This window comes from Pseudomonas sp. GW821-FHT05H12 (assembly GCF_059419385.1).
On the sequence record NZ_JBWKRS010000030.1, the window covers coordinates 1 to 88,026 of the forward strand.

Here is an 88,026-nt window from a genome sequence, read left to right on the forward strand (position 1 = left end):
CCCCCCCCCCCCCCCCCCCCCCCCCCCCCCCCCCCCCCCCCCCCCCCCCCCCCCCCCCCCCCACCCCAGCTCCTACAATTGGAGTCAGTGAGATGTATCAGAGAACCTTATCCAGGGTGATCGGAAAGTCCCGAACTCGCTTGCCGGTGGCGTGATAAATCGCATTCGCCACCGCCGCTGCCACCCCGACAATACCAATCTCACCCACGCCCTTGGACCCAAGGGCATTGACGATTTCGTCATGTTCTTCGACAAACACCACGTCTATGTCACCGATATCGGCATTCACCGGGATGTGGTACTCCGCCAGGCTGTGATTCATGTAGCGCCCCAGTTGATGATCGATCTGGGTTTCTTCGTGCAGCGCCATGCCGATGCCCCACACCACCCCGCCGAGGATCTGACTGCGCGCCATCTTCGGATTGACCACGCGCCCCGCTGCAATCGCGCTGACCACACGGCTCACCTTGAGGGTGCCCAGGTCTTCATCCACACGCACCTCGACAAACACCGCCGAGTGAGTGGCGGTTGAATAACCTTCGCGTTTCTTGTCAGGTTCACTGTCGACCTGCACTTCCAGAGCGTCTTTGCCCCCGTCCTTGACCAACTGTGCCAACGACACACTCACGTCGCGGGCATGGAGCTGGCCGCCTTCAAAACGGACGGTCTCGGCCTCCTTGAACACGGGATAAGTCTGCCGGGCGATTTCCAGCAACTTGACGTTAAGCGCTTCACACGCCTGCTGCACCGCGGTCCCCACCGACGAAACGGTAAACGAGCCGCCCTGCAAAGGTGCGGTAGGCAACGATGAGTCACCGAGCAAAAAGCTGATATTGGCCATTTCAACGCCGCTGGTTTGCGCCGCGATTTGGGTCATCACGGTGTAGGTGCCGGTGCCAATATCGGTGGTGGCGCTGCTGACCGTCAGTTTGCCGTTGGTGTCGATGCTTGCCTTGGCACTGGCCTTCATCTGCATCGCTTCCCACACGCCGCCGGCCATGCCCCAGCCGATCAGTTGGCGGCCGTCGCGCATGCTGCGTGGCTCCGGGTTGCGCTGGCTCCAGCCGAAACGTTCGGCGCCTTCGCGGTAACACTCGCGCAGGGCTTTACTGGACCAAGGTTTGTCTTCGTTCTGATTGCGTTCGGCATAGTTGATCAGCCGCAGTTGCACGGGGTCGATGCCCAGCGCGCAGGCCAGCTCATCCATCGCGCACTCCAGGCCGATCACACCGAGGGCGGCGCCGGGTGCGCGCATGTCCAGCGGTGTGTACACGTCCAGTGGCACCAGCTTGTAGGTCAACTGCACGTTGTCGCAGTGGTAGAGCATGCCGCTCCACTCCACCACGTGTTCGCTGAAATCCTCGAAACGTGAGGTTTGGCCAATCGCCGTGTGCCCCAGTGCCATCAACCGACCGTTGGCCGCCGCGCCCATCTGCAAACGCTGCAAGGTGCGTGGTCGATAACCGAAGGTGAACATCTGTTGGCGGGTCAGCGTCACGCGCACCGAACGCTTGAGCGCCAGGGCCGCCATCACGGCCAACGGCAACTGATATTGCGGGCGCAAGCCTGAACCAAATGCCCCGCCGACAAACGCGGCAAAAACCCTCACCTGGGTGTTATCCAGGCCGAAGACTTTTTGCACATAGGCCTGACAGTTTTGCGGGCCTTGGGTTTTGTCGTGGATATGCAAGGTGCCATCGGGCTGGTACAGCACGGTACTGGCATGGGGCTCCATGGGGTTGTGGTGTTCGATGGGCGTGCTGTAGTGCAGATCCAGGTGGACGGCAGCGGTGCTCCATTCGGCCTGGAAGTTTCCGCGTGGTGCAGGCGGCGTTTGGGGTGACGGGTGCGCCTGTTCCTGTAAAGCCAGCAAGTCAGTCTCGAAGGGTTCGGTGGCGTATTCGATCTCCACCAGGGAGCCTGCATGCCGTGCCAGTTCCAGGTTGTCAGCGATCACCAGGGCCAAGGGCTGGCCGCTGTACAACACGCGGTCGTTGTACAACGGACGAAACGCAGAACCGTCGGCCGCATCGGCGTCAGCAAACGCGTCGTCATAGCTCGCGAGTTTCGGCCGGTTGAGGTGATCAAGCACCATGACCACGCCCGGCAATGCCAAGGCTTTGGCGGCATCGATGCGGGTCACTCGCCCTTTGGCGACGGTGCTGGACACTACGCTGCCATACAACAAGCCTTGTTCCGGGAACTCACCGGCATAACGCGCCTGGCCAGTGACCTTGAGCAGACCGTCCACCCGGTCCAACGGTTTGCCGATAGCGGTCATGGGCGTGCTCCAGCGAGAGCGGCATCACTCAGGGCGCGAATAATCCCGCGGCGTGCCAGCTTGATCTTGAACGCATTGTGCGCCAACGGTTCGGCATCTTGCAGCAGGGCGTCGGCGGCCGCGCTGAAGGTCTCACGGCTGACAACCTGGCCGATCAACGCCGACTCCACCGCGCGATCACGCCAGGGTTTATGCGCCACACCGCCAAGCGCCAGACGGGCGTCGACGATGGTCTCGCCGTCCAGCTCAAGGGCGGCGGCCACCGACACCAACGCAAATGCATAAGAGGCACGGTCGCGAATCTTCAAGTAATGGCTGTGGTGGGCCAGTTGATCGGCCGGCAGCTCGATGGCCGTGATCAGTTCGTCGTCGGCCAACTGGTTATCGCGTTGCGGCGCGTCACCGGGCAAGCGGTGAAAGTCAGCAAACTCGATGACCCGCGCGCCGCCACGCCCTTCAACATGCACCCGCGCCTCCAGCGCCGCCAAAGCGACGCACATGTCTGAAGGGTGAGTGGCCACACACTGGGCGCTGGCGCCAAGGATGGCATGGATGCGATTCAAGCCGGTGCGCGCCGGGCAACCGCTGCCGGGCTCGCGCTTGTTGCACGGCACAGCGGCGTCATAGAAGTAATAGCAACGCGTGCGCTGTAACAGGTTGCCACCGGTACTGGCCATGTTGCGCAATTGCGGCGAGGCCCCGGCGAGGATGGCTTGAGACAACAGTGGGTAACGCTGTTCGATCAGCGGGTGCCAGGCCAGGTCGGCGTTGCTGACCAATGCACCGATCATCACCCCACCGTCGGCGGTCGCCTCCACGCCTTGAAGCGGCAGGCCGGTGATATCGATCAAGTGTTCGGGGCGGCTGATGTTTTCTTTCATCAGGTCCAACAAGTTAGTGCCGCCGGCAATGAAGCGCGAGGCGGCGCTGCTCAGGTGAACGGCCTCGCGTATGTCCACCGGCTTGCTGTAATGAAAGGGGTTCATTGCTCACCTCCCAATACAACCTCTTCGATGGCATCGCGAATATTGCTGTAGGCGCCGCAGCGGCACAGGTTGCCACTCATCAATTCCTGGATCTGCAAGGGGCTGTGAGCGCGGCCTTCATTGGCCAGGCCGACGGCGGAACACAGTTGCCCGGGGGTGCAATAGCCACACTGAAAGGCATCGTGCTTGATAAAAGCCTGCTGAATCGGATGCAGCACGTCGCCGCTGGCCAAACCCTCGACCGTCGTCAGCTCGGCGCCGTCGCACATCACCGCCAGGGTCAGGCAGGCATTTACCCGCTTGCCATCGCGCAACACGGTGCAGGCGCCGCATTGGCCGTGGTCGCAGCCCTTTTTACTGCCGATCAGGTCCAGTTGTTCGCGTAGCAGGTCCAGCAGCGTGGTCCAAGGCAACACGTCCAGTTGGCGATCCTGCCCGTTGAGGGTCAGGCGTATCGAGTGGCTGACGAACGGTCGAGCCGCCGCGCCTTTGGGAGTTGCGCTCATAAACACCTCACGGGTTGGTGTACATCCGCGGCGTTCAGGAAAGTCGCCGTCTCAGGGGTACGACTTCCCGGGGTAATGAGCGTTCAAGGGGATTGATCAGCGGATATTGAGCAGCGTCTTCAAGGTGTTCTGCGGGCCGTTGATCGACGAGTTGCTGTACTCGAACCAGCCTGGCGCTTCGACATTCAGGCTGAACACATAGATGTAGCCCATCAGAGTGCCTGCGCCGTTGCACGCCTGACTGATGTTGCCCACCTGGCACACGGGTGTGCGCGTGCCGTCCAGCTCCGCACCATCGAAACGGCCCATGGGGTTCTTGCCCAGGCCGACTTCCATCACCGAGACCCGTGTAGGCCCGCGGTGCGTGCACATCTGGGTACTTTGCGCCCGTTCCGGAATGGTTTCAGTGCACGCCGCCGACTCGACCTTGAACACGCGCACTTCGCTCAAGGCCGGTGCAGTCGCGCCCCACGCCGGTGCCGCGCCCAGCCACAGGCTGATACTGGCGATCAGAGCTAGACTCCACGCGTTGGCTTTTTTCATGCTGGCAATGACCTTGAATTAAACGTCGGCGCAGTATGCCTCAAGGCCATGATCCGGAGCGATTGTTCAAGAGGCCCAGCCCATACACCATATGGCCTCGGCTGCTGGTATGATGCGCCGCTTTTTCCGATCCTCTCTGAAACCACAGGCGCTTGGCGCAGTTTGTGCTTTGACTTAGAGGTCAACAAATAACGACGCAAAATAGCGTCACAGGGAGCCGGCATGCTGGAAAAGCTGTTTCAACTCAAGGCACACAACACCAACGTGCGCACCGAGATTCTCGCGGGGATCACGACATTCCTGGCCATGGCCTACATCCTGTTCGTGAACCCGAGCATCCTCGGCGAAACCGGCATGGACAAAGGCGCCGTGTTCGTCGCGACCTGCCTGGCAGCCGCCATCGGTTCGACCGTGATGGGCCTGATCGCCAACTACCCGATCGCCCTGGCGCCGGGCATGGGCCTCAACGCCTTCTTTACCTACACCGTGGTCCTGCACATGGGCCATACCTGGCAAGTGGCGCTGGGTGCGGTGTTCATTTCGGCGGTGCTGTTCTTCCTGCTGTCGATCTTCCGCATCCGTGAGTGGATCATCAACAGCATCCCCCTGCCCCTGCGCTCAGCGATTGCCGCCGGTATCGGCCTGTTCCTGGCGCTGATCGCCCTGCACAACGCCGGCATCGTGGTGAGCAACCCGGCCACCATGGTCGGCCTGGGCGACTTGAAGCAACCGGCGCCGATCCTGGCCACCCTCGGTTTCGCGCTGATCGTTGCGCTGGAAGCCCTGGCCGTGCGCGGTGCGGTGCTGATCGGCATTCTGGCGGTGACCATCGTCTCCATCGCCCTGGGCTTCACCCCGTTCGGCGGCGTGACCTCGATGCCACCGTCCCTGGCCCCGACCTTCCTGCAGCTGGATATCAAAGGCGCATTGGATATCGGCCTGGTCAGCGTGATCTTCGCCTTCCTGTTCGTCGACCTGTTCGATAACTCCGGCACCCTGATCGGCGTTGCCAAGCGCGCCGGCCTGATGGGTAAAGATGGCCACATGCCGAAAATGGGCCGTGCGCTGATCGCCGACAGTACAGCCGCCATGGCCGGTTCCCTGCTGGGCACCTCGACCACCACCAGCTACATCGAATCGGCTGCGGGCGTGAGCGCCGGTGGCCGTACCGGTTTGACGGCCATCGTGGTGGCGATCCTGTTCCTGCTGGCGCTGTTCTTCTCGCCACTGGCCGCCAGCGTGCCGGCCTTCGCCACTGCCCCGGCGCTGCTGTTCGTGGCCGTGCTGATGACCTCGGGCCTGGCGGAAATCGACTGGGACGACATCACCGTTGCCGCGCCGGTGGTGATCACCGCCCTGGCAATGCCATTCACTTACTCCATCGCCAACGGCATCGCCTTCGGTTTCATCGCCTGGACCGCCATCAAGCTGCTTTCGGGCCGCTACCGTGAGCTGAACCCGGCACTGGTGATCCTGTCGATCCTGTTCGTGATCAAGCTGGGCTGGTTCAACGCATGACTTTTGACGCCGCAAGCTACACCGCTCAACTGCAAGACAAGGTCACGCGCTTGCGTGACCTGCTGGCACCGTTCGACGCCCCCGAGCCGCAGGTCTTCGACTCGCCACTGCAGCACTTTCGCCTGCGTGCGGAGTTCCGCCTGTGGCGCGAAGGCGGTGATCGCCACTACGCGATGTTTTCGCAAGACGACAAGCGCACGCCGATCCTGATCGAAGAATTCCCGATTGCCAGCCTGCGCATCAACCAGTTGATGCCGCAACTCAAGGCCGCCTGGCAAGCCAGCGCCGCCCTGAGCCACAAGCTGTTCCAGGTGGAGTTTCTCACCACCCTGGCGGGTGACGCGATGATCACCCTGTGCTATCACCGCCCGCTGGACGAGCATTGGCACGCCGCCGCGAACCAGCTGGCGGCTGACTTGAACGTGAGCATCATCGGCCGCTCCAAGGGCAAGCGCGATGTGATCGGCCACGACTACGTGGTGGAAAAACTCGACGTCGGCGGTCGCACCTTCAGCTATCGCCAACCCGAAGGCGCGTTCACCCAACCCAACGGCACGGTGAACCAGAAGATGCTCAACTGGGCGTATGAAGCACTGGGCGATCGCCCGGATGACTTGCTCGAGCTGTATTGCGGCAACGGCAACTTCACCCTGCCGCTGGCCACCCGCGTGCGCAAGGTACTGGCCACCGAGATCAGCAAGACCTCGGTCAACGCAGCCTTGAGCAACCTCGATGAAAACGCAGTGGATAACGTCACCCTGGTGCGTTTGTCTGCCGAAGAACTCACCGAGGCGCTCAATGAAGTGCGTCCGTTCCGTCGCCTGCACGGCATCGACCTCAAGAGCTACGAGTTCGGCAGCGTCTTCGTCGACCCGCCGCGCGCTGGCATGGACCCGGACACCTGCGAACTGACCCGCCGTTTCGACAACATCCTGTACATCTCCTGCAACCCGGAGACGTTGGCGGCGAACATTGCGCAACTGCATGACACGCACAAAATCACCCAGTGCGCGATGTTTGACCAGTTCCCGTGGACGCACCACATGGAATCCGGCGTGCTGCTGACCCGCCGCTGAACCCTCCCCCCTGTAGGAGCCGGCTTGCCGGCGATCACGGTATGTCAGTTAACACATAGGCTGACTGATCCACCGCAATCGCTGGCAAGCCAGCTCCTACAGGGGATGTGTGTTCAGGTCAGGCAGAGGGTTGGAAATACCCCGCCAACGCCTGCAAATCCTGCTCGCTGAGCAACCCCGCGTAATACTTCAATTGAATCCTTGCCAGCAGGTACGCATGCCGCGCATCTGCCAGGTCGCGGCGGGCAGTGAATAGTTGTTGCTCGGCGTCGAGCACATCAAGGTTGACCCGCTCTCCCCCGCTAACACTTTTCTGGGTCGCCGCGACCAGCGCCGTGGCCGAACTTACCGCCATCTCATAGGCCCGCACTTTCGCCGCGCCGCTGGTGTTGAGGTTGAACTGCTTGCGCAACTCCACCAGCGTGGCAGAAGTTTGCGCGTCCAACTGGTACTGGGCCTGGGACAACTGGTTCGCCGCTTGGCGCGTAGAGGCTGACACCGAGCCACCGGCAAACAGCGGCAGGCTGACCTGAATGCCGACGCTGTTGGTGTCGTACTTCTGGTTGTAGCTGCTTTCTGAATCGGAGCTGGTCTGGCGGCTGCTGGCGTACAGGCTGACCTTGGGCAAATGGCCGGCGCGCTTGCGCTCCACTTCATAGGCGGCCACGTCCAGCGCATGGTGCTGGGATTTGAGTTCCGGGTTGTTGGCCATGGCCATTTCACGCCAGATCTCGAAGCGGTTGGGCTCAAGCGGCGGGATATCAAACTGGCGAGTCAAAGGCGCCAGCTCTTCGATCTGCAACGGCTGGCCGACGATGGCTTCCAGTTCGCGCAAGGCGCTGTCCTGGGCATCCAGCGATTCGATCTCTTCGGCCTGGGCCAGGCTCAAGCGTGCCTGAGTTTCCAGCACGTCGGTGCGCGTACCCTCACCCCCCTTGAGCAAACGGTCATTGAGCTGCAGGCGCTCGGCAAACGCGCGCTTCTGCGCACGGCTCAACTCGATGCGCTCCTGGGCCAGCAATGCCTGGCTGTAGGCATTGAGCACGCGCACCGCCAGTTCCTGGCTCTTGCCGCGAAAACGCTCATCGGCCATCAGTGCCTGGGCCGTGCCCTGGCGAAAGCGCGCATAGGCTTCGTAGTCGAGCAGTGGTTGCTGCAAGGTCAGGGTCGAGGCATAGCTGCGGTAATCGCGGTCGCTGGTGGTGTTGCCCGCCGTCACTTCGGATTCGTTGCGCGAATTGTTGTAGCTCCAGGACAGGTTCGGCAGCAACGCCGAACGGCCGATCACGCGGTTCTCTTCACCGGCTTCACGCTCCTGGATGGCCGCCTGAAAGGTCGGGTCATTGCGCAGTGCCAAGTCGTAGGCGTCCAGCAAACCCAAGGCGTTTGCCGCCGAGGTGCAACCGAAACACAAGGTAAACAACAGCGCCTTCATTCTTCCACCAGGGCCATATGGGTGCGATCGAGCAGGGGTTTGAACAGGTAGTTGAGCATCGAGCGCTCACCGGTCTTGACGAAGGTTTCCACCGGCATGCCAGGGCGGATCTGCACGCCATCCAGCTGTTGCATACCGGCGGCGCTCACCTGGGCGCGCAGCGTGTAGTAAGGCTCATCGGTGCGTTCATCGACTTGGCGGTCAGCCGACACCAGCGTCACTTCGCCCGCGATCCGCGGCGTGGTGGCCTGGTTGAAGGCCGAGAACAGCAGCTCCACAGGCAAGCCCGGGTGCACCTTGTCGATCATCTGCACCGGCACTCGCGCCTCCACCAGCAACGGTTCGCCTTGGGGCACGATGTCCATCAGCGCCTGGCCAGGCTTGATCACGCCGCCCTCGGTGTACACGTCCAGCCCCACCACCACGCCGGACGCAGGCGCCCGCACCAAGCTGTTGGCCAGCTCGAACTCGGCCGACGCCAGGCGATTGCGCAAGTCATCGCTGCGCGTGCGGGTATCGGCCAACTGGCTGCGCAGGTCTTTCTGGAAGTCTTCGCCGAGCTGTCGGATGCGCAGGCGCAGTTCGAGCACCTGGCGCTGCAATTGGCCGATGCGACCATAGTCCTCGGCGATGGTGCCGTCGATCTGCGCGTAAAGGCGTTCGCTGTCGAGCAGGCGATTGCGCGGGATATAGCCATCGCGGGCCAGTTCGCGCAGGCCTTGCAGTTGCTCGTTCAGGGCGGCGCGTTGCTGGACTTTGCTGGCTTGGGAATCCCGTGTGCCGCGCAACTGTGCTTCGGCGCCAGCGATGGTTTCGCGCAGGCCTTGTTGCTCGGTGGCCAACGCCTGGGCGCGGCTGTTGAACAACTGCCGTTGCAGGTTCAGCGTGCCCGCAGCGTCCGGGTCGTTGAGCAACTCCGGGCCGAAATTGATGGCTGGCAGCCCCTCGCTTTCGGCGCTCAATCGCGCCTCACTGGCCAAGGACGCCAGGTACTGGCTGCGCAGCGACTGCATCTGCCCGCGCAACGGTGTTTCCTTCAAGCGCAACAGCACTTGGCCGGCGCTGACGACGTCACCGTCGCGCACCTCGATACGCTCGACGATCCCACCGGCCGGGTGCTGCACGGTCTTGCGATGGCCCGAGACCATGACCTTGCCGGACACCGCCACGCCCTTGTCCAACGGCGCCAGCGCGGCCCAGCCGAGAAACCCGACGAACCCGCCCAGCACCAGCCACCAGCCCAGGCGCGAGTACTTTTTGTCATCCAGCGCCAGCACGTTGTGGGGCTGGTCGCTCACCAACATCGGTTTGCCCTGGCTCATGCCTGTTTCCCTTCACCGAGTCGGTAACTCATGCTCATGGTCGACACCGGTTTGGTCACCGGCGCAGTGGGTTTCTGACGCGCTTCCAGCACCCGCGCCGTCGGGCCGAAGGCTTGCAACTGGCCGTCCTTGAGCATCAGCAGTTGGTCGGTGAGGGTCAGCACGTTGGCTTTGTGGGTGATCAACACCACGGTGCGTCGCTGCTGCTTGAGCTGGGCGATGACCTGGAGCAACGCTTGCTCGCCGACTTCGTCGAGGTTGGCGTTGGGCTCGTCCAGCACGATCAACGCGGGCAGGCCGTACAGCGCACGCGCCAGGGCCACGCGTTGTTTCTGGCCGCCGGACAAACCGGCACCGCCCTCTCCCAGCACAGTGTCGTAGCCTTGGGGCAGTTGCAGGATCAGCTCGTGTACGCCGGCCATTTGGGCGGCGGCGAGGACTTTGTCCGCTTCCACCTCGGCAAACCGCGCGATGTTTTGCGCGATGCTGCCGGCGAACAACTGGATGTCCTGGGGCAGGTAGCCAATGTGCGGCCCGAGTTGCTGTTTGTCCCACAAGGTCAGGTCGGCGCCGTCCAGCCGCACCTTGCCGGCCAGAGGAGCCCAGGCGCCCACCAGCACCCGCGCCAGGGTGGACTTGCCACAGCCCGATGGGCCGATCACCCCGAGCACTTCGCCCGCCGGCAGGTTGAACCCCAGGTTGTTCAAGGCGGGTCGGCGACTGCCGGGGGCCGAAGCGCTGAGCTGTTCCACCGCCAGCTGGCCCTTGGGCACCGGCAAGTGCATGCGCGCCGGGCGTGCAGGGTTAGCCGCGAGCATCTGCGACAAGCGCTCATAGGCCAGGCGCGCCGAGCCCCATTGCTTCCACACGCCGATCAACTGGTCGATCGGGCTGAGCACCCGCCCCATCAGGATCGACCCGGCAATCATCATCCCCGGGGTGATATCGCCCTGTACCGCCAGCAAGGCGCCCAGCCCCAGCACCAGCGACTGCAACGCCAGGCGCACGCCCTTGGACCAGGCGGTGACGGCGGCGGTCTTTTCACTGGCCAGGTTCTGCTGGGTCAGGAACGCCTGGTGCTGATCGAACCAACGACCGCGCAACGTGGCGAGCATGCCCATGGCTTCGATGGTGTCGGCATTGCGCAGGTTGGCCGTGGCCTGCTGGCTGGCGCTGATGGACAGCTGACTGGCCAGGGCCATCGGCGCCTGGCTGACGCGGTGGTTGATCCAGGCGAGTGCGATCAGGATCACCGCGCCGCCCAGGGCCAGCACACCCAGCCAGGGGTGGAACAGGAAAATCACCAGCAGGTACACGGGAAACCACGGCGCATCGAAAAACGCGAACAGCGCCTGGCCGGTGGCGAACTGGCGCAGCGTGGTCAGGTCATTCAGCGCCTGGCCTGCCGCCTGTGGGCTGCCCTTGAGTTGCGCTTCGAACGCGGCGTCGTAGACCCGCTGGTTCAAGCGCATGTCCATTTGCGTGCCCAGGCGGATCACCACCTGGCTGCGCACCCATTCCAACGCGCCCATCAGGCCGAACAGGCCGAGGATCATCAGCGTCAGCATCAACAGGGTCATCTGATTGCCCGACGCCAGCACCCGGTCGTACACCTGCAGCATGTACAGCGCCGGGGCGAGCATCAGCAGGTTGATCACCGCCGAGAACAGGCCGATGTTGAAGAAGCCACTTTTATAGGCCGTGAGGGCAGCCAGGGTTTCGTTGCCGGCGTGGCGCATCTGGGGAGTCTCGAAGGGTTGAGCGGGCAGCGTCGCCGCGTTGACAGGCGATACGACGCTGCGCAGAATTCGGCACCGCCGCCGCCGAAGAATTAGAAGGCTTGGCGACAGCGGTGTGTCATGCGGCGAATGGGGGAGCGATCCTCCATTCGCTTTTTTCATGCAGCAGGGGTTCAGGCCGCCAGGGCGAAGTCCTGAGGGATGTCCTGCACGCCGACCAGCGCGACGTCGGTAGTGGCCACCGAGGCAGCGTGGCTGGCCAAGGTGGAAGCAACGTGGTCGAAGGTGTCGGCGGTGGACAGGCCGTAGTCATCCAGCAGGTTGTTGAGCACGGCTTCCAGTGCGGTGGTGTTGCCCTGCATCAGGCCGTAGATCACGTCCTGAACAGCGTTGCCAGCACGGCCCGCGCCCACCAGGGACTCCAGGTCCAGGCCGTTGAAGGACACTTTGTAGTCGCTCAGGGCGAATTCGCTGCCGGCGCCGCCTGTCAGGACTTCACCCAGTTGGACGTTGTCCAGTTGGCCCCACAGGTAGTGGTTCATGTTGTCGCTGGCCGGCAGGGTGCGGTCATACACGTAGTGCAGGCCGTTGGTGGCATCGCTCTCAGCGATGAACGCGTACTCGGAGCCGTTGGCGCCGTGGGTGGCGTACTGCTCACCGCTCATGTTCCGCGCACCGGTGTTGAAACCGCCGGTGTTGCCGGTGCCGTGACCGGCCGTGTTGAAGCCCAGCGACCAGCCGCTCAGGTAGTTGGCGATAGTGGTCGAACCTGCTGCGGAATCGTAATTAACCGAAATAGTCATAACTACACCTGTCCCTATGGAACGTTGAATGACAGCGCGCAGACACTGCGCACTTTTTGCTCACCATTGAGCAAATTCTGATTAGAACCGGTACTCGAGCATGCCGCTCAGCGTGCGCCCACGCGCCAGGCTCAAGTTGTTAGCGTCGCCCATGGCCACGAAGTACGCCTCGTTGGTCGCGTTCTCCAGGGACAGGGCAATGTTGAAATTGTCCGTGGCCCAGTAGCTGGCGTAGAGGTCATAGACCGTGTACTTGGGCCAGGTGGCCTGATCGAGGAATGAGTAGTTCCGCTCCTCCAGATCGCCGCCATTGCCTTCGCTGTAACGCACGCGCACACCGGTATCCAGGCGACGCTCCAGGAAGCGCGCGCCCAAGGTGAGCGAGCCACGGTCGGCAGGCATGAAGCTGGCGTTGCCGAACATGGCCTGGCAACTTTCCAGGTTGTTGGCCGCGTCGTTGTCCAGCCATTCGTAGGTGGCCACAGGGCGAGTCAGCGTGTTGCCGTTGGGTAACTTGATCGTCACCATTTCGCTGCCCACGCGTCGGCCCTGTCTCTTTGCGCCGCCCATATAAAAGCTTTTGGAGCAGAACTCGTTGCTGCCGATCATGTGGGTGTAGCTGAGGTTGGTGTACACCCGCCCCATGTCGTAGTTGAGCTGGTATTCAACGCCGCGAAAGCGCGTGTCATTGAGGTTGTTGACGTACGCCATGGTGCCCAACTGCCCACCGTTGGTGGTTTGTTCGGGCAAGGCCACGCTGTGGTTAAGGAAGGAGAAGTTGGCGATCTTGGTATCGAAGTACGCCACCTTGATGCCCAGGCGATCGTTGCCGGTGAACAACGATTCCTTGAACACATTCACCCCAAACTCCCAGTCGCGAGATTCTTCAGGCTTGAGGAACGGGTTGGGGAACACCCGCTCAGACGCGTCGCCACCGTGGGGGCGGCCGGTCATAAACACTTCGGTCACTGCCGGCGGGCGCCAGCCCTTGCCCCAACGGGTATAGAGCTGCAGCCAGTCCAGCCCGGGCTTTACGCCCAGCCCGAAGGTCGGCGAAAAGTGGCCCTGCTGTTCGTCGATATCAAATACTTCCGAGGTGCGCACGCCGCTGCTGCTGGCGCTGATCGGCTTGCGTTTGTACAGGGTGATGCCGGTCTTGCCCTCCAGCCGATAACGGTCATAACGCAGGCCGCCGTCCACGCTCAGCCAGTCGTCATATTCATAACTGAGGGTGTTGAACAGGCTGGCGACGGTGCGCTTGCCCGCCGGGGTCGAGCCTTCGGCGTAGGGCAGCAAGCCCAACTGGTTGGTGGCTTCCACCTTGTTGGTGCTGGGCTTGAACTGGTCCTGATACAGCTCCAGGCCATAGCTCCACGCCAGGTGCCCACCGGCGCCGAGATCAAAGCGCGAAGTGTTCTCGACCTGCGCGCCGTAGGTGTCGGTGCGAAACGTATCGCGGTAGCCGCCAAACTTGTTGCCTGAACTGGCCGAGGCGGTGTTTTCGGCGTTGTCGCGGTCCAGCACCGTGGAGACGTAATACAGCTTGGTCTTGAAATCGATCAGGGCGTTGTCGGGCGTGTAGCTGTAGTCGAGCGCGATGTTTTGCGCATTCAGATTGTTCTTGCTGTTACGCCGGTAGTAATAGCTCTGCTGGTCGGGGCTGTTGTAGGTCCAGGCGTCGTTGCTGTCGGCGTCGCTTTGCATGTAGCTCAGTTGCACACGCTGGTCTTCAGGCAGGTTGAGCCCGAACTTGATCAACTGCGAGCGGGTGACGCTGCCGCTGTCGCCCACTTCGCCGTTGAGCCAGCCCTTCCAGGCTTCGCGACGGTCTTCCTTGGCGCGGATCTGTGACCCCAGGTTGGAAGCGTTGTCGGTGCCGGCGCGGTAGTTGCCATAGTGGCGCTCGCTGAACCCCAGCAGCACGTCGCCCACTTCGTTGCCGAAGGCAAACACGCCACTGCCGTTGAAATAGGTGCCGTTGCCCAGCTCCCCGATGCCATGCCCGGCACGGATACGTCCGCCGTATTCCTTGCCGTCCTTGAGGAACTCGCTGGCCTCCAGAGTCTTGAACGTGGCGATCCCGCCCAGTACTCCGGCGCCGCCCATGCCCGACTGGCTGCCCTTGTCGATCTCGATGCTGGAGATGAACTCCGGGTCGATCAGCATGGTGCCGTTGCGTTGCTGGTGGCCGTTGACGTTGAAGTTCTGGCGCATGCCGTCGATGTTCATGTTCACGCGGCCGTAGTCCTGTATGCCACGGATGTTCACCGACAGGCCAGGGTCGCGTTGGTCGACGGCGGTGTACACGCCGGCGGTTTCTTCGAGCATGTCGGCGGCGTGACGGGGCGGGCGTTTATCGATCATGTCACGGCTGATCACAGCCACGGACTTTGGGCTCTGGTACACCCAATCACTGGCCTGGCCGTTGGTGTTGCCGGTGATGGTGGTGGTGCCCACGGTGACGGCACTGTCGTGGTCGGCGGCAACGCGGTTGAGCGTGACCTGGCGTTCGCCGGTGAAACGGTACTCCACGGGCGCGCCACCGAGCAGGCGACCAAGGCCTTCCTGCACGCTGAAGCGGCCTTTGAGCGCGGTGCTGCTCAGGCCTTGCAAGCGCTGGCTGTCGAACAACACTTGCAGGCCGGCCTGGTCGGCGAACGCCAGCACGGCACTGCCCAGGGATTGCGCAGGGATATCGAACATCAGCACGGCGGGCTGTGCAGCACCGGCCGGAGGTTGCGCGGCATACACCGAGGCCGCTGTGGCGAACAACCCCAAGTGAATGGCCAGGGCCAACCGGCTACCGGTAATGCGCCCCTTGGTGAATGCTGACATTTCTGGTTTTCCCTGCACTGAGCGTTTTTGTTTATGCGAATGCTTCTCACCTAGCAAGACGTGTGAGGCGCAGGAACTCAGTAAGGTTTTTTTGAAAGTTTTTTAATCGAGGGAAATTTCAAGGAACGCAGCCCCCTGTAGGAGCCGGCTTGCCGGCGATGGCGTCATTGAAAACGCCACCACCTTCAATGGAAATCAATAAATCAGGCTATAACCCGCCAGGTCCAAGCGTTGCACTTGAAGCTCCTGGGTCAAGGTACCGAGGGCGGTATCGAGCATGTCGAGACGGAACACCCCGCTGACTTCCCGCTCACCCAACGCAGCGTCGGTCAACACCACCCGCCCGGGACGATAGCGATTGAGCTGCTCGACCACCTTGGCCAACGGCAGCCGGTCGAAAATCAGCACACCCCGCCGCCAACTGGTGGCACGTTCCACATCGAACTGATCCAACGGCACCACGCCGTCCTGCGGGCTGTAGCGCGCCGCCTGGCCCTCCTTGAGCACGCGCTCGGCAGGGCCTTGGCGAGGTGGCGCCTGCATCGAGACTTCGACGCTGTGCTGCAACACTCCGACCCAGGCTTGCCGGTCATCCTCACGCGTCACCACAAACCGCGTGCCCAGCGCCCGGGTTTGCGCGCCGGCGCTTTGCACCACGAAGGGCCGCGTTTCCGGGCCCACCCTCGGCGCCACGTCAAAAATCGCCGAGCCCTGGATCAGGCTCACGCGCCGCTGCACACCGTCGTAATCCAGGCGGATGGCGCTGTTGGAGTCCAGCTCCACCGTGCTGCCATCGGCCAGGTGCACGGTGCGCACTTCACCTTTTTGCGTCACGTAGTCGGCCTGCAGGCGCAGCAGCGCATCCGGCCCGCGCACCCAACCGACGCCCGCCACCACCACAACCAGCGCCACCGCGGCCGCACGCTGCCAGGGTCGTCGTCGTTTTGAACGGCGCACAGGCTGGGACGCAACCTGCGGACGCTGACGGTGTACGGGCTCGTCCTTGTAAACGTCGCCCAATGCCGCCCAGGTCTGTTCGGCAAAACGCAACGCCGCTTCATGGCGGCTGTCGCAGGCGATCCAATGTTGCAGCTCGGCCTGCTCCTGTTCGGTCAGGGCACCGGCGTGCAGGCGCACCGCCCATTCGGCCGCCGCCTCGGTAATGCTGTGCTGTTGCGGACCCTGGCTATTCACGTGTGCATCTCGAATTTTTCGTTATGTAACGCTGTGACGTCTGACCCAGTGCATTTCGGTAACTCATTCGTCGGATGGCGCCCCCTCGCCTTCCTGCAAGCGCTGCATCACATAGGCCAGTGCCTTGGCCAGATGCTTCTGCACGGAGCTGTCGGAGATATCCAGGTGCCGGGCCACCTGGGCGTGGGTCATGCCTTCGATGCGGTTCAGGCGGAAGATCTGCTGGGTGCGTTCCGGCAATTCCGCCAGTGCCTGCTTCAATGCCAGTCGCTGTTGCTGCGCCATTGCCTGAGCCTCCAACCCGGCCACTTCATCTTCAATCTCGGCCAGCGCCTCATGGGGCACGGAGTCTGTCTTGCGCCGCGCTTCCTGGCGAATATGGTCGATCAGCAGATTGCTCGCCGTTCGATAGAGATAGCCCTGGGAATTGTCGATGCGCTCGCCGGCCGGTTTTTCCGCCAGGCGCAGGAAGCTCTCCTGCACCAGGTCTGCGGCCAACTGCGGGTCCCGTACCTTGCGCGCCAGATACCCGCGCAGGGTATCGGCATGCTTGAGAAACAGGCCTTTGAGATCCACGTCCGACAAACCGACTCCCTGGAATGTTAAGGAAACAGGCCGGCATAGTAAGCGTTGTCGAGAATGATTTTCAATTGATATCTAATCTGATCCTGCCGTGGGAACCGTCTGAATATCGGTTCGGTAATCGAACACATCCGCCGCGATCAATTGACCAAATTAACCAACCAGTACATTTTATCTCCACAACTAACAAGAACTGTGGAGACTCCCTTATGCCGCCTATCGTGCTGGTGCTCAACGGCCCCAACCTCAACCTGCTCGGCACCCGCGAGCCCGCCACCTACGGCCATGAAACCCTGGCCGACATCGCCGCCTTGTGTGGGCGCAGTGCGGAAAAACTCGGGCTGAAAATCGAATTCCGCCAGACCAACCACGAAGGTGAATTTCTCGACTGGATCCACGGCGCCCGCGCCCGCTGCGCCGGTATCGTGATCAACCCGGCCGCCTGGACCCACACCTCAGTGGCCATCCGCGACGCGCTGGTGGCCAGTGAAGTGCCGGTGATCGAAGTGCATTTATCCAACGTGCATGCGCGTGAGGCGTTCCGGCACCACTCCTTTGTTTCGCCAATCGCCAAGGCCGTACTGGCCGGGTTCGGCAGCCATGGTTATCACCTGGCCCTGGAACATTTCAGCCACACCTTGAAAGGGTGAGCCCGATGAAACCGCGCATCCTCGCCGGCTTGATCGGCGCCGGCATCCAGGCGTCCCGCACACCCGTGCTGCATGAACAGGAAGGTGACGCCCAGGGCATGCGCTACCTGTATCGCCTGATCGACCTGGAGCCCCTGCACCTTAATATCAACGCCCTGCCCGACCTGCTCGACGCCGCCGAACTGATGCACTTCACCGGGCTGAACATTACCTACCCGTGCAAGCAGGCCATCCTGCCGTTGCTGGATGAACTGTCTGACGAGGCGCGCGGCATTGGCGCGGTCAATACGGTGGTGTTCAGGGATGGCAAACGCATCGGGCACAACACCGACTGCCTGGGGTTCGCCGAGGGTTTTCGCAGGAACCTGAGCGATGTGGCACGCCAACGCGTGGTGCAGATGGGCGCTGGCGGTGCAGGCGCAGCAGTGGCCCATGCGCTGCTGGCCGAGGGGGTGGAACAGTTGAGTATTTTTGACGTGGACGCCAGCCGTGCCCGCGACCTTGTGGATAACCTCGCCCGGCGCTTCGGTGCCGGGCGTGCCCAGGTGGGCAGCCATCTGGAAAACGCCATGGCCGAGGCCGATGGCCTGGTGAACACCACGCCGATGGGCATGGCCAAGCTGCCGGGCACACCGGTGCCGTCGGGCTTGCTACGCGCCGAGTTGTGGGTGGCGGAGATTGTGTATTTCCCGCTGGAAACAGAACTGCTGCGCGACGCCCGCGCCTTGGGTTGCCGCACGTTGGATGGCGGCAATATGGCGGTGTTTCAGGCGGTGAAGGCGTTTGAGTTGTTCAGTGGCGAAGTGCCGGATGCCGACAGGATGCTGGCGCACTTTCAAAGCCTGAACACCTGACTGACGAAACCGGTTCAAAAACTGTGGGAGCTGGCTTGCCTGCGATGGCGGTGTTTCAGACAGCTGATGGATAGCTGACACACCGCTATCGCAGGCAAGCCAGCTCCCACATTGAGTGGATTTCAAGCCGAGACCTTCACGCCTGCAAGTACCGCATCACCGACTCACAAATCATGTCCCGATGCCGCTGCTTGACCGCCTCGTCCGACAATTCAATCTGAAAGATCTCACTGAACGTATGGCGGTTGGACACCCGGTAAAAGCTGAATGAGTTGATCAGCAGGTGCACGTCCAGCGGCTCCAGCCCCTCCCGAAACAACCCCATCTCGGCGCCACGCTGCAAAGTCGCGCCCAACGCTTCAAGGATGTTGCTGTTCATCGCCTTGATCGCGTCCGAGCGCTTCACGTACTCGGCATTGTGGATGTTTTCGATGCTCACGATGCGCACGAAATCCACATTCTGGTCATGGTGATCAAAGGTGAACTCCACCAACCGGCGAATCGCCTCGCGGGGCTCAAGCGCCGTGAGGTTCATGCGGGTTTCGGTGTTGCGAATGTCGCCGTAAAGCTTCTCCAGCACCTCGACGTACAACTGTTCCTTGCTGCCGAAGTAGTAATAGATCATGCGCTTGGAGGTGTGGATACGCTCGGCGATCGCGTCCACGCGAGCGCCAGACAAACCCTGCTGGACAAACTCGACAATGGCTTCCTGGAGAATGTTTTCGCGGGTCTTTTCCGGGTTGTTCTTACGACTCTTGCGCGGTGCGTCTGACACTGCGGGGAGTTCGGGACTCGAGGTCATGGTGCGCTCACGGCCATTGTTATGCAGGCGCTGATTATGGGCCGCGATGCTTCCCGAAGGAAGCACCTGGCCAGCCCTTATAAACGCGCTTGGCGCACTGCGCCGCTGCGGGACTTGGCCATGGCCGCCAGGCGCACGGCCACGTTGGCCGCGCCGTAGCCGGCATAGCCGCCCTTGCGCTGGATGATCTCGAAGAAAAACCGCCCTTCGAACGGCTCGGTGTACACATGAAACAACTCACCGCCCTGGGCGTCGCGGTCGTACAACACGTTGTAGTACGCCAGCTCGCTGAGGAACTCGTCGTCAAAATCAAAGCGCGCCGCGAGGTCGTCGTAGTAATTGAGCGGGATATCCAGCAGCGGCACGCCCGCCTCTTTGGCCCGGCGCACCTCGGCGAAAATGTCCGCGCAATCGAAGGCAATGTGGTGCACGCCCGAGCCGCGATAGCTCGACAGCGCGTGGGAAATCGCCGTGTTGCGGTTCTCGGAAATATTCAGCGGCAGGCGGATCGAGCTGCAACGGCTGCGCAGGGCACGGCTTTTCACCAGGCCGTACGGGTCGGGCAGCACCACTTCATCATCGGCCTCGAAATCCAGCAGGCTCTTGTAGAACAGCACCCAGCTGTCGAGGCTGTCGGCCGGCAGGGCCATGGCCATGTGGTCGATGCGCAGCAGGCCGCCACTGGAGGCCGTCGCCGGTTGCAGGTTGAAGTCGGTGTCGTACAGCGAACCTTCGGACGAATCCACCAGATAAATCAGGCTGCCATCCGGCGCACGCACCGCTGCCAGTTCCAATTCGTTGGGCCCGACCAGCCCGCGATACGGCTGGCCTTTGTAGGCCACCGCGCGCTCCAACGCCTTGGCGCTGTCCTTGACCCGAATCGCCGTGGCACACAACGACGGCCCGTGGGCCTCGAAAAAATTGTGGGCGAAGGAATACGGCTCGCAGTTGAGGATCAGGTTGATATCGCCCTGGCGCAACAAACTCACACTCTTGGAACGGTGCTGCCCGGCCTTGACGAAACCCAAGCGCTCCAGCCATTGCGTCAGCTTGGCGCCCAGGCTTTCATCCACGGCAAACTCAAGGAACTCGATGCCGTCGTAGTCGCTGGCGGCTGGGGTTTCAAACAGGATGTCCGCCGGCGTGGCCGGTTGCTCCTGCGCCAGGCGTTCGCGGGTCTTTTCTTCCAGGTACAGCAGCGAGCGCAAACCATCCGCCGCATTCGCCCGCGTCGGTGCTGCGCGGAAGCCGTCGTTGAAAATTTCCAGGGACAGCGGCCCGGTGTAGCCACTCTGGATGATCGGCGCGAGGAAGCCCGCCAGGTCGAATTCGCCCTGCCCGGGGAAGCAGCGAAAATGCCGGCTCCACTCCAGCACGTCCATGGCCAGGATCGGCGCGTCGGCCATTTGCACAAAGAAAATCTTGTCGCCGGGTATCTGGGCGATGCCACTCGGGTCGCCCTTGAGCGATAAGGTGTGGAAGCTGTCGAGCAACACGCCCAGGCTAGGGTGATCGACTTGGCGCACCAAGTTCCACACCTGCTGCCAGGTGTTCACATGCTTGCCCCAAGCCAGCGCCTCATAGCCGATGCGCAAGCCTCGGCGCCCGGCGTGCTCGGCCAGCAGGCTGAGGTCATCGAGTAAAATGCGTTCGTCGCCCACCGAATCCGCCGAGGCATTGCTGCACACCAGCACCAGGTCGGTACCCAGCTCCTGCATCAGGTCGAACTTGCGTTCGGCGCGTTCCAAGTTGCGCGCCAGGCGGTCGCGGCGGCACCCTTCGAAGTCACGGAAGGGTTGGAACAGGGTGATGGCAATGCCCAAGTCAGCGCACATCTGCCTAACTTCCCGGGGGCTGCCGTCGTAATACAACAAGTCATTTTCGAAGATCTCGACGCCGTCAAACCCGGCGGCGGCAATGGCTTCGAGCTTTTCCGGCAGGGTGCCGCTCAAGGAAACGGTGGCAATGGAACGTTGCATGGGGCGACTCCCGGCAATTGTTATTTACGGCAAATTATTGGCCCCAGCTTTACACACAGCAATTAAAATGTACGAACCGGTTAGTTTTTGGTGCGATTATCGAACACTATGCCCCTTTGGCGAATTGACGATTTTTTAACCGCTGCGCACCATCGATTCAGCAACAAGACCCAGAACACACCATAAAAATTTCAAAAAACGGGTACGACCTCATGCCTTCGCAAAACTCCGTCCTGGCCGCGCGCCCGGGCAACCCGCACGCCGGCATCGGCGACAAGATCCGCGGCGCCCTGGCCGTGGGTAAAACTCGCTGGGGCATGCTGGCCCTGGTGTTCTTTGCCACCACCCTGAACTACATCGACCGCGCCGCCCTGGGCGTGATGCAACCGATCCTCGCCAAGGAAATGAGCTGGACGGCGATGGACTACGCCAACATCAACTTCTGGTTCCAGGTGGGCTACGCGATTGGTTTTGTGCTGCAAGGCCGGTTGATCGACCGGGTCGGCGTGAAACGCGTGTTCTTCTGCGCGGTGCTGCTGTGGAGCCTGGCCACCGGCGCCCACGGCCTGGCCACCTCGGCAGTCGGCTTCATGGTCTGCCGCTTTATCCTCGGGATCACCGAGGCGGCCAACTACCCGGCCTGCGTCAAGACCACGCGGTTGTGGTTCCCGGCCGGTGAACGCGCCGTGGCCACCGGCATCTTCAACGCCGGCACCAACGTCGGTGCGATGATGACGCCCATGTTGCTGCCGTTGATCCTGCACGTGTGGGGCTGGCAAGCGGCGTTCCTGTGCATGTCGGCACTGGGCGGGATCTGGCTGGTGTGCTGGGGCCTGAAGTACTTCAACCCCGAAGACCACCCTACCGTTAAACAATCCGAACTGGACTACGTGCAACAGGAAATCGAACCGGAACAACCCCGCGTCCCGTTCAGCCGTATCCTGCGCATGCGCGGCACCTGGGCCTTCGCCCTCGCCTATTCGATGACCGCGCCGGTGTTCTGGTTCTACCTGTACTGGCTGCCGCCGTTCCTGAACCAGCAATACAACCTGGGCATCAACGTGACGCAGATGGGCATCCCGCTGATCATCATTTACCTGACGGCCGACTTTGGCAGCGTGGGCGGTGGGATTCTGTCGTCGTTCCTGATCGGCCGTGGCATGAACTCGATCAAGGCGCGCCTGTTGTCGATGCTGCTGTTCGCCTGCTGCATCGTCGGCGTGATCATGGCGGCCGGTTCCAGCCAGTTGTGGGTCGCGGTGTTCGCCATCTCCCTGGCCATCGGTGCGCACCAGGCCTGGACCGCCAACATCTGGAGCCTGGTGATGGACTACACGCCCAAGCACATGATGAGCACGGTGTTCGGCTTTGGCGGGATGTGCGCGGCCATCGGCGGCATGTTCATGACCCAGATCGTCGGCCACATCCTCACTGTGACGAACAACAACTACACCGTGTTGTTCACCCTGATCCCGGCGATGTACTTCATTGCGCTGACCTGGATGTACTTCATGGCGCCGCGCAAGATCCCTACCGTAGACGTCTGAGCTACCCCCTGAGCTATTTGCGCCGCTGCTGCCAGGCAGCGGCCAACCCGCTCATGCAGATCACCCCGATGCCGACCACCGTGGTCACGTCGGGGGTATGGTTGAACACCAGCCAGCCCAACAGCCCCGCAAACACGATCTGGCAATAGCCGAACGGCGCCAGCAAGGCCGGCGCCGCGAAGCGGAACGCCTGGGTCAACATCAAGTGGGCGGTCATCCCGCAGGTGCCCAGCGCCAGCATCAATGCAGCGTGCCACAGGGTCGGGATTTGCCAGAAGAACGGCACCATCGCACTCATTACCAAGGTGTTGCACAGGCCGGCGAAGAAGTTGCTGGTGGTGGGCGTGTCGTATTGGCTGAGGATGCGTGTGAGCAACTGGTAGAAGCAGAAGAACAGCGCTGAACACAGCGGCAGCAGCACCGCCGGGGTGAACAGCTCGCCACCGGGGTGGATGATGATCAGCACGCCGACAAAGCCGCAGATCACCGCCAGCCATTGGCCGCGTGTCACGTGCTCACCGAGCAGTGGCACCGAAAGCGCCGTCACCAGGATCGGCGCCAGGAAGTTCACCGCAGTGGCTTCTGCCAGCGGGATGTAATGCAGCGCCGCCGTGAAGAACAGGCTGGTGCCCAGCAGGCACAAGGCCCGCACCACCTGCATCCCCGGCCGCTTGCTGCGCAACACACGCAGGCCCGATTGCGGCAGGAAGATCCCGGCCATCAACAGCGTGTGCACCAGGTAGCGCGCCCACACCACCATCACGATCGGGTAGAACCCGGCCAGGTATTTGGACAAGGCGTCGTGGCTGGAAAACAGAAACGTCGCCAGCACAATCAGCAAGATGCCTTTGAACGGATGGTTGACGCCGGAAAGCGGTGTGCTGACAGTCATTGAATTCTCTTGCATGGCAGGCTGAACGCTGAGCACTGAACGTGGCAGCACTCAACCCGGTAATCTAGCAGCCGCGCCTGTGTGCGCCCCAAGAGCATAACCAAACACTGGGCGAACAGCGCACTAAATCACGGGATTCGAGTCCAACGCTGCACGTTTGCCCCCGCATTGTGCACTTTTTAACCAAGGCCTTGCCGCTATGAAAAAAACACTCTTCGTTCTTTCAGCCCTTGCCCTGCTCACCGCCTGTAACAAGGAGGAAGCACCCGCCCCCAAACCGGCCCCTGCGTCGGTGCAAGCCACCCTGGTGCCGGCCAACCCGCCCACCGACAAATGGGTGGGCAAATGGGTGGGCGTGGAAGGCCTGAACCTGACCATCGCCAAAGACGACAGCATCGGCCGGGGTCATTACATCTTGACCATGCAGTACGGCCTCGACGCCGACGACTCCGGCACCTTCAAGGGCGAAGCCAATGAAGATGGCATCGCCTTTACCCGTCCGGACGGCCCGCAACAATTGACCGCCGGCGACGGCGAAGCCACCGGTTTGAAATGGCTGGCGGATAAAAAGGATTGCCTGGTGGTCGACACCGGCGAAGGTTACTGCCGCGACTGATCCGGCTGCAAAGCTGACACAACTTTCATCTGGCCCCTCTGCCGGCACGGACTGACAGCAGCGATACTACGCAGCTCTCGTACCTGTCGGACAGCCGGGCTGGCGCCATGCCCACGCACCAACAACAATGTTTTTCAGGTTCATCGAGAGGATTGCCCCATGCTATGGAAAAAAGGCCGACGCAGCGACAACGTGGTGGATGCCCGTGACGACAGTGGCGGCGGGGGTGGCGGCATGCGCTTTGGCGGCGGCAAGGGCCTGAGCCTTACGGCCATCGTGCTGATCGTCGGCATTGGCTGGCTGACTGGCCAGGACCCGCTGCAGATCCTCGGCCAGTTGACCGGCCAGATGGAACAGGCGCCCTCGGTGAGCACGCAGACCCGCCAGGCACCACCGGCCAACGATGAACAGGCTGACTTTGTACGCGCGGTGCTGGGCGACACCGAAGACACCTGGGGCCAGGTGTTCAAGGAGAACGGCCTGACCTACAAGAACCCGAAACTGATTCTCTTCCGGGGCCGGGTCAATTCCGCCTGCGGTGGCGCTACCTCAGCCAGCGGCCCGTTTTATTGCCCGGCCGACCAACAGGTGTACCTGGATCTGGATTTCTTCCGGGAGATGTCACAACGCTTCAAGGCTGCGGGCGACTTTGCCCAGGCTTATGTGATCGCCCACGAAGTCGGGCATCACGTGCAAACGCTGCTGGGCATTTCGGCCAAGATCCAGGCCGCACGCCAACAGGGCCGGCAGATGCAAGGCGACGGCGGCCTGCTGGTACGCCAGGAGCTGCAAGCCGACTGTTTTGCCGGTGTGTGGGCCAACCGTGCGCAGAAACGCCTGAACTGGCTGGAGCCCGGCGACATTGAAGAAGCACTGAATGCGGCCAACGCCATCGGCGATGACCGTTTGCAGCAACAGGGTCAAGGGCGTGTAGTGCCCGACTCGTTTACCCACGGCACCTCGGCACAGCGGGTTCGTTGGTTCAAGACCGGCTTTGCGGGTGGCCAGATCACTCAATGCGACACCTTTACGGCGAAGAGTCTTTAAATGAATAAACGATTGGGATTGCTGCTGGGTTTGATGTTGTCCTGCTCCACCGCCACCTGGGCCGCCGAGAAAGAGCATGGGGTCAAGGTGGTCAGCCCCGATCGTTTTCACCTGGATGCCGGCGACCTCAGCCTGGGCTTGAGCCAGGACTGGAACCAACCGCTGCCGCAGGTCACCCGCGCCCTGATCATCGTGCACGGGCGCCTGCGCAACGCACAGACCTACCTGCAAAGCGGCGAAGACGCGGCCGAACACGCAGGCCAGGCCGCCAACACCCTGGTGATCGCACCGCAGTTCCTGAATGAGCTGGATATCAAGCGCAACCACCTGGACAACGGGGTGCTGCGCTGGAACGGCAACGACTGGATGGCTGGCGAGCCGTCCACCGGCCCGGGCCAGATCAGTTCCTACGGCGCCCTCGACCAGATCATCAAACACCTGGGCAACCGCAAGCTGTTCCCGGCCCTGAAAGAAATCGTGGTCGCCGGCCACTCCGGCGGCGGCCAGGTGGTGCAGCGTTTCGCCCTCACCGGCCACGACCACCCGATGCTGCAAACCGAAGGCATCAGCCTGCGGTATGTGGTGGCCAATCCATCGTCCTACGCCTACTTCACGCCGCAGCGCCCAGTGAAGTTTGACGTCGCCAGTTGCCCAGGCTTCAACGATTGGAAATACGGCATGCAAAACCTGCCGGCCTACGCCAAGGGCCAAAGCGCCGAGCAGCTGGAACAGGCTTACGTGTCACGCAACATCACCTACCTGCTGGGCCAGCAAGACACCGACCCGAACCACCCGGCACTGGACAAGAGCTGTGCGGCCGAAACCCAGGGCGCGTACCGCCTGATTCGCGGGCACAACTACTTCGACTACCTCAAGCAACGCCACCCGCAACTGACACACAAACTGGTGGAAGTGCCAGGCGTTGGGCACAACGGGGATGGGATGTTTACTTCGCCTGAAGGGCAGAAGGTCCTCTTCGGGAAATAACTGACACAACCGGATCAAAAATGTGGGAGCTGGCTTGTGTGGGAGCTGGCTTGCCTGCGATGGCATCACTTCGGTCTATCAGCCATACCGAGGTGATGCCATCGCGGGCAAGCCCGGCTCCCACACAAGCCAGCTCCTACAGGGTCAGTGTTCGATCATTCGGCGCAAGGCCAAGCAGTCTTCTGCATGCCAATCCACCAGCTCCGGCCACGGGTTCTCCGGCAGGTTGACCAGCACCGTGTGCGTCCCCGCTGCCCGGCCGCAGTCCAGGTCAAAGCGGTAGTCACCCACCATCACCATCGCGCTCGGCGCTACATCCCAGGCTGCCGCCAGTTTCAGCAGGCCATCCGGATCGGGCTTGGGTTGCGCATCATCACGCCCCAACACGTCCTCGACCGCAAAACAGTCCGCCAGGCCAATCGCTTGCAGGGTGATGTGGGCCAATTCCCGCGCATTGCGCGTCAGGATGCCCAGGCGATAACCGCGCCCCGCCAGCTCGCGCACCAACTCCACCGCGCCTTCGGCGGCGACGGAACCCAGCGCCAGCTCACGTTCGTGCTCCAGCAACCAGGCATGCTTGGCCGCCGCCACATCGGCAGGCAATGCCGCCAGATGGGTGAGGATGTCGTCTTCGGGCGGAATCTCCAGCGCCACGCGAATGGCCGCAAAATCATGCACGGCCACCGTGAGGGTGCCGTCCATGTCGAAAACCCAGTGCTTAACGTCCGCCAGGCTCATGCCCAATCCTTGCGATGGCGGATCAAGCCTTCCTGGGTCACCGACGCCACCAGTTGCCCGGCGCGGTTGTACACGCTGCCCCGGGAGAACCCACGGGAGTTGCCGGCCCACGGGCTGTCCATGGCATACAGCAACCAGTCATCGGCACGCAGGTCAGCGTGGAACCACAGCGCATGGTCGAGGCTGGCGACCTGCATGTCTTTCTGCCACACCGTCTTGCCGTGGGGCAGCAGCGAGGTGGTCAGCAGACCGAAGTCCGAGGCGTAGGCCAGCAAGTATTTGTGCAGCGCCGGCGAATCGGCCAGCGCGCCATCGGCCCGAAACCACACGTACTTCACCGGGTCGGACGGCTGCGGGTTGAACGGGTCTTTCTCGGTCACCGGGCGCACTTCGATCGGCTTGGGGCACAGCAGCTTGTCGCGCATGTGCTCAGGGATCAGGTACGCACGTTGCTGGGTCAGCTCCAGCTCCGACGGCAGGTTCTCCGGACCGACCACCACGGGCATGGTGGTCTGGTGCTCGAAGCCTTCTTCGTCGTATTGGAACGAGGTGGTGCAGGTGAAAATCGGGTGGCCCTTCTGGATCGCCGTGACCCGCCGCGTGCTGAAACTACCGCCATCACGCACGCGGTCCACCGAATACACCACCGGCAAGGCGGCATCGCCGGGGCGCAGGAAATAGCCGTGCAGGGAATGCACGTGCCGCGCCTCTTCTACGGTCTGGCTGGCAGCCGACAGCGACTGGCCAAGCACCTGGCCGCCGAACAGTTGGCGAAAACCCAGGTCCTGGCTGCGGCCGCGAAAGAGGTTTTCCTCGATCGGCTCCAGGGTCAGCAAGTCCACTAGGTCTTCCAATACTTGGCTCATAGAGCAACTCCTAAAATCTACGGGGCATTCCGGGCTGCCTATCCGTGCAGCGTGTCCAACCATTGGGCGCGGGTGATGCGGTACAACACATGATGGCGCAGCGGGTCATCGGCTGCGACCTTGGGGTGTTCAAAATCTGCCTGGGGATCGTAATGCATACCGATGGCCTGCATGACTTTTTGTGATGGCAGATTGGACTCGGTGGTAAACGCGAGGATTTCATCCAGCTGCAACCGGTCGAAACCACAGCGCAAAGCCGTCCACGCCGCTTCGCTGGCATACCCCAGGCCCCAGTGTTCACGGGCCAGGCGCCAGCCGATCTCCACCGCAGGGGTGAAGCCCGCTTCGAAGCTGACATTCTGCAGCCCGGTCAGGCCGATAAACTCGCCCGTGTCCTTGCGCTGCAAGGCCCAGAAACCAAAGCCGTATTCCGCGAAGTGCCCACGTATGCGCCCGATCAATGCGGCGCTTTCGAGGTGGCTCAGCTTGGCCGGGAAATAGCGCATCACCTGCGGGTCGGCGCACATGCGCGCAAATTCCGGCAGGTCGCTGTCGCGCCATTGGCGCAGCACCAGACGTGCACTTTCCAATTCCAGTATCGGCTCCATGGGTCCCCTCCCTTGCCATGTGCGTGAGTGTACAACGCGGGTAAGATGCGTCGCAGGTTCCTGTCAGAAAATCCCATGCCCCTGCCCCTGATCTACCACGACGACTACAGCCCCGAGTTTCCGGCAGACCACCGGTTCCCCATGGACAAGTTTCGCCTGCTGCGCGATCACCTGGTGGACAGCGGCCTGACCGAAGACAGCCAATTGCTGCGCCCGCAGCTATGCCCGGCAGAGATTCTGGCCCTGGCTCATGACTCTGCGTATATCGAACGCTACATGGGCGGCGAGTTGTCCCGCGAAGACCAACGGCGCCTCGGCCTGCCCTGGAACGAAGCGCTGGCCCGACGCACGGTGCGCGCCGTGGGCGGTTCCATCCTGGCCGCCGAAAAGGCACTGGAACACGGCCTGGCCTGCCACTTGGCGGGCGGCACCCACCATGCCCACTACGACTACCCGGCCGGCTTTTGCATCTTCAATGACCTGGCGGTGATCAGCCATTACCTGCTGGCCAGCGGCCGGGTCAACCGCGTGCTGATCTTCGATTGCGACGTGCACCAGGGCGACGGCACCGCACGCATTCTCCACGACACGCCGGACGCCATCACCGTGTCGCTGCACTGCGAAAAGAACTTCCCGGCGCGCAAGGCCCAGAGCGATTGGGACATTCCCCTGCCCATGGGCATGGGCGATACCGACTACCTCAAGGTGGTCGACGACGCTCTCAACTACCTGTTGCCGCTCTACCAGCCCGACCTGGTGCTGTATGACGCGGGCGTGGACGTGCACAAGGATGACGCCCTCGGTTACCTCAAGCTGACCGACGCAGGCGTCGCCGCCCGCGACGAAAGCGTGATGCGCCACTGCCTGGGCCGCGACATCCCGGTGATGGGCGTGATCGGCGGCGGCTACAGCAAGGACCGCCCGGCCCTGGCCCGCCGCCATGGCATCCTGCACCACAGCGCACAACGGGTGTGGACGTCATCAGGCTGTCACTGAACTGTGGGCGTTACCCACAATGCCTGTGGAACCACCTGTGGATAACTTGAGCGTAAGCACCTGAGAGCAAGAAGGCGCATGGCCTGCAAGAAACTGTACGTTTTTTGACCACACACTTTTCCACAACCGTGAAACGTTGTGGAACATTCGACCTGTTCCAGATTTGCAACAAAACTGCCGCACGCCGCCGTCACCCTGAACACCTTCCCGTATTCAGAGTACCCGGCGATGGCTACCTACAAGATCGGCACCGTGACAAACCCCGGCAATGACGACGCCTTGAAAAAGGTCGCGGCCACCTTCGAAACCGCCATGGCCCGCGCCGTGGCGGGTTTCAAGGACACGGCCAAGCCCGGCAATTTCAAGGTGCTGGCCAGCGGCGTGACCGACAACACCAAAGACCAGAAAATCGCCGCCGTCATGGCCACCGGCGATCAAGAGGCGATCAAACGCCTCAACGATCCTAACCTCGCCGACATCAGCAACACCGGCGTGCCCCTGGCGGACATCGCCAGCATCACCAAGATTTCCGACAACGTGCTGGACCTCAAGACCCGCGACGGCCAGGACATTGTCATCATCAAGCAGATGACGCCCTACCTGTTCGACGGCATGGCCGGCAAGGTCGACGCCGTCAACGCGCTCAATGCCAGCAAGGCCGACGGCTACCGCATCGCCCAGGCCGGCGATACCGCGCCGGGGTTGGCTGACTACAAGGGCATCGGCCCTGTGGATGAAATCGGCCCGGGCTTTATCCGCTACGAGACCGTCTCGGGCGACAAGGTGGTGGTCAGCCGCGAGGTAAACCCCGACCTGTACAACCAGGTGGCCGGCGACGGCCAGACCTGGGGCCTGATCAACGACAGCAAGAACGCCGGTTACACCCTCGCCGACGCCAGCGAATCCGGCAGCGTCAGCCTGGTAGGTACCCCGGAAGAACTCGGCCACGGCCTGATCCGTTATGAAACGGCGTCCGGCGACAAGGTGATCGTGTCCCAGGCCATCAGCCCCGACCTGTATGCCTCGGTGGTCAAGGAATCCAACGGCATCTTCAATGTGGGCGGCGCCGTCGACACCAACTGGATCGACAACTCCCAATACGCCAACCCCAAGGACTGGGACAAGATCGTCGGCAACACCAGCGGCACGCCGACCCAGGAAGAACGTGACCTCGACCGCCCACGCGCTGCGGCCAAAATGCTCAGCGACAACTGGGACAAATGGGGCATGCACGACCGCCCCATCGACTTCTCCAACCCACCGGCCGACCTGCCGCCCGAAGCCCAGGCGTGCCTCAAATACCTGGCCGGCAGCCCAAGCCTGATGAACGCCCTGGACAGCGGCGGCCTGGGCGGCAGCGACGGTGTGATTACCCACAGCAACGTCGACAGTTTCGTCAGCCAGTCGAACAAGGATCTGTCGGCCGCCTCCAAGTCCTACAGCACCTTTCTCAGCAAAAACCCGGGAGCCAGCGACCTGGCCAAGGCGAACGCCAAGTCGGCCGCGCTGGTCATGGCCAATATCTCGCTCGTCAGCAGCGCCGGCCCCGCGATGGAAGGCCCCAACCAGCGCGCCAACAACGGCAGCCTGACCACCGACAACCTCAACGCCATCAAGAACGACAGCGGCCTGAGCCCCGAACTCACCGGCGCTGCCGGCTACTGGTCGACCCCGGGCATGATGCGCACCCTCGACATGGCCGGCGACCTGCCCGCCACCGCCACCGCCGACGGCATCACCCAGCAGAAAAACCTCGGTGCCTGGCTGGAAAACCAGGCGCCCACCGACGACCACGGCGTGTTGATGATGCTCAGCAACGCCTCGATCCGCAGCTCGGTGGCCGGTGTCGACACCTCGAAGTTGACCCAGGACGTGCTGCAAAACCCGCAGAACTATGACGGCAAGACCAAGGCCGCCGTGATGCTGGAAATCAGCGACGCCCGTGCGCGCCTGGCCTCCAGCGACAAAGTCGGCGACGGTGACCTGTATGCCGGGATCACCGCCGACAGCGAATATCACCTCAACCCAACCAAATCCAAAGTCGCCGACCAGTTGGACGCGGCCGTCAACCAGTTGGCCGGCGACCCGGACGTGAAGACCTTCATGGCCCAGAACCAGGCCGACGGCATGCGCGACATCGTCAACAGCGACCCGGCGATCAAGACCGAGATGCAGCACTACCAGGACAGCCAGATCAACAGCGGCAACGTGATCAACACCGCTCTGGCGACCAAGGACAGCAATGGCAACCCGGTGTCGCTGATCGACGGGCTGAGCCTGGCCGGCACCGACGCCACCCTCACCGACATGGCCCTGGGCGGTAATGGCACGGTGGACCTGGAGGCCATGGCCGACAAGTCGGGCAAGTCGGCCGAGATTCAGCAGTACTTCCAGGACCACATCGTCAGCGGGCAAGACCTGCAGAACGGCCTGGCCGCGCCGAATGCCGACCCGATGACGGTCATCGGCCAGTACGCGGCCAACGCCTCGTTGCTCAAGGAGTTTCTGGGGGACAAGGTCTCGGCGCAGGACTCCTCCACCGTGCAGCAATACGTCAACCAGGCGGTGTCTGACAGCCTGGTCAACGGCGCCAACGACGACGTGCTCAAAAGCACCTTCGGCGACGCCAACGGCAACTTCGACGAGGCCAAGACCACCGCCATCCTCAACCAGGCCATGGCCGACAATCCGGACATGTTCAAGGACGCCACGGGTGCGCAGATCAAGCCGCAGGATGTGATCTCGCTGATCCGCTCGATGTGGGACGTCAACCGCCAGACCCAGAAGATCAGCGACGTACTGCCCAAGGCTGTGGACGGCCTGAACCTCAACGCCAGCGACGCCTACAAACAGGGGCTGCTGCACATCGGCAGCGCCCTGCTGGCGGGTGGCGTACTGGCGGCACGCTCGGCCACCGGCGGCAACAGCCCGGCCGACAACGCCGGGCGCGTGGCGGCGGGCATGCAGTTCGCCGGCCTGATCACCGAAGGCGGCACCAAATACGCCAAGGAAGCCGGCTACGGCATGGCCTGGAAACCCACGCCGGTTGACCCGAGCAAGCCCCAGGGCATCGGCGACTTCCCCACCGGAAAAATGGTGCAGAACACCGACGGCCTCAACAAACTGGGGAACCTGGGCAAAATCGTCGGCGGCGCCGGCAGCTTTATCGGCGGCGTGTTCGGCCTGATCAGCGGGGTCAACAGCGCGTTCTCCGGTGACAAGCTCAACGCCGGCTTCTCCCTGACCAGCGGCGCCCTCGGCACCGGCGCGGCGGTGGCGTCGATCATCGAAGGCGGCGCCGGCCTGTTTGGCGTGGCCGATGCGGCCGCCATCGCCGGCACCTTCGCCGGTGTACTGGGCTGGGCGGCGGCGGGCGTGGGCATCATCACCTCGTTCGTGTTCCCGATCATCGAGGTGGTCAAGCGCGAGAAACAACAGGACGCGTTCTTCGGCGCCCTGGTGCCCGTGCTGGACAAATATGGCCTCACCGGTGGCCCGATCACCGATTCTGACCGCTCGGACGAGTACCCGCCAAACACCAACACCGGCTTTGCCTGATCCCCGGGCACGCCGTTTCCTGTGGTGGGCGGGCTTGCCCCGCGTCGCGATTGACCAGGCGCTTCACGTTAGCCTGGTACACCGCGGCGCGGGGCAAGCCCGCTCACTACATAAGCACCACAATTGCTTACAATGGGCGCCCTTTTCTTTTGCCCAGGTTTGCTGATGTCCACTTCCTCCTCCCACGTCGCCATTATCGGCGGCGGCCCTGCCGGGCTGATGGCCGCTGAAGTCTTGAGCCAGGCGGGTGTGCGGGTGGACCTGTACGACGGCATGCCGTCGGTGGGGCGCAAGTTCCTGCTGGCGGGCGTGGGCGGCATGAACATCACCCATTCCGAGGCCTACCCGGCGTTCCTGTCGCGCTACGCCGAGCGTGCACCGCACATGGCACCGCTGCTGCGCGCGTTTGGCGCCGAGGCGTTGTGCGAGTGGATTCATGGTTTGGGCATCGAAACCTTTGTCGGCACCTCCGGCCGCGTATTTCCTACGGACATGAAAGCCGCGCCCCTGCTGCGTGCATGGCTAAAACGCCTGCGCGAGCAAGGTGTGGTTATCCACACCCGCCATCGCTGGGTCGGCTGGAATGCCAGCGGCGACTTACTTATCCACAGCCCGGACGGTGAAAAAGCTATCCACAGCGATGCGGTATTGCTGGCCTTGGGCGGTGGCAGCTGGTCGCGGCTGGGCTCTGACGGTGCCTGGCTCAAGCTGCTGGAAGACAAAGGCGTGCCTTACGCGGCGCTGCAACCGAGCAATTGCGGGTTTGAGGTGTCGGGCTGGAGCGAGTTGATGGTCAGCAAATTCGCCGGTGCGCCGTTGAAAAACGTCGCCATCGGTTTGGGCGATGACAAGCCGCGCCTGGGCGAGTGTGTGGTCACGGCCACCGGTATTGAAGGCAGCTTGATCTACGCGCTGTCGGCACCGATTCGCGAAGCGATCAACCGTAACGGCGCAGCGACCGTGCACATCGACCTGTTGCCGAGCAAACCGCTGGATAAGGTACAGGCCGCACTGGCCAAGCCCCGTGGTTCACGCTCGATGAGCAAGCATTTGCACAGCCAGTTGGGGTTGGACGGGGTGAAAGCCGCGTTGCTGCGCGAGCTGGCACCCGCTGAACACTTCAATGACCCGGCGCAGCTGGCCGTGGATATCAAGGCCCTGCCCCTGACCCTGGTGAAAACCCGGCCGATGGACGAGGCGATCAGCACCGCCGGCGGCGTGCCGTTTGAGGCGCTGGATGAGCGGTTGATGCTCAAGCAACTGCCGGGGGTGTTTTGTGCGGGGGAGATGCTGGATTGGGAAGCGCCGACCGGCGGGTATTTGCTGACGGGGTGTTTTGCCAGCGGCCGAGCAGCGGGGCGTGGCGTGTTGGAATGGCTTAACCGCTAAAACACCGATCTTGCCTGCGATGGCGGCCTCGAGATCGCCATCGCAGGCAAGCCAGCTCCCACATTCTGATCTGTGAATACATTCAAAATGTGGGAGCTGGCTTGCCTGCGATGAGGCCTTCAGTCACACCGCACAATCACTTCTTCTTGCGCGGCCCAGTATTAAACACCGGCACCTTGCGCACCGGCTTGATCGACGGCTCAGCCGGCGCCACTTCCCCGCTGTCCACCCACTTGCCCAGGTTGCGCTTGCCGCCACCACCGGATGCCTTTGGCTTCTTCGGTTTCTTCGGCTTCTTCACCACCTGGCCACTGGCATCGGTCTCGGGCACGCGGTGCTCCGGCTCGAACTCCGGCTCCATCTTGCGGGTCAGGGTCTGACGGGTCAGCATCTCGATGGCCGACAGCATGTTCACTTCATCGGCACACACCAGGGAGATCGCCTCACCGGTGTTGCCCGCACGGCCGGTACGGCCGATACGGTGGATGTAGTCCTCAGCCACAATCGGCAGGTCAAAGTTGACCACCAGCGGCAGGTCTTCGATATCCAGGCCCCGGGCCGCCACATCGGTGGCCACCAGGATCTGTACGTCACTGGTCTTGAATCGGTCCAGCGCACGCTGGCGAGTGGCCTGCGGTTTGTCGCCATGGATGCCGTCGGCATTGATGCCCAGGCCTTGCAACTTGTCCACCAGCGCATCCACGCCGTTACGGGTCTTGGCGAACACCAGCACCTGCTTCCAGCGGCCTTTGCGCATCAGGTGCACAAACAGCTCCGGCTTGCGCTTCTTGTCCACCGGCACGATCCACTGCTTGACCGTGTTGGCGGCAACGTTGCGCGGGCTGACTTCGATGCTCAGCGGGTCGTTGAGCATCTGCCCGGCGAGCAGGCGGATGTCATCGGAGAAGGTCGCGGAGAACAGCAGGGTCTGGCGCTTTTTCGGCAGCATGCGGTAGATGTTCGCCAGCTCTTCGGAGAAGCCCAGGTCGAGCATGCGGTCGGCCTCGTCCAGCACCAGGGTTTGCAGCTGGTTGAGTTTCAGCGCGTTCTGGCGGAACAGGTCGATCAGGCGGCCAGGGGTGGCCACCAACACATCAACACCTTTTCGCAGCTTCATCATCTGCGGGTTGATGCTCACGCCACCGTACACCGCGTAGGTGGTCAGCGGCAGGTTCTGGGCGTACTCGGCGACGCTGGCGTGAACCTGCTCGGCCAATTCGCGGGTCGGGCACAGGATCAGCGCACGCACCGAGTTGGGGGCGACTTTCGGCCCTTCCAGGGTCAGCAATTGCAGCAGCGGCACGGCGAAACCGGCGGTCTTGCCGGTGCCGGTCTGGGCGGCGGCCATCAGGTCGCGACCGGCCAGCACGGCCGGAATGGCTTGCGCCTGCACCGGTGTCGGGGTCTGGTAGCCAAGCGTCTCAAGGGCGCGCAGCAAGGGTTCGATCAGGCCAAGGGTGGCGAAAGTCATGTGTTTACCGTAGGAAAAATTCAGCGCAAGTCGCAATGGCGCGGAGTTTACCTTATTTCCGGCTTCGGCTTGCGCCACTGGGGCAAGCCGATCAGCACCACGGCGCTGATGATCACCAACATCGCCAGGGCTTCTTCCTTGCCGATGGTTTCACCGACAAACACAATCCCGAGCAATACCGCCACCGCCGGGTTCACGTAGGCATAACTGGTCGCCGCCGCAGGGCGCACGTGTTTGAGCAGGTACATGTAGGCATTGAACGCGATGATCGAGCCGAACACCGCAAGGTAAGCCAGGGCCAACCAGCCTTCCAGCGGTGGCACGGCGTGCAGCCGCTCACCGGTCAGGGCACTGCCCACCAGCAGCAAGGCACCGGCGATGATCATCTCGGCCGCGCTGGCCATGGCGCCGGCTGGCAGTGGCAAATGCTTGCTCCACACCGAGCCAAAGGCCCAGGAGGCGGCGGCAAACAGCAACAACATGGCGCCGGTCGGGCTCGACTGCAGGTTGGAGCCCATGTTGAGCATGGCGATGCCGATAATCCCCAGCACCACCCCGGCCCATTCCAGGCGTGTGTTGCGTGCGCCCCAGAAATAGCCGCACAACAAGGTGAACAACGGCACCGTCGCCACCGCCAACGCGGCCACGCCGGAAGCAACGCCCGTGTGCTCGGCCACCGTCACCGCGCCATTGCCGAAGGTCAGCAGCAACACGCCGATCTTGGCCGCGGCCTTCCATTGCACCCAAGTCGGCGCCGGCGCCCCGCGCCAGCGCAAGAAGCCATACATCGCGATCCCGGCCACCAGAAAGCGAATCCCGCCCAGCATCAGCGGCGGCCAGTATTCCACGCCAATGCGGATCACCAGGTAGGTGGATCCCCAAATCACATACAACGCAAAAAAGGCAGCGATCAACGGTAACGGAAAGCGACGTGGGCCAGGCATTGGGCGGCTCTGCGGCAGGGACGGGAGGCTTATTCTAGAAAGGTCGGCCAATAAACATAAGTTACAAAACCTGTTTAAAGCGGCCATACACTTTTCAAAACACGGTTATGAGGGCTATAAACCACGCTTTCGAAAGCCACGCGCAACTGGAGCCTTCTCATGGACAAATACGACCGCATGCTCCTCAGCGCCCTGCTTGAAGACGGCCGCGCGTCCTACGCGCAACTGGCCCGCACGGTGAACCTCTCCGCCCCCGCCGTCGCCGAACGCGTGGCCAAGCTGGAAGCCAGCGGCGTGATCACCGGCTACCAGGCCAAGGTAGACCTGTCCAAGGTCGGCCTGCCGATTCAATGCGTGATGGAACTGCGCCTGACCAACCACGGTAACCAGAAGGTGTACGACGCCCTGGCTGAGATCCCGGAACTGACCGAATGCCACCGGGTAACAGGCGACCCGTGCGTGATCATGCAGGCGGCGGTGGGCTCGATGCCGGAGCTGGAGAACTTGATCAACCGGGTGGCGAAGTTTGGGTTCAGCAAGACCTCGATCATCTTATCGAGTGCGATAGAACGGCGGGTGCCGCTGGGCCAACTGGAGGGCAAGAATGGTGGTTGAATACAGCACGGTCGTGAGCCTCAGCCACCCGATCACGCCGCGTATCCCGCTGTGGCCAGGGGACCCACCGGTGCAGTTCACAGACATTGCCTCGCTGGAACAGGACGGCTATTTCCTGCGGCGCTTCAGCATGGGCGAACACAGCGCCACCCACATGAACGCGCCGAACAGTTTCTATGCCGATGGAATGGGCATTGATGGCTACGCGCCGCAAGACCTGGTGCGGCCTGCGGTGGTGATTGATGTGCGCGCCCGTTGCACGGCGGACTACGAGATCAGCGTGCAAGACATTCAAGACTGGGAGCGCCAGCACGGCACCATCGAGCCGGGCTGTGTGGTGCTGATGTACACCGGTTGGCAGCACCTGTGGAATGACCCCACTGCGTTCTTCGGGCAGGATGCCCAAGGCTCTCATTTTCCCGGGATTGGCGAGGCCGCGATTGTGTTTTTGCTTTCACAACGCCAGGTCGCCGGGGTGGGTATCGATACCCATGGAGTCGATCCGGGGCAAAGCACCACCTTCGCGACAAACCATGCGGTGCTGGCGGGGAACGGGATTGTGTTGGAGTGCCTGACAAACCTTGATCGGTTGCCGGCCAAGGGCTCGACGGTGGTGATCGGCGTTTTGGCGCTGGAAGGCGGGTCGGGGTCGCCGGTTTCGGTCATGGCGTTTATTTCCTGAGTACATCGCCGCTCGGACTGACGCCATCGCAGGCAAGCCAGCTCCCACAGTTGACCGAGTCGCCAGGGCTGGATGCAATCTCCCGTAGGAGCCCGGCTTGCCGGCGATGGCGTCAGTTGCGTCACAGCCGATCTGAACGCTGAACAATCAAATCGACAATCTGCTTGAGGGTGGTGATGTGATCCCAATCTGCCTGGGTCGCCTGCAGTTGAAATTGCCACTTGATCTGCATGACAAAGCAGGTCAAATCCTCATCAATAATCTTAAAGTCATGGATAAAATCCGTTTGCTCCGTCACTTGGCTTCGGTCGATAAAGCCAATGATGTCGACGAATAGCTGAATCACCTTTTCGCTGATATCGGCTCTGGTCTGACTACCTTCCATTGCTCGCTTCATAGGCACATTTACCAATACTGATCAGATCAAAAACAGCCAATCCCGCAGCAACGAAGGGAATGCCTCGCCCAATAATGCCAAATACCCGCACGGTGCCAAACGTTGCTTTTGCCATCCTGGCCATCGTCGGCTGCCTGATCAGTGTACGAGGAAAAAAGCGCATCCCGATAAGACTTGCCAGGTTCGTGGTTTTACTGGAACCCGCGTGAACCCAAGTGCCCACAGCAATTTTGCTGATGGGTATGCCGGCCGCGCCAGTGATGACCGTCGCCGCCGTCAAACCGTAGTGTTGCTGTGTGCATTTCCAGAGCTCATCAAGCGTGGTGTTCGGAACTGCGGAATCAGCGTGAATGGGTCGAAGTAGCTGATAATTGGCGCCGTTGATAACACCTGGAGCGTTATGCAAAACCATAGCAGCTGGGCAGCTTGTCATCGTGTTTCCCAAATGAAACGCCATGCTTGAACTTGAACCGAGATTGATGCCATTGCGTTCAAGTTCGAACTGGCTTCGCATGATTGCTGTATGGAGGTCGCTTTCCTGCATGACGTCGTCCCTGTACGTAAATGACAGACGTGATGGTAGGTCGCCGCGATGTGCAATTGAGGGATGGCGGGCAAAAGCAGAAAGGTCTGACGAGGCAGCAGGGCTTGGCCTACTGACTATTCAGAAAGCAGTTAAAAGCCCACATAAACAGCTGATGTTTTGATGGCCAGCAAGACCGATCCCTTTCATTTGCGGGACCTTTCCTAGAGAATTCCACGGCCTTGTTTCCGTCGGATTCGGTAGCTAGTCTCGCCCAGTCATCGATTGTTCGGTGATCGGACGTGCAAGTCCGACTCGCAAAGGTGCACCAGCGCCCTACATCTAAATGCCCATTTTTTTGGTTGGCGTTTATCTGCAATGGCGGCTGTGCGCTGGAGACCCTTGGGTCTGCCGGGTTACCTTTGCCCCGGTCTTGCACACCTGCGTACAGCTGCCACCCTCATTCGCGTGCAAGCGGACGATGTTGGCTTCTTTCCCCAAAGGAGCTCCACCATGGTCAAAATCACCCCCGATCCACCCAGTTTCCTCAGCGAAGACGCCCTGCTCAATCGCCGAGCCATCGACTACTACCTCAAAGCGTCCGCCCCGGATGCCCCTACCTTTACCCTGAATGACAACCTGAGCTTCGAAGATGCCCTGGCCCATGCGGCAGATTTGCTGCATTGCGCGGTGGAGACGGTGCAGGCGTCGGGTGAGGTGCTGAGCGTGCAGCTACGGGCGGTGATGCATTTGGTGGGGATGGCGAAGGGGGTGGTGAATCGGGCTTTGGACTGTGTGCAGCCTCGGTAGGAATGTTGGCTGAACGGGCGCCATCGCAGGCAAGCCAGCTCCCACAGTTGACCGAGTCGCCAGGGCTGGATGCAATCTCCTGTAGGAGCCCGGCTTGCCGGCGATGGCGGGTTCAGACCCCGCGATGTTTCTTCAGGTGTTCGGTGATCTTGGCGGCCGGTACTTTCTGCAAGCTGCACAGCAGGTCGTGGGACAGTTCGCGCAAACCGTGCGTTCCGCGCAGTTCCTGGGCCAGGTGGGCGGTGAGGTTGGCGGCCATCTCCGCATCCGCCATCGCCCGGTGAGCCTTGCCGGTGTGGGGCAGTTGGGCGAATGAGGTCAGGGTGCCGAGTTTGTGGTTGGGCGCCGACGGCATCAGGCGGCGGGCCAGCAGCAAGGAGCAGGCAAACTTTTGCAGGCGGGTGCGGCGGATCAGGCCCAACTCAAAGTCCCAGAACTTCTGGTCGAACGCGGCGTTGTGGGCCAGCAGCGGTGTGGTGCCGACGAATTCATTGACCTCGTTCATCACCCGCTCGGCCGGTGGCGCGCTGCGCAGCATGGCGTTGCTGATGCCGGTGAGTTGCTCGATAAAACCCGGCACGCGCACGCCAGCATTCATCAGGCTCTGGTAGCGGTCCACGATCTGGCCACGCTCGAGGATGACCACCGCGATTTCCGTGGCCCGGCAGTGGCTGCTGGGGGTGATGCCGGTGGTTTCAAAGTCGATGACCGCTATACGTTCCAAACCTGTTCCAACTCCGTCTAACTGTTTATTTGAGCAACAACGCGCCTTCGATCGGCACGTAGCGGCTGGCGGCGCGTATCAATGAATTGGCGGTCAGCCCCGGCACACCGTAGGCCACGGCTTCGACGCCATGCTTGTGGATGATGCGGTCGAGCAGCATGTCGAAATCGCCGTCACCGGAGGCCAGCACGATTTCGTCGACGTGGTCGGCGGCGTCCATGATGTCGATGGTGATGCCCACGTCCCAGTCGCCCTTGGCCGAGCCGTCGCTGCGCTGGATGTAGGGCTTGAGTTTTACCGTGAAGCCCAGGTTGCGCAGGATCTGCTGGAATTGCTGCTGCTTGCTGTCGCCACGGTCGATGGCATACGCGTACGCCTCGACGATCTGCCCGCGCGAGCTGATATCAGCCCACAGCGCCGCATAGTTGAAGTGGCAGCCATACGCCTGGCGCACGGTGTAATAGAGGTTTTGTACATCGGCGAACACTGCAATTTTCTTCACCGCACTTCCCCATGGCTGCCGCGTGGACCTCGAAGACGAAGGTCCGCAAAGGCGCCAGTATGCCAGCCACGGGAAAGTTTCAGCGAAAAATCAGCCCGGGGCGACGAAGCGCACCGGGCTTGGGTGGGTCAGACGAAGGAGTCGTCGTCGCCGAAGGAGGAAGAGTCGTCGGCGTAATCGTTGTCGGCGAAGCTGTCGCTGTTGTTGCTGCCCCAGCTGTCATTGCCACCGGCAAAGCGCTGGTCATCGTTACCCCAGCCGCCCTGATCGCTGGCCGGCGCGGGCTCTTCGCGGATGATTTCTTCCACCACTTGTGGCTGTTGCGAGTTGTGATTGAACAGGCTGCTGATGCCCTCGGCCAACATCACACCACCGGCCACACCAGCAGCGGTTTTCAACGCGCCACCCAGGAAGCCGCTGCCGATGGGAGCGGCCGGGGCTTGTTGTGGCTGTTGGTAATTCTGTTGCGGCGCACCGTAGTTCTGCTGCGGCGCGGGCTGGCCAAACGAAGGCCGTGCCGGTTCGCGCCAGCCGCCACCCGAAGACGCCGGGGCACTCTGGGCCGGTTGCGGGTCGCGGGAACCGCCACCAAAGATGCTCGACAGGAAACCACCGCTGCTCGGCGCAGGCTGTGCGGCCTGGGAACGGGCCTGTTGCAACTCATCCTGCAATTGCTGGATCTGTTGCGCCTGCTGCTTGTTCTGCGCGTCGAGGCTCTTGATCGCGTGTTCTTGCACCAGGATCGACTGGGTCATGTAGTACCCGGCCGCTGGTTGGCGAGTCATGTGCTCCTTGATCCGCGCTTCGGCCAGGGCGTCGCGGGGGGCTGAATCCGTTTCGGCTTGCTGCAACCGTGAAAACAGTCCATCGATCAGGGTTTGCTCTTCGCTGTTCATGGCGACCTCGTTAGATTGCCGGTAGAAATCATGGGCCTGCCTGTGATCAGGCAAGCTACGCCTCTAGTTATGGGGCTGTTACCAGACGTTTCAATGGTCTTTACGCAAGGTTTACGTTTGCTTACCGCCAGCCATGATCGGTTAAAGTGTGGGCCTTGCTTTCAGGCCTGTGATGAACCCGATGAATCCGTTAGACGTACTGCGCGACTCCCTTCGTTTTACCCGAGGCAATTTGGGCGCCATCGTCCAGCTGTGCCTGCCGCTGGTGATCCTCGAAGCCCTGCTGCAACAGGTGCTCGATCACACGCTGGGCCCGGACGCCTTCCCCGGCTACAGCGTGGTGGTGGGGTTGCTCGTCTACCCGCTGTACACCGGCGCCTTGATCCTGTTTCTCGACGCCCGCACCCGTGGCGAGTCGCCGCGCACAAAGGACGTGTGGGCCATGGCCCTGACGCTGTGGCCACGTTTCGCCCTGCTCACGGCCATGAGCACCCTGCTGATCTTGCTGGGCCTGTCGTTGTATTTCCTGCCGGGCCTGTGGCTGATGGTGGTGCTGGCGTTTGCCGAATACCTGCTGGTGCTGCGCGGCATGCCGGCGCTGGCGGCGATGAAGGAAAGTTTTCGCCTGACCCGTGGGCATTTCTGGCGAATCCTGGTGTGCCTGCTGTGCGTGATGACACCGTTGTGGCTGCTCAAGGGCGCGAGCGTGGCGGCTTATCCCGAGCCGGCGCCGCTGCTGGGGGTATTGATCGACAGCGCCCACAGCTTCCTGCAGCTGTTTACCAGCGTGGTGCTGTTCCGTTTATTCATGCTGATCGGTGGCGATGCCGACGCGCGGTGATATGCTCCGTGGCACTTTCCAAACGCTATAAGCCGAGCCGATGACCCGTTTATTGCGCATAACCTTGCTGGGCCTGGTGATCATCGCCGGCCTGCTCGCCGCCATGGTCTACAGCCTGACCTGGCGCCCCGAGCCCAAGCAAACCCTGCCCGTCAGTTGTGTCGCGCCCCGTGCGCCCACCCTGTTGCCCGGGCAGGCGCTCAAGGTCATGACCTGGAATGTGCAATACCTGGCCGGCAAGAACTACGTGTTCTGGTACGACACCGCCGACGGCAGCGGCCCGGACGAACGTCCCACCATCGAAGACATGGCCGCCAGCCTCGATGAAGTGGCACGGGTGATCCGCGAAGAACAACCCGACATCCTGCTGTTGCAGGAGCTCGACGAAAACGCCAAGCCTTCCCACTATCAGGATCAGGTCACACTGCTCCAGGAGCGCGTGGCCGATCTCTACCCCTGCAGTACCCAAGCGTTCGACTGGAAAGCCGACTTTGTGCCCGACCTGCATATCTTCGGCAGCGTCGGTCGCAAGCTCGTGACCCTGAGCCGCTACCAGATCGAACACGCCGAACGCCTGCAATTGCCGGTGCCAGACGCGAACTTCATCGCCCGTCAGTTCCAACCCAAACCCGCGCTGCTGCTGACCTATCTACCGTTGAGCGACGGCGGCCAACTGGCGGTGCTCAACACCCGCTTCGACGGTGACGCCCCCGGCCGCAGCGCCGTGCAAGAGCAGGTGAAAAGCACCGTCAAACTGTTGGATAAATTCGAAGGCCGGGGCACGCCCTGGTTGATTGGCGGTGATTTCAACGTGCTGCCGCTGGGGCAGTTCCTGCGCCTGGACGCGGGCAAGCGTGGGCAGTATTCGCCGGACAGCGAGCTGCATCTACTGTGGGAAAAGTACCCGATGATCCCGAGCAACAGCCAATCAAGCGGCATCGACCGTGAGAAATGGCTGACGTATTTCCCCAACGACCCTCGCGCCACAGGCCCGGATCGCACGCTGGACTACCTGTTCTACAGCCCGCGCATCAAGCGGGTGGAGGCGAAGGTTCGCCAGGACGATACCTTGCGCATCTCCAACCACCTGCCGGTGATCGCGCGCTTCCTGCTGCCGGCTGCGCAGTAACAGCCCCCACAAAAACCTGTGGGAGCTGGCTTGCCTGCGATAGCGGTGGGTCAGTTGAAGAATATTTCACTGGTCCAACGCTATCGCAGGCAAGCCAGCTCCCACATTTGATCTCCACATGACCTACTTGCGAGGTTTGATCCGCGCAGTCGGCTCGGCAATCAGCGGGTCATCCGGCCAGTAGTGTTTCGGGTACCGCCCCTTCAGGTCCTTCTTCACCTCGGCGTAAGTACTGCGCCAGAAGTTCGCCAGGTCCTGGGTCACCTGCACCGGCCGGCGTGCCGGTGACAGCAGGTGCAGCTTCACCGCCTGGCGCCCGCCGGCAATGCGCGGGGTGTCGGCCAGCCCGAACAACTCTTGCAAGCGCACCGCCAGAATCGGCGGCTGTTCGCTGTAGTCCAGGCGCACCGAAGACCCCGATGGCACCTTCACATGCTGTGGCGCCAGTTCATCCAGGCGTTGAGGCAGCGGCCAGGGCAGCAGGTTGTGCAGGAAACTGGAGATATCCAGGTTGGCGAAATGGCTCAGGCGCGAGACCTTGCCCAGGTAGGGCATCAGCCAATGCTCCAGGCTGGCGAGCAAGGCGTTGTCGCTGAGGTCGGGCCATTCGCTGGTTTTTCCGGCGTCCAGTTGGCGCAGGAGCATGACGCGGGCCTGCCATTGACGCAGCTCGGACGTCCACGGCAGCAGTTCCAGGCCTTTGCGACGTACGAGGTTGACCAATGCCTGGCTGCGTGCGGACTCATCAAGGCCGGTCAACGGCTCGCGGCTGAGCACCAGTTCGCCGACTTTGCGCTGGCGCTCGGCACGTAGCACGCCTTCGCGCTCGTCCCAATCCAGTTGGTCGACCGTGCGCACTTGCTCGGCAAGCACCGTGTCGAACAGCGCCGGGTCGAAATCCGCCGCCAGGTAGATGCGTTCTTCGCGCTGGCCCTGACGGCTGCCGAGGTCGGCGATCACCAGCCAAGGCTGTTTCATCAAGCTGTCGGCCTCGGCGAACAGCGCCGCACGGCCATTGGCCAGGCGGTATTCGGCACCACCCGGGCGGCGTTGCTGCGCGACGCGGTCCGGATAAGCCAGCGCCAGCAAGGCGCCGAGCCAACGTGGGTGGTCGGGGTCGGTCACCGGCTGCGTGGCCTGGTCTCGCAGGTAACCGCGATATTGCCGCGCCAGTTGCTTGGCCCGCTGCACGCCACCGCCTGTGCCCCGCGCTCGTTCCTCGCCAGATAACAGTGCCAGGCGGCTGTGCAGGTCCGCGCCGCCACCGCGCAAGATATCGCGCTCACCCAACAAGGCCGCGACATCACAGGCCGTCGCCGCCAGCCCCAGGTCCTGCCCGCGCAGCAGCAGATGGGCGATGCGCGGATGGGCCGGCAGCTCGGCCATTTTCTGGCCATGGGCGGTCAGCTTGTCTTCATTCAATGCGCCGAGGCGCACCAGCAAGTCCTGGGCCTGGGCATAAGCCGCGGCCGGGGGCACATCCAGCCACACCAGTTGAGTGGGCGTGACGCCCCAACGCGCCAGCTGCAAGGCCAGGCCGGCCAGGTCGGCGGCGAGGATTTCCGCGCTGCTGTAGGCGGCCAGGCCTTCGTGCTGGTCCTCGGACCACAACCGGTAACACACCCCCGGCTCCAACCGCCCTGCCCGGCCGGCCCGTTGGGTCGCGCTGGCGCGGGAGATGCGCTGGGTGTCGAGGCGGGTCATGCCGCTGCCCGGGTCGAAGCGCGGCACCCGCGCCAGCCCGGCATCGATCACCACGCGCACGCCGTTGATGGTGAGGCTGGTCTCGGCAATGTTGGTGGCCAGCACCACTTTGCGCTTGCCCGCAGGCGCCGGGTCGATGGCGGCGCGCTGCGCGTTGAGGTCCAGTTCACCGTGCAGTGGGCACAGGAGCACATCCGGGCGATCACCCAAGGCGTCGGCCAGTTGCTGATTGACCCGGCGAATCTCGGCCTGGCCCGGCAGGAACACCAGAATGCTGCCGGTCTCGTCGTGCACAGCTTCAAGAATGGTCTGCACCACACGCGGCTCGATGAATTCACCCGCCTGGTACGGCCGCCCCCAGCGCATCTGCACCGGGAACATGCGCCCTTCGCTGCGCAGGATCGGTGCATTGTCCAGCAGGCCGGCCAGACGCTCGCCTTCGAGGGTGGCGGACATCAGCAGAATTTTCAGCGGTTGCTCATCGCGAAACAGGTCGCGGCCGTTGAGGCTCAAGGCCAGCGCCAGGTCAGCGTCGAGGCTGCGCTCGTGGAATTCGTCGAAGATCAGCAACCCCACGCCCTCCAGCGCCGGGTCATCCTGCAGGCGGCGGGTGAGGATGCCTTCGGTGACCACTTCGATGCGGGTGTTGGGGCCGACTTTGCTGTCCAGGCGAATGCGGTAGCCGACGGTTTCACCCACCTTTTCGCCCAGCTCACTGGCCAGGCGTTCGGCGGCAGCACGCGCAGCCAGGCGGCGGGGTTCGAGCATCAGGATGGTCTGCCCGGCCAGCCAGGGCTCGTTCAACAACGCCAAGGGCACACGGGTGGTTTTACCGGCGCCGGGGGGCGCTTCCAGCACGGCTTCATGGCGATTCGCCAAGGCGTCACGCAGGGCGGGTAAAACATCATCGATCGGCAACGAATTCATACTGGCTCCAAAGCAGAGCGGCGAGTATAACGGCGAACTGCCTGAGGTCGGTGGCGGTCTCAAAAACACCGCCCGATTGGCTTGGCAACACGGTTAAATGTGGGAGCTGGCTTATAGTTTCGTATTAACAGTGTCCAGGAGAGTCTCCATGCGTATCGCTTCCCGCATCATCGGCGGTGTCCTCACCGTCACCTTGCTGAGCCAGTTGACGGCCTGCGGCTCGATCTTCTTCCCCGACCGCCGTGGCCAGATCGACGGCAAGATCGACCCCACCGTCGCCGTGCTCGATGCCATCGGCTTGCTGTTCTATGTGATCCCGGGCCTGATCGCGTTTGGTGTGGACTTCGCCACCGGCGCCATCTATTTCGAGCCGGGCAAGACCGCCCAGGTGGCTCCGGAAAAACTCCACGAAGCCATCGGCGCCGACGGCAAGGTCGACAACGCCAAGCTGCAAACCATCATCCAGAAAGAAACCGGCCACCGCTTGCCGCTGGACGACCCGCGCATGATCCAGTTCAAGGGCAGCGTGCAGCAACTCGCCTCCCTGGGCCTGAAACCCGCCGCCTAAGGATTCGACCCGCCTATGACCAGCAGCCCCGAACACGCCCGGCTTTTGCGCCTGGCGACGCGCGCCTCGGTGGGCGTGGCCTGTGCGCTGATTATCACCAAGGCCATCGCCTGGTGGCTCAGCGGCTCGGTGAGCATGCTCGCCGGGTTGACCGACTCACTGCTGGACGGCGTGACTTCGCTGCTGAATTTGCTGGCGGTGCATTACGCGCTGCGCCCGGCCGATGACGATCACCGTTATGGGCATGGCAAGGCGGAATCGTTGTCGGGTATGGCCCAGGCGCTGTTTATCGCCGGCAGTGCGGTGCTGATCGCGTTCCAGGCTTATCAACGCCTGCAACACCCGGAACCGGTTGGCGCGCCGTGGTTGAGCATCGGGGTGATCGTGTTCTCACTGGTGATGACCGTGGCGTTGCTGATGCTGCAACACCGGGTGATCCGTGAAACCGGCTCCAACGCGGTGCGGGCTGACTCGCTGCATTACCGCTCCGACCTGATGCTCAACGGCAGCATCCTGGTGGCGTTGGTGCTGGCCGGTTTCGGTTTTCATCAAGTGGATGCCTGGTTCGGCCTAGGGATCGCCGCCTACATCCTGTGGAGTGCCATCCAGATTGCCCGGGAAAGCTTCGCGGTGTTGATGGATGAGGAACTGCCGCCCGATGTGAGCCAGCATATGTTGGAACTGGCCCGTGGCGTTCCGGGGGTGTTGGGCGCGCATGACCTGCGCACGCGGATTTCCGGCAGCCACTGGTTTGTGCAACTGCACCTGGAGTTGCCGGGGGAATTGACGCTGTCAGTCGCCCATGGCATCAGCGACCAGGCCGCCGACGCCATTCACAAAGCCTACCCGCGTGCCGAAGTGCTGGTGCACGCCGACCCGCGGGAGGTGGTCACGGGCAACAAGGCCTAGTACTGCACCTGATACCCGCGACTGCTCAGGCAGTTGCCCTGGGCCTGGCGGTAGGTTTGCACCACCGCTGGGTCCGGGGCGTAGGTCACTGCCTGCGGATCGAACCCACTTTGCTGCACCGCCCAGCGATAACAGTCGTAGCCGTCCTGCTGCACCTGGGCCGGTGATTGGCCATTGGTGGGATAGGCGATAACGTCATAGCCATTGCCCTGGGGCGCAGGCGGCTGTGCGGGCGGTTGCACCACCACGTACTGCTGCGAGCTGGTTTCGTAGGTGTAATAGGCACCGGCAGCGACGAAGAACAGCGCACTGCCCACCCACACTTCCCGAGCATAATCCGGCAGGTATTGCACGCGGATGCCGTAAGGCGGCGTCACCACCACATAACGCGGGCCTTGGGGACGGTACCAGTAGCCACCGGAGAAGAAGTAATCCTGGCCACGGTACGGCACGCGGTAGTTGCGGTCGGTGAAGCGGTCGACGGTGTACCCCGGGCGATACTGCGGCCCCGGGCCCCAACCATTGCCGTGGCCATCCGGGCGGCCCGGCCAGCGAACGTCATTGGGGTGGCCGTTGAAACCGCCGCCCGGGCGCGGGCCTGGGGCGTTGCCGCCTTGCCAATGCGGGTTGCCGTCGTTGCGGCGTGGGATGTCCTGGTAGTAACCCTGGCGCGGTTCCTGGGTTTGACGCACGGTATCCGGGCGTCCCTGGATCGGCAGGTTGTTGGCCGGTTGGGCCGGTTGCGGCGCAGGCCGAGGCTGTTCAGCACCTTGCGGGCGCCCTTGCCATTGCCCACCGCCACGCTGCTCGCCACGATCGAAGTGCTCGTTCTGCGGGCGTGGCGGGTTATTTTCGAAATGTTGATTCTGCGGACGCGGCTGATTGTTTTCAGGCCGCGGTTGAGGGTTCTGAGGGCGCGGCTGATTATTCTCAGGTCGCGGTTGGTTGTTCTGCGGTCGCGGCGGTTCGTTGCCTTGCCGCCCGCCTTCGGGCCCTCGTTCATGCTGGCCACCGCCTTCTGAGCGTGGGTCGTCGGCCATCACTTGCGTGCCGACGCTGATCATCAGCAAACCTACACCTGCCATACGCCAGATGCGCTTCATGCTATTCCTCACTGCGGATTAGGGCCTAGAGTGTCCGGCCTCATACCATGAGACTGGAAAAGCCTCACCCGGTTCTAAGACAGGTTATCAGTCACGAGAACAATTTTCTGAAGGCAAAGAAAAAGGGGTGACCCGTCGGCCACCCCTTGAGAATTTCGTCCTGGCTCAACGCTTTTGACGTTGGCTCACCTCACGCCGTCTTGTAGACAGTGTGCAGCCTGGAGGCCGGCTCAACCCTGCTGGGGTGGCGGCCGCAGCGGGCCTGATTGGGCGGGCTGCAGTGGACTGTTGTCCAGGCGGTGATTCTGTTGATAAAGATACCCGCGAGTGCCCGGCAGATGATTGCGAAGATTGCGTCAATAAACAGTGCTTGCGCAATTTTTAACCCTTCATGGATAATTCACCGCAATAGTTACGACAAAGGCCAACCCAATGAGCAAGCTTGACCGATACGACCTGAGTATTTTGGCGGAATTGCAGCGCGACGCGAGGATCTCCAACCAGGAGTTGGCCGAGCGTATCGGCCTGTCGCCATCGCCCTGCTCACGCCGGGTCAAGCAGTTAGAAGACGACGGCTACATCGCCCGCCAGGTCGCGCTGCTCGACCGCAAGATGCTCGGCTTGAGCCTCACGGCTTATGTACTGATCGGCATGGACCGCCACACGCCCGAGCGTTTCGAGAACTTCGAAGCCGCCATCCGCACCCTGCCTCAGGTACTGGAATGCAGTTTGGTCACCGGGATGGATGCCGACTACCAGTTGAAAGTCGTGGTGCCGGACATGGACCACTATCAAAAGCTGCTGCTGGGCCACCTGACCCGCATTGAAGGCGTGACCAGCGTGCGCTCCAGCTTTGTGCTGAACCAGGTGCTCAACAGCACCGAGTTGCCGCTGACCCACCTGCGCACATAACAAATGTGGGAGCTGGCTTGCCTGCGATGCAGGCGGCTCGGTGTATCAGCCTATCCGAGGTGATGCAATCGCAGGCAAGCCAGCTCCCACATTGACCGCGCCACGACGCAGGTCAATATTGTGTCTGTAACACTGCCGTATACTTTCCCGCCTGCCTTGTCGGAAAAATTCCCGCATGAACAACATCGACCCCGCCCTGTTTGAAGAATGGATGATGACCGGCCTGGTCACCATCCTGATCATTTTCATGGGCTTTATCGTCTGGGACCTGGCGAAGAAGTCCAAGGCCGGGCGCTTTGGTTCTTTCATCCTGTTCTTCGTGCTGGGGCTGGGCGTGGCGGCGTTCATCATCAAGAGCGTGGTGATCGGCCTGATCGAATCCGGCGCTTTATAAGCGCGCCGCCACTTCCTTCCACTGGCCCTGGTCCAGGCCGTCGATCGACCAGTCACCGATACGCACCCGCACCAGGCGCAACGTCGGCAAGCCCACGGCAGCGGTCATGCGCCGAACCTGGCGGTTGCGCCCCTCACGAATCACCAGCTCCAACCAATGGGTGGGCACGCTTTTGCGAAAGCGCACCGGCGGGTTGCGCGGCCATAGCTCAGGCTCATCCAACTGCCGAGCCTCGGCGGGCAAGGTCATGCCGTCGTTGAGCTCAACGCCATCACGCAGGCGTTGCAGTTGCTCTTGCGTCGGCTCGCCTTCTACTTGCACCCAGTAGGTTTTCGCCAGTTTGTGCTTGGGGTCGGCAATGCGCGCCTGTAATTGGCCATCGTTGGTCAGCAGCAGCAAGCCTTCGCTGTCGCGGTCCAGGCGACCGGCCGGGTAGATGCCGGGTATGTCGATGAAGTCCTTGAGTGTGGCGCGCCCGCCTTCGTCGCTGAACTGGGTCAGCACGTCGAACGGCTTATTGAACAGGATCAATTTGGGCTCGGCCGGTGGCGCCTTGGCGACACGGCGTGCAGCGGAATACGGAGGTTTCACGCCAGGGCGGCGCGAATCGGGACGAGTGGGACGGGACATGGCTTCGGTACATCTAACGGTCAGGACCGACAATGCTAGTGGCCTGACCGTTAAATGACCATCCCGACTAGCGGAACGGCGGCTCGTCGAAGCTGCGCAGTTTGCGCGAGTGCAACGAGTTGAGTTCGGTGCGCAGCAGATCTACCGCCTCGATGCCGATCTTCAAGTGCTGGCTCACCGCACGCTCATAGAACGCGTTGGCCGAGCCCGGCAGCTTGATCTCGCTGTGCAGCGGTTTGTCCGAGACGCACAGCAACGTGCCGTACGGCACCCGCAGGCGGTAGCCCTGGGCGGCGATGGTGCCGCTTTCCATGTCCACGGCCACGGCGCGGGACAGGTTGATCAGCGGACGCTCCTGGGCCCAGCGCAGTTCCCAGTTGCGGTCGTCGTAGGTCAACACGGTGCCGGTGCGCAGGCGTTTTTTCAGCTCTTCGCCCTTTTCGCCGGTGACGTTGGCCGCCGCCTGCTGCAAGGCCAGCTGCACTTCGGCCAGGGCCGGGATCGGGATGTTCGGCGGCACCACGCGGTCGAGAATCCCGTCACGGCGCATGTAGGCGTGGGCCAGCACGTAGTCGCCGATGGTCTGGGATTGGCGCAGGCCGCCGCAGTGGCCGATCATCAGCCAGCAATGCGGACGCAGCACCGCCAGGTGGTCGGTGATGTTCTTGGCGTTGGACGGGCCAACGCCGATATTCACCAGGGTCACGCCATGGCCATCGCTGGCTTGCAGGTGGTAGGCCGGCATCTGGTAACGGTGCCAGACCACGCCCGCGGCGATGGCAGAGGCTTCGCCATGGTCCATGGACTTGTCGATCACCACGTTGCCCGGCAGCACCATGCGGATAAAGCGCGGGTCGCTGCGCAGTTGTTCCAGGCCATGCAGGATGAACTGATCAACGTAGCGGTGGTAGTTGGTCAACAGGATCCACGGCTGCACATGGCGCCAGTCGCTGCCGGTGTAGTGCACCAGGCGGCGCAGGGAGAAGTCCACGCGGGCCGCATCGAACAGCGCCAAGGGCAGCGGGTCGGTGTTTTCCCAGTCGTAGAGGCCATCGGCGATGCCATCGGTGGCCGCCGACAGGTCGGTGCTCGGAAACACACGGGCCAGGGTCGCTGCGGTCACGCCGGAGCCGGCCAGCTCGTCGCCCTGCTCCACCACGTACGGGTAGGGAATGTTCTGTTCGCTGACGCCCACTTCCACCGTCACGGTGAAGTCGTGCATCAGCGGCACCAGTTGCTCCAGCAAGTATTTACGAAACGCGCCGGGATGAGTGACGGTGACGCTGTAGGTCCCCGGCAACTGGACCTTGGCATACGCCCGGGTCGTCTGTGGGACTTCGCCGTGGCAGTGGTAGGTCAGGCGCAGTTCCGGGTAGCGAAACAGCGCACGTTGTTCGGCGTCGGGTTCGACGCGGTCTTTGAGGTATCGCTTGAGGGCTTGGTTGAGCGCGCCGGTAGCACGCTCATGCAGAGCCGCCAGCCGATCCACGGCTTCCTCGGCGGTTTGAACGACAACAAAAGCTTCGGTCACGGTAAGCATCCTGTGTTCTGACGTGCAGGCCTTCATCTTGCCTGTATCCCAGCTTCACCGAAACACCGGCGTTGGAAACACCTCACCTTGTAGGAGCCGGCTTGCCGGCGATAGAGCCCTTGAGTTCAATACATGTCTCAAGGCCGCCATCGCCGGCAAGCCGGCTCCTACAGGGGGGGCGGCGATCAGAAAGTGGGGGTTGAGCGGGTGACGATGGCTTCTACATCAACGCCGCGCGGCAAGGTGCCGTATGCCCGGCCTGACGATTCGCCCAGGCGGCTGGCAATGAAACCATCGCTGACTGCCGCATTCCCGGCCTCCAGCAACAACTTGGCCTGCAACGCCACGGCGATGTCCTCGGTCAATTGCCGTGCGCGGTATTGAATGTCCTGGGTGTCCATGAAGGCTGACTTCAACTGCTCGATCTGTCGCGCCAGCCGCTTGTCGCCATGCCCGTCCCCCAGCTCGACGAACAAGGCCTCCAACACACCGGGTTCTTTCGACAGTGCTCGCAATACGTCCAGGCATTGCACGTTGCCCGACCCTTCCCACGTCGAATTCACCGGTGCCTCACGGTAGAGGCGCGGCAGGATGCTGTCTTCCACATAACCCGCACCGCCCATGCATTCGGCCGCCTCGTTGATCATCGCCGGCGCCCGCTTGCAGATCCAATACTTGCCCACCGCCGTCACCAGCCGGGCGAACTTGGCCTCCCTCTCATCGCCCAGGTGATCCAGTGCGCGCCCCATGCGCATGCTCAAGGCCAGGGCGGCCTCGCTTTCCAGGGCCAGGTCGGCCAGCACGTTTTGCATCAGCGGTTGCTCGCTGAGCACGCGCCCGCCGACCGAACGGTGGGCGCAATGATGGCTGGCCTGGGTCAGCGCCTGGCGCATCAGGGCACTGGAGCCGACCATGCAATCAAAGCGGGTCATGGCGACCATTTCGATGATGGTCGGCACGCCACGGCCTTCTTCGCCGATCATCCAGGCCAGGGCACCACGGAACTCCACTTCGCTGGAGGCGTTGGAGCAATTGCCCAGCTTGTTCTTCAGGCGCTGGATGTAAAACTCGTTGCGCGTGTCATCCGGGCGGTGCCGAGGCAGCAGGAAACAGGTCAGGCCTTTGTCGGTCTGGGCCAGGGTCAGGAAGGCATCGCACATCGGCGCCGAGCAAAACCACTTGTGGCCCACCAGTTCGTAGGCTTGCCCGGGGCCGCCCGCGCCCACGGGGTAAGCGCGGGTGGTGTTGGCGCGCACATCGGTGCCGCCTTGTTTCTCGGTCATGGCCATGCCAATGGTGGCGCCCGCCTTGTGGGCGATGCCAACGTTGCGCGGGTCGTATTGGGTGTTGAGGATTTTCGGCAGCCAGGCCTGCGCCAGGTCCGGTTGCAAACGCAGGGCCGGGACGCAGGCAAAGGTCATGGTCAACGGGCAACCGGTACCGGCTTCCGCCTGGCTGTGCAGGTAAGTCATGGCGGCGCGGGCCACATGGGCACCGGACTGCGGATGGGCCCACGGCAGGGACGGCAGGCCATGTTCAACCGCCGTGCGCATCAGTTCATGGTACGCGGGGTGAAACTCGACCAGATCGACCCGATGACCATACCGGTCATGGCTGTTGAACACCGGCTTGTTCTGGTTCGCCAGGAACCCGGCCTCCATCAACGGCCCACCGGCCAGCGCACCGTAGGCGTCTATACGCGCCTCGGCCCAGCCCGCGCCAAAGCGTCGCGACCATTCCTGCAGGGGCAAATCGATGCGGTACAGATTGGTGCCGTCGAGCGACGGGGGCTGGTTGGTGACGTCGTGGGTTTCGGCAAATTGATGCAGGTTCATGACGGGCCTCCTGGAAAAAAGGCCGCGTTCAGTTGGGCCTGTTTTTCAGTTAAGCACCGTCATCCCCCTTAAAAAAGTGGCATACGCGCCTAATGTTCGGCGCTTTCGCCCTCTAGCGGGCACAACAAGCGACGTTCCAGCACCGCCTGCAACGCCTCGAAACGCACCGGCTTGGCCAGGCGATCGGTCACGCCAATGCCATGGCAACGCTCGCGTTCCGGGGCCTGCAACGAAGTGCTCAAGGCAATCACCGGCAGTTCGCCACAGCCCGGCAAGGCGCGGATCTGACAACACAGTGAGAAGCCGCCTTCTGGCACATCCAGTAACACAGCATCGAAGGTTTCACTCTGCAAGATCGCCAAGGCAGCCGGGCCGTTGTCCACGGTTTTGACCCGATAGCCAAGCTTGAGCAGCATGCCGCGCACGGCCAACTGGCCCACGCTGTTGTCATCCACCAGCAGTACCGCGCACTCCTGGGGCGCACGCTGACTGAATGGCTCCGGCCCGGTGGTCTTGGGCTCGGGCGCGACCTGGACGACGCTCACTTCCAACTGGAACCGACTGCCCTTGCGCGGCTCGGAATGATGGGTCAGCCGCCCGCCCAACAGCTCGATCAACTGGCGGCAGATCGCCAGGCCAATCCCCAGCCCCCCGTATTCACGGGTGGTCGAGCCATCGAGCTGGAAGAAGCGTTGGTACAGGGTGGCTTCGTCGAGGAACGCAAAGCCAATGCCGGTATCGGTGACGATAAAACTCAGGCGCAAGCTGCCATCACTGTGCGGGACGCCCACCACGCGCAGGCGCACGACCCCTTCATGGGTGAACTTGAAGGCGTTGTCCAGCAGGCAGTCCAGGCACTGGACCAGTTTGTCGGCGTCGCCCATCACGCGGTCCGGCAACTCGTCGGCCACATCAATGGAAAACGCCAGGCCCTTGCTCTGGGCGCTGGTGTTGAACTGTTGGCGCAAAGTGTCGAGCACGCCGCGCAGGCTGAAGACCTGGGCCTGGGCGCTGAGGCGACCTGCCTGCAGTTCGGTGAGGGTGAGGATGCCGTTGACCATGCGCATCATGTCCCGCGCCGAGCCAGCGGCCGTTTGCTGGTATTGCGCGAGGTCATCGCCCAGCGGCACGGTCTGCATCAGCTCGAGGGAGCCGATCACACCATTCATCGGGGTGCGCAGCTCGTGGGTCAGGGTGGCCAGGAACTCGTCCTTGAGCCGATTGCTGCGGGCCAGTTCCTGGTTGAGCACTTCAAGCTTCTGGCTGGCGTCGAAGAGGATCTGCGCCTGCTGCTCGCGCATGCCGTTGATGCGGTCGGCCAGGGCCAGGGACAGCAACGCCACTTCGATGGCCGAGCCGATCTGGCTGGCGTACATGGTGAGGAACACATTAGGCAAGTAGCCCAACACCATCATCGTGTTGACCACCCCGCCCAGCAGGAAGGCCGACCAGGCGATGATGAAATAGCGCGCCATGCGCTGGCCGCAGCACCAGGCCTTGATCGCGGCGACAAAGATGGTCACGGTGAACACCAGCGCCAAGCCGGTGGCCAGGCGCAGCGCCACGGCGTAACTGGTCAACAGCGCCAGGGCCATCACCAGCCCGCCACACGCGGCCAGCCCCAGCAGGATCCGATCCAGCCAACGACTGTGCTGCGCGGTATGCAGGAAGCTGCGCGCAAACAGGCTGCCAAACAGCGCTGCCGAACCGATCAGGAACGGCACCGCCGCGTTCGTCCACCACGGGTTGTTTGGCCAGAAGTACTCCACGGCCACGCCATTGACCGACAACTGGTACAGGCCGAACGAGGCAATATAGAAGATGTAATAGAGGTAGCTGGTGTCGCGCACGCTCAGGTAGATGAACAGGTTGTAGATCAACATGCCGAGCAGCACGCCATAGATCGCGCCCAATACGTACAGGCGCAGCGGCTGTTCTTCCAGGTAGGCGGTGCCGGCCCACAGTGTCAACGGCGCCTGGATCGAACCTTCGCTTTGCAGGCGCAGATAGACAGTCTCCTGCTGGTCCGGCACGAAATTGAGCTTGAACAGGTAGTTGCTCTGGCGCACTTCCCGGCTGGAAAACGGCAGCGCGCTGCCGGTGCGGGTGGTGAGTCGATAGTTGCCGGTGCCGTCGTCCTGGTACAGGTCCAGGCGATTGAGCGGCGGGTAGGCCAATTCCAGGAACCAGGTGCGCGGGGCGCGGGCATCCTTGGCGACGTAATGCAGGTCGACCTTGAGCCAGAACACCGAGCGCGAATAGCCGGCATTGAGGGTGGCTTTGTCATGGGTCTTGAATTTTGAAGCGTAGGCAGGGGAGCTGACGTCGGCGATGGTGAGGGCATCGGTGGGGTCTTCCAGCACTTGCATGACCCGGCCCAGCGGCAGGCTGCGAGTGGCCTGGTCGAACTCGATGGCGCTGGCGAGCATCGGCAGCCCGCACAAGATTAAGATCAGCAAATAGCGCATAGAGCCCCAGCGTGGCCTGTCCGGTTCTGTCAAAAGCCCCCATTCCTTTTGAGAAGACGTATACCGGCGATACAGTAAGTTGTTTGGATCCACTTTAGCATAGCCGGTACAGGCCATTAGACACCATTGAAATAATTTTTTGAAAGGCTCTAGAACAGCACTTTCAGCGACTTTTTCGGCATCAAAACGGGCTGGCAAACAGCCACAAACCCTGCCTGGCAGGCGGTGAAATTCCCCCCTCGCCAGACAGCCACGCAAAAAGCGTTTGGTGGTAAGCTCGCGCACCATGAATATCTACAGCTCTCGCCCCGTTGTCCTCTGTCTCTCCGGCCACGACCCAAGTGGTGGCGCCGGCTTGCAGGCAGATATCGAAGCCCTGCTCGCCCAGGGTTGCCATGCGGCCCCGGCCGTCACCGCCCTGACCGTGCAGAACACCGTCAATGTCAGCGATTTCCGCGTGCTCGACCGCGAGTGGGTACTGGCCCAGGCCAATGCCGTGCTCGGCGACTCTGAGGTGGCGGCGGTCAAGCTGGGCATGCTCGGCTCCACCGCGATGGTCGACACCGTGGTCGAACTGCTGCAGGCGCACCCGCACCTGCCGGTGGTGTGCGACCCGGTGCTGCGCGCCGGTGGCGGTGGCAGCCTGGGCAAGGACGAGGTCGGTTATGCGATGCGCGAGCGGCTGTTGCCGTTGTCGCTGATCGCCACGCCGAACCTGCCCGAAGCGCGCATCCTGGCCGAGCTGCCGGACGGCACGGCCGACGAATGCGCCGAGAAGCTGCTGCCGTATATCAAGCACCTGCTGATCACCGGCGGCCACGGCGACGAGCACGAAGTGCACAACCGCCTCTACAGCCGCGACGGCACGCACCAGACCTTTACCTGCCAGCGTCTGCCAGGCAGCTACCACGGTTCGGGCTGCACGCTGGCCAGCGCATTGGCCGGGCGGATTGCCCAGGGCGAAGGCCTGGTGAGCGCCGTGCAATCGGCACTCAACTACACTTGGCGCACCCTGCGTGATGCCGAACAACTCGGCCAGGGCCAGTTCGTGCCGCGCCGCTTGCCGTTGGATTTTTGCTCGTAAGACTTAAGAGGCCTGCCCGATGAAACTACGTGGCCTGTATGCCATTACCGACAGCCAACTGTTGGCCGGCAAATTCCTCGCCTACGTCGAAGCGGCGCTGGACGGCGGCGTGACCTTGTTGCAGTACCGCGACAAAAGCAGCGACGAAGCCCGGCGCCTGCGTGAAGCGGAAAAGCTGCGGGAGCTGTGCTCGCGCTACAAGACCCAGTTGATCATCAACGACGACGCCGAACTGGCCGCGCGCCTGGGCGTCGGCGTGCACCTGGGGCAAACCGACGGCCCGCTGACCCCGGCCCGTGCGCTGCTCGGGTCCAAGGCGATCATCGGTTCCACCTGCCACAGCCAGATCGAACTGGCCGAGCAGGCCGCCCGGGAAGGCGCCAGCTACGTCGCCTTCGGCCGCTTCTTCAATTCCAGTACCAAGCCCGGCGCACCTGCCGCCACCGTTGAAATGCTCGCCCAGGCCCGCGCCCGCGTGCAATTGCCGATCTGCGTGATCGGCGGCGTGACCCTGGAAAACGCCGAGCCGCTGGTGGCCCACGGTGCCGACCTGCTTGCCGTGGTGCACGGCCTTTTCGGTGCCGACAGCACCGCGGAAGTCACCCGTCGCGCCCGTGCGTTCAACGCCCTTCTGCTCCTTAAATAGAAAGCAAGTTTGAATTCAGAGAGCCCCATCATGTCCCGTTCCGAAACGCTGTTTGCCAATGCCCAGAAACACATCCCCGGCGGTGTGAACTCCCCCGTGCGTGCGTTCAAGAGCGTCGGCGGTACGCCGCTGTTCTTCAAGCACGCCGAAGGCGCCTACGTCACCGACGAAGACGACAAGCGCTATGTGGACTACGTGGGGTCCTGGGGCCCGATGATCCTCGGCCACAGCCACCCGGACGTGCTGGACGCGGTGCGCAAGCAGCTGGAACACGGTTTGTCCTACGGCGCACCGACCGCCATGGAAACCGAGATGGCCGACCTGGTTTGCTCGATCGTGCCGTCGATGGAAATGGTGCGCATGGTCAGCTCCGGCACCGAAGCCACCATGAGCGCCATCCGCCTGGCCCGTGGCTTTACCGGCCGCGACAGCATCATCAAATTCGAAGGCTGCTACCACGGCCACTCCGACAGCCTGCTGGTTAAAGCCGGCTCGGGCCTGCTGACCCAAGGCGTGCCAAGCTCGGCCGGTGTACCGGCCGCGTTCGCCAAACACACCCTGACCCTGCCGTTCAACGACATTGGCGCCGTCGAGCAGATGCTCAACGAAGTGGGCCAGGACGTGGCGTGCATCATCGTCGAGCCGGTCGCCGGCAACATGAACTGCGTCCCACCGGCACCGGGCTTCCTCGAAGGCCTGCGCGCGCAGTGCGACAAGCACGGCGTGGTGTTGATTTTCGACGAAGTGATGACGGGTTTCCGCGTGGCCCTCGGTGGCGCGCAAGCCTATTACGGCGTGACGCCCGACCTGAGCACCTTCGGCAAGATCATCGGCGGCGGCATGCCGGTGGGCTGCTTCGGCGGCAAGCGCGAGATCATGCAGCACATCGCCCCGCTGGGCCCGGTGTACCAGGCGGGCACTCTGTCGGGTAACCCGCTGGCCATGGCCGCCGGCCTGACCACCTTGCGCCTGATCAGCCGCCCGGGCTTCCACGCCGAGCTGACCGACTACACCACCCGCCTGCTCGACGGCCTGCAACAGCGCGCCGACGCCGCGGGCATTCCGTTCGTGACCACTCAAGCGGGCGGCATGTTCGGCCTGTACTTCAGTGGCGCCGACGACATCGTCACCTTCGATGACGTGATGGGCAGCGATGCCGACCTGTTCAAGCGCTTCTTCCACCTGATGCTGGAAGGTGGCGTGTACCTGGCGCCAAGTGCCTTCGAAGCCGGTTTCACGTCGATCGCCCATGGCGAAGCCGAGTTGAAATTGACGCTGGATGCTGCCGAGCGCGCCTTCGCGGCCCTGAAATAAGTGACGATGGAGTCTGACGTTGCCCTAGGCAGCGTCAGATTTGCTACTTTGCTTACAGAGATTTCCTGCATTTTTCGAGAAATCACCTGCAATCCGGCAGATAACTTGCCCACGCAGCAGAAAAACGAGTAAAGACTTTGTAAGCAGAGGCCTGCTTATTTCATAATGCGCGCTTATTGGACCCCCGAGGGTCCGCGTGCCCCGTCAGAGGTAAGTCGATTCCCATGAAACGCACCGGCCGCACCCTGGTTCTGGGCTGCCTGTTGCTCCTTCAGCCGCTGCTGGCACATGCACAAGCAGGCGGCAACTCGTTGTTAATCCCAGCGATGGGTCGTTGCACCCTCAATACCCAGCCAGACAGCCAGGCCGAAGCCCTGAGCGCGTGCCAGAAACAGGCCGACGGCGGGGATGCGCAGGCGCAATACGAGTTGGGCGAGTACTACCACGACAGCAAGAACCCCGCCCGCGACCTCAACAAAGCCTTGAGCTATTTCGAGAAAGCCTCGTTGCAGGGCCATGCCCAGGCGCAATTCGAGCTGGGCAACATGTTCTTCAAGGGCGAAGGCGTGCCAGCCAACAACGTTCAGGCGTATATCGTGCTGAAGATGGCCGCGGTCAACGGCGCTGAAGATGCGCTGGACACTGCCGACGAAGTCGCCGAGCACATGCAGCGCGATGAACTGGAAGTGGCCACCCAGGTGCTGGGCCAGATTTTCCGTAACTATCTGCAGGAATTGCAGAGTGCCGATGGGCGTTCGCCCTTCTCACCCCTCCCCTGATTTCAGCTAAACCCTTCTACCGCTATCGCAGGCAAGCCAGCTCCTACATTTGACCGAGTTCCAACGTTGGAATGCATTCAAATGTGGGAGCTGGCTTGCCTGCGAAGGCCGCGACGCGGTCTAAAGCCTTACTTTTCAGGCATTGGCATCGGGAAAGGCATCACATTGCTGGTGCCCCGGGCCTCGCTGATCTTCGGCGTACCCAGGCGCTCCACTTCATCGATGCGCACGATCGAATGCATTGGCACAAAGCTGCGCACAACGCCTTCAAACTGAGCCTTGAGCTTCTCTTCGCCCGGGTCGACGACCAACTGGGTGCGCTCGCCAAAGACGAACTCTTCCACCTCCAGGAAACCCCACAGATCGCTCTGATAGATCTGCTTGGCGTACATTTCGAACACCTGGCCCTGGTTGAGGAAAATCACCTTGTAGATTGGAGCTTCACGTTTGGTCATGGTGGGCGAATAACACATCGGGGATATAAAAGAGGGCGCGAACTATAGCATGGCACCCGATGCACAACGCTAGGAACCAATGGGCATGCCCCCTATAATGCGCGGTTCTTTACCACCAGTTGACGATTCCCATGGCCAAGAAGCTTTACATCGAAACCCACGGTTGCCAGATGAACGAGTACGACAGCTCGCGCATGGTCGATCTGCTGGGCGAACACCAGGCCCTGGAAGTCACCGCCCGCGCCGAAGATGCCGACGTAATCCTGCTCAATACCTGCTCGATCCGCGAGCGGGCCCAGGACCGTGTGTACTCCCAGCTGGGCCGCTGGCGTGAATTGAAACTGGCCAACCCGGACATGGTGATCGCCGTCGGCGGTTGCGTGGCCAGCCAGGAAGGCGCCGCCATCCGCGACCGCGCGCCCTATGTCGACGTGGTCTTCGGCCCGCAGACCCTGCACCGCCTGCCGGAAATGATCGACGCCGCGCGCATTAGCAAGTTGCCGCAGGTGGACGTGTCGTTCCCCGAAATTGAAAAATTCGACCATTTGCCCGAACCGCGCATCGACGGCCCGAGCGCCTACGTGTCGGTGATGGAAGGTTGCAGCAAGTACTGCACCTTCTGCGTGGTGCCCTACACCCGTGGCGAAGAAGTCAGCCGGCCGTTTGACGACGTGCTGTCGGAAATCATCCACCTGGCCGAAAACGGCGTGCGTGAAGTGACCCTGCTGGGCCAGAACGTCAACGGCTATCGCGGCCTGACCCACGACGGGCGTCTGGCCGATCTGGCGGAGCTGATCCGCGTGGTGGCGGCCGTAGACGGCATCGAGCGCATCCGCTACACCACCTCGCACCCGCTGGAGTTCTCCGACAGCCTGATCCAGGCCCACGCCGAAGTGCCAGAGCTGGTCAAACACCTGCATTTGCCGGTGCAATCGGGCTCGGACCGCATCCTGGCGGCGATGAAGCGCAACCACACGGCGCTGGAATACAAATCCAAACTGCGCAAGCTGCGCGCCGCCGTGCCGGGTATCTGCATCAGCTCGGACTTTATCGTCGGCTTCCCGGGTGAAACCGAGAAAGACTTCGAGCAGACCATGAAGCTGATCGAAGACGTCGGTTTCGACTTCTCCTACTCCTTTGTCTACAGCCAGCGCCCAGGCACGCCTGCGGCCGATTTGGCGGACGAGACCCCGGAAGCGCTGAAAAAAGAGCGCCTCAATGCACTGCAACATCGCCTGAACCAGCAAGGGTTCGAGATCAGCCGACAAATGGTCGGGTCGATCCAGCGCATCCTGGTCACCGACTATTCGAAAAAGGACCCGGGCGAGCTGCAGGGCCGCACCGAGAACAATCGAATCGTCAACTTCCGCTGCGACAATCCAACCTTGATCGGCCAGTTTGCGGATGTGCACATCGATGCGGCGCAACCGCACTCGTTGCGCGGTTCACTGATCAACTAATCCCTGTAAACAAATGAAGATCAAAATGTGGGAGCTGGCTTGCCTGCGATAACGGTGGGTCAGCTGATACATAGGGCACTGATCTACCGCTATCGCAGGCAAGCCAGCTCCCACAGGGGTTCTTCATTGTTATTGAGATCGAGGCCAGCCGATTTAAGTGCTTTCGCACACAAGCAGCTGGCGTTATTCTCTCTTTCACCTCAACAGCCAAAGGGCGGCTAAAAGCGACCTTGAACGCACCCATTGCAGAACCCCATCGTTTTATCCTCGAGCCCTTTGAGGCTCGCCGTTTCGCCAACCTGTGCGGACAGTTCGACGAGCACCTGCGCCTGATCGAACAACGCCTGGGCATCGAGATCCGCAACCGCGGCAATCAGTTCGAGCTCATCGGTGAAACCCAGCCCACAAAATCGGCAGAAAACCTGCTGCGCCGCCTCTACCGCGAAACCAAGGGCAGTGAGCTGTCGCCGGAAACCGTGCACCTGTACTTGCAGGAATCGGCCGTGGAAGACCTGGCCAACAACCCGGTGGCCGAAGCCAGCGTGGCCCTGCGAACCAAGAAAGGCATGATTCGCCCTAAGGGCTTGAATCAGCAGAAGTACGTCAAGGCAATCCTCGGCAACGACATCAATTTCGGCATCGGCCCAGCCGGTACCGGCAAGACCTACCTGGCCGTGGCCTGTGCAGTGGATGCCCTGGAGCGCGAGCAAGTGCGCCGCATCCTGCTGGTACGTCCGGCGGTCGAAGCGGGTGAAAAACTCGGCTTCCTGCCCGGCGACCTGGCCCAGAAGATCGACCCGTACCTGCGCCCGCTCTACGACGCGCTGTACGAGATGCTTGGCTTTGAATACGTGGCCAAGCTGATCGAGCGCCAGGTGATCGAGATCGCCCCGCTGGCCTACATGCGCGGTCGCACCTTGAGCAACAGTTTCATCATCCTCGACGAAAGCCAGAACACCACGGTCGAGCAGATGAAGATGTTCCTGACCCGCATCGGCTTCGGCTCCACGGCCATTATCACCGGCGACATTACCCAGGTTGACCTGCCCAGGGGTACCAAGTCGGGCCTGGGCCATGTGATTGAAGTGCTCAAGGACGTACCGGGCATCAGTTTCACGCACTTCTCGCCGAAGGACGTCGTGCGCCACCCGCTGGTGCAGCGCATTGTCGAGGCCTACGAGCGCTTCGAGCACCGTGACGACGCCCCCGCCAAGGATGTGCGCCACGATGCTTGAGCTTGACCTGCAAGTCGCCTCCGATGCACCCGCCCCCAGCGAAGAACAGTTCCGCCAGTGGTGCGCCCTGGCCCTGCGCCAGCGCACCGCCGACTCGGAACTGACCATTCGCCTGGTAGACGAGCCCGAAGGCCGTGAACTGAATCACACCTGGCGCCAAAAGGATTACGCGACCAACGTGCTGTCCTTCCCCGCCGACGTACCGGATGAGTTACTGGATATCCCGCTGCTGGGCGACCTGGTGATCTGCGTACCGGTGGTGGAACGTGAAGCCAAGGAACAAGGCAAGGAACTTGAGGCCCACTGGGCCCATCTAGTCATCCACGGCTGCTTGCATCTCTTGGGTTACGACCATATAGACGATGACGAAGCCGAGGAAATGGAAACACTGGAACAAACGTTGCTTGCAGAATTGGGTCATCCGGACCCGTATGCGGACGACGAAGCTTAAAAAACACTCAACTGTAACAATAAAGGATTCAGAGTAATCGCTATGAGCGAAGACCGATCGAGCAACGGGCAGAAGTCATGGCTGGGTAAATTGACCCAGGCTTTTGCCCACGAGCCGAAAAACCGCCAGGAGCTGCTGGAGCTTCTGCGCGAGGCCCATCAGAACAAGTTGCTGGACAGCGAAGCGCTGGCCATCGTCGAAGGCGCCATCCAGGTGGCTGACCTGCAGGTTCGGGACATCATGGTCCCGCGCTCGCAGATGATCAGCATCAAGGCGAACCAGACCCCACGGGAATTCCTCCCGGCCGTGATCGACTCGGCGCACTCGCGCTACCCGGTGATCGGCGAAAGCCATGACGACGTCATGGGTGTCCTGCTGGCCAAGGACCTGTTGCCGCTGATCCTCAAGGAGAACGGCGACAACTTCAACATCAAGGACCTGCTGCGTCCGGCCACCTTCGTACCTGAATCCAAGCGCCTGAACGTGTTGCTGCGTGAGTTCCGCGCCAATCACAATCACATGGCCATTGTGATCGACGAATACGGCGGTGTAGCCGGCCTGGTCACCATCGAAGACGTACTGGAACAGATCGTCGGCGACATCGAAGATGAGCACGACGTCGAAGAAGACAGCTACATCAAGCCGCTGCCCAGTGGTGATTTCCTGGTCAAGGCGCTGACGCCGATCGAGAACTTCAACGAGTTCTTCGACAGCGAATTCTCCGACGATGAGTTCGACACCGTGGGCGGTCTGGTGATGAGTGCGTTTGGCCACCTGCCAAAACGTAACGAAACCACCGAAATTGGCGCGTATCGCTTCCGCATCCTGAATGCCGATAGCCGTCGTATTCACTTGATCCGCTTGACCCCTATTGCCCGCTAAGGAATGACATGCAGCGCCTAACCCGCCCCGGCTGGCCCGGTAATTTGCTGGCCGTGGTGGCCGGCGCCATCACCACCCTGGCGCTGGCGCCGTTCGACCTGTGGCCGTTTGCACTGGTGGCGGTCGGCCTGTTCTATGTCGGATTGCGGGAACTGACACCACGCCAGGCCCTGGGCCGTGGCTGGTGCTTCGGTTTCGGCCTGTTTGGCGCCGGCACCAGTTGGATCTACTACAGCATCCACCACTTCGGCGGCGCTTCGGTGTTGCTGGCCGGTTTCCTGATGCTGCTGTTTACCGCCGCCATTGCCTGGTTCTTCGCCCTGCCCGCCTGGCTGTGGGCACGCTGGTTGCGGCGCAATGAGGCGCCGCTGGCCGATGCGTTGACCTTTGCAGCGTTGTGGGTAGGCCAGGAAGCGTTTCGCGGCTGGTTCCTCACCGGTTTCCCGTGGCTTTACTCCGGTTACAGCCAGCTCGACGGCCCTCTCACCGGCCTCGCGCCGCTGGGTGGTATGTGGCTGATCTCGTTTGCGCTGGCGCTGACCGCCGCCGTGCTGTGCAACCTGCCGCGCCTGCTGGCAAGCAAGCGCAACGGTTTTATTGGCGCTGGCCTGGTACTGCTGGTAGCGCCGTGGGCGATTGGCCTGGCGCTCAAGCATCACGCCTGGACCACCCCGTCCGGCGCGCCGCTGAGCGTCGCCGCTATCCAGGGCAACGTCGAACAAAGCATGAAGTGGGACCCGGAACAACTCAACGCGCAGTTGGCGCTGTACCGTGACATGAGCTTCAGCTCCAAGCGCGTCGACCTGCTGGTATGGCCGGAAACGGCGGTGCCGGTGCTCAAGGAGTCGGTGGAAGGTTACCTGGGCATGATGGGCAAGTTTGCCGCCGACCGGCATACCGCGCTGATCACTGGCGTGCCGATCCGCCAGGAAGTGCACCACCAGAAGCGCTACTTCAACGGCATCACGGTGGTGGGTGAAGGCGACGGCACTTACCTCAAGCAGAAGCTGGTGCCATTCGGTGAGTACGTCCCCCTGCAAGACATGCTGCGCGGCTTGATCGCCTTCTTTGACCTGCCGATGTCGGACTTCGCTCGCGGCCCGTCCGACCAGGCGATGCTGCAGGCCAAGGGCTATCAGATTGCGCCGTTCATCTGCTACGAAGTGGTGTACCCGGAGTTCGCCGCAGGCCTCTCAGCCCAGAGCGACTTGCTGCTGACCATCAGCAACGACACCTGGTTCGGCCGCTCCATTGGCCCGTTGCAGCACCTGCAGATGGCGCAGATGCGCGCACTGGAAGCCGGGCGCTGGATGATCCGCGCCACCAACAATGGCGTGACTGGCCTGATCAACCCCTTCGGGCAGATCACCGCGCAGATCCCGCAATTCGAACGCGGCATTCTGTATGGCGAAGTGGTGCCGATGCACAACCTCACGCCGTACCTGCAATGGCGTTCGTGGCCGTTGATCATCCTGTGCCTGGGGCTGTTTGGCTGGGCGTTGCTGGCGGGGCGGATGGCCAAAACCGTCTAACTGACACACATACAACCAATGTGGGAGCTGGCTTGCCTGCGATGCAGACACCTCGGTGTATCAGATGCACCAGGGTGATGCTATCGCAGGCAAGCCAGCTCCCACACAAGCCAGCTCCCACATTTGCCCTACGGTGTTACTTGTAAAACAGCCGGTAACCCACCTGCCCCACCGCCTCATTGATCAACTGCCCGCTGCGCCACACCGACACGAACTCCGGCATCCAGCCGCCCAGCGGCCGGGCGTTATCCACGCCCAGGAACCCCACCGGCGCCGGCACCACCGTGAAGCCCGCCTTTTCAAAGCTCCACACCGACCGCGGCATATGCCACGCCTGGGTCACCACCACCACGCGCTTGATGCCTTGGGGCAATAGAATCTCAGCGCTCATTTGGGCGTTTTCCCAGGTAGTACGGCTGCGCTCTTCCTTCCAGCGCACGTCTACACCGAAATCATCCCTCATCGACACGGCCATCAATTCGGCCTCACTCGGCGGCGTGCCATAGTGCAACCCCCCGGTGGTCAGCACCGGCAGCCCCGACGCCTTGGCCAGCCGCGCGGCATACCGCTGACGCTCCAGCCCAATACCGGTGGGCTGGTCGCTGCCCCACGCAGGGTCGCCACGTTCACGCCCCGAGCCCAGCACCACAATGGCATCCGCCCGTTGGGCCAGCGTCGCCCACTCTTCACGGGCCAGCGGCGGCTCGGTCTCCAGCGCGTGCGCGCCCCATTGCACCACCACCGGCAGGCTCATCAACCACATTCCGCCAAACCCTACGGCAAAGCAGAAACCCGCCAGGCGCGGCCGGCGCTTTCTGCACCACCAGGCAAACGCCAGCAACAGCAAGAAAATGCCAGGCGGCAAAAGCAATTGTTTAATGAAATAACGAATAGGCATCGGGCATCTCCATAGATGCCCGAAGCCTAGATGCAACGGGATTTAGCGACAATCTTTACCTACACACTTTCTGTGACAGTACACAGTGAGAAGGCTAACGGGTAACGCTGTGCTTCACTTGCTCCGAACGGCTCGGAGCTTTTCCGGGCCGCGGCCGGCAGACAAGTCCTTCAGCCAGATCACCTTGGCCGAACGCGAGGGCTCTTGAGCAGGCGGGGAAGCCTGCGCAGGAGAGGCGCGGTGGTGATTCAATTCCAGGTAAACCTTGATCAGTTCAAGTTCTGCCTGGCTCAAGCCTCGCAACTCCAGCTCCAGAGGCCGCTCATCACGCAAACGGCCTGCGGTTCTTGCGGCATCCAATGCCCGACCCAATCGGTCGATCAGTCCCTCATACAACTGCGGTTTCGTTAAAGTTCGCTGCGATTCAACCATCCCCTCACCTCATTGAAGAAATACTTGCTCCCCACTAAACAGCGTAGTCCCCATGGCTGCGCACGCCTGGCGCCGCGACAGACGGCCCTGGCAGCGCAATCAGGGTTTCCCTCGATAGAGTGGGGTCATGTATGCTACGGCGCTTCCTGTAACTCCACTTCCCGCAGGGTTTGGGCACGGACGCGCCGCTTTTTGGTGTCGATGAACCTGAATGTTGCACCGAAGAGGATTAGGCCACCCCTATTCAGTTCAAAAGTAGCCATGCACGAACAATATCAGCCCCGTGAAATAGAAAATGCCGCCCAAACCTTCTGGGACGAGCAAAAGTCCTTTGAAGTCAGTGAACAGCCAGGCAAGGAGACTTACTACTGCCTATCGATGTTCCCTTACCCCAGCGGCAAGCTACACATGGGGCACGTGCGCAACTACACCATCGGTGACGTGATTTCCCGCTACCAGCGCATGCAAGGCAAGAACGTCCTGCAACCCATGGGTTGGGACGCCTTCGGCATGCCGGCGGAAAACGCCGCGATGAAAAACAACGTGGCCCCCGCCAAGTGGACCTACGAAAACATCGCCTACATGAAGACCCAGCTGCGCAGCCTGGGCCTGGCGGTGGACTGGTCCCGCGAAGTGACCACCTGCAAGCCGGATTACTACCGCTGGGAACAATGGCTGTTCACCCGCCTGTTCGAAAAAGGTGTGATCTACAAGAAAAGCGGCACCGTGAACTGGGACCCGCTGGACCAGACCGTACTGGCCAACGAGCAAGTGATCGACGGTCGCGGCTGGCGTTCCGGCGCGCTGATCGAAAAGCGCGAAATCCCCATGTACTACTTCAAGATCACCGCCTACGCGGATGAACTCTTGTCGAGCCTCGACGACCTGCCGGGCTGGCCTGAACAGGTCAAGACCATGCAGCGCAACTGGATCGGCAAATCCAAGGGCATGGAAGTGCAGTTCCCGTACAACGTCGACTCGATCGGCGAAGCGGGCGCACTCAAAGTCTTCACCACCCGCCCCGATACCCTGATGGGCGCGACCTACGTCGCCGTGGCCGCCGAACACCCGCTGGCCACCCAGGCCGCGCAGAACAACCCTGAGCTGCAGGCGTTCATCGCCGAATGCAAAGGCGGCAGCGTGGCCGAAGCCGACGTCGCCACCCAGGAGAAAAAAGGCCTGCCAACGGGCCTGTTCGTCGAGCACCCACTGACCGGCGAGAAGTTGCCGGTATGGGTCGCCAACTATGTGCTGATGCACTACGGCGATGGCGCCGTAATGGCAGTGCCGGCCCACGACGAGCGCGATTTTGAATTCGCCACCAAGTACAGCCTGCCGATCAAATCCGTGGTGCGTACCAGTTCCGGCGACACCAACCCGGCGCCGTGGCAAGACGCCTACGGTGAGCACGGCACCCTGATCAATTCCGGCGAGTTCGATGGCCTGGATTTCCAGGGCGCCTTCGACGCCATGGAAGTGGCACTGATCAAGAAGAACCTGGGCGCCTCGCGCACCCAGTTCCGCCTGCGCGACTGGGGCATCAGCCGCCAGCGCTACTGGGGCTGCCCGATCCCGATCATCCACTGCGAAAGCTGTGGCGACGTGCCAGTCCCCGAAGACCAACTGCCGGTCGTCCTGCCGGAAGACGTGGTGCCGGACGGCGCAGGCTCGCCCCTGGCGCGCATGCCCGAGTTCTACGAGTGCAGCTGCCCCAAATGCGGTCAGCCTGCCAAGCGTGAAACCGACACCATGGACACCTTCGTCGAGTCGTCGTGGTACTACGCCCGCTACGCCTCGCCGCACTATGAAGGCGGCCTGGTGGAGAAATCCGCGGCCGACCACTGGTTGCCGGTCGACCAGTACATCGGCGGGATCGAACACGCCATCCTTCACCTGCTGTACGCGCGCTTCTTCCACAAGCTGATGCGCGACGAAGGCCTGGTGAGTTCCGATGAGCCGTTCAAGAACCTGCTGACCCAGGGCATGGTGGTCGCCGAGACTTACTATCGCCGCGAAGCCAACGGTGCCTACACCTGGTACAACCCGGCCGACGTCGAGCTTGAGCGCGACAGCAAAGCCAAGGTCATCAGCGCCAAGCTGATCGCCGACGGCCTGCCGGTAGAGATCGGTGGCACCGAGAAGATGGCCAAGTCGAAGAACAACGGTGTTGATCCACAGTCGATGATCGACCAGTTCGGCGCCGACACCTGCCGCCTATTCATGATGTTCGCTTCGCCGCCTGACATGAGCGCCGAATGGTCCGACTCCGGCGTCGAAGGCTCGCACCGCTTCCTCAAGCGCGTCTGGCGCCTGGCGCACGCCCACATCAGCCAAGGCTTGCCGGGCAAGCTGGACGTGGCAGCGTTGAGCGACGAGCAGAAAGTCATTCGCCGCAGCACTCACCTGGCCATCAAGCAAGCCAGCCAGGACGTGGGCCAGAACCACAAGTTCAACACCGCCATCGCCCAGGTGATGACCCTGATGAACGTGCTGGAAAAAGCGCCGCAAGCCACCGAGCAGGACCGCGCACTGATTCAGGAAGGCCTGGAAACGGTCACCCTGCTGCTGGCACCGATCACGCCGCACATCAGCCACGACCTGTGGAACCGCCTGGGCCACAGCGATGCCGTCATCGACGCACGCTGGCCGGTACAGGACGACAGCGCGCTGGTTCAGGACACGCTGCAACTGGTCATCCAGGTCAACGGTAAACTGCGCGGCCAGATCGACATGCCGGCCAGCGCCAGCCGCGAAGACGTTGAGGCGGCCGCCCGCGTCAACGAAAACGTGCTGCGCTTTACCGAAGGCCTGACGATCCGCAAAGTGATCGTGGTGCCTGGCAAGCTGGTCAATATCGTCGCTAGCTAATCGGATCGGGCGCTGGGCCTGAGCCCTGCGCCGAACTAAACCTTTAGGGCCTCGATAAGGCCCACATGGTTTCAAGGGGAGCAACAAAATGATCAAACGCAATTTGCTGGTGATGGGCCTCGCCGTTCTTCTGAGCGCTTGCGGCTTCCAGCTGCGCGGCACCGGCACCGACGATCTGACGATCAAGGAGCTGGACGTCAGCGCCCGCGACTCCTACGGCACCACCGTGGTTCAGTTGCGTCAGGTCCTGGAAAACAGCGGTGTGCACGTTTATAACGGCGCGCCTTACAAGCTGTTCCTGGCCGATGAAAAAGAAACCCAGCGCAACCTGAGCTACGCCAGTGCCGGCCGCTCTTCGGAAGTCGAACTGAGCACCGAACTGTTCTTCCAGATCCAGGGCCGTGATCACTTGCCGCTGATGGCCGACAAGATCCAGGTACAGAAAATCGTTACCCACGATGGCAACAACCTGGTGGGCTCGGACTCGGAAATCATCCAGGTCCGCAAGGAAATGCGCCGTGAGCTGGTGCAACGCATGGTCCTGCGCCTGTCGTTGTTCACCCCGCAACAACTCGATGCCCTGCAGCAAACCGCCGACAACAAGGCCAAGGCCGATGCTGACGCGCTGAAAGCGGCACAAGAGTACGAAGACAACACGCCGAAACAGTCGCCTGTTGAAGTCCCTGTCGAGTAAACCAGACGGGGCGCCTCTGGCGCCCCGTTCGACCCGCCTATGAAACTCGCCCCCGCCCAACTCGCCAAACACCTGCAAGGTGGCCTCGCGCCTGTGTACATCGTCAGTGGCGATGACCCACTGCTGTGCCAGGAAGCCGCCGACGCCATTCGCAGCGCTGCGCGCAAGCAAGGTTTCGATGAACGCCAGGTGTTCAGCGCCGACGCCAGTTTCGACTGGGGGACGCTGCTGCAAGCCGGTGCGAGCATGTCGTTGTTTGCCGAAAAACGCCTGCTGGAACTGCGCCTGCCGTCCGGCAAGCCGGGCGACAAGGGCGCGTCGGCCCTGATGGAATACTGCGCACGTCCCGCCGAAGACACGGTACTGCTGATCAGCCTGCCCAAGCTCGACGGCAGTGCGCAGAAAACCAAATGGGGCAAAGCCCTGGTGGAAGGGGCGCAAACCCAGTTCATCCAGATCTGGCCGGTGGACAGCAGCCAACTGCCGCAGTGGATTCGCCAACGCCTGTCCCAATCGGGGCTGTCGGCGACACAGGATGCGGTAGAGCTGATCGCCGCCCGGGTCGAAGGCAACCTGCTCGCTGCCGCCCAGGAGATCGAAAAGCTCAAGCTGATGGCCGAAGACGGCCAGATCACGGTCGAAACCGTGCAAGGCGCGGTGGCCGACAGTGCGCGCTTTGACGTGTTCGGGCTGGTGGATGCGATCCTCAACGGCGAACCGGCCCACGCCCTGCGCATGCTCGAAGGCCTGCGCGGCGAAGGGGTGGAGCCACCGGTGATTCTCTGGGCCCTGGCCCGGGAGCTGCGGGTGCTGGCCAACATTTCCCTGCAATACAGCCAGGGCACGCCGCTGGACAAGGCGTTCAGCCAGGCCAAGCCGCCTGTCTGGGACAAACGCAAACCCCTGATGAGCAAGGCGCTGCAACGGCACTCGGCGCAACGCTGGGCGCAGCTGTTGCTGGAGGCGCAGCGCATCGATGCGCAGATCAAGGGGCAGGCGGCGGGTTCTCCATGGATGAGCCTGAGCCGGTTGTCGCTGCTGATGGCCGGCCAGCGTCTGGCACTCCCCGCCGAATAATGCCTCCCAGACACTGCATTCCCCTGTGGGAGCTGGCTTGCCTGCGATAGCGGTGTATCAGTCGCAGAGATGCAAGCTGGCCCACCGCTATCGCAGGCAAGCCAGCTCCCACATTTTGAGCGCATTTACAATTTCTGAGAGGTGCCAGCCTTTACAGCCGCCCAACTTCGGCAGATGATTTGCACCGCTCCACCCCACCCAGAGAGTACCGACCATGAGCAAAAAGCCATCCAAGCATGGCCCGAACAAGGCCAAATCCATCATCGCCCAGCCACTGTTCCGCAGCCGTCAGGAACGCGCCGGCAAGGGCAAAGGCAGCTACCGCCGCGAAGCCTTCCAGTCTAAAAGCTGGGAGGCTTCTTACTTTCTGGCTGCCTGAAGGCAAGCGCCCCTCCGGCATGATAAGGTCTGCACCTGATTTGTAATCCCTGGACCTGTGCATGCCCTCTAGTCTTTCCCGTCGTTGGCACCTTCGCCAATTGATCGCTGCCTCCAGCCTTATTCTGCTCGTCGCCTGCGCGGAAAAACCCACCGCCGCCGACGCTCAACCCCTGCCCAAGCTCCAGACCGCACCGGCTGTTGCCCCCGCTGTCGTGCCTCCCGTAGCCGTGGACAATCTCGACATCCAACCGACCCAGACCTTTGCCGAATGGCAGGCGGGCTTTCGCGTTGAAGCCCTGAAGGCTGGCATCACACCTGCCGTCTTCGATAACGCCTTCGCCGGTGTCACACCCGACATGGCGGTGATTCGCGCCGACCGCAGCCAACCCGAGTTTTCTCGCCCGGTGTGGGAATACCTCGACGGCGCCCTGTCGCCGGTACGCGTGCGCAATGGCCAGGCCCTGCTGATCAAATACGCCGACATCCTGCAAAGCATCGAACAGCGTTACGGCGTCGATCGCCAGGCACTGGTGTCGGTGTGGGGCATGGAAAGCAACTTCGGCCAGTTCCAGGGCAACAACTCAGTGATCCGCTCCCTGGCGACCCTGGCCTATGAAGGCCGGCGCCCGGCATTCGCCCAGGCTCAGTTGCTGGCAGCGCTGCAGATCATCCAGCACGGCGACATCCAGGCCGACCAGATGAAAGGCTCCTGGGCCGGCGCCATGGGCCAGACCCAATTTATCCCGACCACCTATAACACTCACGCCGTGGACTTCGATGGCGACGGTCGCCGCGATATCTGGAACAGCCCGGCCGACGCCCTCGCCTCCACCGCGCACTACCTGCAAAGCTCCGGCTGGCAGAAGGGCCAGCCGTGGGGTTTCGAGGTCAAGCAACTGCCGTCGAATTTCGACTACGCATTAGCCGATGGCGGCGTGCGCAAGACCGTCGCCGAGTGGCTGAGCCTGGGCATTCAATTGCCGCCTGGCGCGAGCCTGCCGCCGAACGTCAGCCAGCTCTCTGCTGCACTGCTACTGCCGGCTGGCTACCGTGGGCCGGCCTTCCTGGTGCTGGATAACTTCCGCGCGATCCTCAAGTACAACAACTCGTCGTCCTACGCCCTGGCGGTTGGGTTGTTGTCGGAACGGTTTGGTGGCGGCGGTGTGATTCGTGGGGATTGGCCGAAGGATGAATTGCCGCTGAGTCGCTCCCAGCGTATCGATCTGCAAACAGCGCTGAGTGCGAAAGGCTATGACGCCGGCAACCCGGACGGGATTATCGGTGCGAATACGCGCAAGGCGATTCGTGCGGCGCAGCAAGCACTGGGTTGGCCGGCGGATGGGTATCCGACGGTGAAGCTGCTCGAATCCCTGCAAAACCGCTAGAGCTGCTTATGGCGGCTACCGCTATCGCAGGCAAGCCAGCTCCCACATTTAACCGTGAACATCCTTTGGAATGCGGTCGAATGTGGGAGCGGGCTTGCTCGCGAAGAGGCCATCACAGGCAGCAATTATTTAAAGACCACATCCTGCTCCAACACCAACCGCTGCTCCCCCGCATCCAGGCGCACCAAAGCGCCCATCGGCAAGGTCAGGTTCGGATCACAATGCCCACTGCGCCAGCCGGCCAGCACTGGAATGCGCAACGGCCCAAAGGTCTGCTTGAGCAGTCGCTCCAGCGCGGCACTGCCTACTCCCGCCACATCCCCCACCAGTACACCCGCCACCTGATCCAGCTTGCCCGCCAACCGTAAGTGAGTGAGCAGCCGGTCGATCCGATAGATCGGCTCGTTGACGTCTTCGATCAGCAGGATGATGCCCTCTGCATCGATCTCAAAGGCGGTGCCCATGACTGCCGCGATCATCGACAGGTTGCCCCCCAGCAAGCGCCCACAGGCGATGCCAGGCTCGACAGTGGTCAACGGGTAGGCCACCGGGTGCGCCAGCTCACTGCCAGCGCCCAATTGGCCGCGCAGCAGGCTGAACAGTGATGACTCGGTCGGTTGTTGCTTGTCGCCCAACAGGTCGACTTTGAACATCGGCCCGTGGAACGTCACAAAGCCTGCGTAGCGGCTGATGGCCAGGTGCACGGCGGTGAGATCGCTGTACCCCACGAAGGGCTTGGGATTGGCGCGCAACAGGTCGAAGTCCAGGCGATCCAGCAGGCGCGGTGTGCCGTAGCCACCGCGCAGGCAGAAGATGGCATCGATATCGGGGTCGGCGAAGGCGGCGTGCAGGTCACGCAGGCGGACGTCATCGCTGCCGGCGAGGTAGCCGTCGCTTTCATGGACACCCGGGAAGATGCGCAGCGCGTAGCCACGGGAACGCATCCATTGGTTGGCTTTGTCGACGTCCAGTGCGGCGGGGCCGGCGGGGGCGATCAGGGCGATGGTGCCTTCAGAGCGCAACGCGGGTACGGCGGCCGCGAGTTGAGTGGTCATCCATGTTCTCCCTGGTTATGTCGCAAAACGAACTGTGGGAGCTGGCTTGTGTGGGAGCTGGCTTGCCTGCGATGCCGGCACCTCGGTGTATCTGGTGCACCGAGGTGATGCTATCGCAGGCAAGCCAGCTCCCACACAAGCCCGCTCCCACACTGGATCAGCGGTGATACCCAAGTCTGTATTAAGAAACCAGGCTCGCCTTGACCAGCTTGGCCTGCTCGTCAGCGTGGTACGAGGAGCGCACCAGCGGGCCCGAGGCCACGTTCTTGAAGCCCATCTTGTAACCTTCCTCGGCGAACCAGGCGAAGGTGTCCGGGTGCACGAAACGCTGCACCGGCAAGTGGCTGCGGGACGGCTGCAGGTACTGGCCCAGGGTCAGCATGTCGATGTCGTGTTCGCGCATGCGCTTCATGACTTCGATGACTTCCTCGTCGGTCTCGCCCAGGCCCAGCATCAAGCCGGACTTGGTTGGAACGTGAGGCATCATCTGCTTGAACTTCTGCAGCAGGGTCAACGACCACTGGTAGTCCGAACCCGGGCGCGCAGCCTTGTACAGGCGTGGCACGGTTTCCAGGTTGTGGTTGAACACATCCGGCGGCTCGGCGGCGGTGATTTCCAGCGCCACGTCCATACGGCCACGGTAGTCCGGCACCAGGGTTTCGAGCATCACGTTCGGCGACAGCTTGCGGATCTCACGGATGCAGTCGGCAAAGTGCTGGGCACCGCCGTCACGCAGGTCGTCGCGGTCTACCGAGGTGATCACCACGTACTTGAGACGCAGGTCGGCGATGGCGATGGCCAGGCTTTCCGGCTCGTTGACGTCCAGTGGCTTCGGACGGCCGTGGCCGACGTCGCAGAACGGGCAACGACGGGTGCAGATATCACCCATGATCATGAAGGTGGCGGTGCCGCCGGAGAAGCACTCGCCCAGGTTCGGGCAGGACGCTTCTTCGCACACACTGTGCAGCTTGTGCTTCCGCAGCAGGGCCTTGATACGGTCGACTTCCGGCGAAACCGGGATGCGCACGCGGATCCAGTCGGGCTTCTTCGGCAGTTCGGTGGTCGGAATGATCTTCACCGGGATGCGTGCAACCTTCTCGGCGCCGCGCAGCTTGACGCCGGCTTCCACCTTGGCACGCGGGGCCGGGGCCGGACGGTCTGTAACGTCCACCGTCGGGATCATGGTTTGCACTGCATCAGTAGTCATAATCAGTCGATTCCGCCCGTAAGGGTCGTCTGCTCAGCATAGTCGAGGTGTTTGACGAGCTGCGCACGCAGCCGGGCACTAACCTCGGCAAATTTAATCGGTGTGGCGTGCTCGCTCAGTTGGGTCATGGCCAGTCCGGCATAGCCGCACGGGTTGATCCGCCGGAACGGCGCCAGGTCCATGTCCACGTTCAGGGCCAGGCCGTGAAAGGAACAACCATGGCGGATACGCAGCCCCAGGGAGGCGATTTTCGCGCCGTCCACATACACACCCGGGGCATCGGGCTTGGCCGCAGCGGTCACGCCGTAGCTGGCCAGCAGCTCGATCAGGCAGGCCTCCATGCGGGTGACCAGATCACGCACGCCAAACCCCAGCTTGCGCACATCCAGCAGCAGGTACGCCACCAGTTGGCCGGGCCCATGGTAAGTCACTTGGCCACCTCGGTCGACCTGCACCACCGGAATATCTCCCGGCAGCAGCAGGTGTTCGGCCTTGCCGGCCTGGCCCTGGGTGAACACCGGCGGGTGTTCCACCAGCCAGATCTCATCGGGAGCCGAGGTGCCGCGCTCGTTGGTGAACCGTTGCATGGCGTGCCAGACGGGCTCGTAGTCCATCCGGCCGAGCTCGCGAAAGCCCAGGACATGAGACATCACAACACCATGTGCACGAAGCCAGTGGCCCGCAGTTCGCTGTTGATGTTGTAGAGCTGGTCCTGATCCGTCGCAACGATGTGCAACTGGATCGTGGTGTATTTGCCGGTGGAGCTTTGACGCTCGTCCACGCGGTTGTCGTTGATCGTCGCGTATTTGCGCACGATCTCGAGAATCTTGTCCTTGCGGCCCACGCCGGTATCGCTGATCACCTTGACGGGATAATCCGTCACTGGGAATTCGATCTTCGGCGCCTTTACTTCTACTTCTTTATCGGTCATGGCGTAACGGCCTCGTAAGCGTAAGCCGTGGCGACGGGCAAAGCCCCGTGTCGGCTCAACACGGGGCTTTGCAGGTGCACACTATCAGTTGAACAAGCTGTAGAAGAATAGACGGATGCTATCCCACACGCGGCGGAAGATACCACCTTCGTCGACAGCGTCCAGGGCGATCAGGTCGGCGCTGTGCACCACTTTGTCGTCCAGTTTGACTTCGACCTTGCCGATCACGTCGCCCTTGGCGATTGGCGCAACCAGCTGCGGGTTCATGGTCATGCTGGCAGCGAGCTTTTTCAGCTGGCCTTTAGGCATGGTCAGGGTCAGGTCTTCCGCCAGGCCGGCTTTGACCTGGTGGGTTGCGCCCTTCCATACCGGTGCCTGCGCCAGCTCGGTGCCCTTCTGGTAGAAGGTCTGGGTTTCGAAGAAACGGAAACCGTAGGTCAGCAGTTTTTGCGTCTCGGCCGCACGGGCCTGCTCGCTGTTGGTGCCGAAGACCACGGCAATCAGGCGCTGGCCATCACGTACAGCGGACGACACCATGCAGTAGCCGGCTTCTTCGGTGTGGCCGGTTTTCAGACCGTCGACGGTCTTGTCACGCCACAGCAACAGGTTGCGGTTAGGCTGCTTGATGTTGTTCCAGAAGAACTCCTTCTGGGAGTAAATGGCGTAGTGCACCGGGTCGACACGGATGATCGCGCGGGCCAGGATCGCCATATCGTGAGCCGACGAGTAGTGCTCTGGGTTCGGCAGGCCGGTCGGGTTCATGAAGTGGCTGTTGGTCATGCCCAGGTCGGCCACGGTTTTGTTCATCATGTCGGCGAACGCGTCTTCGCTGCCGGCGATGTGCTCGGACAGAGCCACGCTGGCGTCGTTACCCGACTGAATGATGATGCCGTGCAGCAGGTCACTCACCGTCACCTGCGAACCCACCTTGATGAACATCCGCGAACCGCCGGTGCGCCAGGCGTTTTCGCTGACGGTGACCGGGTCGTTCTCGCCGATCTGGCCGCGACGGATTTCCAGGGTCGCGATGTAGGCCGTCATCAGTTTGGTCAGGCTGGCAGGGGGCAGGCGCTGGTCACCGTTGTTCTCGACCAGCACGTTGCCGCTGGCGGCATCCATGAGGACCCAGGCCTTGGCGGCCAGTTGCGGGGAAGCCGGCACCATTTCAACCGCCCAGGCGGCCGGGGTGATGATCAGCGAAAGAAGCAGGCACGTGCGTTTGGCTAAGGTGGTGATGTTCATCCGTCTCTCGAAATTGCTTATGGAAACTTGCCCTCGCGGGCAAAACTATTCAGACAGCCCGCTTCCAGACTGTCACGTGTTCGGTTGCCCGCTCACCCCTTGCCCCTGGGTTTTTATTGTTCAACGAGCCAACAACCAAGGTCCGGGCCCGCATGCGCGCCCGAGCCATCAATCCGTCTACTGCTTATTCTGCGGTGACCACACTGGGTTGCCCCAGGTTGGCCAGGCGCACGCTGTTCTGCACTTGTGCAACCTCGCTTGGCGAGCCGATCGGGCCCATGCGTACGCGGTGCAGGGTCTGCTGGTTACGCACGATGGAACTGATAAACACCGGCGCATTGACCATGCCGCTGAGCTTGGACCTTAACAGTTCTGCCGCGTCCGGGTTGGCGAAAGCGCCGACCTGCAGGTATTGCCCACCGGCCATGGAGGCGCCCGGCGCTGCCTGGGGCACGACCACCGTATCCGGCGCGTGCTGCGCTGGTGGTGGGGTCCACTGTTCGATCTTGCCTGCCGACGCCGTCACTTGCGGCTGCGGGGTTTGCGGTTCGTTGAGCATCAACGGCGCCGGCTTGCCACGCTGGGCCCAGTACTGCGCCGGGTCGATACCTTCGACTTTCACGCGCGCCGTGCCGGTTTCGGCGTAACCGAGTTTCTTCGCGGCCGCGTAGGACAAGTCAATGATGCGGTCCGAATAGAACGGCCCACGGTCGTTGACCCGCAGGATCACCGTGCGGTTGTTGTCCAGGTTGGTCACCCGTACATAGCTGGGCAGTGGCAGGGTCTTGTGGGCCGCGCTCATGCCGTACAGGTCATACACTTCGCCGTTGGCGGTGTTCTGGCCATGGAACTTGGTGCCATACCAGGACGCCGTGCCCGACTGGACATAGGTCTTGGAGTCTTGCAGCGGGAAATAGGTCTTGCCCAGCACGGTGTACGGGTTGGCCTTGTAGGCGCCGGTGTGCAGGGTTGGCGTGGCGTCCGGGATCTTCGAGACATCCACGTCCCACCACGGCGCGCCGTCTTTGTGCGCGCGGTTGATGTCCAGGCCCGGCTGGGAACGGATGGCCGTACCGCCGGACTTCTGCGCCGGACCACGGCTGGTGGAGCAACTGACGACCAGCAGGGACAACGCGGCGAACGCCACCAGCTTGAGCGGTTGTTTGATCGGCGATACCCGCATTACTTGTTGCCCCGTGCTTGGACCAGCATGTCTGACAGCTGATGCACGGCCATGGCGTACATCACACTGCGGTTATAACGCGTGATTGCGTAGAAATTCTTCAGGCCCATCCAGTATTCCGGGCCGTTTTCGCCTTCAAGGCGGAATGCCGTCACCGGCATGTCATCGCGTGGCGCATTCTGACTCGACCAGCCCAGCGCCCGCAACTCCCCGACCGTCTTGGCCGGCTCGATGCCCTGGGTCAGGCCTTCGTCGGCGCGCTCCCCGGACACCTCGGCGCGGATCACCACCGGTTCACCGGCCACCCAGCCATGGCGCTTGAAGTAGCTGGCCACGCTGCCAATGGCGTCGTCGGGGTTGCTCCAGATATTGATGTGGCCGTCACCGTCAAAGTCCACGGCATAGGCACGGAAGCTGCTCGGCATGAACTGCGGCAAGCCCATCGCCCCGGCGTAGGAACCCTTGAGGGTCAGCGGGTCGACCTGTTCTTCGCGGGCCAGCAGCAGGAATTCACGCAGTTCCTTGCGGAAAAACTCGGCACGCGGCGGGTAATCGAAGCCCAGGGTCGACAAGGCGTCGATCACCCGGTAGCTGCCAGTGTTGCGCCCGTAGAAGGTTTCGATACCGATGATGGCGACGATGACCTGGGCCGGCACGCCGTATTCCTGCTCGGCGCGGGCCAGCACGGCTTCGTGCTGGCGCCAGAAGTCCACACCCCGCGCCACACGGGCGTCGGTGAGGAACATCGGGCGGTATTCTTTCCACTGCTTGACCCGCTCGGCGGGGCGTGAGATGGCGTCGAGAATCGCCTGCTTCTTCTGGGCTTCACGGAATACGCCCATCAGCTGCTCACCGGCAAAACCGTAGTCGCGGGTCATTTCACCGACAAATTCGGCGACCTGAGGTGAGCCGTCGTAGTCACCGGCCTGCGCCTCTTGCGTCGCGCCCAGCAGCCCGATCAGGCCCATCCAGGACGCATGCCGAGTCGCCCAGCCGCGCATTACTTGCATTGACATCTTCACCTTATTCAAACCTGTGCGATCCATTTGCGATGCGTATGAATCGACATCAAAACCCCAAACGCTGACAGCAATGTCACCAGCGAAGTTCCGCCGTAGCTAATGAATGGCAACGGCACCCCAACCACCGGCAGCAGGCCACTGACCATACCGATGTTGACGAAAACATAAACAAAAAAGGTCATGGTCAGGCTGCCCGCCAGCAACTTGCCGAACAGCGTCTGCGCCTGGGCAGTGATCACCAGCCCGCGACCGATCAGCAGCAAATAAATCAACAACAACGCGCAAATGCCCACCAGGCCGAACTCTTCGCCCATCACCGCAATGATGAAGTCGGTGTGGCTTTCCGGCAGGAAGTCCAGGTGCGACTGGGTACCCAGCAGCCAGCCTTTACCAAATACGCCGCCGGAACCGATGGCCGCCTTCGACTGGATGATGTTCCAGCCTGTGCCCAGCGGGTCGCTCTCCGGGTCGAGGAACGTGAGGATCCGTTGCTTCTGGTAGTCGTGCATAAAGAAGAACCACATCGCCACGGCCACTGGCACGGCGGCGGCCAGCACGCTGAGGATCCAGCGCCAGCGCAAACCGCCCATGAACAGCACGAACGCGCCGCCCGCGAGGATCAGCAAAGAAGTCCCGAGGTCCGGCTGGCGCACGATCAGAATGAACGGCACGCCGATCAGGATCAGGCTGATACCCACGTGCTTGAGCTGTGGCGGCAAGGTGCGCTTGGACAGGTACCATGCGATAGTCGCCGGCATTAAAATCTTCATGAATTCCGACGGCTGGAAGCGAATCACCCCCGGGATGTTGATCCAGCGGGTCGCACCCATGGCGTTGTGGCCCATCACGTCCACCACCACCAGCAGCAACACGCCAGCCACGTAGCCCAGCGGCACCCAGCGCGCCATGAAACGCGGCTCCAGCTGGGCGATCACCACCATCGACAACAGGCCCAGGCCGAACGACGACGCTTGCTTGATCAGCAGGTCCCAGTTCTTGCCGCTGGCCGAATACAGCACGAACAGGCTGCCGGCCGCCAGGGTCAGCAGCAGGATCAGCAACGGGCCATCAATGTGCATGCGCTGCAGCAGCGTCGCACGGCGACGCATCACGTCCTCGCTGGAGAGGATGCGGTCAAAATTACTCTTCACGGGCCGTAACCTCGGTGCTTGAAGGGGGGCCGCCATATTCGGGTTTGAGCCTGCCGTCGTCGGCCAACAGCCAGGCGTCCATCACTTGGCGCACCACAGGCGCCGCGACGCCGGAGCCGGACTCGCCGTTCTCGACCATCACCGCCACCACGATCTTCGGGTCGTCAGCCGGCGCGAAGCCGACAAACAAGGCGTGGTCACGGTGGCGCTCCTGGACCTTAGAGCGGTCATATTTCTCGCCTTGCTTGATCGCGACCACCTGGGCCGTACCACTCTTGCCGGCAATGCGGTATTGCGCACCGACGGCCGCCTTGCGCGCAGTGCCCCGCGCGCCATGCATCACCTGCTGCATGCCGTGGTTGACCTTGGTCCAGTCGGACGGGTCACGCAGTACGATGTCGGCAATCGGGTTCTCATCCACCGGCTTCTCGCCTTCGATGGTCTTGGCCAGGTGCGGGCGGTTCCAGATGCCCTTGTTCGCCACCAGCGCTGTGGCCTGAGCCAGTTGCAACGGCGTGGCCTGCATGTAGCCCTGGCCGATCCCGAGGATCAGGGTTTCACCCGGGAACCACGCCTGGCGACGGGTCGCCCGTTTCCATTCCCGCGATGGCATCAAGCCAGGGGATTCTTCGAACATGTCCAGGGAGACTTTCTGGCCGAGGCCGAACTTGCCCATGTAGGCAGACAGGCGATCGATCCCCAGCTTGTGGGCCAGGTCGTAAAAATAGGTGTCGTTGGAGCGCATGATTGCGGTGTCCAGGTCGACATAGCCGTCACCGGTGCGGTTCCAGTTACGGTATTTGTGGTCGTAGTTGGGCAGCATGTAGTAGCCCGGGTCGAACACCCGGCTGGAGGCCGTGACCACGCCCGCATCCAGGCCGGCAATCGCCACCGCTGGCTTGATCGTCGAGCCGGGCGGGTACAGGCCGCGCAGTACGCGGTTGAACAGCGGCCGGTCGATGGAATCACGCAGCTCGGCGTACGCCTTGAAGCTGATGCCGGTCACGAACAGGTTGGGGTCGAAACTCGGTTGGCTGACCATGGCCAATACTTCGCCCGTGGTCGGGTCCAGCGCCACTACCGCACCCCGCCGACCACCCAGGGCCATTTCCGCGGCTTCCTGCAGCTTGATGTCCAGGCTCAGCACGATGTCCTTGCCCGGCACCGGGTCGGTGCGCTTGAGCACCCGCAGCACGCGGCCACGGGCGTTGGTCTCGACTTCCTCGTAACCCACCTGGCCGTGCAGCTCGGGCTCGTAGAAGCGCTCGATACCGGTCTTGCCGATATGGTGGGTGCCGCTGTAGTTGACCGGGTCGAGGGTCTTCAGCTCTTTCTCGTTGATCCGCCCCATGTAGCCGACGGAGTGGGCAAAGTGCGGCCCTTGCGGGTAATGCCGCACCAACTGCGCCACCACCTCAACACCGGGCAGGCGGAACTGGTTCACCGCGATGCGCGCGATCTGCTCTTCAGTCAGCTCAAACAGGATCGGCACCGGCTCGAACGGCCGGCGCCCCTGCTTCATGCGCTTCTCGAAGATCACCCGGTCTTCCGGCGTCAGTTGCAGCACTTCGACGATCACATCGAGGATCTGCTGCCAGTCGCCGGATCGCTCGCGGGTCATGCTCAGGCTGAAGCTCGGCCGGTTGTCCGCGACCACCACGCCATTGCGGTCGAAGATCAGCCCGCGCGTCGGCGGAATCGGTTGCACGTGCACCCGATTGTTCTCCGACAGCGTGGAGTGATAGTCGTACTGGATCACCTGCAGGAAATACAGGCGCGCAATCAGCACGCCCAATAAAGCCACCACCAGGATTGCGCCAAACACCACGCGCGCGCGTACAAGACGTGCGTCTTTCTCGTGGTCCTTGATGCGGATCGGCTGGGTCATCGGGAGGGGCGCAGATTATTTGTGATAAGGGTGCCCGGACAGGACTGTCCAGGCGCGATACAGCTGTTCACCGATCAGGATGCGTACCAGCGGGTGCGGCAGCGTGAGCGCCGACAGCGACCAGCGCTGGTCCGCCCGCGCACAGACTTCCGGTGCCAGCCCTTCGGGGCCGCCGACCATGAAGTTGACGGTGCGCGAGTCCAGGCGCCAGCGGTCCAGTTCCACCGCCAACTGCTCGGTGCTCCAGGGTTTGCCGTGCACTTCTAGGGTGACGATGCGCTCGTTGGGGCCGACCTTGGCCAACATGGCTTCGCCTTCCTGACGGATAAAGCGCGCCACATCGGCATTCTTGCCCCGGGTGTTGAGCGGTATCTCTACCAGTTCCAGAGACAGCTCAGCGGGCAGACGCTTGGCGTACTCGTGCCAGCCTTCTTCCACCCACTTGGGCATGCGTGAACCGACAGCAATCAGACGCAGGCGCACAGCCGTTCCTTATTCCTGGTCTTTGTTCAGCTTGTCGAAGTGCGCGTGGCCCACTTCCGGGCTGTGGTGCTTGCCATCGGCGGCACGGCTCTGCTCGGCGCCTTTCCACAGACGCTCCAGGTCGTAGAACTGGCGAGCGTTGGAAGTCATCATGTGAACGATCACGTCGTCCATGTCCAGCAGCACCCAGTCGCTGTCGCCCTTGCCTTCTTCACCCAGCGGCTTGACGCCTTGGGCTTTGACGGCTTCGCGGACTTTGTCGAGCATCGCGCCGATCTGACGGTTCGAGGTACCGGTGGCGATGATCATGTAGTCGGTGATGCTCTGCTTGTCGCGCACGTCCAGCACCTGGATGTCCTGGGCTTTCACGTCTTCCAGGGCAGCCACGGCCACTTTTACCAGCTCTTCGCCCGCCAGCTCAGGGCCGGTGTGGGCTTCAACTGGCAGCGGGGCGCTTTTGAACGTGCCTTTGCGCTTAACTTTGCTTACGTCTTTGTTCGTCATATAAAACTCGTTTTGCTCGTATGTTCGGGCGCTCGCTGTACGACTGTACGTACGTTCAAGCGCGCCTTTTCAGTTCGACGCACGGTAAAGCCCGTGCGCATCGATGTAGGCCAGGACCGCGTCAGGCACCAGGAAACGTACCGACTTCCCGCTGGCCAGCAGTTGACGGATCTGGGTGGCGGACACCGCAAGCGGGGTCTGCCAGACGAATGCAATATTCCCGTTCGGCCCGGTCAGGGCCAAGGGGTCACTTACCGACCGCGCGGCCAGCAGGTTGCGCAAGGCATCCGGCGGTTCGCTGTCGGCATCCGGGCGTTGCAAAACCAGGATGTGGCAATGCTGGAGGAGTTCCTCCCAGCGATGCCAAGAGGGCAGGCCGCAAAATGCGTCCCAGCCCAAAAGCAGAAACAACTGGTCATCCGCGGCCATTTCAGCGCGCATCACTTCCAGGGTATCGACAGTGTAGGACGGTTTATCACGCTTGAGCTCGTGGTCGTCCACCACCAACGGCGCAATGCCGTCCACTGCCAGGCGCACCATTTCCAGGCGCTGCTGCGGCGACACCTGCGGGGTATCGCGGTGCGGTGGCCGGGCGTTGGGCATCACCCGCAACTCATCCAGCGCGAGGGCATCCGCGACTTCCAGGGCACTGCGCAAATGGCCAATGTGCACGGGGTCGAAAGTACCGCCGAGCAGCCCGATGCGTTTACCCATCAAGTGCGCACATGACCGTCGCCGAACACCACGTACTTCTCGCTGGTCAGGCCTTCCAGGCCGACCGGGCCGCGTGCGTGCAGCTTGTCGGTGGAGATACCGATCTCCGCCCCCAGGCCGTACTCGAAGCCGTCGGCAAAGCGCGTCGAGGCGTTGATCATCACCGAGGCAGAATCCACTTCGTTGAGGAAACGCCGGGCATCGCTGAAATGCTCGGAAACAATAGCGTCGGTGTGCTTGGAGCCGTAGGTGTTGATGTGTTCGATGGCCTCGTCCAGGTCGTCGACCAGCTTGATCGACAGGATCGGCGCCGTGTATTCGGTGTACCAGTCCAGTTCGGTGGCTTCGATCACGTCCGCGCCCAACAGCGCACGGGTGCGCTCACAGCCGCGCAGCTCCACGCCCTTGTCGCGGTAGATAGCCGCCAATGGAGGCAACACGCGCTCGGCAATGCCGGCGTGCACCAGCAGGGTTTCCATGGTGTTGCACGGGGCGTAGCGGTGAGTCTTGGCGTTGTCGGCGATGCGGATGGCCTTGTCGATATCGGCAGCGATGTCGATATACACGTGGCACACGCCGTCCAGGTGCTTGATCACCGGCACCTTGGCATCACGGCTGACGCGCTCGATCAGACTCTTGCCACCGCGCGGCACGATCACGTCGACGAATTCCGGCATGGTGATCAGCGCGCCAACGGCGGCACGGTCAGTGGTCTCGACCACTTGCACTACTTCGGCCGGCAGTTCGGCCACGGCCAGGCCCTGCTGAATGCACGCGGCAATGGCACGGTTGGAATTAATGGCTTCGGAACCGCCACGCAGGATGGTGGCATTGCCGGACTTGAGGCACAGGCTCGCGGCGTCGATGGTCACGTTCGGGCGCGACTCGTAGATGATGCCGATCACGCCCAGGGGCACGCGCATCTTGCCCACTTGGATGCCGGACGGCAGGTAGCGCATATCGCGGATTTCACCGATGGGGTCAGGCAGCTTGGCCACCTGACGCAGGCCTTCGATCATGTCGTCGATACGTGCCGGGGTCAGCGCCAGGCGGTCCAGCAGGGCTGGCTCGAGGCCATTGGCGCGGCCGTTGGCCAGGTCTTGCTCGTTGGCGGCGGCAAGCTCGGAGCGCGAAGCATCCAGAGCGTCGGCGGCCGCCAGCAGGGCGCGGTTCTTCTGCGCGGTGCTCGCACGGGCGATCAACCGCGAGGCCTGACGGGCAGCGCGACCCAGGCGGGTCATGTAGTCAAGAACGGACTCAGTCATGGTCAGGGAGTCTTGGCAGGGAGGAAAGCGGCAGATTATAGCTGTGACGCCGCTCGACTGACAGCGGTGAGGGGCGGATGGTCGAAATGAACTGTAAAAACCTGGGCTTCAGCGGTAATTAAGGTGGGAGTTGTTATGATTCCGTCACATTTAGCCGTATTAACCCCAGACCGCCATGTCCAGTTTTACCCCCCGACTGCCCGCCAGCGCCCTGCCCGACAGCTTCTTCGACCGCGACGCGCAATTGCTCGCCCAGGATCTGCTCGGAAAAATCGTCCGCCATCGCGTAGGCGATCTCTGGCTTTCGGCGCGAATTATTGAAACCGAAGCGTATTACCTGGCCGAAAAAGGCAGCCACGCTTCCCTCGGCTACACAGAAAAGCGTAAGGCTTTGTTTCTGGATGGCGGTCATATCTATATGTACTACGCCCGTGGCGGCGACTCGCTGAACTTCAGCGCCCAGGGCCCGGGCAACGCCGTGCTGATCAAGTCGGCGTATCCGTGGGTCGATGAAACGTCCGGCCCGGCCAGTTTGGCGCAGATGCTGCTGAACAACCCCGATGCCAACGGCAGCCCGCGCCCGTCGCAGAAGCTGTGTGCCGGCCAGACCCTGCTGTGCAAGGCGCTGGGGTTGAAAGTGCCGATGTGGGACACCAAGCGCTTCGACCAGGAGTTGCTCTACGTTGAAGACGTGGGCCAGACCCCGAGCCAGATCATCCAGACCACCCGCCTGGGCATCCCGAGCGGGCGCGATGAACAGCTGATGTACCGCTTTGTCGATGCGGGCTACGCGCCTTACTGCACCCGGAACCCGCTGCGCCGGGGCCAGGTCGAAGGCCGCGACTACTTTTTAATTTGATCACACGACCCGTAGGAGCCCGGGGGGGGGGGGGGGGGGGGGGGGGGGGGGGGGGGGGGGGGGGGGGGGGGGGGGGGGGGGGGGG

At 62.3% G+C, this 88,026-nt stretch carries 81 protein-coding genes; 35 read left to right on the forward strand and 46 right to left on the reverse strand.

The window, feature by feature from the left end; all coding sequences use genetic code 11:
* Positions 1-97 precede the first annotated feature (97 nt).
* From AC07SU_RS22920 to AC07SU_RS22935, 4 genes are all read right to left on the reverse strand, one after another.
* Positions 98-2,281: a xanthine dehydrogenase family protein molybdopterin-binding subunit gene (locus AC07SU_RS22920; protein ID WP_494998309.1), complete on the reverse strand. Its 2,184-nt coding sequence runs from the start codon at positions 2,279-2,281 to the stop codon at positions 98-100.
* Complete coding sequence (locus AC07SU_RS22925; protein ID WP_494998310.1) at positions 2,278-3,267, reverse strand: FAD binding domain-containing protein; 990 nt, start codon at positions 3,265-3,267, stop codon at positions 2,278-2,280. The genes AC07SU_RS22920 and AC07SU_RS22925 overlap by 4 nt, the downstream gene beginning before the upstream one ends.
* Complete coding sequence (locus AC07SU_RS22930) at positions 3,264-3,773, reverse strand: (2Fe-2S)-binding protein (RefSeq protein ID WP_494998311.1); 510 nt, start codon at positions 3,771-3,773, stop codon at positions 3,264-3,266. The genes AC07SU_RS22925 and AC07SU_RS22930 overlap by 4 nt, the downstream gene beginning before the upstream one ends.
* Before the next feature lie 96 nt (positions 3,774-3,869).
* The gene (locus AC07SU_RS22935) at positions 3,870-4,316 is read right to left on the reverse strand and encodes a DUF4879 domain-containing protein (protein WP_176998474.1); all 447 of its coding nucleotides are present in this window, start codon (positions 4,314-4,316) and stop codon (positions 3,870-3,872) included.
* Between the two features lie 222 nt (positions 4,317-4,538).
* On the opposite strand from AC07SU_RS22935, the gene AC07SU_RS22940 reads away from it, so the two are divergent.
* A complete protein-coding gene (locus tag AC07SU_RS22940; RefSeq protein ID WP_025858939.1) occupies positions 4,539-5,834 on the forward strand; it encodes an NCS2 family permease in 1,296 nt (431 codons plus the stop codon).
* Positions 5,831-6,910 (forward strand): tRNA (uridine(54)-C5)-methyltransferase TrmA, encoded by a 1,080-nt coding sequence (gene trmA / locus AC07SU_RS22945; RefSeq protein WP_494998312.1) that lies wholly within the window; start codon positions 5,831-5,833, stop codon positions 6,908-6,910. The genes AC07SU_RS22940 and trmA overlap by 4 nt, the downstream gene beginning before the upstream one ends.
* A 118-nt stretch (positions 6,911-7,028) precedes the next feature.
* On the opposite strand, the gene AC07SU_RS22950 is transcribed toward trmA, so the two are convergent.
* From AC07SU_RS22950 to AC07SU_RS22980, 7 genes are all read right to left on the reverse strand, one after another.
* Positions 7,029-8,345: a TolC family outer membrane protein gene (locus tag AC07SU_RS22950; RefSeq protein ID WP_494998313.1), complete on the reverse strand. Its 1,317-nt coding sequence runs from the start codon at positions 8,343-8,345 to the stop codon at positions 7,029-7,031.
* Positions 8,342-9,667: an HlyD family type I secretion periplasmic adaptor subunit gene (locus AC07SU_RS22955; protein ID WP_494998314.1), complete on the reverse strand. Its 1,326-nt coding sequence runs from the start codon at positions 9,665-9,667 to the stop codon at positions 8,342-8,344. Before AC07SU_RS22955 ends, AC07SU_RS22950 begins: the two co-directional genes overlap by 4 nt.
* Entirely contained in the window at positions 9,664-11,406 is a 1,743-nt protein-coding gene (locus AC07SU_RS22960; protein WP_494998315.1) for a type I secretion system permease/ATPase, read from the reverse strand. The genes AC07SU_RS22955 and AC07SU_RS22960 overlap by 4 nt, the downstream gene beginning before the upstream one ends.
* Positions 11,407-11,579: 173 nt before the next feature.
* On the reverse strand, positions 11,580-12,209 hold the full coding sequence (locus AC07SU_RS22965) for a heme acquisition protein HasA (protein WP_176998479.1): 630 nt from the start codon (positions 12,207-12,209) through the stop codon (positions 11,580-11,582).
* 81 nt (positions 12,210-12,290) lie between these two features.
* Positions 12,291-15,044 carry a TonB-dependent receptor gene (locus AC07SU_RS22970; protein WP_494998316.1) on the reverse strand — a complete coding sequence of 918 codons (2,754 nt, stop codon included), beginning with the start codon at positions 15,042-15,044 and terminating at the stop codon, positions 12,291-12,293.
* Between the two features lie 195 nt (positions 15,045-15,239).
* Positions 15,240-16,238 (reverse strand): FecR family protein, encoded by a 999-nt coding sequence (locus tag AC07SU_RS22975; protein ID WP_494998317.1) that lies wholly within the window; start codon positions 16,236-16,238, stop codon positions 15,240-15,242.
* Between the two features lie 63 nt (positions 16,239-16,301).
* The gene (locus AC07SU_RS22980; protein WP_178919466.1) at positions 16,302-16,823 is read right to left on the reverse strand and encodes an RNA polymerase sigma factor; all 522 of its coding nucleotides are present in this window, start codon (positions 16,821-16,823) and stop codon (positions 16,302-16,304) included.
* 206 nt (positions 16,824-17,029) lie between these two features.
* Between AC07SU_RS22980 and aroQ the strand changes: the two genes are divergently transcribed.
* Together aroQ and AC07SU_RS22990 are read left to right on the forward strand one after the other, a co-directional pair.
* Complete coding sequence (gene aroQ / locus AC07SU_RS22985) at positions 17,030-17,470, forward strand: type II 3-dehydroquinate dehydratase (protein WP_494998318.1); 441 nt, start codon at positions 17,030-17,032, stop codon at positions 17,468-17,470.
* A 5-nt stretch (positions 17,471-17,475) separates the two neighbouring features.
* Positions 17,476-18,324 (forward strand): shikimate dehydrogenase, encoded by an 849-nt coding sequence (locus AC07SU_RS22990; RefSeq protein ID WP_494998319.1) that lies wholly within the window; start codon positions 17,476-17,478, stop codon positions 18,322-18,324.
* Positions 18,325-18,460: 136 nt separating this feature from the next.
* Here AC07SU_RS22990 and AC07SU_RS22995 read toward each other — a convergent pair whose 3' ends face one another.
* On the reverse strand, positions 18,461-19,126 hold the full coding sequence (locus AC07SU_RS22995; RefSeq protein ID WP_176998484.1) for a TetR/AcrR family transcriptional regulator: 666 nt from the start codon (positions 19,124-19,126) through the stop codon (positions 18,461-18,463).
* 77 nt (positions 19,127-19,203) lie between these two features.
* Positions 19,204-21,105, reverse strand: coding sequence for a 3-dehydroshikimate dehydratase QuiC (gene quiC / locus AC07SU_RS23000; RefSeq protein ID WP_494998320.1), 1,902 nt, complete (start codon positions 21,103-21,105; stop codon positions 19,204-19,206).
* Between the two features lie 212 nt (positions 21,106-21,317).
* On the opposite strand from quiC, the gene AC07SU_RS23005 reads away from it, so the two are divergent.
* Complete coding sequence (locus tag AC07SU_RS23005) at positions 21,318-22,652, forward strand: MFS transporter (protein ID WP_494998321.1); 1,335 nt, start codon at positions 21,318-21,320, stop codon at positions 22,650-22,652.
* 13 nt (positions 22,653-22,665) lie between these two features.
* Here AC07SU_RS23005 and AC07SU_RS23010 read toward each other — a convergent pair whose 3' ends face one another.
* On the reverse strand, positions 22,666-23,544 hold the full coding sequence (locus tag AC07SU_RS23010) for a DMT family transporter (protein ID WP_494998322.1): 879 nt from the start codon (positions 23,542-23,544) through the stop codon (positions 22,666-22,668).
* A 199-nt stretch (positions 23,545-23,743) separates the two neighbouring features.
* Here AC07SU_RS23010 and AC07SU_RS23015 point away from each other — a divergent pair, with 199 nt between their 5' ends.
* From AC07SU_RS23015 to AC07SU_RS23025, 3 genes are all read left to right on the forward strand, one after another.
* Positions 23,744-24,160: a membrane lipoprotein lipid attachment site-containing protein gene (locus AC07SU_RS23015; protein WP_176998488.1), complete on the forward strand. Its 417-nt coding sequence runs from the start codon at positions 23,744-23,746 to the stop codon at positions 24,158-24,160.
* Positions 24,161-24,319: 159 nt separating this feature from the next.
* Entirely contained in the window at positions 24,320-25,207 is an 888-nt protein-coding gene (gene ypfJ / locus AC07SU_RS23020) for a KPN_02809 family neutral zinc metallopeptidase (protein WP_176998489.1), read from the forward strand.
* Positions 25,208-26,194 carry an alpha/beta hydrolase gene (locus AC07SU_RS23025; RefSeq protein ID WP_494998323.1) on the forward strand — a complete coding sequence of 329 codons (987 nt, stop codon included), beginning with the start codon at positions 25,208-25,210 and terminating at the stop codon, positions 26,192-26,194.
* A gap of 144 nt (positions 26,195-26,338) precedes the next feature.
* On the opposite strand, the gene AC07SU_RS23030 is transcribed toward AC07SU_RS23025, so the two are convergent.
* From AC07SU_RS23030 to AC07SU_RS23040, 3 genes are read right to left on the reverse strand one after another with little or no spacing between them, the layout of a single operon-like run.
* On the reverse strand, positions 26,339-26,932 hold the full coding sequence (locus AC07SU_RS23030) for an HAD family hydrolase (RefSeq protein ID WP_494998324.1): 594 nt from the start codon (positions 26,930-26,932) through the stop codon (positions 26,339-26,341).
* Positions 26,929-27,798, reverse strand: a complete 870-nt coding sequence (gene tesB, locus AC07SU_RS23035) for an acyl-CoA thioesterase II (protein WP_494998325.1) — start codon at positions 27,796-27,798, stop codon at positions 26,929-26,931. The genes AC07SU_RS23030 and tesB overlap by 4 nt, the downstream gene beginning before the upstream one ends.
* 38 nt (positions 27,799-27,836) lie before the next feature.
* Positions 27,837-28,406, reverse strand: a complete 570-nt coding sequence (locus AC07SU_RS23040) for a GNAT family N-acetyltransferase (protein ID WP_176998493.1) — start codon at positions 28,404-28,406, stop codon at positions 27,837-27,839.
* A 75-nt stretch (positions 28,407-28,481) separates the two neighbouring features.
* Between AC07SU_RS23040 and AC07SU_RS23045 the strand changes: the two genes are divergently transcribed.
* The 3 genes from AC07SU_RS23045 (at position 28,482) to AC07SU_RS23055 (ending at position 34,349) form a co-directional block, all read left to right on the forward strand.
* Positions 28,482-29,402: a histone deacetylase family protein gene (locus tag AC07SU_RS23045; protein ID WP_494998326.1), complete on the forward strand. Its 921-nt coding sequence runs from the start codon at positions 28,482-28,484 to the stop codon at positions 29,400-29,402.
* 228 nt (positions 29,403-29,630) lie between these two features.
* The gene (locus tag AC07SU_RS23050; RefSeq protein ID WP_494998327.1) at positions 29,631-32,960 is read left to right on the forward strand and encodes a type III effector HrpK domain-containing protein; all 3,330 of its coding nucleotides are present in this window, start codon (positions 29,631-29,633) and stop codon (positions 32,958-32,960) included.
* Between the two features lie 165 nt (positions 32,961-33,125).
* The gene (locus AC07SU_RS23055; RefSeq protein ID WP_494998328.1) at positions 33,126-34,349 is read left to right on the forward strand and encodes a TIGR03862 family flavoprotein; all 1,224 of its coding nucleotides are present in this window, start codon (positions 33,126-33,128) and stop codon (positions 34,347-34,349) included.
* A gap of 136 nt (positions 34,350-34,485) precedes the next feature.
* Here AC07SU_RS23055 and rhlE1 read toward each other — a convergent pair whose 3' ends face one another.
* Together rhlE1 and yedA are read right to left on the reverse strand one after the other, a co-directional pair.
* On the reverse strand, positions 34,486-35,820 hold the full coding sequence (rhlE1, locus tag AC07SU_RS23060; protein ID WP_494998329.1) for an RNA helicase RhlE1: 1,335 nt from the start codon (positions 35,818-35,820) through the stop codon (positions 34,486-34,488).
* 47 nt (positions 35,821-35,867) lie between these two features.
* Complete coding sequence (yedA, locus tag AC07SU_RS23065) at positions 35,868-36,764, reverse strand: drug/metabolite exporter YedA (protein ID WP_494998330.1); 897 nt, start codon at positions 36,762-36,764, stop codon at positions 35,868-35,870.
* A 159-nt stretch (positions 36,765-36,923) separates the two neighbouring features.
* Here yedA and AC07SU_RS23070 point away from each other — a divergent pair, with 159 nt between their 5' ends.
* Positions 36,924-37,379 (forward strand): Lrp/AsnC family transcriptional regulator, encoded by a 456-nt coding sequence (locus AC07SU_RS23070; protein WP_178919439.1) that lies wholly within the window; start codon positions 36,924-36,926, stop codon positions 37,377-37,379.
* Positions 37,369-38,061: a cyclase family protein gene (locus AC07SU_RS23075; protein WP_494998331.1), complete on the forward strand. Its 693-nt coding sequence runs from the start codon at positions 37,369-37,371 to the stop codon at positions 38,059-38,061. Before AC07SU_RS23070 ends, AC07SU_RS23075 begins: the two co-directional genes overlap by 11 nt.
* A gap of 121 nt (positions 38,062-38,182) precedes the next feature.
* On the opposite strand, the gene AC07SU_RS23080 is transcribed toward AC07SU_RS23075, so the two are convergent.
* Both AC07SU_RS23080 and AC07SU_RS23085 read right to left on the reverse strand, forming a co-directional pair.
* Positions 38,183-38,446, reverse strand: coding sequence for an acyl carrier protein (locus AC07SU_RS23080; protein WP_494998332.1), 264 nt, complete (start codon positions 38,444-38,446; stop codon positions 38,183-38,185).
* Positions 38,436-39,002: a hypothetical protein gene (locus AC07SU_RS23085; RefSeq protein ID WP_494998333.1), complete on the reverse strand. Its 567-nt coding sequence runs from the start codon at positions 39,000-39,002 to the stop codon at positions 38,436-38,438. Before AC07SU_RS23085 ends, AC07SU_RS23080 begins: the two co-directional genes overlap by 11 nt.
* Before the next feature lie 492 nt (positions 39,003-39,494).
* Here AC07SU_RS23085 and AC07SU_RS23090 point away from each other — a divergent pair, with 492 nt between their 5' ends.
* Positions 39,495-39,791 carry a DUF3077 domain-containing protein gene (locus AC07SU_RS23090; protein ID WP_494998334.1) on the forward strand — a complete coding sequence of 99 codons (297 nt, stop codon included), beginning with the start codon at positions 39,495-39,497 and terminating at the stop codon, positions 39,789-39,791.
* A 112-nt stretch (positions 39,792-39,903) separates the two neighbouring features.
* On the opposite strand, the gene AC07SU_RS23095 is transcribed toward AC07SU_RS23090, so the two are convergent.
* The 3 genes from AC07SU_RS23095 to AC07SU_RS23105 form a co-directional block, all read right to left on the reverse strand.
* Positions 39,904-40,515: a 3'-5' exonuclease gene (locus AC07SU_RS23095; RefSeq protein WP_176998501.1), complete on the reverse strand. Its 612-nt coding sequence runs from the start codon at positions 40,513-40,515 to the stop codon at positions 39,904-39,906.
* Between the two features lie 25 nt (positions 40,516-40,540).
* The gene (locus AC07SU_RS23100; RefSeq protein ID WP_024077544.1) at positions 40,541-41,017 is read right to left on the reverse strand and encodes an NYN domain-containing protein; all 477 of its coding nucleotides are present in this window, start codon (positions 41,015-41,017) and stop codon (positions 40,541-40,543) included.
* Positions 41,018-41,145: 128 nt separating this feature from the next.
* On the reverse strand, positions 41,146-41,913 hold the full coding sequence (locus tag AC07SU_RS23105) for a DUF2076 domain-containing protein (RefSeq protein ID WP_494998335.1): 768 nt from the start codon (positions 41,911-41,913) through the stop codon (positions 41,146-41,148).
* Positions 41,914-42,094: 181 nt separating this feature from the next.
* On the opposite strand from AC07SU_RS23105, the gene AC07SU_RS23110 reads away from it, so the two are divergent.
* Together AC07SU_RS23110 and AC07SU_RS23115 are read left to right on the forward strand one after the other, a co-directional pair.
* Positions 42,095-42,754, forward strand: coding sequence for a DUF7847 domain-containing protein (locus tag AC07SU_RS23110; RefSeq protein ID WP_494998336.1), 660 nt, complete (start codon positions 42,095-42,097; stop codon positions 42,752-42,754).
* Between the two features lie 40 nt (positions 42,755-42,794).
* On the forward strand, positions 42,795-43,883 hold the full coding sequence (locus tag AC07SU_RS23115; RefSeq protein WP_494998337.1) for an endonuclease/exonuclease/phosphatase family protein: 1,089 nt from the start codon (positions 42,795-42,797) through the stop codon (positions 43,881-43,883).
* A 123-nt stretch (positions 43,884-44,006) separates the two neighbouring features.
* Here the strand turns inward: AC07SU_RS23115 and hrpB are convergent, their stop codons facing one another.
* Positions 44,007-46,514 carry an ATP-dependent helicase HrpB gene (gene hrpB, locus AC07SU_RS23120; RefSeq protein WP_494998338.1) on the reverse strand — a complete coding sequence of 836 codons (2,508 nt, stop codon included), beginning with the start codon at positions 46,512-46,514 and terminating at the stop codon, positions 44,007-44,009.
* A gap of 148 nt (positions 46,515-46,662) precedes the next feature.
* Here hrpB and pmcY point away from each other — a divergent pair, with 148 nt between their 5' ends.
* Both pmcY and AC07SU_RS23130 read left to right on the forward strand, forming a co-directional pair.
* A complete protein-coding gene (pmcY, locus tag AC07SU_RS23125; protein ID WP_176998507.1) occupies positions 46,663-47,082 on the forward strand; it encodes a periplasmic Zn2+ metallochaperone PmcY in 420 nt (139 codons plus the stop codon).
* Between the two features lie 15 nt (positions 47,083-47,097).
* Positions 47,098-47,991, forward strand: coding sequence for a cation diffusion facilitator family transporter (locus tag AC07SU_RS23130; protein ID WP_494998339.1), 894 nt, complete (start codon positions 47,098-47,100; stop codon positions 47,989-47,991).
* On the opposite strand, the gene AC07SU_RS23135 is transcribed toward AC07SU_RS23130, so the two are convergent.
* Positions 47,988-49,094 carry a DUF6515 family protein gene (locus AC07SU_RS23135; RefSeq protein ID WP_494998340.1) on the reverse strand — a complete coding sequence of 369 codons (1,107 nt, stop codon included), beginning with the start codon at positions 49,092-49,094 and terminating at the stop codon, positions 47,988-47,990. The two genes, AC07SU_RS23130 and AC07SU_RS23135, sit on opposite strands and share 4 nt — an antisense overlap.
* A gap of 432 nt (positions 49,095-49,526) precedes the next feature.
* Here AC07SU_RS23135 and AC07SU_RS23140 point away from each other — a divergent pair, with 432 nt between their 5' ends.
* Positions 49,527-50,006 (forward strand): Lrp/AsnC family transcriptional regulator, encoded by a 480-nt coding sequence (locus AC07SU_RS23140; protein ID WP_003194418.1) that lies wholly within the window; start codon positions 49,527-49,529, stop codon positions 50,004-50,006.
* 184 nt (positions 50,007-50,190) lie between these two features.
* On the forward strand, positions 50,191-50,400 hold the full coding sequence (locus AC07SU_RS23145; RefSeq protein WP_025999909.1) for a DUF2788 domain-containing protein: 210 nt from the start codon (positions 50,191-50,193) through the stop codon (positions 50,398-50,400).
* Here AC07SU_RS23145 and AC07SU_RS23150 read toward each other — a convergent pair.
* The 4 genes from AC07SU_RS23150 to AC07SU_RS23165 form a co-directional block, all read right to left on the reverse strand.
* Positions 50,395-51,030 (reverse strand): pseudouridine synthase, encoded by a 636-nt coding sequence (locus AC07SU_RS23150; protein WP_494998341.1) that lies wholly within the window; start codon positions 51,028-51,030, stop codon positions 50,395-50,397. The genes AC07SU_RS23145 and AC07SU_RS23150 overlap by 6 nt on opposite strands.
* Before the next feature lie 67 nt (positions 51,031-51,097).
* Positions 51,098-52,597, reverse strand: a complete 1,500-nt coding sequence (gene amn, locus AC07SU_RS23155; protein WP_176998510.1) for an AMP nucleosidase — start codon at positions 52,595-52,597, stop codon at positions 51,098-51,100.
* Between the two features lie 149 nt (positions 52,598-52,746).
* Positions 52,747-54,396, reverse strand: a complete 1,650-nt coding sequence (locus AC07SU_RS23160) for an acyl-CoA dehydrogenase family protein (protein ID WP_494998342.1) — start codon at positions 54,394-54,396, stop codon at positions 52,747-52,749.
* A gap of 89 nt (positions 54,397-54,485) precedes the next feature.
* A complete protein-coding gene (locus AC07SU_RS23165; RefSeq protein WP_494998343.1) occupies positions 54,486-56,864 on the reverse strand; it encodes a hybrid sensor histidine kinase/response regulator in 2,379 nt (792 codons plus the stop codon).
* Positions 56,865-57,150: 286 nt separating this feature from the next.
* Between AC07SU_RS23165 and AC07SU_RS23170 the strand changes: the two genes are divergently transcribed.
* The 4 genes from AC07SU_RS23170 (at position 57,151) to AC07SU_RS23185 (ending at position 60,687) form a co-directional block, all read left to right on the forward strand.
* Positions 57,151-57,948: a hydroxymethylpyrimidine/phosphomethylpyrimidine kinase gene (locus AC07SU_RS23170; RefSeq protein ID WP_176998513.1), complete on the forward strand. Its 798-nt coding sequence runs from the start codon at positions 57,151-57,153 to the stop codon at positions 57,946-57,948.
* A 19-nt stretch (positions 57,949-57,967) separates the two neighbouring features.
* Positions 57,968-58,594 (forward strand): thiamine phosphate synthase, encoded by a 627-nt coding sequence (gene thiE / locus AC07SU_RS23175; protein ID WP_494998344.1) that lies wholly within the window; start codon positions 57,968-57,970, stop codon positions 58,592-58,594.
* 30 nt (positions 58,595-58,624) lie between these two features.
* Positions 58,625-59,908: a glutamate-1-semialdehyde 2,1-aminomutase gene (gene hemL, locus AC07SU_RS23180; protein WP_176998515.1), complete on the forward strand. Its 1,284-nt coding sequence runs from the start codon at positions 58,625-58,627 to the stop codon at positions 59,906-59,908.
* Positions 59,909-60,132: 224 nt separating this feature from the next.
* Entirely contained in the window at positions 60,133-60,687 is a 555-nt protein-coding gene (locus AC07SU_RS23185; protein ID WP_176998516.1) for a tetratricopeptide repeat protein, read from the forward strand.
* Between the two features lie 128 nt (positions 60,688-60,815).
* Here the strand turns inward: AC07SU_RS23185 and AC07SU_RS23190 are convergent, their stop codons facing one another.
* Positions 60,816-61,142: a DUF1820 family protein gene (locus AC07SU_RS23190; RefSeq protein ID WP_003194436.1), complete on the reverse strand. Its 327-nt coding sequence runs from the start codon at positions 61,140-61,142 to the stop codon at positions 60,816-60,818.
* Between the two features lie 131 nt (positions 61,143-61,273).
* On the opposite strand from AC07SU_RS23190, the gene miaB reads away from it, so the two are divergent.
* From miaB to lnt, 5 genes are all read left to right on the forward strand, one after another.
* Positions 61,274-62,602, forward strand: a complete 1,329-nt coding sequence (miaB, locus tag AC07SU_RS23195) for a tRNA (N6-isopentenyl adenosine(37)-C2)-methylthiotransferase MiaB (protein WP_176998517.1) — start codon at positions 61,274-61,276, stop codon at positions 62,600-62,602.
* 230 nt (positions 62,603-62,832) lie between these two features.
* Positions 62,833-63,837 carry a PhoH family protein gene (locus AC07SU_RS23200; protein WP_176998518.1) on the forward strand — a complete coding sequence of 335 codons (1,005 nt, stop codon included), beginning with the start codon at positions 62,833-62,835 and terminating at the stop codon, positions 63,835-63,837.
* Entirely contained in the window at positions 63,830-64,288 is a 459-nt protein-coding gene (ybeY, locus tag AC07SU_RS23205; protein WP_176998519.1) for an rRNA maturation RNase YbeY, read from the forward strand. Before AC07SU_RS23200 ends, ybeY begins: the two co-directional genes overlap by 8 nt.
* A 42-nt stretch (positions 64,289-64,330) precedes the next feature.
* Positions 64,331-65,170 (forward strand): CorC family transporter, encoded by an 840-nt coding sequence (locus AC07SU_RS23210; RefSeq protein WP_176998520.1) that lies wholly within the window; start codon positions 64,331-64,333, stop codon positions 65,168-65,170.
* 8 nt (positions 65,171-65,178) lie between these two features.
* Positions 65,179-66,702 carry an apolipoprotein N-acyltransferase gene (gene lnt, locus AC07SU_RS23215; RefSeq protein ID WP_494998345.1) on the forward strand — a complete coding sequence of 508 codons (1,524 nt, stop codon included), beginning with the start codon at positions 65,179-65,181 and terminating at the stop codon, positions 66,700-66,702.
* A 136-nt stretch (positions 66,703-66,838) separates the two neighbouring features.
* On the opposite strand, the gene AC07SU_RS23220 is transcribed toward lnt, so the two are convergent.
* Together AC07SU_RS23220 and AC07SU_RS23225 are read right to left on the reverse strand one after the other, a co-directional pair.
* Positions 66,839-67,600: a YdcF family protein gene (locus AC07SU_RS23220; RefSeq protein WP_494998346.1), complete on the reverse strand. Its 762-nt coding sequence runs from the start codon at positions 67,598-67,600 to the stop codon at positions 66,839-66,841.
* A gap of 114 nt (positions 67,601-67,714) precedes the next feature.
* Entirely contained in the window at positions 67,715-68,032 is a 318-nt protein-coding gene (locus AC07SU_RS23225; RefSeq protein WP_176998523.1) for a hypothetical protein, read from the reverse strand.
* A gap of 261 nt (positions 68,033-68,293) precedes the next feature.
* On the opposite strand from AC07SU_RS23225, the gene leuS reads away from it, so the two are divergent.
* From leuS to AC07SU_RS23250, 5 genes are all read left to right on the forward strand, one after another.
* On the forward strand, positions 68,294-70,900 hold the full coding sequence (gene leuS, locus AC07SU_RS23230) for a leucine--tRNA ligase (RefSeq protein WP_494998347.1): 2,607 nt from the start codon (positions 68,294-68,296) through the stop codon (positions 70,898-70,900).
* An 88-nt stretch (positions 70,901-70,988) separates the two neighbouring features.
* Positions 70,989-71,594, forward strand: a complete 606-nt coding sequence (locus tag AC07SU_RS23235) for an LPS-assembly lipoprotein LptE (RefSeq protein ID WP_494998348.1) — start codon at positions 70,989-70,991, stop codon at positions 71,592-71,594.
* A gap of 39 nt (positions 71,595-71,633) precedes the next feature.
* Positions 71,634-72,671 carry a DNA polymerase III subunit delta gene (holA, locus tag AC07SU_RS23240; protein WP_494998349.1) on the forward strand — a complete coding sequence of 346 codons (1,038 nt, stop codon included), beginning with the start codon at positions 71,634-71,636 and terminating at the stop codon, positions 72,669-72,671.
* 214 nt (positions 72,672-72,885) lie between these two features.
* Positions 72,886-73,050, forward strand: coding sequence for an alternative ribosome rescue factor ArfA (gene arfA, locus AC07SU_RS23245; RefSeq protein WP_071489899.1), 165 nt, complete (start codon positions 72,886-72,888; stop codon positions 73,048-73,050).
* A 61-nt stretch (positions 73,051-73,111) separates the two neighbouring features.
* Entirely contained in the window at positions 73,112-74,437 is a 1,326-nt protein-coding gene (locus tag AC07SU_RS23250; RefSeq protein ID WP_176998527.1) for a lytic murein transglycosylase, read from the forward strand.
* 125 nt (positions 74,438-74,562) lie between these two features.
* Here AC07SU_RS23250 and AC07SU_RS23255 read toward each other — a convergent pair whose 3' ends face one another.
* The 13 genes from AC07SU_RS23255 to AC07SU_RS23315 all read right to left on the reverse strand — a co-directional run bounded on the left by AC07SU_RS23255 (position 74,563) and on the right by AC07SU_RS23315 (position 87,082).
* Positions 74,563-75,492, reverse strand: coding sequence for a S66 peptidase family protein (locus tag AC07SU_RS23255; RefSeq protein ID WP_494998350.1), 930 nt, complete (start codon positions 75,490-75,492; stop codon positions 74,563-74,565).
* A gap of 181 nt (positions 75,493-75,673) precedes the next feature.
* Positions 75,674-76,675 (reverse strand): lipoyl synthase, encoded by a 1,002-nt coding sequence (gene lipA, locus AC07SU_RS23260; RefSeq protein ID WP_176998559.1) that lies wholly within the window; start codon positions 76,673-76,675, stop codon positions 75,674-75,676.
* A 26-nt stretch (positions 76,676-76,701) separates the two neighbouring features.
* Complete coding sequence (gene lipB, locus AC07SU_RS23265) at positions 76,702-77,349, reverse strand: lipoyl(octanoyl) transferase LipB (RefSeq protein ID WP_176998529.1); 648 nt, start codon at positions 77,347-77,349, stop codon at positions 76,702-76,704.
* Entirely contained in the window at positions 77,349-77,630 is a 282-nt protein-coding gene (locus AC07SU_RS23270) for a DUF493 domain-containing protein (protein WP_025858241.1), read from the reverse strand. Before AC07SU_RS23270 ends, lipB begins: the two co-directional genes overlap by 1 nt.
* Positions 77,631-77,714: 84 nt before the next feature.
* A complete protein-coding gene (locus tag AC07SU_RS23275; RefSeq protein ID WP_176998530.1) occupies positions 77,715-78,872 on the reverse strand; it encodes a D-alanyl-D-alanine carboxypeptidase family protein in 1,158 nt (385 codons plus the stop codon).
* 184 nt (positions 78,873-79,056) lie between these two features.
* Complete coding sequence (locus tag AC07SU_RS23280; protein ID WP_176998531.1) at positions 79,057-80,055, reverse strand: septal ring lytic transglycosylase RlpA family protein; 999 nt, start codon at positions 80,053-80,055, stop codon at positions 79,057-79,059.
* Entirely contained in the window at positions 80,055-81,065 is a 1,011-nt protein-coding gene (gene mltB / locus AC07SU_RS23285) for a lytic murein transglycosylase B (RefSeq protein ID WP_176998532.1), read from the reverse strand. The genes AC07SU_RS23280 and mltB overlap by 1 nt, the downstream gene beginning before the upstream one ends.
* Positions 81,066-81,082: 17 nt before the next feature.
* A complete protein-coding gene (gene rodA / locus AC07SU_RS23290) occupies positions 81,083-82,186 on the reverse strand; it encodes a rod shape-determining protein RodA (RefSeq protein WP_050442794.1) in 1,104 nt (367 codons plus the stop codon).
* Between the two features lie 31 nt (positions 82,187-82,217).
* Complete coding sequence (gene mrdA / locus AC07SU_RS23295; protein WP_176998533.1) at positions 82,218-84,116, reverse strand: penicillin-binding protein 2; 1,899 nt, start codon at positions 84,114-84,116, stop codon at positions 82,218-82,220.
* Positions 84,117-84,131: 15 nt separating this feature from the next.
* On the reverse strand, positions 84,132-84,599 hold the full coding sequence (gene rlmH, locus AC07SU_RS23300; protein ID WP_003176297.1) for a 23S rRNA (pseudouridine(1915)-N(3))-methyltransferase RlmH: 468 nt from the start codon (positions 84,597-84,599) through the stop codon (positions 84,132-84,134).
* A gap of 9 nt (positions 84,600-84,608) precedes the next feature.
* Positions 84,609-85,103: a ribosome silencing factor gene (gene rsfS / locus AC07SU_RS23305; protein ID WP_010206793.1), complete on the reverse strand. Its 495-nt coding sequence runs from the start codon at positions 85,101-85,103 to the stop codon at positions 84,609-84,611.
* A gap of 69 nt (positions 85,104-85,172) precedes the next feature.
* Positions 85,173-85,817, reverse strand: a complete 645-nt coding sequence (gene nadD, locus AC07SU_RS23310; RefSeq protein ID WP_176998534.1) for a nicotinate-nucleotide adenylyltransferase — start codon at positions 85,815-85,817, stop codon at positions 85,173-85,175.
* The gene (locus AC07SU_RS23315; protein ID WP_494998351.1) at positions 85,817-87,082 is read right to left on the reverse strand and encodes a glutamate-5-semialdehyde dehydrogenase; all 1,266 of its coding nucleotides are present in this window, start codon (positions 87,080-87,082) and stop codon (positions 85,817-85,819) included. The genes nadD and AC07SU_RS23315 overlap by 1 nt, the downstream gene beginning before the upstream one ends.
* A 175-nt stretch (positions 87,083-87,257) precedes the next feature.
* Between AC07SU_RS23315 and AC07SU_RS23320 the strand changes: the two genes are divergently transcribed.
* Positions 87,258-87,941, forward strand: a complete 684-nt coding sequence (locus tag AC07SU_RS23320; protein WP_494998352.1) for a DNA-3-methyladenine glycosylase — start codon at positions 87,258-87,260, stop codon at positions 87,939-87,941.
* Positions 87,942-88,026 lie beyond the last annotated feature (85 nt).

Excerpts from the sequence above, each read along its gene's own strand:
- AC07SU_RS23210 (WP_176998520.1), top strand. The coding sequence starts at position 64,331 with ATGAGCGAAGACCGATCGAGCAACGGGCAGAAGTCATGGCTGGGTAAA.
- lipA (WP_176998559.1), bottom strand. The coding sequence starts at position 76,675 with ATGATCCCGACGGTGGACGTTACAGACCGTCCGGCCCCGGCCCCGCGT.
- AC07SU_RS23320 (WP_494998352.1), top strand. The coding sequence starts at position 87,258 with ATGTCCAGTTTTACCCCCCGACTGCCCGCCAGCGCCCTGCCCGACAGC.
- leuS (WP_494998347.1), top strand. The coding sequence starts at position 68,294 with ATGCACGAACAATATCAGCCCCGTGAAATAGAAAATGCCGCCCAAACC.
- mltB (WP_176998532.1), bottom strand. The coding sequence starts at position 81,065 with ATGCAAGTAATGCGCGGCTGGGCGACTCGGCATGCGTCCTGGATGGGC.
- lnt (WP_494998345.1), top strand. The coding sequence starts at position 65,179 with ATGCAGCGCCTAACCCGCCCCGGCTGGCCCGGTAATTTGCTGGCCGTG.
- AC07SU_RS22995 (WP_176998484.1), bottom strand. The coding sequence starts at position 19,126 with ATGACCTCGAGTCCCGAACTCCCCGCAGTGTCAGACGCACCGCGCAAG.
- AC07SU_RS22925 (WP_494998310.1), bottom strand. The coding sequence starts at position 3,267 with ATGAACCCCTTTCATTACAGCAAGCCGGTGGACATACGCGAGGCCGTT.
- AC07SU_RS23185 (WP_176998516.1), top strand. The coding sequence starts at position 60,133 with ATGAAACGCACCGGCCGCACCCTGGTTCTGGGCTGCCTGTTGCTCCTT.
- nadD (WP_176998534.1), bottom strand. The coding sequence starts at position 85,817 with ATGGGTAAACGCATCGGGCTGCTCGGCGGTACTTTCGACCCCGTGCAC.
- AC07SU_RS23085 (WP_494998333.1), bottom strand. The coding sequence starts at position 39,002 with ATGCAGGAAAGCGACCTCCATACAGCAATCATGCGAAGCCAGTTCGAA.
- AC07SU_RS23105 (WP_494998335.1), bottom strand. The coding sequence starts at position 41,913 with ATGAACAGCGAAGAGCAAACCCTGATCGATGGACTGTTTTCACGGTTG.
- amn (WP_176998510.1), bottom strand. The coding sequence starts at position 52,597 with ATGAAGGCCTGCACGTCAGAACACAGGATGCTTACCGTGACCGAAGCT.
- AC07SU_RS23255 (WP_494998350.1), bottom strand. The coding sequence starts at position 75,492 with ATGACCACTCAACTCGCGGCCGCCGTACCCGCGTTGCGCTCTGAAGGC.
- quiC (WP_494998320.1), bottom strand. The coding sequence starts at position 21,105 with ATGCAACGTTCCATTGCCACCGTTTCCTTGAGCGGCACCCTGCCGGAA.
- hrpB (WP_494998338.1), bottom strand. The coding sequence starts at position 46,514 with ATGAATTCGTTGCCGATCGATGATGTTTTACCCGCCCTGCGTGACGCC.
- AC07SU_RS23150 (WP_494998341.1), bottom strand. The coding sequence starts at position 51,030 with ATGTCCCGTCCCACTCGTCCCGATTCGCGCCGCCCTGGCGTGAAACCT.
- AC07SU_RS22950 (WP_494998313.1), bottom strand. The coding sequence starts at position 8,345 with ATGAAGGCGCTGTTGTTTACCTTGTGTTTCGGTTGCACCTCGGCGGCA.
- AC07SU_RS23055 (WP_494998328.1), top strand. The coding sequence starts at position 33,126 with ATGTCCACTTCCTCCTCCCACGTCGCCATTATCGGCGGCGGCCCTGCC.
- AC07SU_RS22930 (WP_494998311.1), bottom strand. The coding sequence starts at position 3,773 with ATGAGCGCAACTCCCAAAGGCGCGGCGGCTCGACCGTTCGTCAGCCAC.
- AC07SU_RS23110 (WP_494998336.1), top strand. The coding sequence starts at position 42,095 with ATGAATCCGTTAGACGTACTGCGCGACTCCCTTCGTTTTACCCGAGGC.
- AC07SU_RS22955 (WP_494998314.1), bottom strand. The coding sequence starts at position 9,667 with ATGAGCCAGGGCAAACCGATGTTGGTGAGCGACCAGCCCCACAACGTG.
- mrdA (WP_176998533.1), bottom strand. The coding sequence starts at position 84,116 with ATGACCCAGCCGATCCGCATCAAGGACCACGAGAAAGACGCACGTCTT.
- AC07SU_RS23190 (WP_003194436.1), bottom strand. The coding sequence starts at position 61,142 with ATGACCAAACGTGAAGCTCCAATCTACAAGGTGATTTTCCTCAACCAG.
- AC07SU_RS23030 (WP_494998324.1), bottom strand. The coding sequence starts at position 26,932 with ATGAGCCTGGCGGACGTTAAGCACTGGGTTTTCGACATGGACGGCACC.
- AC07SU_RS23015 (WP_176998488.1), top strand. The coding sequence starts at position 23,744 with ATGAAAAAAACACTCTTCGTTCTTTCAGCCCTTGCCCTGCTCACCGCC.
- tesB (WP_494998325.1), bottom strand. The coding sequence starts at position 27,798 with ATGAGCCAAGTATTGGAAGACCTAGTGGACTTGCTGACCCTGGAGCCG.
- AC07SU_RS23045 (WP_494998326.1), top strand. The coding sequence starts at position 28,482 with ATGCCCCTGCCCCTGATCTACCACGACGACTACAGCCCCGAGTTTCCG.
- AC07SU_RS23315 (WP_494998351.1), bottom strand. The coding sequence starts at position 87,082 with ATGACTGAGTCCGTTCTTGACTACATGACCCGCCTGGGTCGCGCTGCC.
- rodA (WP_050442794.1), bottom strand. The coding sequence starts at position 82,186 with ATGCGTCGCCGTGCGACGCTGCTGCAGCGCATGCACATTGATGGCCCG.
- AC07SU_RS22965 (WP_176998479.1), bottom strand. The coding sequence starts at position 12,209 with ATGACTATTTCGGTTAATTACGATTCCGCAGCAGGTTCGACCACTATC.
- AC07SU_RS23165 (WP_494998343.1), bottom strand. The coding sequence starts at position 56,864 with ATGCGCTATTTGCTGATCTTAATCTTGTGCGGGCTGCCGATGCTCGCC.
- AC07SU_RS23075 (WP_494998331.1), top strand. The coding sequence starts at position 37,369 with ATGGTGGTTGAATACAGCACGGTCGTGAGCCTCAGCCACCCGATCACG.
- AC07SU_RS23170 (WP_176998513.1), top strand. The coding sequence starts at position 57,151 with ATGAATATCTACAGCTCTCGCCCCGTTGTCCTCTGTCTCTCCGGCCAC.
- AC07SU_RS23080 (WP_494998332.1), bottom strand. The coding sequence starts at position 38,446 with ATGGAAGGTAGTCAGACCAGAGCCGATATCAGCGAAAAGGTGATTCAG.
- AC07SU_RS23025 (WP_494998323.1), top strand. The coding sequence starts at position 25,208 with ATGAATAAACGATTGGGATTGCTGCTGGGTTTGATGTTGTCCTGCTCC.
- arfA (WP_071489899.1), top strand. The coding sequence starts at position 72,886 with ATGAGCAAAAAGCCATCCAAGCATGGCCCGAACAAGGCCAAATCCATC.
- AC07SU_RS22940 (WP_025858939.1), top strand. The coding sequence starts at position 4,539 with ATGCTGGAAAAGCTGTTTCAACTCAAGGCACACAACACCAACGTGCGC.
- AC07SU_RS22935 (WP_176998474.1), bottom strand. The coding sequence starts at position 4,316 with ATGAAAAAAGCCAACGCGTGGAGTCTAGCTCTGATCGCCAGTATCAGC.
- AC07SU_RS23220 (WP_494998346.1), bottom strand. The coding sequence starts at position 67,600 with ATGCCTATTCGTTATTTCATTAAACAATTGCTTTTGCCGCCTGGCATT.
- AC07SU_RS23005 (WP_494998321.1), top strand. The coding sequence starts at position 21,318 with ATGCCTTCGCAAAACTCCGTCCTGGCCGCGCGCCCGGGCAACCCGCAC.
- hemL (WP_176998515.1), top strand. The coding sequence starts at position 58,625 with ATGTCCCGTTCCGAAACGCTGTTTGCCAATGCCCAGAAACACATCCCC.
- holA (WP_494998349.1), top strand. The coding sequence starts at position 71,634 with ATGAAACTCGCCCCCGCCCAACTCGCCAAACACCTGCAAGGTGGCCTC.
- trmA (WP_494998312.1), top strand. The coding sequence starts at position 5,831 with ATGACTTTTGACGCCGCAAGCTACACCGCTCAACTGCAAGACAAGGTC.
- pmcY (WP_176998507.1), top strand. The coding sequence starts at position 46,663 with ATGCGTATCGCTTCCCGCATCATCGGCGGTGTCCTCACCGTCACCTTG.
- AC07SU_RS23280 (WP_176998531.1), bottom strand. The coding sequence starts at position 80,055 with ATGCGGGTATCGCCGATCAAACAACCGCTCAAGCTGGTGGCGTTCGCC.
- AC07SU_RS23050 (WP_494998327.1), top strand. The coding sequence starts at position 29,631 with ATGGCTACCTACAAGATCGGCACCGTGACAAACCCCGGCAATGACGAC.
- AC07SU_RS23130 (WP_494998339.1), top strand. The coding sequence starts at position 47,098 with ATGACCAGCAGCCCCGAACACGCCCGGCTTTTGCGCCTGGCGACGCGC.
- miaB (WP_176998517.1), top strand. The coding sequence starts at position 61,274 with ATGGCCAAGAAGCTTTACATCGAAACCCACGGTTGCCAGATGAACGAG.
- ypfJ (WP_176998489.1), top strand. The coding sequence starts at position 24,320 with ATGCTATGGAAAAAAGGCCGACGCAGCGACAACGTGGTGGATGCCCGT.
- AC07SU_RS22970 (WP_494998316.1), bottom strand. The coding sequence starts at position 15,044 with ATGTCAGCATTCACCAAGGGGCGCATTACCGGTAGCCGGTTGGCCCTG.
- AC07SU_RS23160 (WP_494998342.1), bottom strand. The coding sequence starts at position 54,396 with ATGAACCTGCATCAATTTGCCGAAACCCACGACGTCACCAACCAGCCC.
- AC07SU_RS22990 (WP_494998319.1), top strand. The coding sequence starts at position 17,476 with ATGAAACCGCGCATCCTCGCCGGCTTGATCGGCGCCGGCATCCAGGCG.
- AC07SU_RS23270 (WP_025858241.1), bottom strand. The coding sequence starts at position 77,630 with ATGACCGATAAAGAAGTAGAAGTAAAGGCGCCGAAGATCGAATTCCCA.
- rsfS (WP_010206793.1), bottom strand. The coding sequence starts at position 85,103 with ATGACGAACAAAGACGTAAGCAAAGTTAAGCGCAAAGGCACGTTCAAA.
- AC07SU_RS23135 (WP_494998340.1), bottom strand. The coding sequence starts at position 49,094 with ATGAAGCGCATCTGGCGTATGGCAGGTGTAGGTTTGCTGATGATCAGC.
- yedA (WP_494998330.1), bottom strand. The coding sequence starts at position 36,764 with ATGCCTGGCCCACGTCGCTTTCCGTTACCGTTGATCGCTGCCTTTTTT.
- AC07SU_RS22920 (WP_494998309.1), bottom strand. The coding sequence starts at position 2,281 with ATGACCGCTATCGGCAAACCGTTGGACCGGGTGGACGGTCTGCTCAAG.
- AC07SU_RS23115 (WP_494998337.1), top strand. The coding sequence starts at position 42,795 with ATGACCCGTTTATTGCGCATAACCTTGCTGGGCCTGGTGATCATCGCC.
- AC07SU_RS23250 (WP_176998527.1), top strand. The coding sequence starts at position 73,112 with ATGCCCTCTAGTCTTTCCCGTCGTTGGCACCTTCGCCAATTGATCGCT.
- thiE (WP_494998344.1), top strand. The coding sequence starts at position 57,968 with ATGAAACTACGTGGCCTGTATGCCATTACCGACAGCCAACTGTTGGCC.
- AC07SU_RS23040 (WP_176998493.1), bottom strand. The coding sequence starts at position 28,406 with ATGGAGCCGATACTGGAATTGGAAAGTGCACGTCTGGTGCTGCGCCAA.
- AC07SU_RS23090 (WP_494998334.1), top strand. The coding sequence starts at position 39,495 with ATGGTCAAAATCACCCCCGATCCACCCAGTTTCCTCAGCGAAGACGCC.
- AC07SU_RS23225 (WP_176998523.1), bottom strand. The coding sequence starts at position 68,032 with ATGGTTGAATCGCAGCGAACTTTAACGAAACCGCAGTTGTATGAGGGA.
- AC07SU_RS23010 (WP_494998322.1), bottom strand. The coding sequence starts at position 23,544 with ATGACTGTCAGCACACCGCTTTCCGGCGTCAACCATCCGTTCAAAGGC.
- AC07SU_RS23070 (WP_178919439.1), top strand. The coding sequence starts at position 36,924 with ATGGACAAATACGACCGCATGCTCCTCAGCGCCCTGCTTGAAGACGGC.
- lipB (WP_176998529.1), bottom strand. The coding sequence starts at position 77,349 with ATGTCTCATGTCCTGGGCTTTCGCGAGCTCGGCCGGATGGACTACGAG.
- aroQ (WP_494998318.1), top strand. The coding sequence starts at position 17,030 with ATGCCGCCTATCGTGCTGGTGCTCAACGGCCCCAACCTCAACCTGCTC.
- AC07SU_RS22960 (WP_494998315.1), bottom strand. The coding sequence starts at position 11,406 with ATGCGCCACGCCGGCAACGAAACCCTGGCTGCCCTCACGGCCTATAAA.
- AC07SU_RS23275 (WP_176998530.1), bottom strand. The coding sequence starts at position 78,872 with ATGAACATCACCACCTTAGCCAAACGCACGTGCCTGCTTCTTTCGCTG.
- AC07SU_RS23235 (WP_494998348.1), top strand. The coding sequence starts at position 70,989 with ATGATCAAACGCAATTTGCTGGTGATGGGCCTCGCCGTTCTTCTGAGC.
- AC07SU_RS23140 (WP_003194418.1), top strand. The coding sequence starts at position 49,527 with ATGAGCAAGCTTGACCGATACGACCTGAGTATTTTGGCGGAATTGCAG.
- ybeY (WP_176998519.1), top strand. The coding sequence starts at position 63,830 with ATGCTTGAGCTTGACCTGCAAGTCGCCTCCGATGCACCCGCCCCCAGC.
- rhlE1 (WP_494998329.1), bottom strand. The coding sequence starts at position 35,820 with ATGACTTTCGCCACCCTTGGCCTGATCGAACCCTTGCTGCGCGCCCTT.